The sequence below is a fragment of the Methyloradius palustris genome, from assembly GCF_019703875.1.
Classification (GTDB): Bacteria; Pseudomonadota; Gammaproteobacteria; order Burkholderiales; family Methylophilaceae; genus Methyloradius; species Methyloradius palustris.
Window position 1 is genome coordinate 2,647,032 of sequence record NZ_AP024110.1, and the last position, 115,343, is coordinate 2,762,374.

Annotated in this window: 96 protein-coding genes and 1 tRNA gene (1 of these 97 only partly in view); 37 read left to right on the forward strand and 60 right to left on the reverse strand. The window is 47.0% G+C overall.

Annotated elements, in window-relative coordinates:
- Positions 1-144: 144 nt before the first annotated feature.
- From ZMTM_RS12755 to ZMTM_RS12765, 3 genes are all read right to left on the reverse strand, one after another.
- Positions 145-771, reverse strand: coding sequence for a response regulator (locus ZMTM_RS12755; RefSeq protein WP_221764205.1), 627 nt, complete (start codon positions 769-771; stop codon positions 145-147).
- 20 nt (positions 772-791) lie between these two features.
- Positions 792-3,053, reverse strand: a complete 2,262-nt coding sequence (locus ZMTM_RS12760; RefSeq protein WP_221764206.1) for a PAS domain-containing sensor histidine kinase — start codon at positions 3,051-3,053, stop codon at positions 792-794.
- A 240-nt stretch (positions 3,054-3,293) separates the two neighbouring features.
- Positions 3,294-3,656: a hypothetical protein gene (locus tag ZMTM_RS12765; protein WP_221764207.1), complete on the reverse strand. Its 363-nt coding sequence runs from the start codon at positions 3,654-3,656 to the stop codon at positions 3,294-3,296.
- A gap of 395 nt (positions 3,657-4,051) precedes the next feature.
- On the opposite strand from ZMTM_RS12765, the gene ZMTM_RS12770 reads away from it, so the two are divergent.
- Both ZMTM_RS12770 and ZMTM_RS12775 read left to right on the forward strand, forming a co-directional pair.
- On the forward strand, positions 4,052-4,393 hold the full coding sequence (locus tag ZMTM_RS12770) for a MarR family winged helix-turn-helix transcriptional regulator (RefSeq protein ID WP_221764208.1): 342 nt from the start codon (positions 4,052-4,054) through the stop codon (positions 4,391-4,393).
- A gap of 454 nt (positions 4,394-4,847) precedes the next feature.
- The gene (locus ZMTM_RS12775; protein ID WP_221764209.1) at positions 4,848-6,848 is read left to right on the forward strand and encodes a hypothetical protein; all 2,001 of its coding nucleotides are present in this window, start codon (positions 4,848-4,850) and stop codon (positions 6,846-6,848) included.
- 167 nt (positions 6,849-7,015) lie between these two features.
- Here ZMTM_RS12775 and ZMTM_RS12780 read toward each other — a convergent pair whose 3' ends face one another.
- The 6 genes from ZMTM_RS12780 to ZMTM_RS12805 form a co-directional block, all read right to left on the reverse strand.
- On the reverse strand, positions 7,016-7,450 hold the full coding sequence (locus ZMTM_RS12780; RefSeq protein ID WP_221764210.1) for a hypothetical protein: 435 nt from the start codon (positions 7,448-7,450) through the stop codon (positions 7,016-7,018).
- A 563-nt stretch (positions 7,451-8,013) separates the two neighbouring features.
- Positions 8,014-8,298 carry a type II toxin-antitoxin system TacA family antitoxin gene (locus ZMTM_RS12785; protein WP_221764211.1) on the reverse strand — a complete coding sequence of 95 codons (285 nt, stop codon included), beginning with the start codon at positions 8,296-8,298 and terminating at the stop codon, positions 8,014-8,016.
- A 15-nt stretch (positions 8,299-8,313) separates the two neighbouring features.
- Positions 8,314-8,535 (reverse strand): hypothetical protein, encoded by a 222-nt coding sequence (locus ZMTM_RS12790; protein ID WP_221764212.1) that lies wholly within the window; start codon positions 8,533-8,535, stop codon positions 8,314-8,316.
- A gap of 61 nt (positions 8,536-8,596) precedes the next feature.
- On the reverse strand, positions 8,597-10,477 hold the full coding sequence (locus ZMTM_RS12795; RefSeq protein ID WP_221764213.1) for a TniQ family protein: 1,881 nt from the start codon (positions 10,475-10,477) through the stop codon (positions 8,597-8,599).
- Positions 10,478-10,486: 9 nt separating this feature from the next.
- A complete protein-coding gene (locus ZMTM_RS12800) occupies positions 10,487-11,500 on the reverse strand; it encodes a TniB family NTP-binding protein (RefSeq protein ID WP_221765728.1) in 1,014 nt (337 codons plus the stop codon).
- Between the two features lie 27 nt (positions 11,501-11,527).
- Entirely contained in the window at positions 11,528-11,950 is a 423-nt protein-coding gene (locus tag ZMTM_RS12805; RefSeq protein WP_221764214.1) for a hypothetical protein, read from the reverse strand.
- 29 nt (positions 11,951-11,979) lie between these two features.
- On the opposite strand from ZMTM_RS12805, the gene ZMTM_RS12810 reads away from it, so the two are divergent.
- The 4 genes from ZMTM_RS12810 to ZMTM_RS12825 all read left to right on the forward strand — a co-directional run bounded on the left by ZMTM_RS12810 (position 11,980) and on the right by ZMTM_RS12825 (position 16,204).
- Positions 11,980-13,056: a hypothetical protein gene (locus ZMTM_RS12810; protein ID WP_221764215.1), complete on the forward strand. Its 1,077-nt coding sequence runs from the start codon at positions 11,980-11,982 to the stop codon at positions 13,054-13,056.
- Positions 13,057-13,530: 474 nt separating this feature from the next.
- Entirely contained in the window at positions 13,531-14,733 is a 1,203-nt protein-coding gene (locus ZMTM_RS12815; protein ID WP_221764216.1) for an MBL fold metallo-hydrolase, read from the forward strand.
- Positions 14,734-14,803: 70 nt separating this feature from the next.
- The gene (locus ZMTM_RS12820) at positions 14,804-15,715 is read left to right on the forward strand and encodes a hypothetical protein (protein WP_221764217.1); all 912 of its coding nucleotides are present in this window, start codon (positions 14,804-14,806) and stop codon (positions 15,713-15,715) included.
- A 159-nt stretch (positions 15,716-15,874) separates the two neighbouring features.
- Complete coding sequence (locus ZMTM_RS12825) at positions 15,875-16,204, forward strand: hypothetical protein (protein WP_221764218.1); 330 nt, start codon at positions 15,875-15,877, stop codon at positions 16,202-16,204.
- 120 nt (positions 16,205-16,324) lie between these two features.
- On the opposite strand, the gene ZMTM_RS12830 is transcribed toward ZMTM_RS12825, so the two are convergent.
- On the reverse strand, positions 16,325-16,675 hold the full coding sequence (locus ZMTM_RS12830) for a RidA family protein (RefSeq protein ID WP_221764219.1): 351 nt from the start codon (positions 16,673-16,675) through the stop codon (positions 16,325-16,327).
- Positions 16,676-17,019: 344 nt separating this feature from the next.
- Between ZMTM_RS12830 and ZMTM_RS12835 the strand changes: the two genes are divergently transcribed.
- The 3 genes from ZMTM_RS12835 (at position 17,020) to hflX (ending at position 20,361) form a co-directional block, all read left to right on the forward strand.
- Positions 17,020-18,087: a beta-propeller fold lactonase family protein gene (locus tag ZMTM_RS12835; protein WP_221764220.1), complete on the forward strand. Its 1,068-nt coding sequence runs from the start codon at positions 17,020-17,022 to the stop codon at positions 18,085-18,087.
- A 261-nt stretch (positions 18,088-18,348) separates the two neighbouring features.
- The gene (locus tag ZMTM_RS12840; protein WP_221764221.1) at positions 18,349-18,729 is read left to right on the forward strand and encodes a hypothetical protein; all 381 of its coding nucleotides are present in this window, start codon (positions 18,349-18,351) and stop codon (positions 18,727-18,729) included.
- A gap of 282 nt (positions 18,730-19,011) precedes the next feature.
- Positions 19,012-20,361, forward strand: coding sequence for a GTPase HflX (gene hflX, locus ZMTM_RS12845; protein WP_221764222.1), 1,350 nt, complete (start codon positions 19,012-19,014; stop codon positions 20,359-20,361).
- A gap of 82 nt (positions 20,362-20,443) precedes the next feature.
- Here the strand turns inward: hflX and ZMTM_RS12850 are convergent, their stop codons facing one another.
- Complete coding sequence (locus ZMTM_RS12850) at positions 20,444-22,516, reverse strand: beta strand repeat-containing protein (protein WP_221764223.1); 2,073 nt, start codon at positions 22,514-22,516, stop codon at positions 20,444-20,446.
- Between the two features lie 263 nt (positions 22,517-22,779).
- Here ZMTM_RS12850 and ZMTM_RS12855 point away from each other — a divergent pair, with 263 nt between their 5' ends.
- On the forward strand, positions 22,780-23,172 hold the full coding sequence (locus tag ZMTM_RS12855) for a hypothetical protein (protein WP_221764224.1): 393 nt from the start codon (positions 22,780-22,782) through the stop codon (positions 23,170-23,172).
- A 106-nt stretch (positions 23,173-23,278) separates the two neighbouring features.
- Positions 23,279-24,295, forward strand: coding sequence for a S1 family peptidase (locus tag ZMTM_RS12860; RefSeq protein ID WP_221764225.1), 1,017 nt, complete (start codon positions 23,279-23,281; stop codon positions 24,293-24,295).
- A 4-nt stretch (positions 24,296-24,299) separates the two neighbouring features.
- Here the strand turns inward: ZMTM_RS12860 and ZMTM_RS12865 are convergent, their stop codons facing one another.
- A complete protein-coding gene (locus ZMTM_RS12865; protein WP_221764226.1) occupies positions 24,300-25,298 on the reverse strand; it encodes a S1 family peptidase in 999 nt (332 codons plus the stop codon).
- A 163-nt stretch (positions 25,299-25,461) separates the two neighbouring features.
- Here ZMTM_RS12865 and ZMTM_RS12870 point away from each other — a divergent pair, with 163 nt between their 5' ends.
- The gene (locus ZMTM_RS12870) at positions 25,462-25,644 is read left to right on the forward strand and encodes a hypothetical protein (protein WP_221764227.1); all 183 of its coding nucleotides are present in this window, start codon (positions 25,462-25,464) and stop codon (positions 25,642-25,644) included.
- Position 25,645: 1 nt separating this feature from the next.
- Here ZMTM_RS12870 and ZMTM_RS12875 read toward each other — a convergent pair whose 3' ends face one another.
- Both ZMTM_RS12875 and ZMTM_RS12880 read right to left on the reverse strand, forming a co-directional pair.
- The gene (locus tag ZMTM_RS12875) at positions 25,646-26,599 is read right to left on the reverse strand and encodes a DedA family protein/thiosulfate sulfurtransferase GlpE (protein WP_221764228.1); all 954 of its coding nucleotides are present in this window, start codon (positions 26,597-26,599) and stop codon (positions 25,646-25,648) included.
- Between the two features lie 102 nt (positions 26,600-26,701).
- Positions 26,702-27,604, reverse strand: coding sequence for a LysR family transcriptional regulator (locus ZMTM_RS12880; RefSeq protein ID WP_221764229.1), 903 nt, complete (start codon positions 27,602-27,604; stop codon positions 26,702-26,704).
- 123 nt (positions 27,605-27,727) lie between these two features.
- Here ZMTM_RS12880 and ZMTM_RS12885 point away from each other — a divergent pair, with 123 nt between their 5' ends.
- Positions 27,728-28,486, forward strand: a complete 759-nt coding sequence (locus ZMTM_RS12885) for an SDR family NAD(P)-dependent oxidoreductase (protein WP_221764230.1) — start codon at positions 27,728-27,730, stop codon at positions 28,484-28,486.
- 5 nt (positions 28,487-28,491) lie between these two features.
- On the opposite strand, the gene ZMTM_RS12890 is transcribed toward ZMTM_RS12885, so the two are convergent.
- The 4 genes from ZMTM_RS12890 to ZMTM_RS12905 all read right to left on the reverse strand — a co-directional run bounded on the left by ZMTM_RS12890 (position 28,492) and on the right by ZMTM_RS12905 (position 30,645).
- Complete coding sequence (locus tag ZMTM_RS12890; protein ID WP_221764231.1) at positions 28,492-29,514, reverse strand: DUF481 domain-containing protein; 1,023 nt, start codon at positions 29,512-29,514, stop codon at positions 28,492-28,494.
- 90 nt (positions 29,515-29,604) lie between these two features.
- Entirely contained in the window at positions 29,605-29,829 is a 225-nt protein-coding gene (locus ZMTM_RS12895) for a DUF3820 family protein (RefSeq protein WP_221764232.1), read from the reverse strand.
- A gap of 10 nt (positions 29,830-29,839) precedes the next feature.
- Complete coding sequence (locus ZMTM_RS12900) at positions 29,840-30,109, reverse strand: TIGR03643 family protein (RefSeq protein ID WP_221764233.1); 270 nt, start codon at positions 30,107-30,109, stop codon at positions 29,840-29,842.
- A complete protein-coding gene (locus ZMTM_RS12905; RefSeq protein ID WP_221764234.1) occupies positions 30,109-30,645 on the reverse strand; it encodes an MOSC domain-containing protein in 537 nt (178 codons plus the stop codon). The genes ZMTM_RS12900 and ZMTM_RS12905 overlap by 1 nt, the downstream gene beginning before the upstream one ends.
- 85 nt (positions 30,646-30,730) lie before the next feature.
- Here ZMTM_RS12905 and ZMTM_RS12910 point away from each other — a divergent pair, with 85 nt between their 5' ends.
- Positions 30,731-31,087 carry a hypothetical protein gene (locus ZMTM_RS12910; protein WP_225907039.1) on the forward strand — a complete coding sequence of 119 codons (357 nt, stop codon included), beginning with the start codon at positions 30,731-30,733 and terminating at the stop codon, positions 31,085-31,087.
- Positions 31,088-31,109: 22 nt separating this feature from the next.
- On the opposite strand, the gene ZMTM_RS12915 is transcribed toward ZMTM_RS12910, so the two are convergent.
- The 3 genes from ZMTM_RS12915 to ZMTM_RS12925 form a co-directional block, all read right to left on the reverse strand.
- Entirely contained in the window at positions 31,110-32,282 is a 1,173-nt protein-coding gene (locus tag ZMTM_RS12915; RefSeq protein ID WP_221764235.1) for an EAL domain-containing protein, read from the reverse strand.
- 131 nt (positions 32,283-32,413) lie between these two features.
- The gene (ppk2, locus tag ZMTM_RS12920; protein ID WP_221764236.1) at positions 32,414-33,331 is read right to left on the reverse strand and encodes a polyphosphate kinase 2; all 918 of its coding nucleotides are present in this window, start codon (positions 33,329-33,331) and stop codon (positions 32,414-32,416) included.
- Between the two features lie 130 nt (positions 33,332-33,461).
- A complete protein-coding gene (locus ZMTM_RS12925) occupies positions 33,462-33,662 on the reverse strand; it encodes a hypothetical protein (protein WP_221764237.1) in 201 nt (66 codons plus the stop codon).
- A 110-nt stretch (positions 33,663-33,772) separates the two neighbouring features.
- Between ZMTM_RS12925 and ZMTM_RS12930 the strand changes: the two genes are divergently transcribed.
- Entirely contained in the window at positions 33,773-34,927 is a 1,155-nt protein-coding gene (locus ZMTM_RS12930; protein WP_221764238.1) for a metallophosphoesterase, read from the forward strand.
- Positions 34,928-34,958: 31 nt separating this feature from the next.
- Here ZMTM_RS12930 and ZMTM_RS12935 read toward each other — a convergent pair whose 3' ends face one another.
- Entirely contained in the window at positions 34,959-36,791 is a 1,833-nt protein-coding gene (locus ZMTM_RS12935; RefSeq protein WP_221764239.1) for an alkaline phosphatase family protein, read from the reverse strand.
- A 273-nt stretch (positions 36,792-37,064) separates the two neighbouring features.
- On the opposite strand from ZMTM_RS12935, the gene ZMTM_RS12940 reads away from it, so the two are divergent.
- Positions 37,065-38,714, forward strand: coding sequence for a tetratricopeptide repeat protein (locus tag ZMTM_RS12940; RefSeq protein ID WP_225907040.1), 1,650 nt, complete (start codon positions 37,065-37,067; stop codon positions 38,712-38,714).
- Positions 38,715-38,717: 3 nt separating this feature from the next.
- Here the strand turns inward: ZMTM_RS12940 and ZMTM_RS12945 are convergent, their stop codons facing one another.
- The 3 genes from ZMTM_RS12945 to rlmF are packed head-to-tail and all read right to left on the reverse strand — an operon-like array spanning position 38,718 to position 41,095.
- Positions 38,718-39,659, reverse strand: coding sequence for a sensor domain-containing diguanylate cyclase (locus tag ZMTM_RS12945; RefSeq protein ID WP_221764240.1), 942 nt, complete (start codon positions 39,657-39,659; stop codon positions 38,718-38,720).
- A gap of 35 nt (positions 39,660-39,694) precedes the next feature.
- The gene (locus tag ZMTM_RS12950; RefSeq protein ID WP_221764241.1) at positions 39,695-40,027 is read right to left on the reverse strand and encodes a YnfA family protein; all 333 of its coding nucleotides are present in this window, start codon (positions 40,025-40,027) and stop codon (positions 39,695-39,697) included.
- Between the two features lie 54 nt (positions 40,028-40,081).
- Positions 40,082-41,095, reverse strand: a complete 1,014-nt coding sequence (gene rlmF / locus ZMTM_RS12955) for a 23S rRNA (adenine(1618)-N(6))-methyltransferase RlmF (RefSeq protein ID WP_221764242.1) — start codon at positions 41,093-41,095, stop codon at positions 40,082-40,084.
- Between the two features lie 384 nt (positions 41,096-41,479).
- Between rlmF and glmU the strand changes: the two genes are divergently transcribed.
- The 4 genes from glmU to ettA all read left to right on the forward strand — a co-directional run bounded on the left by glmU (position 41,480) and on the right by ettA (position 47,129).
- The gene (glmU, locus tag ZMTM_RS12960) at positions 41,480-42,856 is read left to right on the forward strand and encodes a bifunctional UDP-N-acetylglucosamine diphosphorylase/glucosamine-1-phosphate N-acetyltransferase GlmU (protein WP_221764243.1); all 1,377 of its coding nucleotides are present in this window, start codon (positions 41,480-41,482) and stop codon (positions 42,854-42,856) included.
- 51 nt (positions 42,857-42,907) lie between these two features.
- Positions 42,908-44,737 carry a glutamine--fructose-6-phosphate transaminase (isomerizing) gene (gene glmS, locus ZMTM_RS12965; RefSeq protein WP_221764244.1) on the forward strand — a complete coding sequence of 610 codons (1,830 nt, stop codon included), beginning with the start codon at positions 42,908-42,910 and terminating at the stop codon, positions 44,735-44,737.
- A gap of 126 nt (positions 44,738-44,863) precedes the next feature.
- Positions 44,864-45,325, forward strand: coding sequence for a c-type cytochrome (locus tag ZMTM_RS12970; protein WP_225907155.1), 462 nt, complete (start codon positions 44,864-44,866; stop codon positions 45,323-45,325).
- Positions 45,326-45,464: 139 nt separating this feature from the next.
- Complete coding sequence (gene ettA / locus ZMTM_RS12975) at positions 45,465-47,129, forward strand: energy-dependent translational throttle protein EttA (protein WP_221764246.1); 1,665 nt, start codon at positions 45,465-45,467, stop codon at positions 47,127-47,129.
- A gap of 81 nt (positions 47,130-47,210) precedes the next feature.
- Here the strand turns inward: ettA and ZMTM_RS12980 are convergent, their stop codons facing one another.
- From ZMTM_RS12980 to argS, 8 genes are all read right to left on the reverse strand, one after another.
- On the reverse strand, positions 47,211-47,837 hold the full coding sequence (locus tag ZMTM_RS12980) for a PqiC family protein (RefSeq protein ID WP_221764247.1): 627 nt from the start codon (positions 47,835-47,837) through the stop codon (positions 47,211-47,213).
- A gap of 29 nt (positions 47,838-47,866) precedes the next feature.
- Positions 47,867-49,492, reverse strand: a complete 1,626-nt coding sequence (locus ZMTM_RS12985) for a PqiB family protein (RefSeq protein WP_221764248.1) — start codon at positions 49,490-49,492, stop codon at positions 47,867-47,869.
- 20 nt (positions 49,493-49,512) lie between these two features.
- A complete protein-coding gene (locus tag ZMTM_RS12990; RefSeq protein ID WP_221764249.1) occupies positions 49,513-50,157 on the reverse strand; it encodes a paraquat-inducible protein A in 645 nt (214 codons plus the stop codon).
- Positions 50,157-50,783, reverse strand: a complete 627-nt coding sequence (locus tag ZMTM_RS12995; protein WP_221764250.1) for a paraquat-inducible protein A — start codon at positions 50,781-50,783, stop codon at positions 50,157-50,159. Before ZMTM_RS12995 ends, ZMTM_RS12990 begins: the two co-directional genes overlap by 1 nt.
- Positions 50,784-50,833: 50 nt before the next feature.
- A complete protein-coding gene (locus ZMTM_RS13000; protein ID WP_221764251.1) occupies positions 50,834-51,655 on the reverse strand; it encodes an SDR family oxidoreductase in 822 nt (273 codons plus the stop codon).
- A 30-nt stretch (positions 51,656-51,685) separates the two neighbouring features.
- The gene (locus ZMTM_RS13005) at positions 51,686-52,333 is read right to left on the reverse strand and encodes a thiol:disulfide interchange protein DsbA/DsbL (protein WP_318840509.1); all 648 of its coding nucleotides are present in this window, start codon (positions 52,331-52,333) and stop codon (positions 51,686-51,688) included.
- Between the two features lie 97 nt (positions 52,334-52,430).
- Positions 52,431-53,063 carry an SPOR domain-containing protein gene (locus ZMTM_RS13010; RefSeq protein WP_221764252.1) on the reverse strand — a complete coding sequence of 211 codons (633 nt, stop codon included), beginning with the start codon at positions 53,061-53,063 and terminating at the stop codon, positions 52,431-52,433.
- 47 nt (positions 53,064-53,110) lie between these two features.
- Complete coding sequence (gene argS, locus ZMTM_RS13015) at positions 53,111-54,769, reverse strand: arginine--tRNA ligase (RefSeq protein WP_221764253.1); 1,659 nt, start codon at positions 54,767-54,769, stop codon at positions 53,111-53,113.
- A gap of 86 nt (positions 54,770-54,855) precedes the next feature.
- Between argS and ZMTM_RS13020 the strand changes: the two genes are divergently transcribed.
- The 4 genes from ZMTM_RS13020 (at position 54,856) to ZMTM_RS13035 (ending at position 59,444) form a co-directional block, all read left to right on the forward strand.
- Complete coding sequence (locus ZMTM_RS13020; RefSeq protein ID WP_221764254.1) at positions 54,856-57,084, forward strand: primosomal protein N'; 2,229 nt, start codon at positions 54,856-54,858, stop codon at positions 57,082-57,084.
- A gap of 66 nt (positions 57,085-57,150) precedes the next feature.
- Complete coding sequence (locus tag ZMTM_RS13025) at positions 57,151-57,708, forward strand: YaeQ family protein (protein ID WP_221764255.1); 558 nt, start codon at positions 57,151-57,153, stop codon at positions 57,706-57,708.
- Positions 57,709-57,764: 56 nt separating this feature from the next.
- Positions 57,765-58,562 carry a transglutaminase domain-containing protein gene (locus ZMTM_RS13030; RefSeq protein WP_221764256.1) on the forward strand — a complete coding sequence of 266 codons (798 nt, stop codon included), beginning with the start codon at positions 57,765-57,767 and terminating at the stop codon, positions 58,560-58,562.
- A 21-nt stretch (positions 58,563-58,583) separates the two neighbouring features.
- A complete protein-coding gene (locus ZMTM_RS13035) occupies positions 58,584-59,444 on the forward strand; it encodes a transglutaminase family protein (RefSeq protein ID WP_221764257.1) in 861 nt (286 codons plus the stop codon).
- A 59-nt stretch (positions 59,445-59,503) separates the two neighbouring features.
- Here the strand turns inward: ZMTM_RS13035 and ZMTM_RS13040 are convergent, their stop codons facing one another.
- Entirely contained in the window at positions 59,504-59,791 is a 288-nt protein-coding gene (locus tag ZMTM_RS13040) for a DUF5666 domain-containing protein (RefSeq protein WP_221764258.1), read from the reverse strand.
- Positions 59,792-60,016: 225 nt separating this feature from the next.
- Between ZMTM_RS13040 and ZMTM_RS13045 the strand changes: the two genes are divergently transcribed.
- The 3 genes from ZMTM_RS13045 (at position 60,017) to ZMTM_RS13055 (ending at position 64,931) form a co-directional block, all read left to right on the forward strand.
- Positions 60,017-60,196 carry a hypothetical protein gene (locus ZMTM_RS13045; RefSeq protein WP_221764259.1) on the forward strand — a complete coding sequence of 60 codons (180 nt, stop codon included), beginning with the start codon at positions 60,017-60,019 and terminating at the stop codon, positions 60,194-60,196.
- 115 nt (positions 60,197-60,311) lie between these two features.
- A complete protein-coding gene (locus ZMTM_RS13050) occupies positions 60,312-62,633 on the forward strand; it encodes a heavy metal translocating P-type ATPase (protein WP_221765732.1) in 2,322 nt (773 codons plus the stop codon).
- 339 nt (positions 62,634-62,972) lie between these two features.
- Positions 62,973-64,931, forward strand: coding sequence for a putative bifunctional diguanylate cyclase/phosphodiesterase (locus tag ZMTM_RS13055; protein ID WP_225907041.1), 1,959 nt, complete (start codon positions 62,973-62,975; stop codon positions 64,929-64,931).
- A gap of 83 nt (positions 64,932-65,014) precedes the next feature.
- Here the strand turns inward: ZMTM_RS13055 and ZMTM_RS13060 are convergent, their stop codons facing one another.
- The 7 genes from ZMTM_RS13060 to thiD form a co-directional block, all read right to left on the reverse strand.
- Entirely contained in the window at positions 65,015-67,684 is a 2,670-nt protein-coding gene (locus ZMTM_RS13060) for an EAL domain-containing protein (RefSeq protein WP_221764260.1), read from the reverse strand.
- Positions 67,685-67,930: 246 nt separating this feature from the next.
- The gene (gene hemE / locus ZMTM_RS13065) at positions 67,931-68,992 is read right to left on the reverse strand and encodes a uroporphyrinogen decarboxylase (protein WP_221764261.1); all 1,062 of its coding nucleotides are present in this window, start codon (positions 68,990-68,992) and stop codon (positions 67,931-67,933) included.
- 66 nt (positions 68,993-69,058) lie between these two features.
- Positions 69,059-70,486 (reverse strand): glutamate synthase subunit beta, encoded by a 1,428-nt coding sequence (locus ZMTM_RS13070; protein ID WP_221764262.1) that lies wholly within the window; start codon positions 70,484-70,486, stop codon positions 69,059-69,061.
- Between the two features lie 14 nt (positions 70,487-70,500).
- Positions 70,501-75,168: a glutamate synthase large subunit gene (gltB, locus tag ZMTM_RS13075; protein ID WP_221764263.1), complete on the reverse strand. Its 4,668-nt coding sequence runs from the start codon at positions 75,166-75,168 to the stop codon at positions 70,501-70,503.
- Between the two features lie 237 nt (positions 75,169-75,405).
- On the reverse strand, positions 75,406-76,710 hold the full coding sequence (hemL, locus tag ZMTM_RS13080) for a glutamate-1-semialdehyde 2,1-aminomutase (RefSeq protein ID WP_221764264.1): 1,305 nt from the start codon (positions 76,708-76,710) through the stop codon (positions 75,406-75,408).
- Positions 76,707-77,363: a thiamine phosphate synthase gene (thiE, locus tag ZMTM_RS13085; protein WP_221764265.1), complete on the reverse strand. Its 657-nt coding sequence runs from the start codon at positions 77,361-77,363 to the stop codon at positions 76,707-76,709. The genes hemL and thiE overlap by 4 nt, the downstream gene beginning before the upstream one ends.
- Complete coding sequence (thiD, locus tag ZMTM_RS13090; RefSeq protein WP_221764266.1) at positions 77,344-78,180, reverse strand: bifunctional hydroxymethylpyrimidine kinase/phosphomethylpyrimidine kinase; 837 nt, start codon at positions 78,178-78,180, stop codon at positions 77,344-77,346. The genes thiE and thiD overlap by 20 nt, the downstream gene beginning before the upstream one ends.
- 221 nt (positions 78,181-78,401) lie before the next feature.
- On the opposite strand from thiD, the gene ZMTM_RS13095 reads away from it, so the two are divergent.
- Complete coding sequence (locus tag ZMTM_RS13095) at positions 78,402-78,566, forward strand: rubredoxin (RefSeq protein ID WP_225907042.1); 165 nt, start codon at positions 78,402-78,404, stop codon at positions 78,564-78,566.
- 29 nt (positions 78,567-78,595) lie between these two features.
- Here ZMTM_RS13095 and ZMTM_RS13100 read toward each other — a convergent pair.
- The 4 genes from ZMTM_RS13100 to ZMTM_RS13115 all read right to left on the reverse strand — a co-directional run bounded on the left by ZMTM_RS13100 (position 78,596) and on the right by ZMTM_RS13115 (position 80,662).
- Positions 78,596-78,669: transfer RNA gene (locus tag ZMTM_RS13100), tRNA-Gly, on the reverse strand.
- A 135-nt stretch (positions 78,670-78,804) separates the two neighbouring features.
- Positions 78,805-79,833 (reverse strand): catalase family peroxidase, encoded by a 1,029-nt coding sequence (locus tag ZMTM_RS13105; RefSeq protein ID WP_221764267.1) that lies wholly within the window; start codon positions 79,831-79,833, stop codon positions 78,805-78,807.
- A 114-nt stretch (positions 79,834-79,947) separates the two neighbouring features.
- Positions 79,948-80,400, reverse strand: coding sequence for a hypothetical protein (locus ZMTM_RS13110; protein ID WP_221764268.1), 453 nt, complete (start codon positions 80,398-80,400; stop codon positions 79,948-79,950).
- A gap of 55 nt (positions 80,401-80,455) precedes the next feature.
- Positions 80,456-80,662: a CsbD family protein gene (locus tag ZMTM_RS13115; RefSeq protein WP_221764269.1), complete on the reverse strand. Its 207-nt coding sequence runs from the start codon at positions 80,660-80,662 to the stop codon at positions 80,456-80,458.
- A gap of 291 nt (positions 80,663-80,953) precedes the next feature.
- On the opposite strand from ZMTM_RS13115, the gene thiS reads away from it, so the two are divergent.
- From thiS to mltA, 4 genes are all read left to right on the forward strand, one after another.
- Entirely contained in the window at positions 80,954-81,160 is a 207-nt protein-coding gene (gene thiS / locus ZMTM_RS13120; protein WP_221764270.1) for a sulfur carrier protein ThiS, read from the forward strand.
- An 18-nt stretch (positions 81,161-81,178) separates the two neighbouring features.
- Complete coding sequence (locus tag ZMTM_RS13125; RefSeq protein ID WP_221764271.1) at positions 81,179-81,970, forward strand: thiazole synthase; 792 nt, start codon at positions 81,179-81,181, stop codon at positions 81,968-81,970.
- A gap of 77 nt (positions 81,971-82,047) precedes the next feature.
- Complete coding sequence (gene apaG / locus ZMTM_RS13130) at positions 82,048-82,431, forward strand: Co2+/Mg2+ efflux protein ApaG (protein ID WP_221764272.1); 384 nt, start codon at positions 82,048-82,050, stop codon at positions 82,429-82,431.
- Complete coding sequence (mltA, locus tag ZMTM_RS13135; RefSeq protein ID WP_221764273.1) at positions 82,432-83,703, forward strand: murein transglycosylase A; 1,272 nt, start codon at positions 82,432-82,434, stop codon at positions 83,701-83,703.
- Positions 83,704-83,716: 13 nt separating this feature from the next.
- Here mltA and ZMTM_RS13140 read toward each other — a convergent pair whose 3' ends face one another.
- Entirely contained in the window at positions 83,717-84,496 is a 780-nt protein-coding gene (locus tag ZMTM_RS13140) for a DODA-type extradiol aromatic ring-opening family dioxygenase (RefSeq protein ID WP_221764274.1), read from the reverse strand.
- A gap of 33 nt (positions 84,497-84,529) precedes the next feature.
- Entirely contained in the window at positions 84,530-84,928 is a 399-nt protein-coding gene (locus ZMTM_RS13145) for a DoxX family protein (protein WP_221764275.1), read from the reverse strand.
- A 187-nt stretch (positions 84,929-85,115) separates the two neighbouring features.
- On the opposite strand from ZMTM_RS13145, the gene ZMTM_RS13150 reads away from it, so the two are divergent.
- Positions 85,116-85,994, forward strand: coding sequence for a LysR family transcriptional regulator (locus ZMTM_RS13150; RefSeq protein WP_221764276.1), 879 nt, complete (start codon positions 85,116-85,118; stop codon positions 85,992-85,994).
- Positions 85,995-86,115: 121 nt separating this feature from the next.
- Here the strand turns inward: ZMTM_RS13150 and pqqA are convergent, their stop codons facing one another.
- The 10 genes from pqqA to ZMTM_RS13200 all read right to left on the reverse strand — a co-directional run bounded on the left by pqqA (position 86,116) and on the right by ZMTM_RS13200 (position 98,814).
- A complete protein-coding gene (pqqA, locus tag ZMTM_RS13155; protein ID WP_081774944.1) occupies positions 86,116-86,187 on the reverse strand; it encodes a pyrroloquinoline quinone precursor peptide PqqA in 72 nt (23 codons plus the stop codon).
- Between the two features lie 168 nt (positions 86,188-86,355).
- Positions 86,356-87,186: a DUF3037 domain-containing protein gene (locus ZMTM_RS13160; RefSeq protein WP_221764277.1), complete on the reverse strand. Its 831-nt coding sequence runs from the start codon at positions 87,184-87,186 to the stop codon at positions 86,356-86,358.
- Positions 87,186-87,917, reverse strand: a complete 732-nt coding sequence (locus ZMTM_RS13165; RefSeq protein WP_221764278.1) for a HipA family kinase — start codon at positions 87,915-87,917, stop codon at positions 87,186-87,188. Before ZMTM_RS13165 ends, ZMTM_RS13160 begins: the two co-directional genes overlap by 1 nt.
- A gap of 35 nt (positions 87,918-87,952) precedes the next feature.
- Positions 87,953-89,611, reverse strand: a complete 1,659-nt coding sequence (locus ZMTM_RS13170) for a hypothetical protein (protein WP_221764279.1) — start codon at positions 89,609-89,611, stop codon at positions 87,953-87,955.
- 34 nt (positions 89,612-89,645) lie between these two features.
- On the reverse strand, positions 89,646-90,863 hold the full coding sequence (gene lplT / locus ZMTM_RS13175; protein WP_221764280.1) for a lysophospholipid transporter LplT: 1,218 nt from the start codon (positions 90,861-90,863) through the stop codon (positions 89,646-89,648).
- A gap of 39 nt (positions 90,864-90,902) precedes the next feature.
- Positions 90,903-92,348 carry a DUF3999 domain-containing protein gene (locus ZMTM_RS13180; RefSeq protein ID WP_221764281.1) on the reverse strand — a complete coding sequence of 482 codons (1,446 nt, stop codon included), beginning with the start codon at positions 92,346-92,348 and terminating at the stop codon, positions 90,903-90,905.
- A complete protein-coding gene (locus ZMTM_RS13185) occupies positions 92,345-95,107 on the reverse strand; it encodes a DUF2339 domain-containing protein (protein WP_221764282.1) in 2,763 nt (920 codons plus the stop codon). Before ZMTM_RS13185 ends, ZMTM_RS13180 begins: the two co-directional genes overlap by 4 nt.
- Positions 95,108-95,115: 8 nt before the next feature.
- Positions 95,116-96,345 (reverse strand): amidohydrolase family protein, encoded by a 1,230-nt coding sequence (locus ZMTM_RS13190; RefSeq protein ID WP_221764283.1) that lies wholly within the window; start codon positions 96,343-96,345, stop codon positions 95,116-95,118.
- Entirely contained in the window at positions 96,342-98,480 is a 2,139-nt protein-coding gene (gene aas, locus ZMTM_RS13195; protein WP_221764284.1) for a bifunctional acyl-ACP--phospholipid O-acyltransferase/long-chain-fatty-acid--ACP ligase, read from the reverse strand. Before aas ends, ZMTM_RS13190 begins: the two co-directional genes overlap by 4 nt.
- Before the next feature lie 43 nt (positions 98,481-98,523).
- Positions 98,524-98,814, reverse strand: coding sequence for an ArsR/SmtB family transcription factor (locus tag ZMTM_RS13200; RefSeq protein WP_318840511.1), 291 nt, complete (start codon positions 98,812-98,814; stop codon positions 98,524-98,526).
- Between the two features lie 187 nt (positions 98,815-99,001).
- Between ZMTM_RS13200 and ZMTM_RS13205 the strand changes: the two genes are divergently transcribed.
- The 4 genes from ZMTM_RS13205 to ZMTM_RS13220 all read left to right on the forward strand — a co-directional run bounded on the left by ZMTM_RS13205 (position 99,002) and on the right by ZMTM_RS13220 (position 104,745).
- Positions 99,002-99,757, forward strand: coding sequence for a 2OG-Fe dioxygenase family protein (locus ZMTM_RS13205; protein WP_221764286.1), 756 nt, complete (start codon positions 99,002-99,004; stop codon positions 99,755-99,757).
- 60 nt (positions 99,758-99,817) lie between these two features.
- Positions 99,818-101,689 (forward strand): GGDEF domain-containing protein, encoded by a 1,872-nt coding sequence (locus ZMTM_RS13210; protein WP_221764287.1) that lies wholly within the window; start codon positions 99,818-99,820, stop codon positions 101,687-101,689.
- Between the two features lie 26 nt (positions 101,690-101,715).
- Complete coding sequence (ybaL, locus tag ZMTM_RS13215; protein ID WP_221764288.1) at positions 101,716-103,422, forward strand: YbaL family putative K(+) efflux transporter; 1,707 nt, start codon at positions 101,716-101,718, stop codon at positions 103,420-103,422.
- A gap of 93 nt (positions 103,423-103,515) precedes the next feature.
- Positions 103,516-104,745, forward strand: a complete 1,230-nt coding sequence (locus ZMTM_RS13220; protein WP_221764289.1) for an MFS transporter — start codon at positions 103,516-103,518, stop codon at positions 104,743-104,745.
- A 13-nt stretch (positions 104,746-104,758) separates the two neighbouring features.
- Here the strand turns inward: ZMTM_RS13220 and ZMTM_RS13225 are convergent, their stop codons facing one another.
- The 3 genes from ZMTM_RS13225 to ZMTM_RS13235 form a co-directional block, all read right to left on the reverse strand.
- The gene (locus ZMTM_RS13225; RefSeq protein ID WP_221764290.1) at positions 104,759-105,622 is read right to left on the reverse strand and encodes a transglutaminase-like domain-containing protein; all 864 of its coding nucleotides are present in this window, start codon (positions 105,620-105,622) and stop codon (positions 104,759-104,761) included.
- Positions 105,623-105,994: 372 nt separating this feature from the next.
- Entirely contained in the window at positions 105,995-107,674 is a 1,680-nt protein-coding gene (locus ZMTM_RS13230) for a peptidase domain-containing ABC transporter (RefSeq protein WP_221764291.1), read from the reverse strand.
- Between the two features lie 62 nt (positions 107,675-107,736).
- Positions 107,737-115,343 carry the 3' portion of a calcium-binding protein gene (locus ZMTM_RS13235; protein WP_221764292.1) on the reverse strand. It continues 4,264 nt past the right edge of the window, so only the last 7,607 of its 11,871 coding nucleotides appear in the window; its start codon lies off the right edge, out of view; its stop codon occupies positions 107,737-107,739.

Sequence of the window (115,343 nt, forward strand, 5' to 3'; positions counted from 1 at the left end):
GAAAAGTCTTGATATGTCAGAGATTGATGACAATGATGAAAGGCAGCGCCACTACAGGCTAAATGGCAGGATTGACTACAGGTAGCGGTATGCCTTAACGACAACCACATTAGATAGGGATGAACTGGGTAAAACTGAACTCTGCTACGTCAGATTATTGATACCGTAACGAATGAGATCAGCATCATTGTCTATGCTGAGTTTTTGCTTGATATTGATTTTATGGGCACTAATAGTTTTAACGCTGAGATCAAATTGATGGGCAATTTCAGTCACTTTTTTACCTTGTACCAGCAATTTGAGTACAGAGAGTTCGCGTGTAGTAAGTACAATCTGCGGGTTTTCAGAGGTCATCATTTTCTGCGAAAAAAACATCTGCTCGCTCACTTCCGACCCTATGTATTTTCCGCCGAGTGCAACTTTATGGACCGCCCTAATCAATTCTGCAGGATTGCTATTTTTTGTGATGTAGCCTTTAGCTCCGGCCTTGAACATACGGCGAGCTGACTGTATATCATCATGCATACTTAGTACCAAAATTGGGGGATATTGCGAATTAGCAGCAATGATTTGAGCCAGCTCAAAACTATTTACACCTGGGAGAGACACATCAAGCATGATCAAATCAAAGTGGTCTTGCTGCAAATAAGCTAGCAAAGCTTCACCTGTAGCCGCCTCTGCAGCAACTATAATGTCGTCGCTCTTTTCAAAAAGCTGCTTTAGACCTTCTCGCATGAGTTCGTGGTCATCTACAATCAACAGTCTTATCATGTAAATATATTCACTAAATTTTATAATCTCTTCGTTGCGTTGATCGGAATACGCATGCGAATTTCGGTACCTTTACCTGGCCCACTTATAATTTCTAGTTCGCCCTGTAGCACTTGCATGCGCTCACGCATACCTATAAGACCAAAAGCATTCTCTCTTAGAGCCGCTTCTGTATTGAATCCCAGGCCATTATCTCTAATTTTTAATAAAAGATGTTGTGGTTCAAAAAATAAATTGATCAACACTTTACTGGCTTGAGAATGACGCATCACATTGGTTAATGCTTCTTGTACCATACGGAATATGACCAACGCGCGCAATGATTCTATCTCGGGGACTTGCTGTTGTAAGGTCTCAACTTGCGACATCTCAAGATTACAGGCAATTTCTGTGTTGCTATAAAAATCCGCTGCTAAACATTCCAGCGCATAAATAATTCCATGATCAAACACAACGGGCCTGAGCTGGGTGATCAGATTTCTGACAGACTCTATCGCTTGGTCTGCCACCTCAACCATCTTCTTAGCTTTCGCACACAAATCTAGATTGCTACCACCATACTCATATTCAATCATTGATGCATGCAGCCGCAATACGTTGATGAGTTGTCCTAAGTCATCATGGATTTCTTGTGCTATATGCTTACGCTCTTCTTCTCGTCCAGCTTCGCGTCTAGCAGTAAGTTCTTGTAACTGTGTATTGAGTTCACCAAGCTCCATAATCACTTTTTTGAACATATTAGTTTCATGACCAATCCCCAATATGCTAACTACATTACCAACATCATCAAACTCAGGTACCAGATACATCTCTTGGAACAGCAGTTCTCCATCGCCGACCTGCCATTTAATGAAGAAATTTTCAGGTTGTTTAAACTGAATCACACGTTCTAGATAGCGCTTAAAATCTGCCGCAGAAATACGTTTATTCATCGACCATACTTCATCAATACTTTTATTGAGTATCTGATCAATCTCCAAATCTAAGACTTCAGCATAGAGTCGATTAACGTAAATTCGGCGAAATGAAGTATCGTAACGCACTAATATATAGGGGAAATTATCCGCCAGTGTACGAAATTCGCGTTCACGCTCACGAATTATTTGTTCATTTTTTTTGAGTTGCGTAATGTCACGGCCAAGAGTTAATACAGACTTTAAATTACCCTGAATATCAAACTCGGGAATAATCTTGACGCTATGTATTTGAGCGTGACTGTCTTGCTTAGGCACTAGTACTTCGATCTCACATGGCAATTTATGGCTAATCACTTGTGCTAGCGACTTGTAATAAATCTCGAATGTAGGATATTGCGTGACTGGTAAAAGCTCTGAGAGTAATTGTCCAGAAATCTCACTACTGGGCATACCCAAAGTCTTACCCATCTGCTGGTTAGCGTAGATAACACGACTACTAAGATCATGCCTTAAGATGTTGTCAGGGATATTCTCACTAAGGCTAAAAAATATATCTTCTTGCGCACGTAAATCTGCCTCAATACATACCCGCTGTATATTTTCCAGTTCTAGTAATTGATTTTTATTTGTTAGTTCGGCGGTATTTTCAGCAACACGCCTATCTAGGTATTCATTTTGGGTTTTCAGCGCAGCGTACTGACGTTCATTCAGCAGCAAGATAAACGCCAACGTCTTACTCATTTCAATAACGAAATGACTGATGATGGAAAAGATGATGAGCCATTTACTGCTCATTGAATCAAGATGAAATGCTTTATTGGATAGCGTTAAGGCCATCACAGAAAGGCTATAAATAAATTGCCAAAGCATCAATACAAATAGAAGTTTTGCACCACGATATTGTTTTGCCAAAGGATGAATGGCAATACTTGAAATGATACAAATGAGTGATGTTGCAACAAGCAATATCAGATGACTGGTCGCCTCTGAAGATGCAGTTTTAGTCGCAAAACCAATCAATAACGGCAATACAATAATAACTCCCACCAATACTAATCTTGGCAGTACTATCTGCCGCAACTTCAAAATGGCAATCAAGCTAAGTAAAAGACTCAAACTAAGTAATAAAGGTAAGCAGAAATTGGTATTCATGCTTGAGAAATTCCCAGGCAACGATTGCTCAATCGACCAACCGTATTGAGTCAGACTCAGTGCGCGAGAAAGAGCTAAGACAATATCTGCCGCTATCCAAATCAACAGGGAATAAGCATCCCCATTATTGAAATACCGTAATAAAAATGAAAATATAATGAGCACAAGCCCAATAAGAGTAGATGCAAAAACTATGGAAGGTATATCAACCATATTGATTCAGAGAGACAGGCGCTGGCATTGAGGTGTAGTCATGACAGCTCCAGTCAACCGTCATGAATTAAGGATGGCGGCTAATAGCGAACAAAGTTCGGCTGAAACAAAGGCGCAGACGAACGCATTTGTGCCGTAGATCCGATTCGCTGGAGATATAAGGCAGAATGGTTAATTGACTTGATATTTATCATACTAATCATACTACTTTTGACGAATATAGATGTCAACAACTGAAACTTATACTTTTACGGAATGTTTTTTCAGATAAAGATAAATGGCGGAATTTAGGGCAGCGCTCATACTGATCGGCAACCCGTTCTTTATTTGCAGGTGACCACAAACATTTAGGATGGCACGCTTCTTCGAGTCCGGCATTCTAATGGTGAACGCCTTCCAAGGACCTAGGAAAGGTGGTGGTATCTGCAACTCAAGGGAGAGTTCCAAATATTGATCAATCGCTTCAAGAATCAACGTATTGATAGATTTCTTATTTCCATTGATAGCAGATTTTCCAGACAACTTGGTCAGCCCGATCCGAGAGGACTCCATCAGTTGGAACATGCTGACTTTCAGAGCACTCATTTGTAATTCTTCTTTCACGACTATGATTCTAGTATTTCTTGTCACCCCAAAGATGCGCTTACCAGCGGATTATGTGAGAGATACACTTCATGGTATATCGCTCTGTATAAAATTGTGAGTGCAAGTCTATTTACGGCACGTATCATCATATCTTCAGCTTTTCTCATCGGATTACTGAAGCTGTTCACTCAATTTAGTAAGTTATACAGTTTTTCAAAATACTCGAATTCATATTCAGTTATAAATCCAAGCCAGTTTTAATTTCTGCCATGCAGTTCATGGGAAAAGATGAAACCAAAGTTCCCCACGAGATATACCTAAACATAAACAAGCTCTACAAGGTTGGTCGCCCATGTTTGATGAGCAGGCTCCACGGTGAACCCCAAAAATAAGATATATAAGCTCAGCGGTAGATGATTTTGTCGATTCAAATAAATGTCGTAAATCCGCGAATCTCGAATGCTGAGTTGGCGCGCGCAGCATTCGTGACGCCTCAGACCATGCAGGGAATCCTCGTCAATCTCGAACGTGGAGGCCTTATTGTGCGACGGCCGCGACCAGAGCATGGCCGGGCAATCATGACCGAGTTGACGATGGCTGGTCAAAAAGTCGTTACCGAAGGAGCGAAAGCTGCCGATGCAGTGGAAAACCAATTGCTCTCTATGCTGACAATAGAAGAGGCCAGGCTTCTTTGCGAGTTACTCAAGCGTTGTGCCGTTGCCCTGGACGACAAGTCATCGTCTTTGCGTCGGTAAACTCTTTAATTGAGTGTCTGCTATCGACCCCAAGCGGACATTGTAAATATTTTCAACTTTGTCAGTTCGCATAAGGATGTTGCGCCAAGTTTGAGTTGTAGTAACTGGGATCGAACCCCGGACAAACGGATTATGAGTACAGGTAACACACTAAGTAATATTCAAGTATCTAGAAGATTTATAACGGTATTTTCTTCTGCTTTACACCTACTTTGCCAGAACCGAACGAATCTCGAACTTAATTTCAGTATTGCACTTATTATATTTTATATATTTCTAAGTAAAACAATTGATTACATAGTAATGGCGACCGAAAATTTACTGATCGGTTGTATCGAGACGCTTGTAAACTGCCAATAATTGACTTGGTATTTGGTAACTGATAAGTTTTGATTTTGCTTCTCTCTGGGGAAATCAAATGGGCCAAGATCGGGTATTCAGGATAGGTTTGACCATGTCTGGGGCAATCTCTGCTGGCGCATATACAGCTGGGGTTTTCGATTTTCTAATAACGGCTCTTGATGCTTGGGAAAAAGCTCGTGAGGAACCCAATACACCTAGCCATCATGCACCCATTACAGCTATTACAGGGGCTTCAGCTGGAGGTATGACTGCTGTACTGGGATTAATGGCACTTGGACGTGAATTACAACCCACAGAAAAAAGAACTGCTAGCGAAAGTACAATTAATTGCGTACTTCCAAGTCTTTATAAAGCTTGGGTTGAGCAGGTTAGTATGGTTGCAGCAGAAGCTGGCGCAATTGACTTATTGTCGAATGAAGACATCAAAGACGGCAAAATACGTTCTTTACTAAATTCAAAACTTCTGGACAATATCTGCAGCCTTGCTTTACACGTTCCAGAACCGTCGCCATCAGTCTCTCCCTATGCATTCTTGGCCGAACCTTTGCATGTTTACGTTACCCTCACCAATTTACGCGGCATAGAGTACGACATCAGTTTTGGGCCCAACGATATGTACCATTATCGAATGCTTAGTCACGGAGATAACAAGCATTACATCATAACGGGTATAGGAAATAACAAAGTCGCTGCCAGCAATTGGGCAGCTATTGACCCAGGTACACCGCTAAAAATTAGTGATCTTAATTTAGCTGGGGGACCAAGCCCAGGATGGCAAGAAATGTGTAATGCAGCACTAGGCACGGGTGCTTTTCCAGTTGGCCTAGCATCCCGAATCCAGTCCACAGTTACCGGAAATTATCAAGGACGCCAATGGGCTATCCCTACTCCAATAGGTGCCGGTACTTTTATTAATCCAGTTTGGCCAGATAGGTGGGGAGCTAACCAAGCTTTTAGCTATGTGAACGTTGATGGTGGTGTGATTAATAACGATCCTTTTGAGCTAGCCCGTTATTCAATCAAAGAACTTGGAGAGGATAACCCTCGGACTGCGAAGGATGCTGATCGTGCTGTAATAATGGTGGCTCCTTTTCCAGAGGGATATAATTTTCCTCCGACGGATAGTCTTGATGATGGCCTGATTTCAATTATTAAGTCGCTCATTCCAACCTTGATTCAACAGGCTAGATTTAAACCTGCTGAACTAGTAGCTGCAGCCCATCCAGAAGTTTATAGCCGTTTTCTAATCTCTCCGAGTCGAGATGGTGGGAATACCGTAAGTTCGGATAACATTGCTTGTGGTTTACTGGGAGGGTTTGGTGGCTTTCTTGACCAGAGTTTTCGAGAGCATGATTTTCAACTTGGTCAAAGAAATTGCCAGCAATTTCTAAGAAAGCATTTCACGCTTCCTGATAACAATGTTGTGATGGGGGGTGGCGATACAAATGCCAGTGGCATGACCTTTTTACCGATTATTCCGTTGCTTAACAATACAGGAGTCGAAATTGTCGAGCCGAACTGGCCGCGAATGAAAATGACTGCTTACTTAACCCTAATTAACCGTATTGCGACTCGTGCTGATAGTGTAGTTCCATTGCTACTTAAACAGGAGGTTAGTTCGGGAATAATGCGCGGTTTTGCTTCCATTATGTGGAAGTTTATTCCCTTCATCTCCCTTAAGAGTAAAGTAGTGAACACCGTAAAATTGCTAATTCTTGCACACCTGATTCTCCGAGATCAAATTGAAGACGGTCTAGATTCACAATTTAATCCTACGGATTCAAATCGACTGCGTAACTACTCAGCACAACAACGGCAAATTTTGGTTACGCTGGCTGCACCAGGCTTCGATCTTAGAACTATCTCGGGAATCGCAAATGAAACAGGGCTCCCAAACGATATTATTACTACAACCTTGAACGGTGCCTGCGATTTACCAGACAACGCCGTGCATAAGGTTTGGAAGTCAGACATTAAGTCAAATACAGGTGAAGCGTGCTATACCTTATATTCCCGGCGTCTTGGTTTACTTAAAACTTTGCCACTGATTGGTGGGGTGTTGCGGAAAATTGACAGCGTGAGCATAGATTGAGCAGGGTCTAAAGCACATTTGAATCACTAGATTAATTTTCCGACATAATAAATCAACGCATCAAGTTTTATTTTCATACAATATCAATACAACTAAAATCATCATATTAGGTGGCGGTATACGACTTCAGTGTCCTGTTGAAGGATACTTAGAGCTATTGCAGATTGTTATGTGTATCGACGCCAACCGAAGGCTGCTAACATTGCGACGATGAAAGCCACCATAAATGCAAGGAAGCGAAACGAATTTTCAAGAGCCATAGCAGGTTCTGGTTTAAGCAGTGAAGTTAGTAGCGGATCAATTTTTGCTAGGGCATACCCTGAAATTCCAGCTGCTGTAGCCTTGGCATAGGACTGAAACTGGTCCTTTTCGTCAGGCATGGGTGATATGAATATTCCTATAACCCAGCCAAGTGCCCCGCCCGCAAGGATTATAGCTACAGTTAGAGCGTATTCATGATTGTCAGCAGCAATGACCCAACCGAAAAAGAAAAGAGCTACAACAAAACCGATCACAACCCCTAAAGTTGTCCGCATTTTCCATGGGGCAATCTCCTGAATTCTAGAGTCACCTGTATTAAACGTGTTCGTGTTTTTAGGCATAACAATCCCCCTTATGAAGGCAAACCGTTAATATCAAGATATAAGCGCCAGTATAACAATACAGACATCTACGCTTTAACTTGTTTTTCTTTCTATATCCGATAGTTAGGCATGTTCTAAGTATTATAATAATTAATAGCAGGAATGGATGCAAACTCTACTAGCATAGTGAGAGTTTTGATGGGGTAAATGGCTGCTATTGGCCGAAAGCAGTCCCTGAAGTCATTTGATATTGCTACTTAAACTTGGGATTAGAGTGGCATTTTAAAATTGGAACAATTTACTATTTGGGATTGCAATCAGCAGACATCTTGTTTAGTGAAAGAAACTACACTAACATTCAATATAGACGGGTAAATCCTTATACGTGCCTTAGGTGTTTCCTTCCATCGGTTGGTGATAAGCCTAGGGGCAAGAGCGTATCTGGGGCCGTCTTTTTTCTGCCCGTCAGTTTCTGATTCTCGCAATACATCCTCTCAACACTCACCCTAAGATAAAACCAAAAAAATCGAATATCTTTTTCAATATTTCTCAGATGGTATAGTTCAGAAGTCTCATCGTTGTTAATTATTATGGCTCGGTTGAATTCTTGGAAGAGCCATCAAATCCTTCATGTACTGCGTAGGCTCAGTGTTTTCACCAAGTATCTTTACGAGGGCAAGTTGACCTTCTCTTGAGAGGGTAATCGTATGATGCTCTTGTAATACAAGACCCGACTTTTCGATGACGGCTTCAAGAATGAAATCTGTCACAGTGACACCTTTTATGGCTGCTGCTGTCTCTATTAGGTCTTTGACCGATGCTGTTGTCTTCAGCCCAATACGTGTCATTCGAGATGTGTTAGTCATCAGTCATTTCCGATACTACATCAAGGATGATGACTTGATAAGTTTACCTTTGGGAAGAAATGGCTTAGCTTCCTGTTTGATCCACGTGATATCCGCTTTAGATAGCGGACCATCGTCAAGCTCGTAAGGGATGGCATGAGACTTCTCCTTACGCATACCATCGTCAATGGAACCTGCCATGGGTCTCTCTCTTCCAACAAACTCTGCTGTCGTTTCTTTAATGATTTTGGTCTTCATTTGGCTACTATAATCCGATGTTTCAGTAGATTCAATATAAAGCCTTTTGACGATAAATGGTTCAAGCGACTTCCCTTTGATCAATGAGCACAAAGTCATCAATGCCTAACAGGCTGAGCCGTTCTCGAGGCAAGAAGCTATCTTTAGGTCTTAAGTTTTGTTCTCTGATGTGGAATGGCAAGATACCCAATTCGCCACATAGATCAAGTACCTGCTGTTGTGGAATAGCCTTTAGTTTGGCCACTTTTCTGCAGGGTACATATTGTGAGCAAAACGCCGTGAGGGACTGCCGCGTAATACGAGGCCCAACCTCTGTATGCATTGATTCAATCAAACCGTGCTTCAATAATTCTGCTATTACTTCATGATCAACAACCAGCTCAGTTTTTGCGTCTTCCAGAGAGACTGAATCTGCAAGTACAGTACTAAAGTGATCGAGGTAATCTTTGACTGTTTTAAGTTCCAATACCAGACTGCCAACCGTATCGCTGAGCATGCCTAATGGCTTTATTTCCCGGTTCTTGATTGCAGCAATGAAACTTGCTTTTACTATGGGATCGCCCAGTTTTTTTAACATCACTTTGTTTAAGGTGATTTGGTGCAATTCATCAATCGAGTCCAATCTTACACAATCGCGGACTAAGTCGTTTTTCAGTTCAGCAACATCCCTTTCGTGGAAAAGCGTGCTAGGTGATACCAGGTATTGCGCATGATAGAACCCACGTGCTCGATAAGCCCTTAATACTGTGACGGGAATATCCAGTATCTCAGCTGCCGTATCTAGGCTTAGAGCCTTCCCCTCGGCAAATTCGAATGGCATTTGTGATAAGTTGAACAGTTTGCGACCAGTCCTCGGGTGCAGCGAATGAACCGGGATCAATCCCTGATCGACCAGTTTTCGCGTAGTACTTGGCTGCTTCCCTATGGCTTTGGCCAGCCCTTCAATACCCACAATATTAGATCCATAATCTTTAGCTAGATTAGGGTGGATAGATGCCTGCTGCCAATGCTGCTTCCCAAAAGCTACAAACGCTTCATGCAGAAATGCCATCTCTTCAGGTGGTAATTCATTCTTGAAGAATGACTCATAAAACGACTTGAATTGCCCGCGCAAACCACTGGCTTCAATCTGCGCATTGGGTGCATGGACGCGTTCAAGATACCGATAAAATCCTTGTGGCCAATTAGCCAGTATCTCTGCGGTATTTTCCATTGCAGGTAGCGCGAGGTCGTCATCTTGCGTACGGGTCGTTTGTAGGAAATTTTCCAGTCGATTGATGATCCCCAATAGTGTATTGAGAGATAGTTTCTCTAAAGCATCCACTGGAAAACCCAAATAGTGCAGGGCATCGTGATTGAGTGGTTCACGCCTCAGCTTTGCCTGCAGTAATTCCAGCAAGGTAAGTAGTGCTTGGTTGCTCACAATTTCTGAATCGACATAGCTGAAATCTAGGCCGCAACGACACGTTTTCAGGCCACGGCGAGACCAGTCAATTGTCATCTTGCAATCAGGGCAACGCTCAAGTGCCATTCGTTTATGTGCGGTACAGGCGACTGCATGTTTCAATTCCCAGAATGCTGAGACATGCCCGTGTTCGGCCACACAGTCCGGACAAATACGGGCATGTTTGCTTCTCAGGTAGATGGATGGCAAGTGATGTTTCATCAGCGTCATATGCCGTCCAGATTTCACTCCAGCATCAGTATCCATACTTTCAAACTCGCTTACTTCCCGGCCAAATAGGCTGGAGAGTTTTGCGATAGGTGGACGGGCCGCCCGCATTTCATTTTCAGTGAGGCCCGCATACCGCATCATGGCGTGGACCGAGGCATAACCATTATCTTCAGCAGTCCTTAGCATGAACCCCATATAGCTTTCACCATGGTAGGATTCTGGCGTAGAGACCAATGGACAAATGGCGTCGAGTGAAATCTGATCCATACTACCCCCCTATTTAGCCAACGCTTCTGCAGCAGTGATCTCTGCAGGCTTGTAATTCGCGTACTGAACCTGTGGTTCCATCTGCGTCTCTTTGGTACCCACTTCCCGAGCCAAATCCAAGATGTAAGGCGACGGAGTTGGATCAAAATCGACTAAAAATGGATTGAATATGGTTCGCTGCCTGCATTGCCAAATGGCATCTTGATACCCAATGGCTAAATCACCAAGAGAGACTGACATTCGACCTTCTGCCTCTGCTTTCAGAAGGGTTTCTTTGAATATCTTGACCATATAGCCGATCAGACCGCCTGTTGCGCAGTAGAAGCGAAACACCATATTCTCGGAACTAAGATCAGGAAAACCATAGGTTGGTAACGCATCCCGAAAGGCACCTAGAATTAATTTGAAATCATTGTTATGGCTGACTTCCGTCCAGTCAAAACGAGGCATTTCGATGGCGCCAGAAAAGCGGCCGCTCAACTGCTCATTCTGGCTGATTACTGCTGTGCATTCAGGCAAGCCTGACACGACCAATCCCAACCTGGCACGATCTACCAGTATCTTTAGCCAATCAGCCACATGGTGCTGAATCTTGTGGGAGGTCTTGTCATAGAAATGCTGGAATTCTTCAATAATCACCATGGTGGTGCCTGTTCGTTTCAGCAGAATGATGAGTCGTTCAGTCTTCTCGTTTTCAGAGCCACGACTATTCCACATAGGGTCACCTAGTTCGCAGAGCAGAATCTCGGCCAAGCTTTTGACTGTGGGCTTGGACGGGGCACTTATTATGAGTATGGGTATATGGACACCGGTTTTGGCACGAACCGTGGGATGCGTCGATCCGACATGCTCAAGGACGCGGGATTTCCCTGTCCTTGATTCACCTACCACTGCTAGGCAGAATGGCTCGCGGCATTCCTTCGATGCAGCGTAATGCGCCAAGATTCGTGTCTTCGCCCGCTCAAAAGCGGTATGAGGGATGAGGGATGAGGATACTTTCGATAGTATTGAGTGCTGAGATATTCACGTTATGGTCCTTTTCAATATGGGTTATTTGCCACGGGTTTCGATGATCACATCGAATTTTTTGGGCATGTTTTGTTGAATCTGATTTGCCAGAGTCACAGGTGCGACGGGATGATGATTAAGCTTAGGGGTGGCTTGAGCGGGCAATGGCTTAGTCTGTTTCGCCTTTAAGGAATGATTGATAGCTTCCTTGTACCTACCGATTTTTGCATTGGTTCGGCGTTTTTTTCCAAACCCATCGCGCGCGATAATCTCGGCAATTTCTACCTTCGCTCTTGCCCATGACAAAGGATCGTTACGTCCGATGCGCTTGGCAGCAAAGTTTCGGTAAACCCCATGTAACCAAAGTGACACGCCATTAGCATAGTCATAGTTCAGGGCATTCACTTCGATAAAGCCTGATTTATCAGGATGCATGACATAGATACCCACTAGATAAATACTCATTATTCGACGCTAATATCTATGCTACGGACTTGGTAGAGCCTGTTTGGCAAGCTGATATTGCACCCATTAATGCAGCAAAGCTTAGTTGCGATTGGATGACTGGTGCAGAAATTCGGCATCTTGAAGCAGAGTTGCCAAGCCTGAGTGCGGGTATGTTACTTGAGATGTTTCGTAATCTAGGTTGGGTATTGCAAGGACTCTCAGCAATAATAACGGCTGCTTCAGATAAACGTATTGTTGGTGCACTTCGGCCCCCAATACTTCGCCCAGAAGGTATCAATCTAGATTCTTTGGCAAAACTTCCCCGAGTCATTAGGCGTTTAAGTTTCCGAATGAGCGAAGGTTTGCCAGATGATGTTCTTTGGATGACTTCGTTGAATCAGCCAGGAGCAGGGTTCAGGCTTAATCGCAGTGAAATACTTGCCTTGCGTGCAAGCAATTACTCTACACCGGAACAAGTAATGCTTGGTTCAGCTGATGCTGACGCCATGCGCGTGGCAATTTTTGGAAAAGCGAAGCCATCTCCCCAGGCAAAAGCAAATTGGTTAAGAGATGCATGTCGAGACTGGAAGGTACGTCAAAGACAACGTGCTGCGGAACGGCATTTGAAAAGAGCTAGCCGGTGTTCTAGAGTTGACCTGGTCGAGCGCTATTACAAAGCTACAGGAACAGAATTTGAACAGATATTTGAAGAAGCGCTTAAATTATTAAAAATAGATTACGAGAAACTTGATGACAAAACCAAGACGGGAGCTCCAGACTATCTATTAAAACTGCAAGACTCGCCCCCATTAGTTATTGAGTTGAAATCCAGAGAGGGTGAGAAACTTGTTGATTATAATAAAGCAGTGGAAGTACTGGCTGCCTCTGAAATACACGGATACAAAGATGCATTTTGCATTACTCTTTGCCATCCAGGGGTTGATCCAAGCGTTCCTCTGGTTATCGCTGCCTGCGGTAGATTAAGTGTTGTTGAGAGCAATGATTTAGGCGAGGCATTACTTCGTGTATGTGAAAACACATTATCTCAAAAACAATTATGGCAATGGCTAGCATCACCAGGACAGGCACTAGCGGTAGACCTACCCTATCGAGAGTATGGCTAGTTCAATTCTGACTTCAAATATCTTATCTATTAAAGAAATTTGTAATTAAAAATTTTCGCAGTATGCGGAATGGTAGGAAATACATATTCCAAGCAGTCTTGAATCCTAGGCAAAATTCACCAATCCAGTACTGTCTAATTTCATACCACGTCATATACTAACTTCCGTAATAGAGACAACTCTTTTAAAGATGTCGTATTTACTTCGCTGTATGAATGCATAAAAATGCAAAAATAAATCAGAGTTATTAATTCTAAAATATAAAGGCCACGCACTTTCCACGGCATTAACCGACTCTGTAGACCGGGTGCGGGACGAAAAGCTGTGACCTTAAGCAAATTATATAGCTGTTCTAACAGTTCTATCAATACGTGTGGAAATTAGCGCTTACGTACAAACAAGTAACAAGATTGATTCGGGAATAAAAGCAAACTGATATCAGTTGACTCATAGCTTAGATACGAGGCACAAATAATGGAAGTCAAAATCACCCAACACCCTGTTGGTCAGGGTGGAATGGCAAGCGGGTTTCTTCAATCACAAAACAGTCAATTTCATTGGATTTATGACTGTGGATCGAATCAAAGCGAAGCCTTGAATCGGGAAATTGAAATAGTTGCTGCGCGTGGAAAAGTGGATTGTCTGTTTCTCTCACACCTAGATAGCGACCATATAAACGGTATTGATCGTCTACTTTCCAGAACTCGCGTTCGTGAGGTTGTATTACCCTATCTAAACGAAATCGATGGCTTAATTGCTGTTGCTCATGATACCGCTACCGGCATTCTTGCTGGCACGTTCATGACTTTTCTAAGTAATATTGAAGGATGGCTGAGTGCGCGTGGCGTAGAACAAATTACTTATATCATGCCGCGTAGCGACGACGACGACGAGAATGAAGAACTTAATCCCAATTTACCGGAGGGCGGAACAAACAGCGATGAAGGGATAATTAGTGCCGAATGGTCGCTTACAGATACGAAGTCATCTTCGTCTCCTGTGATGAAGGTACAAAAACTAGAAACGAAAGCGATTCTAAAAATAATGACGGCCCCTATGAAGCCGAATTGGATTTTTGCTCCATATGCTCATCGCCCATCAGATAAGGCTTTGATAGCTTTCAAAGCAGACTTGAAGGCTACGTTTGGCCATTTCAATACTAAACGCATTCTTGCCACGGTACTACGCGACCCTCAAGCAAGAATACAGTTACGCAATTGCTATGAGCTAATCTGGTCTAATCACAATCTAGTATCCATGGCATTATATGCAGGTCCAATTCGCTCTTCAGCTCAATGGCAAGGATATCGCAGGCAAAGTCCTTACTGGCAATACCGCCGATACCCGTATAGTGAACCATGTGTAGTAGGCTGGATTGGTACAGGCGATATGCAGTTAAATCTCAGTCGTCGCTACAAAGCATTCATTACGTATTATCGAAAGTTGCTCAATGAAATAAATATATTCGTTCTACCACATCATGGCTCGTATCATAATTTTACCCCATTGCTACTAAAAGAAATTCCTTATGCTACGCAATGCGTTGCTGCAGCAGGTCCCAATAGTTACGGGCATCCAGGGGAAGAAGTAATACGTGCCGTATTAGCAAGTGGAAAGGAATTCGTGCATATAAGTGACCAAATTCATTCAGCTTTAGAATGGGAACTCCTTTCATGATATGTCATTGATATCAAAGTTCTCTATTTTCTATAGCCCAGTTGCGTATTCGAAGTTGCGGAATTGATTAATGGTAGTCCGTGATTATCGTATTTTAATGAAGCAACCACCACCAATCATAAATAGTGGTGAACCAATGCTTGCCTTAAATCGGAAAATGTTTGAAACACACCATGAGTTTGCTTTAGGGGTTCAACTAGTTTTAAAGAGAGAATTATTTGGCCGATGTTACCAGGCTTTACTGACGGACTATTTTGACAGTATGCCTAAAAACAGCGGTGCGATGATTAGCATTTTTCTGCCTATGCAGTCACTGATGCCATCTGTTAGTTTTCCCGGTGATATTGATTTGCTAATCATTCCTTATGAAGGTAATCATCTAATAGTTTCGGAAGCAATGGCAGTAGAGCTGAAAGCAGTTAGAGCCAAATTTTCAAACCAAGGGAAATCGCCAAATGAATTCGGCTTCTCGCAGGCAGAGGCCTTGCTTAAACTTGGCTTTCCTTATGCTGGGCTGGCTCATTTAATCGTATCTGACCAAAGTCCAGTGGAGTTTCATCAAAAAATGAAGGTGGCGACCATTATTGATGAGGTAAGGCAAACTGCAGAGCTTACTGGAGACGCTTTGGTCGATATCATGCCCATGCATCTCATGGAGCGCTCGTTTGGGCGCTTGATGGCTAACTGCAAAAACCAGAAATTAGGACTATTAGCCTCTTACATCGGAGACGAAGGACTCTGGTTTCCTGTAGGGAGAAGCGCTTCTAGAAATCCAAAAACTGATAACAATTTTTTGCAATTATTGGGCGAGTATTTCCAGTCAAACAGTCATAGATTCATCAATATTCCGCGATATCCAAGACCGAATACTTCTAATCCTCAGACTCACGAAAATAAGACCTCTCACACTTATTCTCTATCTCGTCTACACAAAGAAGTATCTTCAATATTTGTGCTTAAGCATGCTTCACCCAAGAGTTAAGATTGAGGCTCTTAAAGAGATTGCAGCTTATGCGTAAATCCGGTCACCAACTTGCAGCTTATGGGAGTAAACACTTGCAACTTATGGTGTGGGACCGGTACTGTAACTAATTGATTTTACTTGGATGGAGCTTGCAGCTTATGCTGTCAGGCACACCTATTGGACTCGGAGCTAGATGCAGCTCGTGAGTTATTGAAGCATAAGTTCATACGCGCCGCCGGCGCTATAGCGGGCGTTGTGCTGGAAAAGCATCTACACGAGGTTTGCGGCGCTCACAACATCACACTTACAAAGAAGAACTCAACAATTGCGGATCTTAATGAAGCGTTGAAGAACGCTTCAGTTATTGAAACGCCTCAGTGGCGATTCCATCAGCACCTTGCCGATATACGCAACTTGTGCGACCACAACAAAAAAGTGGAACCAAGCGTGGATCAAGTCAATGACCTTATTGAAGGCGTATCGAAAGTTACCAAGACCGTTTTTTAATTGCTGCCTAACCCATCATCATGCGGGACGCCTAAATAACTGCTATAGGACTGTAGCTGCCATCCGACGCATCTACAACGATTGCCTTAGCGCTATGTGTACTTTCTACTAATGACCACCCTAAACTACCGCCGCGACAAACGCAATTTCAACCAAGTATTTAGGGTCTGCCAATTCAACCTTGAGGCACGCACGGCTAGGCGCACAGCCTGCTGGCAACCAAGCCTCCCATGCGGCATTAAGTGCTTCCAGATTATCAAAATCAGTAATGTAGATGGTCGCAGAAAGTATGCGTGACTTGTCACTGCTGCCGCTGAGCAAGGTAGTTTCGGCCTGGGCTAGCACTTGCTTTACTTGGCCGTGGATGTCTGCGCTGGTGTCTGCTGGCACCTCAACAAAATGGGCAATGCTGTTGAATATGGTCATGTCTGACCAGCGGGCAGTTGGGTTGATGCGTTGAATGTTGGCCATGCTGCGTTTCTTTCTCATCAAAAATACGATGCTAACATCATCTTGAAGCCACCTCGAGACGAATAGCATTTGAAGCTATCAATACAGAAATATGCCCAGAAATTGTAAATCCATACTGAATACTGACTGTTTATCGAATCTTTTCAGCCACCACTTGGCTGTGGATAACCAACTAGTAGAAATGAGTGTGTTAATCATTGTTTTATAGGTTTTATGCTGCTAGATTCGAGGATTATCCCCAATAAGATTTGCGTTTATTCAAGGCAGCACAAAATTTAATTAAGAACTATTGTGCTCAGCACCAGACAAAACTAATAACTTTAATAACCTTAGGAGATTTTGAGATGAAGCAAGCAATGATTAACCGAAACCTGAGTAAGCTACTTATTTTAAGTATCAGCATACTATTAGCACCATACGCATTAGCAGAGGGCAAAGGCGTTGCTTATGTTTCAAATCAGAATGGTGGTGTAGAAATCATCGATCTAGAGACGATGGAATTTACAGGCAGTATGGAGACTGGCGCCAAGGGGCCGCGTGGCATCGGCATTACCAGCAATGGCAAATGGCTAGTAACTGCAAATAAAGACGACAGCAATATCTCTGTGGTTGATACCTCTGGCGCTACCCCGCCTAAACTTGTTGTTGTTGGCAAAAACCCAGAGTTTGTTCGCATCAAGGGTGACCGCGCTTTCATTACTTATGAGCCGAGCTCAAAATCTGGCCCACCAAAAGCTGGCCCAGAAGCAGCTAAAGAAGATGATGACGATGACAAAATACCAGGGCACATTGCGATTGTTGACCTGAAAAAAGGCAAAGTGGTGATGGATATCGTGGGCAAACCTGAAACTGAAGGCCTGGAATTTACCAAAGATGGCAAGAAGATGGTGGTGGCTAACGAGTCAGATAACTCACTGACCGTGCACGATTTAAAAACTGGGAAATTGTTAAAAACGATACCAGTTAGTGCATACGGTAATCGCCCTCGTGGCATCAAGGTATCTCCAGATGGAAAAACATATGCAGCAACGCTTGAAATATCTAACAAGTTGCTGATATTGAATGACAAGTTTGAAGTGATTAAGGAAATCCCCACAGGTATGTTCCCCTACGGTTTGAGTTTTGACCGTGCAGGTGACCGCATTTTTGTAGCAGTAAACAAGGCAAAACTGTTGCAGGTTTTTGATGCGAAAACCTTTGAGAAGATCAAAGATATTCCAACAGGAGACCGTTGCTGGCACTTTAGTTTTACCCCTGATGACCAGCAACTGTTGCTAGCTTGCGGCAAATCAAATGAAATACTGGTGATTGATACAACCAAGCTGGAAGTGACCAAGCGTATTGCAGACCAAGATATGCCGTGGGGCATTGTGACTTATCCAAAATCTATGGGCAGTATCGATAACCCCTGATTTACTGACTACTGGTTTTTTGATATGTCTGGGCAGGTACTACTAGGTAGTGCCTGCCCAATTTATTTTTAGGCAAACATATTTACCAGCCATGTGCTTTTGAGGTGCCAATGAAGACTATCTTACAAAGCGTTACACATTTGTCATCATCTATATATATCTCATGCGTATAGTGAAGCATCCTAAACGTGATTGATAACACACCCAAAAGGTAGCTAACTCGTTGCGTTGAGGAACTTTTTATCATAAAGGAGCTTTCTCATGAAACGTACTACGATCTTTACTGCAATTTCCCTGATTTTTTCCCTGAACGCTGTTGCTGGCGAAACGAACCAGCCATTAGCCAACCAACAACTGAATAGAGACTTGGTCGTTGCTGTGACCGAGCCTGGTGTTGGCGCATCTGATACTGCATGGTTGCTGGCTAATCAAGCGATCTCTGGCCAGAACGTGCCTGTGCTGCTGGTGTTGAAGCAAGAAACCCGTGAGGACACCCTTGCAAGCCTGAAGCTACGCGCAACAGATCTACCTGCACTGGTGTTTCTTGATTCCAATGGCAATGTGCTTAGCCGTGTGATTCGCGCTGCGCCTGCAGAAAAGCTGATTGTTAAAACTAATGCAGCAAGTGTTTCATTGAATTAATCGTTCAGTTCAGCAGCATGACCAAAATCCCGCAATTGCGGGATTTTTATTGTCGGCGCTTATTCCGTTTACGGGTATTATCTCACTCTACTTAAGGAAGCTCTGATTAAGCACCAATTCGTCGCCATACGTTGTTACTCGTAAAAAATTTCTCCTTACATATCATATATATGCCGCGTCAAAATTTTTTACTCGCGCCTAGTCTGGCTTAGAATTTGCACTTAATCAGAGCCTCCTTGCATAAATCACCTGAAAGTCACGCGAGAATCGCGCAATCCATTCATGCAAACAGAAGAAAAAATAGCCCTTAGATACGCCGTGGTCGCTGCTGTCCAGCTACCTAGCGTCACTGATCTTGAGTTCGAGGCATCGCTCACCGAGTTACGTGAACTGGCAAAAACGCTGGGGTACGAGGTCGTGCATACCTTCGTACAGAAGCGCTCTACCTTTGATATGACCGGTTATCTGGGCGTTGGTAAGCGCCAAGAAGTAAAAGAGTTCGTTAACCCCAAAGAAAATTCAGAAGAGTCCGATGAAAGTGATGATCTACCGCTAGAGCCTAACCCGCATGAGATTGAAGTGGTTTTGGTGGATCATGAAATCTCGCCATCGCAAGCGCGGAATCTTGAAAAAGAAGTCGGCTGCGAAGTGATGGACCGCACCATGGTCATCCTAGAAATATTCCATCGCAATGCACGCTCGCGTGCAGCCCGCGCACAGGTAGAGATTGCACGTCTTGGCTATATGGCACCGCGCCTGCGCGAAGCGGCCAAACTTGCTGGCCCACAAGGGCGTCAACGTAGTGGTGCTGGTGGCCGCGGTGGTGGTGAATCGCACACAGAGCTGGATAGACGCAAGATTCGTGACCGTATCGCCGAGCTGCAACAGGAAATCGTAGTGATGGATGGTGAACGTAAAACTCAACGGGCACGACGGCAAGAACGCCAAGGGCTTGCTGCTGTTGCCTTGGTAGGCTACACCAACGCTGGCAAATCCACTTTGATGCGTGCACTTACTGGCAGCGAAGTGCTGGTAGCGAACAAACTATTTGCGACGCTCGATACCACCGTGCGTGCGCTCTACCCAGAAAGTGTGCCGCGCATACTGGTCAGCGATACGGTAGGGTTTATCAAAAATTTGCCTCACGGCTTGGTGGCTTCATTCAAATCTACGCTGTATGAAGCGCTGGATGCCTCGCTATTGCTGCATGTGATTGACGCGAGCGACCCTGGCTTTGAACGCCAGCTTGAAGTGACCGATGATGTGCTGAAAGAAATCGGCGCAGATGTTGTGCCGCGCATTCGTGTGTTTAACAAGATTGACTATGTTGGCGATGCAACAGCACAAGCTGAATGTGAAGCAGCTTTGCGACTACGCTACCCAGATTGCGTGGTGATGAGCGCAAAGCGCCTAGATGAAGTCGCCAAACTGCACCAAATGATTGTTAAGTTTTTTCAGCGCGATCTCACCGAGGCTGAGCTTTTCCTGCCTTGGTCAGCACAACAACTGCGCGGCCAAATCTATGCGACTTGCCAAGTGTTAGAAGAACGCTCCGGTAATGATGGAGCATTTTTTAAAGTGCTGGGTGAAGCCAACGCTATAGAAAAACTGCGCGATCAACTGAGTAAATAATCCGTACAAAGCTGAGTGGGAAAGGTACTGAATAAAAAAGGCAGCTTTCGCTGCCTTTTTTTATTGATGGTTCAAAGCGTGCTTATGCCATCTCTTCTTTTTGCTTGCGACGGCGAGCAACAAAACCAATCAAGCCTAAGCCAAAAATAAACATGGCATAGGTTTCGGGCTCAGGTACTGCTGCAACATTGGTGTAAACACCATCAAATTGGAATTTCGCACCCACGCCGTTAATCGTAGTGCCGCTAATCAATGTCTGAAAGCTGGTATCAGCAGAAAAATTACCTAGTACACGAAACGCATAAGTAGGTGATGCACTCGCCAGATAATCTGTAATCGTCAGTGTTTTGCCGCTGACTACATCGCCAAGACCATTAAATGTGATGGATGTATTTCCCAGGTTCAGTATTGAGTTATCAGTGAGTGAGAGGCTGGCGAATGTCTGGCCGTTTGCAGTATTTACATTGGTTATTGCAAGCGTACCGCCATTTAATTCCAGTGCACTGCTTGCTGAAATACGGTTTGCCCCATCTAAAGTCAGCGTACCGCCTGAGACCATGGTTTTACCTCCATAGGTATTGGCACCAGACAAAGTCACATTGCCACTCTTTACTTCTACGCTGTTGAAATTAGATACTGAACCTGCGTAAGCAAAGCTATTACCTGTGCCTGGATTAATCACCATGGTATTGCTGCCACCAACAGCACCACTGATATTACCAATCACTGAAGCTGAACCACCTGTGATGTATAGCGCGTTGCTTGCACCAGCAAAGGTAATCGCTTTGCCACTGCTAGCGCCGTTGATGGTGCCTGCATTATTGATGACGGCATTGTTCAGGCCAGTCTGGATAGCTGCAGTAGTCGCGCCACCGCCCAGAATCACGGCACCTGCATTGTTATTGATAGTAACGGTATATTGACTTGCCGCACCTACTGCAACAATCGCTGAATCGCTCTGCCCCCTGATGAGGCCACTTGCTTGATTGGTGATTGTTGCGTTGCCATAGAGCGCTTCACGTGTGCCCGCAAGCGGACCGCTACTGATGTCATTACCAGCCAATGTAATACCGCGGCCAACAGCATTTGTATTACCCGTTGCCACTAAGCCTTCAATAGTGCCAGAGTTGATAATGGTACCGCCACCGACCGAGATGCCTTCGCTATAAGCCAAGCCTGCGCTCGGAGCGCTGTATGCATTGATTGAACGGATAGTGCCTGTATTGGTAATGTTGACCAAGCCGTCAACATCAACGCCATCGCCGTCACCTGTGACGCCATTACCTGTAATCAAGCCACCATTGACTACAGTGACCACTTGGTTAGCATTAAAACCATCCAGATTTAAGCCTGAACCATTCATGCCGCGAATAATGCCACCAGCACTATTGTTCACCGTCATGGTGAAGCTGCTAGTGCTATTCAAAGCGCCGCCAGTAATCGCATGGCGCCCACCTTCGATAATGCCAGTGCTTAAGTTATTGACGGTAATACCTGAATTGTTCTGCGCATCCACACCATCGCTGCTGCTACCTGCAGTCGTGATGGATTGTATGGTGCCCGCATTATTAACCACACCATTCACGCCAGGGCGCACTGCATCGGCCTCATAGGCTTTCATCAGGCCACCAGCGTAGTTATTGACGACATTGCTACCAGACAATATGGCGTTAAAGTCCACTACCTGGCTACCGCCAGCCGAAGCGTTCAATGAAATCATCTGGCCATAATTGTCCAGCGTGACGCTAGCAGGTGATTTAGCCATCTGGATCACATCAGCATCAGCGGCTTGCATGAGCGCCGTTGAGTTGGTGATGCTACCGTTGGTAATCATGAGGCCAGAAACACCCGTGTTATCGCGAATCACACGGCCAGAGCCAGTTTGGGAGATAGTACCCAAGTTAGTTAAGGATGCATTGTTGCCAGTGATGGTCACTGCAACCGTTGAGCCGTTTACTTTTAAAGAACGGCCTGCTGCAACACTACCTGTTTGGCCGCTGCCAGAACCCAAGGTTTGTGCGGTGGTTGAATCAGCATTGATAGTAAAGCTGGCAGCAAATACAGGGCTAGCAGTCAGCTGTATCAGACCTGCCAGAACTACAGCTACGGCAAGGCGATTAGGCTTTAAGGCGAATTGGCTTGGGGTGAATTGCATTGAGGATTCCCTGTTATTTTGGATTTAAACGAATTTATCCCCGCACTATACGAACCGAATATGACAAGCGCATTAATCAAAGTAAGAACATTGAAAAGCTGTTTATATAGTGATTTGGCATCAGCATGACTATGTGATGTTTTGATGACGTTTCTGCAAATTCAATAGTGGTAACTGCCATGTAATGTCTGCTAGTCTTGCGCCCTTTTTACGCACGCATTCGTGCTTATACTCTTAATTAACTTAAGCAGAAGGATTAAAAAATGCAGAAATTCATGACAGGTATTCAAACATTCGCCATTCTGGTCATCGCATGTGCGCTTTGTGTCATTGCCTCTCAGGCAGCAAATAAGCATGGGAAATTACCTGAATTATCAAGCCAATATCATGCAGTCGCTTTAATGAATGGTCAGCTATTTTTCGGGCGCATTGACAGCTTGGGGGATGATTACACCGTGTTGCGAGATGTGTTCTATATTCAGGCCCGCCAAAAGCCAGGCACCACAGAAGTAGCGAATGTACTCATTAAGCGTGGCGGCGAAGCACACGCACCAGATCGCATGATCATCAACCGCCAGCAAGTGCTATTGATTGAACCTGTCAAACAAGACTCGCAGATTGCAAAGCTCATCGCGGAGCAAAACACAGTACATTAGGTCGCATTGGCATGCTAGTTGCTAATTACATATTGAAACACATGTTTGAATCAGTTTTTATTTTTAAGAGGTGCATCACTTTTTAATATGTAGATTGGGGCTAATCATGACAAGGTATTTGTTTGCTTTATTGTATTTGAGTTTAGCGTTACCCGCGGCGGCCATGCCAACGGATGAATTGCTACAAAAAATCAATACCTTGGTCGTGCGTGTGCAGGTGGAGCTTGCTAATGGCGGTTACGGAGTTGGCTCTGGCGTAGTGGTAGCTGAAGACCAGATTGTTACCAATTGCCATGTGATTGCGAACGCCAATTCAATAGGGGTACTCAGTAACAGAACCGCTTATACGGTCACTGCCATCAAAGCCGATTGGCACCATGATGTATGTATTCTAAAAGTAGATGGTTTAAATGCACCAGTTGCTAGCATTAGCCCCAGTAAAAACCTGAAATACCAACAACCAGTATTCGCTACTGGCTTCCCCGACTTTTCCCCAGTACCTTCCAGCACTTTTGGCTATGTAAAAGCCTTATACCCGATGGATGACAGCGTGATTGTGCGTGCATCTAGCACTTTCAGGTTGGGTGATAGTGGCGGTGGACTATTTGATGATAGTGGCAACCTAGTGGGCGTCATGACCCTGAAAAGCCCAGGCCATAATGCCTATTATTACTTCATGCCAGTGGAATGGGTGCAAGCTTTACTGAAACAACCAGAACAAGCGCTTGGTACAAAAAGTGAACTGCCATTCTGGGCAGAGTCTCTGGATAAATGGCCTTCATTCATGCGGGTAGTACAGCCGTATCTGACTGAAGATTGGGCTTCGCTACAAAAAGTCGCCACACAATGGACAAAAGAAGAGCCTAACAATGCAGAAGCTTGGTTTTACTTGGCTGCAGCAGAATACGGAAACAACAATAACTTGATCTCTGAGATTCATTTACGCAGAGCCGTTGCGCTTAATAGTCAACACAGCCTTGCGCTCTATTATCTGGGCCTGATTGCTGAAGATGATGGCAAGCACATGGAAGCACTCACCAGTATTGCTCTACTCAACAAGTTCGATGTTGCCGTGGCCGACCAACTCAAGGTTGCCATAGGCATTATTCCAGACCAGCAATAAAAGCTTATTGGAGGTTTGCGCCCAGTTCCTCAACAGCATCGCTGTTGAGGTCTTTTAGTAACATAGTAAGCCTTTGTAGTTCTTGAACATTCCCCTCTGTTTTAGCCAATTTAGCTAAAGCCAGCATGCTGGCTGTGTGCCTTGGATTAGCCTTTAATACTTGACCATATAATTGTTGTGCGGCTTTAGTTTCCCCCAGATTTTCCTCTGCTAAAGCAAGGTAATAACTTGCCTCTATAGCAGTTGGTTCTTTACTTTGCCAATCCTGAGCAATGGATTTCAAGCTTACCCAATCCTTATTTTGCACAGGCAGCACAATCCGCATGAAGAACGGTTGCTGACCTTCAGGACTATCCCAAAATGGCGTACCAGATTGTCCCAATTCTTTAAGGTCCGGGGCATTAAGCAACGCTTTGATCCATTTAACGGGTACACCAAAATAATAGGCATCGTGCCCTGGGCTTTTAAATGTGTTCAAACCGTACAGTTTGCCTTCATCATCAAATATCGGGCTACCACTTGCGCCCAACATAAAGGAGTCTGAAGTACGAATCACCATACCGTCATCCAGCGGATAAAGCGCTTTGACATTGCCGAATGTAGTTTGTGGTTTAGGCGCGCCACCTTGAAAACCAATGGAAAAAATCGATTGCTCATACTGCGGCGACTCACTGTCCGCCAGCACCACTGGCTTCATTCCCAAATAATCAACCTTGAGCAGGCACACATCATGGCGCCAGTCTTCTTTGACAGCTACTGGATTAAACGTATCACCATGCGCCGTAACGTTTACACCCACAGCATTGGTTAACACGTGGCAATTAGTCGCCACGTAATCTTCGGCGACCACAACTCCAGAACCCACGCCTCGCGCGCCACTTTTGGTGGCCGTGTTGATTTTTACAATAGACCCTTTAAGCGTATAGATCTGGTCTAAAGTAGGCTCGGCGTAGGCGTTAATACTGATTGATGCAAAAATAATGGGCAAGATAGTCTGGCGCATAATTTAATCCAAGGTTGATCAGAATGTGTGATGAGCAGATTTAATAAGTAAGCCATAAAACTAATCAATAGACTTGGCAAGTATGCAATACGTTCGTTTAATAGGAACTCATTAGTTTCTGTTAAAGTCTGAGCATGGAGACATGGACTTAAAGGATGCAGGGATGACTGATAACAACGAAAAAATACAAGAAAATAACACCACCAGCTACACCACACTTGAAGAAGTGGTCGCCCACACCTGTAGCTGCAAGTTGAGAACGATTTGTCCAGATAAACACTCCAGCGAGTGCTTAAAAGACCGTAACCTCTACCAAGAATTCATGCTGGCTAGAGCAGCGCACTAAATCACTTACTAGCGTCAGGCAACGCTAAATCTGCACTTTCAACCTCATAGCCTGCGCTTACCCAGGCATCTATGCCGCCAGTCAATGGGCGCACGCGGTGGTAGCCTTTTTGGATGAGTAACTTTGCCATTTTTGCGGCACTCGCCTCGTTGGGGCATGCGCAATATAAAATCACTTCGCCTTCCACATTAGATTCCAATGCAAAGGCATCCACGGTATCTGCCGTTAACGTAATTGCGCCGGGGATTCTGCCACCTGTTTGCAGCTGTGTTGGGCGTACGTCAATAATCACAGGCGATTGACCAGCTTTGAGCATAGTACCAAGCTCCTCCACTGTGATCTGCTCCATGCGTAGCGCCTTCATAAACCGATAACGCTCCCACCATTTAGAAGCAACGAAAGCCACCAAAGCCAGCGCAATCAACATGGCGCCAAAGCGCCCCATTTGTGCAAGTGAAGAAATCAACTCGTCAATCGTGCTGCTGAATAAACTACCCAATAAAATCGCAGAACCCGCCCAGATAGCAGCACCCAAGCTATCAAAAATTATAAATGTCCAAGGCTTGGTACCCACAGTGCCGGCCAAGGCACTGGATATAGAAGCAAAGCCAGGAATGAACTTACAGAACAACAAGGCTGGCGGGCCGATACGCAAATAAAGCGACTCCGTTTGCCGCACACAAGAATCAGGCGATAGAGAAATCTTGCACAATTTAGCCATCACTCTACGGCCATATTTGCGGCCCGCCATGTACCAGATCACATCCGCCAATAAGGCTGAGAAGACCGCCGTAAACAACAAACTAGGCGCTGTATATTGCCCTTGTCCAAGCAACGCACCAGTCAGCAGCAATGCGGGATAGGCTGGAATCGGCAAACCGATCTGCTCCAGAAACACATTGGCAAATACAATCAGCAAGCCGTACTGCTGCAATAAATCTACGAGGTAAGTCATGCGTTCTCAATCTTAATTAGAATTCATCATATGGTGACTTAATATCACGACATCAAGGGTTGATCTCAAATATCTACCATGCTTACTAAACACAGAACAGCTTTAGTGATCTACATATTGATCCATCAGCGCTGCAACCCAATCCATAAACACTTGCACACGGCGCGCCAAGTGGCGTCTATGTGGGTAAATTAAGGAAATAGGCATCGGTTCTGCATGGTAGTTTTTGAGTATCTGCACCATGGCGCCAGAGTCGAGATAATGTTTTACGCCTTCGTAAGGCACTTGCACGATGCCTAAGCCTGCAAGGCAAGCGGCACTGTAGGTATCGGTACTGTTGACCGTGATTGCGGCTTTCATTTTTAAGTGAATATATTTTTCTCCGTTGAAATATTCCCATGCTGGTGCTTTAGCACCCAAGACTGGCGCGTAGTCCACAATAAAATGCTGGCCTAAATCTTCAATCGACATTGGCTCACCATACTTTTGAATGTAGCTTGGGCTGACGCAATTGACCAACTTGAGATGCCCTAATGGCCGCGCGATCAAGCCTGAGTCTGCGAGATTGCCGATGCGGATCAGGCAATCAAACCCCTCTGCGACAATGTCCACACGCCTGTCGGTGCTACTAAGTTCAATCTGGAGATTCGGATGCTGGCTCATGAATGCTGGCAAATTTGGAATCACCAGATTTCTAGCAATGTTGATCGGCATATCGACACGTAAACGGCCATTGATGGGCGTTGAGGCTTGCTGAAACATCGCATCGACCTCGTCCACTTCCGCCAGCAGGTCTTTGCAACGTTCATAGAATATCTGACCATCTTGGGTAAGTTGCACTTTGCGCGTGGTACGGTGCAAAAGTCGCACACCCATCTGGCTTTCCAGTTGTTGGATAGCGGTTGAAATGCCGCCTTTTTGTATGCCCGTTTGTTCTGCAGCCTTGGTAAAGCTGGCCAGCTCGGCAACACGGACAAACACCTGCATGGCGCTTAATTTATCCAAATCCACTCCTATTGTTCTATTTAGTAGAACACTGAAACTTAAATTATAGAGTTTATCTCTTTAATTCACTTCAATACACTGTTTATCAGGCAATACATTTCAACATTGATTAAGGAGTTTGATATGAACAACAAAATTGCAATTGTGACCGGCGGTAGCCGCGGTTTAGGCAAGAACATGGCATTGCATCTCGCCAAAAAGGGGATTGATGTCATCCTCACCTACAACAGCAAACTGGCTGAAGCGAATGAGGTGGTTACAGAGATTGAGCAAGCTGGTGGTAAGGCGGTAGCGCTTCAACTGAATGTTGGCGACAGCAAATCATTCGCGGCATTCACTGAGCAGGTGAAAGCTGCATTGAGGAACACATGGAATACCGAACACTTTGATTTCTTGGTGAACAATGCAGGCATAGGCGTTCACGCCTCTTTTGCTGAAACCACTGAAGAACAATTTGACCAGTTACTCAATATTCACCTGAAGGGCGCATTTTTCCTCACCCAGAAACTACTACCGGTGATTAATGAAGGTGGTCGTATCATCAATATCTCTAGTGGTTTGGCGCGCTTTGCCCTACCTGGATATTCGGCTTATGCAACCATGAAAGGCGGCATTGAAACCCTGACCAAGTACATGGCCAAAGAACTAGGCAGCCGTGGCATTGCAGTCAATGTGGTCGCACCTGGGGCGATAGAAACCGACTTTGGCGGTGGCGCTGTGCGCGACAATGCGCAACTTAACCAGTTTGTAGCCGCGCAAACTGCGCTAGGCCGTGCTGGTTTGCCAGATGATATTGGCGGAGTCATCGCATCATTGCTGTCAGAAGACAACCGCTGGGTGAATGGCCAGCGTATTGAGGCTTCAGGCGGCATGTTTCTGTAAATCAGCTACCAGCCATAGCCAACGGTAAAGAGGAGGGTAGAGTCTTCTTTGGTGCGCCCGGGCGATGGCTGGCTATCCCAGTTAAAGTTAAGCTGGGTAGTCGCGTTGAAACCAAACAAAAGCGGGAACCTCAAACCAGTCTTACTTGAGAACAGCGTCTGGCTGGTTTGTTGCAAGCCCAGCAGTACTTCGTGCTCATGAAAAAAGCGGACGTCATTTTTAAACAAAAGCTGGTCATACTTAATCGCCCAGCGCAGGGCAGGATAGCTTTCTGGATCAGCCTGATAATAATCCTCAGTGATATAGTTCAAACCACCTTCAAGTGCCAGATTGATATTGGGCGTTTCAAATATCTGGTAACCGCTACCAGCACCCGAAACACTGCGCAATCGCAAATCGCGGAAGCGATCATTCTCTAAAGACTGGTTCAGATAACCATACCAGCGTGGTGAGAAGAAATAATCGTATTTGCCATAAGCACGGCTATTAAACTGGGTATTACTCCCCCGGTCTTCAGCATGGTTGAACACACCGCCAAAGGTATATCGACTAAATTGTTTTCGCGCGATGGTTTCGCCATCAAACCGTATGGATTGCGTATCACTATTGCCCTGAGTAATGGTACCGCCCGCATTGATATGCCCTGACCAGCGCGTACCTAAGCCTGCCAAATCAACTGATGGGTTAATGTAGCGTGTTTCGTTCAAGTCAAAATCTCGCTCATCCTTTTCACCGACAATCTTGCCTTCACCAGCCTCCATACTTTCGATCTTGCCTTTCACAATGCTGCCATCGCTTAATACAATCTGCTGCGGTTCATCTGAAGTAAGATTCTGGATTTCTGACCATTGAATATTGATTTCGCCTGCATAACTGGTTTTAAACACCAATTTTTCGGTTTCTTTTTTGATGATTTCACCCGTAATGACATCGCCATTTTTAAGCAAGACCTGGTCTGCTAAAGCGAAATGGCTGGCTATTAAAGTAAGCCAGATAAGTACCTGAAAGATGTTTTTTAGTTGTGGCATATTGCCTCCTTATCATCATGAGGTCGATTAAAATGGTGTTAGGTATACAACCAGAATTCACTCTGGCAATTGATAAACAGTAGCGTAGTTCTATGACGAAGTTGGTTTATTGCGTAAAGGTTCGAGTAAGTGTTTCAGGCCGTTATGGTCTATCTCTTGAATCAGCGCAAGTAAGCGACCAATCTCGCCTGGTGGAAAGCCTTCTCTGGCAAACCAGTTAAGGTAATTGCCAGGCAAATCGGCCAGTATGCGCCCCTTGTACTTGCCGTATGGCATGGTGATAGTCACCAATCGTTGTAAATCTTCGACTTGCATTAACTCTTGGCTACTTGTGTTTATATTGCGTAGCGCAATAGGCACGACTGATTTCTGGGGATCTTAGCGCGCTATGTTTGGTTGTTCTGCCAGTCACGCGTTTACGCCACATTCTAAATGAGCTAGCTTTCATGGATGAGCGCATGAGCTTGATCACATCGGCCTCGCTTAATTGAAACTGTTGTTCTATCGCCTCAAACGGTGTGCGGTCTTCCCACGCCATTTCTATAATGCGGGAGACTTCTTCTTCAGTCAGTGGATTGTCGGCTTTAATCGTCATTAGATTTCGTCCAAAGCCTCAGCCTTGCAAATCACAGCAGAACCTACAGTTAATTGCCCACCACGAATGACCTTGGCAGTGATTCCGCCATGTCCGCGCATCGCGTTATAGCCGCCTTTGCCCAATAGCTCTTCCATCAGCGAGCAAGGCTCACAAGGGCCTGTAGCTTCAAGATCACCTATCTGGATATACACAGGCTGGTCTTTAAACAAACTTCGCGCGGCTAATAGATTGAATCCAGACACCACCAGATTACGCCTTAACGTTTTGGCCTCCAATGTTTCCAACCCAACCAAGCTGGCGACCACTGGCAAATGCTCCGCCTGTATCAACGTCACTTGACGCTTACTCACCACCGTAGTGATTTTCTTATCTGCAGAGCGATCTCCCTGCAGGCCTAAACCAGCAATGGCAATCGCCTCAACTACACTTTTTATAGCTGCACGACGTGCTGGCCGCAACAAGATTTGCTCTAGTCGGCCAGCTTTAGAAAACTGTGTGGTGAACCCACGTAAAGTTTGTTGTTCAAAAGCCATATAAATACAGGAGTATGATTTGCTGCGATAGTTCGATTTTATAACCATATGCCTGCCAAGCAGGCTTTAATTTGAGCGTTAAATAATGTTTAAAAAAGCTGTTCTTTTATGGGGGTTTTTAATTCTGGCATCCGTTGCAATAGCAGATGAAACCACGCTACAAGCAGGATTCGACCAGAAATATCAGGATTACTTTGGGACCAATAGCCAAAGCTTGCTCCCATTTTCTTCGATAGAAAAATCAGATTGGAAAAAGCTACAGGCATCTCGCCCATTGAAAGTGGTGTTCGTAGAGCCAGACAAATACTACAACAGCAAACTCTATACTTTGACCATGTATCAAGCCACTGACGATGGTCAATATTATTTGGATGTAAAAGGTGGTTTCTGGGGGATGGATGACCTGATTTATGGGCCGTTATCGGCTAAAGAATTGCAATAACAAGAGTTTCACTAAATTGGTTTTAGCGATGCCTCATACCTGCGGGCTTGCCAAACAACCAACCCTGCCCGAGCGTGCAATTCAGTTTATTGAGTAGGTTACGTGTTTCTTCAGTCTCAATGCCTTCGGCGAGAACTTCCATGCCTAGTGACTGCGCAAGATCAATCGAGGCACGCACAATCTGCAGACTTTCATGATTCGTAAGCATGCGGCTGACAAAAGCACGGTCTATTTTCAGAGTGTGTATCGGGTAGCGTTGCAGGTAATCAAGGCCTGAAAATCCAGTACCAAAGTCATCCAGCGCAATAGTCAGGCCTAGTGATTGCAGACCTACCAAGACTTCTAACGCCACCTGCGTGTTGCCAATCATGCAGGTTTCAGTGAGCTCCAGTTTAAGCTCATTTGCTGGCATATTATATTCATCGAGTATCGCTTTGACTTCATCAACAAATGTAGCACCCGTGAGCTGTGCGGCCGACATGTTGACGCTGACAAACGGTTGATCATCACGTGAGCGCTTGCGCAGTATGGGCCAATCGATGCAGGCCTGTTTAAGCGTCCACAAACCTATGTCGCGAATCTGGCCAGTTTGTTCGGCAAGCCCCAGAAAATCCAGCGGTGGAATCATGCCCTGCACCGGATGCATCCAACGGAGTAAGGCCTCAAAACCTTTGATTTTACTATCACTAATTGTGCAGATAGGCTGGTAATAGAGCTCAAATTGCTGTGCCTGCAAGGCGAAACGCATATCTTCTGCCAGCGACAGATTAGCAACAGCGCGCTGCCTAATTAATACATCGGCACTGTAGCGCTGGGGATCATACTGCTCAACTTGTTTGCCTTCTGCATACTGACCATGCTTATGTCTAAAGCGCTCAAGCACGACATGCAGTAAATGTTGAATAACAGGGTCTGTTTTTTCTAGCAACTCATCCACCATATTGCGCTGTATGGGGACTAGAACGGTATGCACGACTGCGCGCACGGTGGCAGTTCTTGGTTGATGGTCGATTAGGGCGATTTCGCCGATGAGGTTATCTTTGCCTAACAGGCTGATGCGAATTTTATTCTCGCCTTCCCCTATGCAGACTTCAACGCAGCCTTCTTCAATAATATAGGCTGTGTCGCCAAGCTCACCTTCTTGAAAAATACATTCGCCTGCCTGCACGACTTGACGACTTAGATGCTCAAACAAGGCGACCTCCCTATTTCATCACATGAGACTTTCCGAATGTGACTTGTACAAAGAGGATTCGTAAGCCACTATTTATTAAACATAATACATCATTAGTCTAATCTCTAGTGTTATGAAAAAACGCGTCCAGATCAATAAATCTCTGGTACGAAAAGACGCTCATCCACTGGCTGGCGAACATAGTCATCATGCCTGATACGTTCAGGCAATTCGATGCTAGGGCGCTTGATTTCTTCGTAGGGCATTTGCTGCAACAAGTGGTGGATACAATTCAAGCGCGCAGTCTTTTTATTGTCCGCTTGCACTACCCACCAAGGGGCCTCAGCGATATGCGTGCGCTCAAGCATGACTTCTTTAGCCTTGGTATATTCTTCCCAGCGACGACGTGATTCCAAATCCATCGGGCTGAGTTTCCATTGACGCAACGGGTCGTGAATCCGGCCTAAAAAGCGCAGGTGCTGCTCTTCATCCGAAATCGAAAACCAGTATTTGATGAGTTGAATACCAGAGCGCACCAGCATCTTTTCAAATTCTGGCACTGAGCGGAAAAACTCCTCGTATTGCTCGTCATCACAAAACCCCATCACGCGCTCAACGCCTGCACGGTTGTACCAGCTACGGTCAAACAGCACCATTTCACCCGCAGCAGGCAAATGGGAGATATAACGCTGGAAGTACCATTGCGTACGCTCTCTATCGTTAGGCGCTGGCAATGCTGCTACTCGGCAGACGCGAGGGTTCAAACGCTGTGTGATACGCTTGATCACGCCACCTTTGCCTGCGGCATCGCGTCCTTCAAATAAAATCACTACCTTATGGCCAGTGCTGGCAACCCAATCCTGTAGCTTGACCAGCTCGCCCTGCAAGCGAAATAGCTCGCGAAAATACAGGCGACGCTGTTCTTTATCTTCGCTGGACAGTTCGCCTGTTTCAGCACCGACCAATTCATCCAGAATACGGTCATCCAGTTCAAGCTCGTACTCTTCATCGTAACTATCGTTCACGTCAGATTGAACGCGACGGCTTAATTCTTCATGATCTAAAGTCATAACAAACCCAATGGAATATGCCTGCGCAAACATGGAGGCTAGGTTTGATTCTATGGAGAATTCGTGTCAGCAATGTGACACTGGATTGAAGTAGAGCTAGATCGTACGATTAAAGCGAAGGGGTATATCGTTAAGACTGCATCGCGCGGTCAATCGCCAGCCTGGCAGCTGCCATGGCCTGTTCTTCACGCATGCTTTCTTTTTCTTCATCACTGAAAGGCAACAGCCTGCCGCCCTCAGTTAACGAATAACGTATGGAGCGATCAACCACGATATTGGCGACAATCAGATCGTGGCGCTTTTCTTCACGATTACGATAAAGCGTGGACATTGTTTCTCCCGAATTTAAGATACCAGCACTTGCATTTAAACCCTTGATTTGAACAATTCTGCCTGCATATTAACAATATGGAAACGACTAATTTTTTGGAATACTAAACTTTGCGCCCCATCCTCTTTTTATCAGCCTTTTTCAGCTTAATTCTTGTACTGCATGGCTATATTGGCATACGCCTGCTTTCTGACTTACCCATAGGTTTTAATGGACATTTAACGGGGATCTTTTTACTGATCATCTCTAGCTTGCTCATTCCGTTGGGCATGCTGGCGCGCTTCATTAAGCGCCAGCCTTTGTCTGATGTATTGGCTTGGGTAGGGCTACTCGCCATGGGGCTTTTTTCATCGCTATTAGTGCTTACCTTTTTGCGTGATGTAGCGTTAATGTTGATGAGCTTATTTTCAAAAACATTGCCTAGTCACTTGATTGAGGTCTTTCCAATGTGGTCTGCTGTTTCAGTGCCTGTATTAGCATTGACTGTCACCTTAATCGGCTTCATCAATGCCAGAGCGCGAGCAAGCGTGGTGCATATTGATATCCCCATCGCTCAGTTGCCCGATGGCTTACATGGATTCACTATCGTGCAAATCAGCGATATTCACGTTGGCCCAACCATCAAGCGCAACTACCTACAGGCGATTATTGAAAAAGTGAATAGCCTGAATGCCGACTTGATCGCTATCACAGGCGACATGGTCGATGGGAATGTCGAAACCCTCGCAAAACATACTTCAGGGCTTGCCGATCTGCGCGCGCGCCATGGCAGCTATTTTGTCACAGGCAACCATGAATATTATTCAGGGGCGCATGCCTGGATTACCGAGTTCAGGCGGCTGGGTTTGCAGGTCTTGATGAATGAGCACGTAGTGTTGAAACATGACGATGCTGAGATTGTCATTGCAGGCGTCACCGATTACAGCGCACACCAGTTTGACCCAGCGCACAGAAGTGACCCGGTAGCCGCCATACATGGCGCTCCTGACAGTGCAAGCACGAGAGTATTACTTGCTCACCAACCGCGGAGTGCGGCATTAGCTTCGCGTGCGGGGTTTGATTTGCAGCTCTCAGGGCATACGCATGGCGGGCAATTCTGGCCGTGGAATCTATTTGTACCACTGCAACAGCCCTTTACTGCAGGCTTGAACCGTCTGGAAAATCTATGGATATATACCAGTCGCGGCACAGGCTATTGGGGACCACCAAAACGCTTCGGCGCACCTTCCGAAATCACCAAGATTCGGCTAGTGCCTGCGCTTTAGTTGCTGCCTGCGCTCTAACAGATTAGCTGGGTTACTTTTTCTTGGCCGCAGTTTCTGTTTTTAATCCAACGGTTCGACCTGCAAAACCAGCGGCATCAAAATAAGGTAATTTGCCAACAAATTGCTGGTTAAGTATTGTGGATAAACCATTACTTGCAGGTGGTGAAGTCAAGAGTTGGCTTTGCCATTTCACCGCCTTGCCACCCTTCAAGCTTTCGCTTAATACACGGCCTTGCAACTCGCCTTTGTTGGGTATATTCAACTGCAATAGATGCGCCATGGTCATGCCAATATCGGCATTGCTCGCTGGCGCCAAGTTCTTAAAGCGCTGCTTAAAGTCAGGGCCAATCGCAGCCATAAAATTCTTGGTGTCGGCGCGACTAAATGATCCGTGCATGCCTTGACCTTGCTGAAGGTTGCTATCAGCCACCACTGCAGCGCAAACTGTCACCACTTTACAACCTGTGTCATATGAGCGGAAATTCACCACGATGGCAGGCTGAGGCGTGATGGCTGAACCTTTAAACCCAATGCTGCTCATCGGCAAAGTGCCTGCAATATTGCCCAAATCATCATCCACAAATACGCCGCTCACGTAATCTTGTGCTAACAGCAGATCAACCACTTTGAGGGCAAGTTCCTTGGCGTTTCCTTGTGGCAAGTAGATGAGGTCAGAGCCACCATTTGCGGCTACCACGACATCTGGCAATTCTGCATTTGCGCCAATCAGGCCATTGGCGCGTTTGGGGTGTTGGCCAGCTTTGATATCCACCAAAGCATTCTTTGCATCTGGGTCGTACAAAGGCATATCTAGCCCGATGGCCAAATCCATCGCCAGAAAGCCCGCAGGCAATTTGCCACTACTTACATCAGAGTAGCTAATATTGGCAGATGAGCTTGTCTCACTCTCTTTGGAAATAGTCGAAAAACCATGATCGGCAGCCACCAGAATGTTGGTGGTTTTATCAAGGCCAAGCGCTTGCAAGGTTTGAACCAACGCAGATAAATTATCATCTGCATTACGGATCGCCGCCATTGAAGTAGGGCCATTGATGCCAGGCGTTACAGCACCCAAGCTATCGCCCTGGTTATGCTGTGTACCATCTGGGTCGCGCGACCAGAACACCAAGACAAAGGGTTGATTAGCTTCCTTGAAAGTAGGCAGAATTACTTTGCTAGTAACATCGACAAAGTATTGTTGCTGCTCAACATTGGCGACTTGCGTACCCGGTTTTTCTTTATCGCCAGCTTTGCCGTTATCCCCACGCGCTGGAGTCTGCACTGGCAAACCTAGCGCCTGCAATTTGGCCTGTATTGCGGCCGATAAGGCAATACCACCCTCGCGCCCTGTGGAGTCATCAATAATAATGGTCTGGTTATTGGCCGTTAAATCCTGAATGGCAACGGGCCCTAATTTACCAATCGCAGCGGTGGCATAGCCCGCTTTTCTGGCGGCAGCGAGGATAGACTCTTCATTCAGGTAGTTGCCTACAAAGTGCTCGTCTATATCAGTGAGTACGGCATCATTTTCGATAAATGGCGTCACGCTATCTTTAGCACTTTTAACAGCAAACCCTGCATAAATCGTATTGCCAAAATTGCCCGTATCGCCCAACAAATGACCTGTGGCCAGCGCAGAAGCATTGGGTGTGGTAAACGTAGGAAATAGCGAATGGCTGTTAGTGAAATTAACTCCGTGATCGCGTAATGAAGCCATTGTGGGTGCCCTTTCTTTGCTCACAATATCGGCACGCAAACCATCGGGCACAAACAGGATGATGTTATGGGCTTGCGGCGAAGCCGCCTGACAAAGCGATACATTCAGCAAAAAACTGGCAAGAATAAACAGAGACTTTTTCATCATTAAATCTACGTATTAAATTGAGGAGTTAGCTTATCGAATACTTGTGACAACTAGATGTAAACAGATACGAGATAAGCATTGTCACAGGGTATCAATTTATGCAAAAATGCTTAATTGTAAAAATAATTTTACAATTTTTACATGCAGTAACATTGTGGATATCAATGAATAAAAGACGGCTCACAATAAAGAGCCGCAATAGCAGCATGAAACATCCGCGATAGCTTAACAAAAACTGGCAAATAAACAGCCAAGCGGATGAACGGAGAGAGCATGAAAAAAGCACAGCAGATATCAAAACAGCCAAGCGCGCGCCCATTCGGCGCGATGTTTGCTGGTAATGCCCAGCCTAGCCAGCATGAAGTGCAGGCTTTGATCGGCTATTACAATGCTGGCCAAATCCAGCAAGCCGAGAGTCTGGCGCTCAACTTGTCGAACAAATACCCGCGCGCGCCGATTGTTCTGAATGTGCTTGGCTCATCACAAGCAGGCTTGGGCAAGTTTGAGGCTGCCACCAATACATTCGGTAAACTGGTGAATGCTGACCCTTATACCGCCGAAAACCACTGCAATCTGGGTATGGCGTTACAACAGACTGGCAAACTGGCAGAAGCCGCTGCCAGCTATCGCAAAGCCTTGAGCATCAAAGGTAATGTGGCAGACTGGCACTATAATCTTGGTATCGTACTTGGCCAACTTGACCAATTGGATGATGCAGCACAAAGCTACCGCAAAGCGGTGGCATTACAACCGGGGTTTTTTGAAGCCTACGGCAATCTAGGTAATGTGGTGCAAAGACAGGGCAAGCTGGATGAGGCTGTGAGTTGTTACCGCAAAGCACTAGAAATTCACCCTGATGCCATCGGTCATTTTAATCTGGGTACTGCATTGCGCGACCAAGGAAAGTTGGATGAAGCCGTAGCCAGCTACCAAAAAGCGTTGGCGCTGAATCCGCAATATATCCAAGCCTATATCAATCTTGGTGAAACCTTGCGTGACCAAGGCAAGATGGAAGAGGCTATTGCCAATTATCAGCAAGCGCTCAAATTAGACCCTAACAATGCGCAAGCCAGCTACAACATGGCCCTATTTTTCTATGAGGCAGGCCGGCTTACTGAAGCCATTCCACATTATGCCAAGTCACAACTGGCCGACTGGCGTGAACGCATCCTCTATTGTCTCTATAAAACCGAGCAATACGCCGAGTTCAAAGACAAGCTGCAATATCTGCTAAAAGACCGAAACACCTCACCGTTCTTAGCCACGCTCTCCGCCCACTATGCTGCAAACTTTGGTGAAGAAGATCACTATAATTTTTGCAAGAATCCACTGGATTTCGTCTATTACAACCGCATAGAATCTCTGGCGACGGTGGATAGCCAGCTTTTAAAAGACTTACTCAATGACATACAAAACGCTGAAATCGCGGAACGTAAACAGGCACGCTTACATCACGGTTTGCAATCCGCAGGCAATTTATTCAAACGCCCAGAGGCATCCTTTGCAGCACTTGGTGCGTTGATCAAACAGGAGTTTATTCGTTACCAACAACAATTCGCAGGCCAGGATTGTGAGCTGATGAAGGCATTTCCGAAAGAGCTAGAGTTCAGCAGCTCATGGTATGTAAAAATGCGCCAAGGCGGCCATTTGAACTCGCACATTCATGAAACTGGCTGGCTCAGCGGCACGGTATATTTGAATTTACCGAAGAATAAGCAAGACCAAAAAGAAGGCAGTATTGAGTTCAGCACGCACGGCGACCAATATCCGCAAAAGCACAATAACTTCCCTAGCAAAACAGTGACGCCAGAGGTAGGCGGCATCGTACTGTTCCCATCCTCTTTATTTCATCGGACGATACCTTTTACTTCGGATGAAGAAAGAATCTGCATCGCATTCGATCTAAAACCAGCGATGGCTTAGTAGTTAACTACCGTTAACGACGCAGTTACGACCCTTTTGCTTGGCTTGATAAAGGCGCTTGTCCGTTAGATCAATAAAACTGACGGGCTCGTCATGATGGGTTGGGATGATGGTCGCCACTCCCAAACTCAAAGTCAGCAATTGGCTCACTACTGATTTTGCATGGGGGATCTGCGCCTTGAAAATCAGGTTACGGCAACGCTCCGCTACCTTTTTTGCAGAATCTTCATCGGTCTCGGGCAATATCAGCACGAACTCCTCACCACCAAAACGCGCAAAAAAATCGCGTGGCCGGGTCGCGGCCTGACTCAATACCTTGGCTACTTGCCTTAAACAAGCATCACCCTGAAGGTGGCCATACTCGTCGTTGTACTGCTTGAAATAATCAATATCAAACAAAATGAGCGAAAGCGGCTGGTTATTGCGGCGCGCATTCGCCCACTCAACTTCCATGATGGAATCAAACATACGCCGATTAGCGACACCCGTTAAGCTATCTTTAAATGACAACTCTTCCAGTTCTTTTTGCATTGCGATTAGCTGTTGTTCAGTTTTCTTACGCTCGCTAATATCGAACATAAACCCAACCAATGATTCAACCTCGCCGCTTTCATTACGGACTACATGGACAACATCGCGGATCCAGACATAATCGCCATCTTTCGTAAGCGCCCTGTAATCCGCCTCATGGTCAGTACCCGCTTTTGATTGCGATACACAGAAATTCACCACCCATTCCCTATCCTCCGGGTGCATTCTGTTAGCCCAGTCTTCTGCACTCACCCAACTTGCGGGCGTCCAGCCGAGTAACTTTTCTATCTGGGGCCCGATGTAAGCAAACTGCATGGTCGCCCAATCAATTTTCCAGGGGATAGCTTTAGTAGATTCAAGTAAAGTTTTATAAACCGCTGCATCGTTATCCAAATTGCTACTCAGTTCTGACATCAATTACATTCACTCCATCTATCGCTCAAACATTCTTAGGCGTGCTTAGCACCAAACATGATAATCGCCATACCAACAAAACAAACTAAAACGCCTACCCAGTCAGTCACACTGGGTTTAATAGATTCAACCAGCCACAGCCAGATAATCGCAACTCCAATATATACACCACCATAAGCGGCATATATACGGCCTGCAGCACTCGGATGCAACGTAAGTAACCATGCGAACAAGGCAAGACTTAATGCTGACGGAATAAGCAGCCACGCCGAACCGCCCTGCTTGAGCCAGAGATAAGGCAGATAACAACCAACGATCTCTGCAATGGCAGTGAGCACGAACAGACCGAATATTTTTGCAATTTCCATCAATGTTAATCCCGAAATTTTAATAATTGATCTAAACAGCTAATCGCTATCTTACTATAAGGGCTGATTCGCCCTACCCATACCCTGCCAGTGCTGGGTACGCCAGATAGCGTGCTGGTTAGCATTGAGAAAAGTCCAGACAACGATGCGGCTTTTTTTCTGCCCCTGAGCCATATCGATCGTGCGGATTTGCAGCGCACCTGCTTTTTTCAGTTCGCAGTAAACGCCAGGCAAGGTCGTGGCCTTCGACACCAACGTAGTGAACCACAAGCATTGTGCCGCGAACTGTTTGCTTTCCATCACCATGCGCGCAACGAATGCCGATTCACCGCCAAGGCAATACAGCTCAGCGGCTTGCCCGCCAAAATTGAGCGCAGGCGGCGCATCTCGTTTGGCGGCTTGCGTGGTCTTCTTACCCAATCCCTGCAGTTTTCGACGTGCAGCGGCATTGGCCTCCTCCGACGACGCATGAAAAGGCGGGTTGCACATGGTTATTTCAAAACGCTCGTCACGCTGGATGATTCCATTGAATATAAAAGCTGGAGATCGTTGCAAGCGTAGGTTGATCGATTCGGAAAGCGCGTTGCTATCCACGACGCGCTGCGCATTTGCAAATGCAACTGGGTCTATCTCAGCACCCACAAACCGCCAGCCGTATTCGTGCTGGCCGATCAGCGGGTAAATGCAATTTGCTCCCACGCCAATATCCAGCACCCTTACTTGTTGGCCTGTTGGAATCACATCACCGTTACCAGCGGCCAGAAGGTCTGCAAGATAATGCAGGTAATCTGCCCGGCCCGGGATGGGCGGACATAAGTAATCTGCGGGAATATCCCAAGCCGTGATGCCGTAATAGCAATGCAGCAGTGCAGCATTCAGCGCTTTAACCGCGGCGGCATCGGCAAAATCTATTGAAGCATTGCCATACGCATTCGTCTTTACAAACTTTGCAAATTGCGGAGAAGCCAGCATCAGCTGACCGAAATCGTAAAGGCCATTATGCTTATTGCGAGAGTGCAAGGCGGTTTTTTTGGCCAGACCTTTGAAAGAAACTGCTTGGTTTATCATTGAATCAATCGGGACGAACAGTTACTAAAGCGCAATTGCAATGCGCATACCTTGAATGGGCGGCCGCTAGACTGCACTATGGTCTTAATGGTTTTATACATGGCTCAACATTACCGCAATCTTTGAATTACCGGCGCCGTTAGGCGTTCCACTTGAATGGTAGTTTGTGAATATCAACTTTACCTGTTGCCTGAAAAAGACAAAAGATTGTAAATGTTGGAATGAAATGTTTATTTCGTCTTGTTTCTTCATCTTGTTAGGTTTCTCCAACTAAATGGAACGCAATGTAATGTAACTTTATGCTTATTAACAATCAAACGCTCCTAGCTGACTTATGGTTTAATTCTATATCCTATGTATAACCGCATTTTCTACAGTTGATTCATGCCCGATTCTTCATCTTACCCACTTAATATCGTGATTCTTGCTGCGGGCAAGGGCACGCGTATGCACTCAAGTACGCCTAAAGTTCTGCACAAACTAGCGGGCACAAGCTTACTGGCGCATGTGATCAACACGGCAGAATCGCTGAACCCCAGCAAGATCATTGTGGTGTATGGCTACGGTGGCGAGGCGGTGCCGCAAGCGTTTGCTGGCAAAAATATCACGTGGGTGAAACAAACTGAGCAGTTGGGTACTGGGCATGCGGTGCAACAAACTGTTCCTTATCTAGATACTGACGCGACCACACTAATTTTACTGGGCGATGTGCCCTTGGTGAGTGCCGACCGTTGCAAATCACTGATAGAAGCCGCACATCAACAGCTTGCTTTACTCACGGTGATCAAACCAGAACCTAAAGGTTATGGTCGTATTGTGCGTAACGAACAATGCCTGCCGCAGCGCATTGTGGAAGAAAAAGATGCTACTGAGGCCGAGCGTGCCATTAAAGAAGTGAACAGCGGCATTATCGCAGTGGCCAATACCCATCTGAAAAACTGGCTGACACGGCTTGATAACAACAACGCCCAACGCGAATACTATTTAACTGACATCGTAGCCATGGCTGCAAATGATTGCGTGGCGATTAATGCTGAAGTTTGTGATGATGAATGGCAAGTGACTGGCATTAACTCCAAGCTGGATTTAGCCGCCGTTGAGCGTGTGTATCAAACACGTCTTGCGCAAAAACTACTGCAAGGTGGCGTCACACTGCACGACCCAGCACGGCTGGATATACGTGGTTCACTGACCACAGGGCAAGACGTTGAGATTGATGTTGGCTGTATTTTTGAAGGCGAAGTGACGCTGGCAGACGGTGTTAAAATCGGTGCTTATTGCGTGATTAAAGATGCATCGATTGGCGCAAATACAATCGTCGCGCCGTTCTCGCATATAGACCAAGCGACTATCGCTAACGACTGCCGCATTGGCCCTTATGCCCGCATACGCCCAGGTACAGAATTGAATACAGCAGCGCATATCGGCAACTTTGTTGAGATTAAAAATAGTCAGATTGATACAGGTAGCAAGGTGAATCACTTGAGCTATGTTGGTGACACAACCGTGGGCAAGAACGTGAATATTGGCGCTGGCGTTATCACCTGCAATTACGATGGCGTGAATAAATCGCGCACCGTGATTGGCGATAATGCATTTATCGGCTCTGATGCACAATTAATTGCGCCCGTGACTATAGGCGCAAACGCCACCATAGGCGCAGGCTCGACCATTAGCAAAGATGCACCAGCGGGCGAATTAACTGTATCGCGCGGCAGACAAGTCACAGTGCCTGGATGGAAACGGCCTGTTAAGAAGTAATCAACTCAAGACATATCACCCAATTTGTTTTTATTGAAATAGAGAGTATTTATGTGTGGAATCGTAGGCGCAGTTGCCTCCCGTAATGTAGTGCCCATCTTGATTGAAGGCTTGAGCCGTCTTGAATACCGCGGATATGATTCCGCTGGTGTAGCAGTGCTCGATGGCACAATTAAGCGCGTGCGCGCTGTTGGTCGTGTGGCCGAGATGCAGAATAAAGCCAATGCTGAACACCTCACTGGGCAAGTCGGCATCGGCCATACACGCTGGGCCACCCATGGTGGCGTGACTGAATCCAACGCGCACCCGCATGTTTCTCGCGGCGATATTGCCGTGGTGCATAATGGCATTATCGAAAACCATGATGAACAACGTACTCGCCTAAAATTACTGGGTTATGTGTTTGAATCACAAACCGATACTGAAGTCATCGCCCACCTGATTCACTATTACACTGCGCAAGGCAAAGATCTACTCGCCGCAGTTAAAAGTGCAGTGGCCGAACTCACGGGCGCTTTTGCCATTAGCGTCATTTCAGTCAAAACGCCTGATTACATGGTCTGTGCGCGCTTGGGTTGCCCTTTGCTGATTGGCTTGGGTGAAGGTGAAAACTTCATTGCGTCAGACGTATCGGCAGTACTTTCTGTCACCCGCAACGTGATTTATCTCGAAGACGGCGATGTGGCTGAGATAAAGCGCGAGGGCGTGACTATATTTGACCGTGATGGACTGGTCGCCACCCGCCAAGTACATAAAAGTGATGTATCACTGGCTTCTATGGAGCTAGGCCCTTACTCACACTTCATGCAAAAAGAAATCCACGAGCAACCTCGTGCAGTGACAGATACGATAGAAGCCATTATTGATGACAACCGCTTTAGCCCTGCCTTGTTTGGTGATGGCGCCGAGGCTGTTTTTGACCAGGTAGATAGTGTTCTGATACTCGCTGCTGGTACCAGCTATTATGCTGGCTTGACCGCCAAATATTGGTTGGAAAGCTTAGCCGAGATCCCGGTGAATGTGGAAATTGCCAGCGAATATCGTTATCGCAAATCCGTGCCGAATCCAAAACAACTGATTGTGACCATTTCACAATCTGGCGAAACACTGGATACGATGGAAGCATTGAAACATGCAAAATCACTAGGCCAAACGCTTACGCTAGCCATTTGTAATGTACAAGAGAGTGCGATTCCGCGCGCATCCAAGCTTGTACTGTATACGCGCGCTGGTGCTGAGATTGGTGTAGCTTCAACCAAAGCTTTCACCACACAATTGATTGCCCTATTCACTTTGGCTGTCACTCTAGCAAAGCAACGTGCTTTGCTCAGCCCTGTGCAAGAGCAGACCTATCTGGGTGAGCTACGCCATCTACCAGGTAGTATTCAACATGCACTAAATCTGGAGCCGCAAATCCGTGAATGGGCAAAAGCCTTTGCCCATAAACATCATGCATTATTCTTAGGCCGTGGCATGCATTACCCAATTGCACTGGAAGGCGCACTTAAGCTAAAAGAAATTTCCTATATTCACGCTGAGGCCTACCCAGCGGGCGAACTCAAGCATGGCCCACTGGCTTTGGTGGATGAAGATATGCCTGTTGTGGTGATTGCGCCGAACGATACTTTGCTAGAGAAAGTGAAGTCGAATATGCAAGAAGTGCGTGCCCGGGGCGGTGAATTGTTTGTATTTGCCGATGCTGACAGCCATTTTACCGAGAGCGAAGGGGTGCATGTGATTCGCACTCCTCGCCATGTAGGCATACTCTCGCCTATACTGCACACCATACCAGTACAGCTTTTGGCTTATCATGCCGCGCTTTTAAAAGGTACAGATGTAGATAAACCAAGAAATTTAGCGAAATCTGTCACTGTTGAGTAATCCAAAACGTAAATTATACGTTAATGAATTGTTACAATATAATATGGTCGAAATTGAGCTTTGAATATTTTTAATTTTCTATGAACGGGTGCTGTGATGACTAACTTGATGAAATCTGCTTTTTTAATGACATTGATACTTGGTGTATGTACTACAAACGCTTTTGCTGATGGCCCGATTAGCCTGGTCGATACGCAAAGTGGCGCACCACTTGCAATTGCTCCAGATCAATTTGATACACCACAAGCCAAGGAATTTTTGGCTACGGGTAAAAATCCATACGTTGGTGATGACGCTGCAATCAAGCGTGGCAACAAGATTTTTCAGCTGTACTCATGTACGCAGTGCCATGGTGCAGACGCACAAGGTCAAGTAGGCCCTAGCTTGCACGGCCCTGACTTTCACTATGCTAAAGATGCTACCAACAAAGGTATGTTTGAAACTATCTGGCACGGTACTAACGGCGGTATGGGCGCAAAAGGCAAAGGCTTGATGGATCCTAGCGACCCAGACAATGGCTTAAGCCCTGACGATGTATTAAAAGTCATCGCTTGGGTGAGAAGCAAAGGTACGACTACAGGGAATTAATACTTTCTAGGTATTAGTTAAAAATCAAACATCGGGCGCCTAGTACGCCCGATGTTTTTTTATAAACCTACATTTAAACAGATACCCAAAATCTGGTCGTTGAAGTAAGCTTCTGGCTTTAAATCAATCGGCGCTTTCCATGGCTCAATATGTAATGTCTATGCTCCGCGTGAGCAAAATCGTCCCGCCTAAACGGCAAATTATTAAAGATATCTCACTGTCATTTTTCCCTGGTGCCAAAATCGGCCTGCTGGGTTTGAATGGCTCGGGCAAGTCCACCGTGCTCAAGATCATGGCAGGCGCGGACAAAGAGTTTGAAGGTGAAGTGCAGCACCAGCCTAATATTTCCATTGGCTATCTGGAGCAAGAGCCGCATCTGGATGCTGAAAAAACCGTGCGCGAAGAAGTAGAATCTGCCATGGGCGAAGTGATGGAAGCCAAGAAAAAGTTGGAAGAAGTCTATGCTGCGTATGCGGAGCCTGATGCCGATTTTGAGAAACTGGCCGATGAGCAAGCCAAGTACGAGAACATCATTGCCGCCAGCGGCTCTGATATTGAACACCAGCTTGAAATCGCTGCTGATGCACTACGGTTGCCAGCGTGGGATGCCAAAACTGGCCCTTTATCTGGTGGTGAAAAACGTCGCGTGGCCTTGTGCAAATTACTGCTTTCCAAACCAGATATGCTATTGCTGGATGAGCCAACCAACCATCTGGATGCTGAATCAGTCGAATGGCTAGAACAATACCTTGTGCGCTTCCCTGGCACTGTGGTCGCGGTTACCCACGATAGATATTTCCTCGATAACGCGGCGGAATGGATACTGGAACTGGATCGCGGCCATGGCATTCCTTGGAAAGGTAACTACTCCAGTTGGCTGGATCAAAAGCAGGAACGCCTGAAGCAGGAAGAATCACAGGAATCTGCCCGTCGAAAAGCCTTGAATACCGAGTTGGACTGGGTACGGCAGAACCCCAAGGCGCGCCAAGCCAAGAGCAAAGCGCGTATTGCACGTTATGAAGAACTGGCAAGCGCGGAATATCAAAAACGTAACGAAACCCAGGAAATCTTTATCCCTGCTGGCGAGCGGCTTGGCGACCAGGTCATTGAATTCAAGGGTGTGAGCAAAGCGTTTAATGACCGCCTGCTGATTGATGACTTGAATTTCAGCATTCCGCCTGGCGCGATTGTGGGTGTGATTGGCCCTAACGGCGCAGGTAAGTCGACGTTATTTAAACTAATCACTGGCAAAGAGCAGCCAGATACGGGCGAAGTAAATATCGGCAGCACGGTCAAGCTGGCTTATGTTGATCAAAGCCGTGATTCACTGGATGGCACTAAAACCGTGTTTGATGAAATATCAGGTGGATCAGATATTCTCACCGTTGGCCGTTACGAAACACCATCGCGTGCTTACATTGGTCGCTTCAACTTCAAGGGTGGCGACCAGCAAAAAACGGTAGCCAACCTCTCGGGCGGTGAACGTGGTCGCTTGCATCTAGCAAAAACCCTGATTGCTGGCGGCAATGTGCTGTTGCTGGATGAGCCCTCAAACGACCTGGATGTGGAAACCCTACGCGCGTTGGAAGATGCCTTGCTGGAGTTCGCGGGCTGCGTGCTGGTCATCTCCCATGACCGCTGGTTTCTTGATCGAATCGCTACACATATTCTGGCGGCAGAAGGTGAATCACACTGGACGTTCTTCAACGGTAATTATCAGGAATATGAAGCCGACAAGAAGAAACGTTTGGGTGAAGAAGGGGCGAAACCAAAGCGTATTCGCTATAAGCCGATTGCGCGTTAATTGACGTTCTAGAAATACAAAAAGGCTAACTCTATGAATTAGCCTTTTTATTTGAAACACGACATTTATAGTTTCTACAAATTAGCCACCACACTCCGCAGCATTACTACCATTCAAGCTAATAATATTCGCTGAAATCGCTGTCACAACATCAGCCACAGCTGCTTGCATACCTTGCACCACGGCATCAATACTGTTGCTAACTGGTTTGGTGAGGGTTAATTGACAAGAAATCACCACATCTTTACTCACCACTGAACCTGTATCTAAACGGGTAATTGTCCAGCCAAAATTAGCCTGAATCTTGTCGCCTGGTACGGCATCAAGTTGGCGCAAGGTAATGGCGATGCGATATATCGGTTGATTGGCAATTCGGCCGCCACGTGCGACATCCACAGTACCCACTTGGGCAGCGATGCCACTGGCAAAAACATCACGCAGTTCATCATTAAACGATGATGACCAGCGATCTTGCTCAAGGATTTTCAGCTGTGTGCCTTGCGTGCTGATGACTAACTGCGGACGCTTAAGGCGCTCGGGCACACTGACTGGTAGTACCTCAATACTGATTGCTGTGGTTTTAGCGGCTGGCTGCGTACTTTTAGCTGGTGTACTGAGCGTGTAAAAGCGCGTTGCCACAGAAGTAGCGCAACTGGCCAGCAGGACAATCGCAGCCACACTTGTGAGCATCAATTTAACAAATTTCATTGGGCTTTTCCTATTTCAAATTTTGCTGATTATTTATCCAGCGTTTTACCGCGAATCAGTGATTCAGGATGTTGCTCAAGATAGTCCGTCAATACCTTAAGCGAAGCAGCGGCACGTGATAACTCTTGCAGGGTTTGACGCAAGTCTTGCTGCAAAGGCGCATCTTCAGAGAGTGTGCGATCTGCATTATTCAAGGTTTTGCGTACATCTTTCATCGCTGCAGTGACTTCTGGTGCAACATCGTTATTCAGGCTTTTCACTAACACTTCAGTGCTGCTAAGTGTCTTGTTCATCGTGGCCAGGGTTTTCTGCAAATCACGGCCAATCTGCTCAAATTGCACTTTGCTCAGATTGCCTGCAATGGCGGATATTTGGGTTTGCAGTTCGTCTAGGCTATTTGGGATAGTGGGTAATTCAATTGGCAGGCCTGAGCCGATGACAACTTTAGGCGCTTGAGGGAAGAAATCAACCGCAACATAGAGCTTGCCCGTCAGCAAACTACCCGTGCGCAATTGCGCACGCAAGCCACGGCTCACCATAAGCTGCACGCGCTGTTGCATACTCTCAGAGGATTTACGTTCATTCTCAACAAACTTTCGCCCTAGCCTTTCAGGATAAATCTCAATGACCACTGGCATTTCAAATTCATGGTGTTCAGGGTCGTATTGAACACCGACTGATTTAACTTCGCCTAACACAACACCACGAAAATCCACGGCAGCGCCAGGCGTCAGGCCACGTACAGATTGTTTAAAGTAGAGCACCATGGTTTGTGATGCACCATCGGCCTCTCTAAATGCCTGGTTTTGATCTTGTGCGAGTAGAAAGGTGGTATTTTCTTTAGCAACAGGACCAGGCTCATCATCCACTGACTGGAATGCAAGGCCACCTAAAATCACGGTAGCAAGCGATTGCGTATTGAGCTTAAAACCACTCGAATCAACTTGCACATCAAACCCGCTGGCATGCCAGAACCGTGTATTCATGCCGACATATTTGTCATAGGGCTTATCAATGAATATGCGCAAGCTCACGCCTTTGCCATCTTCATCAAGATCATAAGCGGCTACCTGACCCACTTTGATGCGGCGATAAAATACTGGTGAGCCTATATCAAGCGAACCAAGGTCGCTGGCATGCAGCACAAATTGCTTGCCTGAAGCATCTCGCGTAACAATAGGCTGCACTTCTAAACCAGAGAATTCTTTCGTGGTTTCCTCTGAAGTTCCTGCGTCTGCTGCTATATAGGCGCCCGAGAGCAAAGTACCAAGCCCAGTGATTCCTGATGCCCCTAATCGCGGGCGCACCACCCAGAAGTGGGTATCATCTGCTGTAAAACTTTGGGCTGTTTTGGCTAATTGCACTTTTACCAATACTTGCGAACGGTCTTCACTTAAGGTGATTTCCTGCACTTCCCCAATATCCACATCTTTATATTTAACCTTGGTATTACCCGCTTCAAGCCCCTCAGCAGTGCGGAATGAGATGGTTATGACTGGCCCGCGATTAACCAGCACTTTAACAACCAGCGTAATACCAACCAGCGCAGCAATAATAGGAACAATCCAGACCAGCGAGGGCAACCAGTTGCGCTGCTGCTCGCGCTTAGGGCTGGGTAAATCGGCTGCTGCAGGGCTTATATTATCTTCGCTCATTCTGTTCTTTCGATTCTCTTTTACACATCGTTGTTAACAGTGCTCTGCTCATCTGTATCCCATGTCAGGCGAGGGTCAAAGCTCAGCGAAGCCAGCATGGTAAGCACGACCACCGCTCCAAAAGCCACGATACCAACGCCTGCGGTAATTTTGGCAAACCCTTGAATCTGTACCAAGCCTACTAATAGCGATACTACAAATACATCTAGCATAGACCAGCGTCCAATGATCTCAACCATACGATAAAGCTTGGCACGTTCCAACTGACGCCAGCGACTCTTTTTTTGTGCCATGACAACCAGCAAAGTTAATGACACCAACTTGAGTAAAGGTACTAAGAAACTCGCAATAAACACTATCGCTGCCAAGCCCCATTCATCCGAAACCCAGAAAAATATCACGCCACTCAGAATAGTATCTTGATGCGTATCTAGCAAAGTCCTGGTGATTATCACGGGCATCAGGTTAGCGGGTAAATACATGATGCCTGCTGCAATCAGTAAAGCCCAAGTTCGGTTAATGCTATCTGGCTTACGAGCATGTAGCATTGCATTGCAATGACCGCAGTGGTCATGATGCCGTACATTTTTCCATAGTTTGCCACATTGATGGCAGGCCATCATGCCAAGGCTGTGGGCTGTTTTAACAGTGGCCACATCCTGCATCAATGAACGCCCTGTTCAATGGCTTCAGACTCTTCAAACTGCCACAGATAGCGCGGGTTAAAAGAGACTACAACGGTGAGCAGTACCGTCAACACACAAAATGCCCATAAAGCGATACCCGGAATAATGGTCGCCATATTCGATAATTTGATCAGCGCCACCAACACGCCCAGCATAAACACTTCCACCATACCCCAAGGGCGCAAAGTCTGCATCAAGCGCACGAGTAAACTAAAACCTGCACGCCCTTTTGAATGGGGCGCTGGCGTCAGCAAATAAAACAGGATCATCATCTGCATGAGTGGAAATAGGATCGTTGTTGCCAGCACCAACAGCGCTACTAGCGAGGTGCCTTCTGTGCTGAGCGATAACACCGCACCTATCAGGGTAGTCTCGCTGCGCAAGCCTTGCAGCTCCATTTCTACGATAGGAAAGGTATTGGCAAGCACAAACATGATGAAGCTAGCCATGGTAAGCGGTAAAAGATGTTCACGCCGACGGTCCGCATTGCGATCAAGCTCTGCGCCACAACGTGTGCAACGGGCGATCTCGCCATTCGTTAAGGTCAGCTTGCGATAAACGGCATCACAATCTTCGCAGGCAATCAGCTCGGCGACTTCATGCATGCGTTATCTGGCGTTCAGTTGGGTGAGTTTTCTCATGATTGCCACCTATATTACAACCAATCCCAATTAGTCCGTTCTTTATGAGGTGCGCTTTTCATCGCCCAATCCCACACGATAGGAGGTATAAATCGCATCAATCTCGCCATCATGCCCATCTGCCAAGGAATCACTACAAAGCGCCGTTTAAGCTGGATTGCTAATGCGAATTTGCTGGCAGCAATATCGACATCCATCAAAAATGGCATGTTGTAAGCATTAATATCGGTCATCGGCGTACGGATGTAGCCTGGCGCAATGGTAGTAACTGCAATCCCATGCGGCGCCATTTCTACGCGCAGGCTTTCAAGGTAACTGATCACAGCAGCTTTGGATGAGCTATAAGCCCCCGCACCCGGTAAGCCGCGAATGCCTGCCACACTGGCAATCCCAACCAATTGGCCTTTGCCAGCATCGCGCATAGCAGCAATAAAGGGGTGAAAGGTATGCACCATGCCCAATACGTTGATCTCAAACACGGCCTTGAATGCAGGAATGTCTTGCTGGTGTTCGGTCAATGTGCCACGGCTAACCCCTGCATTGGCAATGACGATGTCAGGTACACCAAATTGCTGAATGAATTGTTGTGCTGCCTTGGCTAGCGATTCTGCATCACGCACATCGACTGTATAGACTTCACAGTTTGCACCTAGCTCGCCTGCCAGTTCGATTAACAGTTCGGCTCTGCGCGCTACCAAACCCAGCTGCGCGCCTGCTTTTGCATAATGCCGCGCCAGTGCCAAGCCGATACCACTGGATGCGCCAGTAATAAAAACCCGCTGTGGTGCTGAGTTTTTCTCAACATTCACAGCGGGTTTAAATTGGTGATTAGCCATCAGCTAATAACTAGTGTTTTTTAAACTAGCTTACTTGATGCCTTTTTCTTGCTTGGCCTTGGCAATCAGGTAATCAGCAGTTTTGATGAAAGCATCATTACCGCCTGCCATGGTAGCTGAAGAAATATATTTACCATCAATCAGCAAGGTCGGCACGCCTGTTGCGCCTGTTGCGCGGAACACTTGCATGGCGTTCATGACTTTGGTGTTGATTGAGAATGAACGATAGGTGTCTTCTACGCGTTTACGATCAAGACCCGATTGTTTGGTAATCCAGTCGATGACACCAACTTCATCAGCTGGCTTGAGCTCGCGGGTTTTATGAATCGCATCAAACAAAGGCACATGCAGCTTATCCACGAGATTCAGGGCATCCAACGTGTAATAGGCTTTAGCCATCGGTACCCAGTCAGGGCGCGGCACACCTGGTACACGCTTGAAATACACATTTGGTGGGAATTTCTTTACCCACGCAGAAACGATAGGTTCAAAGTCGTAGCAATGTGGGCAACCATACCAAAAGATTTCTGTGACTTCGATGCGCTTGGTGTCATCGGTAGGAACAAGCTGTAGAACAGGGCTGTATTCAACACCAGATTGCGGTTCAGCCATCGCATTTGTTGCCAATAATTGGCTTGTGAGCAACAGCAAGCAGGCCGCGAGAAGTTTTTTCATCATTTCTTATCCTTAGTTTCTTATGTCAAATGTTGATCAAAATAACACTTACTTGAATTACAACGCGTCAGACGTACTATTGCCGACATGGCGCTTACTATTACTGGTTAGGCGTACTGCTTTGAACCTTAATCAGGTCGGTATTAAAACCATTCTTGCTTAACTCTGTGCGTGATTTGTTGATTTGATCCAGATCAGCCAGCGGCCCCACTCGCACACGATGCATCACGCCTTTATCAGGAATGGTCACCGTTTGCACAATTGCCTCCATGCCTAGCAGCGCCAACTTAGCCTTCAGGTTGTCTGCCTCTTGTTCGGTAGCAAAAGCGCCTACCTGCAAGAAATAACTTTCCTTAATCTGACCAGTCGCGTCTTGAGCTTCTTTTTGCTTGATTTGCTGTTCGGTAACTTTGGTCTCGCTGCCTGGCAGAATCGTATAGAAATCAAAACGCGGCTTATCTGGGTTATCAGTGCCATTGTTGGAGTTGCCAGCGCCGTTATTAGTTTCTTTAGGCAGGGCACTTGTGTCAGGTTTTTCTAGCGTCAGGTCAGGCGTTGCACCGGGAGTGACCTTAGCCACAAACGGGCTATTGCTACCTTTTACCAGCAACGCCACAGCGACAGAAATACCAACCCCCAGCAACAAGCCAACGAGTAAACCAGTAAAAAACGGGTTGCCCTTACTGCTCGCCTTGCTACTTCTCGGTGCGCTGGGTTTATAGTCTCGGCTCACGGTGATTCCTCTTTAAATACTTACTTTTAATAATGACGAATTAACGATTACATCGCCTTTGGCGCACTCACGCCAAGCAGATCCAGGCCATTCTTTAATACTTGCTGCGTGGCACTCACTAACGCCAAACGTGCCAATTTGGTGACTTCATCATCCACCAGAAACTGTTGCGCATTGTAATAGCTATGCAAATCGCTGGCTAAATCTTTCAGATAATTGGCAACGCTGTGCGGCGACAGTTCTGCTGCTGAAGTCTCTACCACTTCAGGGAATTCACCTAGGCGCTGCATCAATGCAGCCTCATGTGCGGTATTGAGCGGAGCTAAATCGGCATTAGCCAAAGTCGCAACATCACCACCCCATTGATTCAATACACTGCAAATTCTGGCATGCGCATATTGGATGTAATACACAGGATTATCGTTAGTTTGTGCGCGAGCAAGATCAATATCGAATATCAATTGTGAATCGGCCCGACGAGCGGCAAGGAAGTAACGTGTGGCATCGCAGCCAACTTCATCAATCAGGTCGCGCAGGGTAACGTAACTGCCAGCACGCTTGGATAACTTCACTTCTTCGCCACCGCGCATCACTGTGACCATCTGGTGCAGCACATAATCCGGCCAGCCTTGCGGAATCGCCATATCTAGCGCCTGCAAACCAGCACGAACTCGAGTGATGGTGCTGTGGTGATCAGCGCCCTGCTCATTGATTACGCGCTCAAAACCGCGCTGCCATTTGTCCAAATGATAGGCAATATCCGGCACAAAATAGGTGTAACCACCATCGGTCTTGCGCATCACGCGATCTTTGTCGTCACCGAAATCTGTTGTTTTCAGCCATAGAGCACCGTCTTGTTCATAGGTATGGCCACTAGCAACAAGGCTTTGCACGGTTTGCTCAACCTTGCCTGAAGAATAAAGCGCGGATTCAAGCGAAAACACACCAAACTTGATCTGAAATGCACGCAAATCCAGGTCTTGCTCATGCCGAAGATATGCAACAGCAAAACGGCGGATAGATTCGCTATCATTTGCATCGCCAGCCGCAGTAACTGCTATGTCATCCGCTGTCACCGTTTGCTTGGCCAAGTAAGCGTTTGCTACGTCTGCAATGTAGTCGCCACGGTAGCCGTCTTCTGGCCAACCTGCATCGTCTGGAGTCAAACCTTGGCAGCGCGCTTGGACTGATTTGGTCAGGTTATCGATCTGTACGCCAGCATCGTTGTAGTAAAATTCGCGCGTGACATTCCAGCCGCTAGCAGCTAATAAACGCGCCAGACAATCACCTACCGCGGCACCACGGCCATGGCCAACGTGCAACGGACCTGTCGGGTTGGCTGACACGAACTCGACTTGTACTTTACGGCCTATACCAGCATTGTTGTGGCCAAACTTGTCGCCTTGCTGCTGAATTTCAGCAACAACCGTGCTTTTGGCCTGCACACTTAAAAAGAAATTGATGAAGCCCGCACCTGCGATTTCCACTTTTTCAACCAATGCTGATTCAGGCAAGGCTTGAATGAGTTTTTCAGCAATTGCACGCGGATTCTGGCGCAGCGGTTTAGCCAGCATCATGGCGAGATTGGTGGAAAAATCACCGTGCTGGGCAGTCTTCGGGCGTTCAAGCTGAATGGCTAAATCGGTAGGCGGTAACTCAAGGCTTTTTGCAGCCTGAGTAAGTAATTCTGTAAGATGTGCTTTCAAGAGAATGATGCAATCGTGATATAACAAAAACGATATTCTAACCCATAGGCCGCTAAGGCTCATAACCCTATTCGACAGCAGTTTTGATGACTTCACCCGCTACACATTCCTATATTTCACCCGCCCATATTTTAAGGGTTGCGCTAGATGTGCCGTTAGACAGGCTATTCGATTATCTGGATGGCGGTTTTTCCGTGGACATTGGCCAGCGTGTGGTGGTGCCGTTTGGGCCACGCAAGCAAGTCGGCGTGGTGGTTGCCAAGTCAAATACGAGCGATTTTCCGATTGAGAAACTCAAACCTATTATTTCGGCTTTTTCTGACGAAACCCCGTTGGATTATGAAACCTTCGCTTTACTGAAGTTTTGCGCTGACTACTACCAATATCCTTATGGGCAGGCGCTGCTTTCAGCCTTGCCAGTGCGGCTGCGGCAAACCAAACCTGCGGTATCGCGTAAGCAATATCTCTATTCACTGACCGATGCAGGAAAAGTGCAAACTATTGATAACCTGCCTGCGCGTAAATTACTGCAACGACGTGTTTTTTCTGCCTTGCCTGAGCATGGTGCACTCGACGAAATAGCTTTAAGTGAAGTCTCCGCGGGATGGCGAAAACCCTTGCAAGGCTTTATTGAAGCTGGATGGGTGCAAGCGCAGCAAGTATTGGCTGGCATCAAAAAGTCATCATTTTCAGCTGTGCCAGCGCCTGAATTGAATGCAGAACAAACCCAGGCGGTACAAGCGATTACGGCGCAAGTACAAGGCTTCAAACCCTGGCTGTTGCATGGCATTACGGGCAGTGGAAAAACCGAAGTCTATATGCAGATTTTGCAGAGCATATTAGCCAACAATACAGGCCAAGCCTTGGTGCTCGTGCCAGAAATCAACCTGACACCGCAACTGGAATCGCGCTTTCGCAGCCGTCTACCAAATTTCCCACTCGTCAGCCTACACAGCAACCTGAGCGAGAGTGAACGTTTACAAAACTGGCGATTGGCGCAATCTGGTGCTGCGCGTATTGTCATCGGCACGCGACTTTCAGTGTTTGCGCCACTGCCAGATATTCGCGTGATTATTGTGGATGAAGAGCACGACGGCTCTTACAAACAGCAGGATGGCATGCGCTACCATGCACGCGATGTGGCCTTGGTCAGGGCACATCGCCGAAAAATACCCATTATTCTAGGCTCTGCAACGCCCGCGCTGGAAACCTGGCATAACGCACAAACTAATAAGTATGGTCATCTCACGCTCAACGAACGTGCCGTTTCCAAAGCGCAACTGCCGCTGATTCGTTGCATAGATACCACGCGTACAGAAATGCACGATGGTTTATCACCAGCGCTGGTCACTGCCATGAAAGAACGATTAGCGCGCGGCGAACAAAGCCTGCTGTTCATCAACCGCCGCGGCTACTCGCCTGTATTGCTGTGCAGCGCCTGCCACTGGATAGCGCCATGTATGAGATGTAGCAGTAGGTTAGTCGTGCACCTGCGTCAAGGCAGGCTACGTTGTCACCATTGCGGGCACGAGCAAAAAATCGTACGCCAGTGCCCGAGTTGCGGTAATGCTGACCTGCACCCGACAGGTCACGGCACGCAAAGGCTGGAAGAAACACTAGCAAAGCTGATGCCCGAAGCGCGCATTCTGAGGGTGGATAGAGACAGCACACGACGTAAGCATGCGCTCACCGACATGCTGGCTTCTGTGCATGCTGACGAGGTGGATATTCTGGTCGGCACGCAAATGCTGGCCAAAGGCCACGACTTCCCCAACCTCACGCTGGTCGGTGTGATTGATACGGATAGCGCACTGTTTAGCCCTGATTTCCGTGCCGCTGAGCGTCTTTTTGCCCAGCTCATGCAAGTTGCTGGACGCGCTGGACGCGCTGATAAGCCGGGTGAAGTACTGATACAAACCAGCTTTCCCGAACATAATCTTTTCAATGCACTGCGTGAGCAGGATTATGCAGCCTACGCGCAGAGCCTATTGCAAGAACGCGAAATGACGCAATTTCCGCCCTATGCCTACATGGCATTATTACGGGCAGAGGCCAACCAATTTTCGCCTGTTCAACAATTCCTCACCGATGCTAGCGAGCTGGCAAGAACGCTGACTGAAGAAGTGATGATCTATCACCCTTTGCGGCCGCAGATGGAAAAACTGAAAGGCATGGAACGCGGGCAATTGCTCATGCAGGCAACCCAACGCAATGCCATGCAAAACCTGCTGCGACAGTTAGTACCGCAATTGCGGGAACACCCCCTAGCGAACAAAATACGCTGGGCGGTGGATGTCGATCCGCTGGAATTTTAAAGCGAGAATTCTAAGCAAGCCTTAATCCTTTATTTATTCATTCACACCTACACTACTAAGAAACTTATGGCCATTAAAGCAACCGTGTTCAAAGCCAATCTGCAAATCGCAGATATGGAACGCCATTATTACCAGGAGCATGCGCTCACACTCTCGCAACATCCTTCAGAAACTGACGAGCGGATGATGGTGCGTTTGCTTGCGTTTGCCTTACATGCGCATGAATATCTGGAGTTTGGCCAAGGTATGACCGCAGATGATGAAGCGGATCTATGGCAAAAAGACCTCACTGGCGTCATAGAGTTGTGGATTGATGTTGGTCTGCCAGATGAAAAATTGATACGCAAAGCGTGCGGCCGCGCCAACAAAGTGATTGTGTATTGCTATGGCGGCCGTGCTGTAGATATGTGGTTTGCACAGAACAGCAGCCAGTTTGAGCGCTTGAAAAATCTCACTATCATCAATCTGCCACAAGAAAGTACGCGTGCGATGGCCGCACTAGCGCAGAAAAATATGCAGTTGCAGTGCAATATCCAGGAAGGGCAAGTGTGGCTGATGGATGATAAAACCTCGGTCACCATAGACGCTGTCGTGCTAAAAGCGATGTCAGACAAATACTACTAAGCTGCGGCTTTAAAGCAGGCTAAAATGGGTTTTATTGATACACATAGGATAGAGCAATGTGGCTACGTACTGAATGTGATATCACTTTTAATGTCAGCATCCCCACCGCATTTACCTTGATGTTGCGGCCGCGCAGCGGTGTGCATCAATGGGTGGCGCGCGAGTCTTATACGCTAAAACCCAGCGTGCCTGTGGTGGAATATACCGACACTTACGGCAATCTTTGCCAGCGCCTCATCGCGCCTGTGGGCGAGTTTTCCATCAGCACCTCGGCAGATATTCTGACGGCGGATGGCATTGATACCGCGTCTGGCGCACCATTTGAAGATGTGCAGAATCTGCCAGATGCTGTGCTGACATATCTGCTGCCATCACGTTATTGCGAGTCGGATAAATTCATTGATCTTGGGCAAGAAATCGTTGCAGATGTTCTACCTGGCTACGACCAAGTGGCTGCCATTGAGAAATGGATACGCGAGAATATTCGTTTCAACCCTGACTCTGCGCACTTCCAGCTTTCTGCTGTGGAAGTGAACCAACAACGAGAAGGTGTCTGTCGCGAACTTGCGCATTTAGGTATCGCGCTTTGCCGTGGCTTATGCATACCAGCGCGCATGGTCGTTGGCTTCTTGCATGAGCTGCAACCGATGGATTTCCACGCCTGGTTTGAAGCCTATGTGAATGGCAAATGGTATACGTTTGACCCGACCCAGTCCGAACCAAAAGGTGGTCGCGTTACTGTTGCTTATGGCCACGACGCTGCTGATGTCGCCATCTTCAATCAGTTTGGTCCAGCGCTATATCCTGAGCTGATGCAAGTGCGGGTAACTCAGTTGGCAACTGCACCAGCCTGATCTAGCGAATCAAATACCACCGTGAAACGCCTAAGAATCAAGCACCTCACTGAATATTCTTTCCCTGCGGAAGTCACGTTGCAACAGCATTATTTGTTGCTACGCCCGCGCGAAGGGCATGACCTGCGCATTGAATCTTCCATTCTCAACATCACGCCCGCTTATAAAATAAAATGGTATCGCGATGTGTTTGATAACTCGCTGGCGGCTGTCACTTTTCTGCAACCGACGAACAAGCTCACTATCGCCAGCGAAGTAGTGATTCAGCATTATGAAGAAGCACCATTGGACTTCTTGATTGAAGATTACGCTGTAAATTACCCATTCGCTTACCCAGAAGCCGACTGGGCCGATCTCGCGGCTTTTCAGCAACCCGTATTTACTAACGATCAAAACACAGTGAATAATTGGCTGGTACAACTCGGTTTGCGTAACGGTAGCTTGACTACCTTTGCGCTGCTAACAAGCTTGAACCAAGCCATTAACCGCCAGTTTCGCTACCAGATACGGGAAGAAGCGGGCGTACAAACCCCTGCCCAAACCATCAACAATGGCAGCGGCTCTTGTCGCGACTACGCCACCCTATTTATTGAAGCCTGTCGTTGCCTAGGCTTGGCCAGCCGCTTTGTGAGCGGTTATCTGCATGCGCCAGCGACCGAAGCTGGCAACGCCACCACGCACGCCTGGGCAGAAGTTTATTTACCGGGGACAGGTTGGAAAGGTTTTGACCCTACCGCTGGACAAGTCACTGGCATACATCATATTGCCGTCGCCGTTGCCCGCAACCCTGAAGCCGTGCCACCAGTATCTGGGAGTTTTATTGGTCCAGCTGTAATGCCTAAGCTAATAGTGGATGTGCAGGTGAATTTGCTGAACCACTGATTTCAGACAACAAAAAAGCGGCTCATGCCGCTTTTTTGTTAAGTTAAATTGTCTTTTATTTACTTCTCACATTTCTTGGGTTTGGCACTTTCAATTTCTTTTACTACGCCTTTCTTATGCTCTACTTCCGCACAAGACCCGACTACTAGAGGGCCATTATCCAGCTCGATTTTAGTTTTATCCGTCACTTCAACCTGTTGGCCACTGATCGTCCAGATACCCGCATTTTCAACTGGGCGACTTTCTACACGACCGTAAAATTCTTCACTGGCAAACGCAGTACTGCTCAACAGTAATAAGCCTGCGCCTGCAGCGAACGCCTTTAATAGTGATGATGAATGATTCATAGCAATCTCCTTTTCAATTAGAAACTCTAGTCTAAGTACACTATCTATGCGGGTTTATAGGACTGTTGCCAGTCTTGATGTAGGACAAGACCGTTAACAAATCAGTATTTATATATGGTTCAGCAGCACTTTCCACCAAATGCAGTCAACGTTGATATACATCAACATAGTGGCTTGCAGTTCTCTTTAAAGTGGGGTGATGGATTCTTTTAACAGGAGTTAATCATGCCTAAGACTAACGTTTCATCTGATTTTGAAGTGCATTTACACAACAATGAAGTTAACGCTAACCATGGCAATACTGGGTGGAAAGATGGATTGACGCTTGAAATATTCTTAACAGTTTGCCTGATAGCTTTAATGACGTTCATTTTTGTAGCCATTACGTATAGATTGCTTGACTAGTAGAATCTCTTCATTTGATGCATGCTGAGCATTGACCATTCCCAAAAAAGGTCGGAGTGCTATGAACAAAACTGAACCCAGCGATACACACGCATGCTGCAGCGCCCATCCATCAATGGCGACTGCTACAGCCGAGGCCGCATTACTGAAAGACCCAGTATGCGGAATGAAGGTGACTGAACAATCACCGCATGTATTGCAGCATGAGGGCACGTCCGTATATTTCTGTAGCGCTGGCTGTAAAGCAAAGTTCGCGGCCAATCCAACTAAGTACCTTACTCAAGTACCAGCCTCGAGTATCGCCAAACACGAAGGCAACGAGCCAGTAATCGCTGGCACTATCTACACTTGCCCCATGCATCCGGAGATACGAGAGAATAAGCCTGGAGCCTGCCCTAAATGCGGTATGGCACTGGAGCCAGAAATGCCTGCGCTGGATGATGGGGAGAACCCAGAACTGTTGGACTTCAAGCGTAGATTTATCTATACGCTACCTTTGACCCTTATCGTATTTGTCCTCGCAATGGCTGGTCATCAGTTGGAATGGTTCGCCATGGGTACCCAGAGCTGGATTGAGCTTGTGCTTACAACCCCAATTATCTTCTGGGCCGGCTGGCCGTTTTTCGAGAGGGCTGTGCAATCGGTGCGCCATCGTAGCCCCAATATGTGGACACTCATAGGGCTAGGAACCTCTGCCGCCTTTATTTACAGTGTGTTTGCCACAGTCGCTCCCAGCCTGTTCCCTGCGTCATTTATTTCCATGGGGCGGGTATCAGTCTATTTTGAAGCGGCAGCATTCATTATTTCGTTAACGCTACTGGGGCAGATTCTCGAACTAAAAGCCCGTTCGCAAACATCAGCGGCCATCAAGTCATTGCTTGGCCTTGCCCCAAAGACTGCACGCCGCATCAATAGCGATGGCTCTGAAGAAGATATTCCGCTAACCTACGTTCATGTGGGTGATAGCCTGCGTGTGCGCCCTGGAGAAAAGGTGCCTGTGGATGGCGTAGTAATTGAGGGCGGTAGTGCGGTGGATGAATCCATGCTGACTGGCGAACCCCTGCCTGTCACCAAGCGCATAGGTGACAAACTGATAGGCGCGACCCTGAATACCAACGGCGCATTGGTCATGCGTTCCGAGCATGTTGGCTCACAGACCGTATTGGCAAGCATCGTACAAATGGTCGTGCAGGCACAGCGCTCCAAAGCGCCAATGCAGCGCATGGCTGATCAGGTCGCTGGCTACTTCGTTGTCACTGTAGTCAGTATCGCTTTACTGACATTCATCGCCTGGGGGTTATTTGGGCCAGAACCGAGCTGGGTCTATGGTTTGATCAATGCTGTTGCCGTACTCATTATCGCTTGCCCTTGCGCACTGGGCTTGGCAACACCTATGTCCATCATGGTTGCCACGGGCAAAGCAGCGACGCAAGGCATACTATTTCGCGACGCTGCTGCAATTGAGAATTTTCGCAAGGTTGATACATTGATTGTAGATAAGACTGGCACGCTCACAGAAGGCAAGCCGAGATTCGATCGTGCCATAGCAGTTTCAAACAATAGTGAAGAAGATTTATTGCGCCTTGCCGCTAGCCTAGATCAAGGTAGCGAGCATCCATTAGCCGATGCTATTGTCAGTGCGGCACGTGAACGTGGACTTGTGCTTGATAAGGCCGAGGGATTTGAGTCCATCACTGGCATCGGTGTTAGAGGCAGCGTGGGCGTCAAGCAGCTGGCACTCGGCAATACCGCATTAATGACCCAGTTGGGTGTATCCGTCGATGCGCTCAAGTCGCAAGCCGAAGCGCTGCGCACCCAAGGCGCGAGTGTGATGTACCTTGCCGTCAATAGCCAATTGGCTGGCTTGTTGTCAGTATCCGACCCCATCAAGGCTAGCACCTTAGAAGCCCTGGCCAGCCTCAAGGCATCCAACATTCGCGTGATCATGGCGACGGGTGATGGCCTGACCACGGCACAAGCAGTCGCTGCAAAGCTGGGCATCACTGAAGTCTATGGCGAAGTGAAACCCGCCGACAAACTCGCACTAGTAGATAAATTACAAAGTGAAGGCCGTATCGTCGCCATGGCTGGAGACGGCATTAATGATGCGCCTGCGCTAGCCAAAGCAGATGTTGGCGTAGCAATGGGCACTGGCACCGATGTCGCCATGAATAGCGCTGAGGTGACTTTAGTGAAAGGCGATCTGCGGGGCATTGCCCAAGCCAGAATTATTTCTCAGGAAACCATCGCAAATATGAAGCAGAATCTGGGCTTTGCTTTCATCTACAACTCTCTCGGTGTGCCACTGGCTGCTGGCCTTCTATTCCCATTCACGGGGTGGTTGTTATCCCCCATGATCGCCGCTATTGCCATGAGCCTGAGCTCAGTATCTGTTATTTCAAATGCCTTGCGGTTAAGATCATCAAGTTCGAAATAAGCCTTGCTTGCTTATGTGTGATAGCGAACATACATTGCGGCATATAAAGGAGAGTATGTAAGACGCGAAAGATTAATCAGGCCATATTAAGTACGAATACCGTCACTCTATTTTGATGCCAAGATGATACAAGCTCTTAAAAAAACATATAAAAACCATTTTCCAAGTAGCCAGCTAGAAAGTTATGCCCAAGAATTAATCAACTCCTTAACAGATGGCGTTGTTATCCTCGATGAGCTGGGTACAGTCATATGCGTGAATAATGTGTGGAGTTGTTTTGGAAATTCCAATAATGCTGGAATACCCGATAATAAATTTGTAGGGGTTAATTACCTAGCTGTGTGTGATCAAGTACGTGGCTCGGATGCTGAGTATGCGAGCGCAATGGCAGCGGGCATTCGTGCCGTAATGAGTGACAAAACATCAGAGTTTTCGCTTGAATATCCCTGTCATTCCCCTGTTGAAAAGCGCTGGTTTGTTTGCAGGGTGGCCTCGTTCTGCCATGAGAACGCTTTTAGAATTCTCATGACTCATGAAGATGTCACCAAAACCAAGCTAGCTGAAATAGAGCTCAATTTTCAAAACCAGGAAAAAGAAAAACGCGCCTTAGAGTTAATCATTGCTAATAACGAACTTAGCATTGCTGCCACTGCTTTTCAGTCGCAGGGCGGTATATTAGTAACTGATGCCAACAGAGTCATTCTTCGTGTTAATCGTGCTTTTACCACCATCACTGGCTACTCCGAGCAAGAGCTCATTGGTGAAACCTCCCATTTGCTGCGCACAGATTTAGACGACACCACGTTCCATCATGAAATGTGGCAAGTAGTGAATAAAACAGGCGAATGGGCTGGAGAAATATGGAGCCACCGCAAAAATGGTGACATGTACCCTGAGCAAATCACTGTTACCGCGGCAAAAGACGCTAACGGCAAAGTAACAAATTACATCGTCAACTTAACTGATATCACGCTGAGTAAAGCCGCCGCTGAGGAGATTCAGCAACTGGCTTTTTATGACCCCCTGACCAAGTTACCCAACCGACGTTTACTGGTAGACCGCATTAAACATGCGCTAGCAACTAGCGGACGGGCGGGCTGGGTTGGTGCATTATTGTTTATTGATCTGGATCATTTTAAAACCTTAAACGATACCTTGGGGCATGATTCTGGAGACTTGTTACTGCAGCAAGTATCAGCACGATTGATAGATAGCGTGAGGGAATGTGACACTGTTGCGCGTATTGGCGGTGACGAATTTGTTGTATTGATAGAGGGCTTAAGTCAGCATGCCATTGAATCTGCAGCTGAGACTCAAGTGATTGCAGACAAGATACATGCCACGCTTAATGAGCCTTACCAGCTTGGTTTAGACCAATATTACAGTTCGCCGAGTATTGGCGTTACCTTGTTTCAAGACCAGTTATTGGGCATAGAAGAGCTATTGCAGCAGGCTGATATTGCCATGTATCAGGCAAAGAAAGCGGGGCGTAACGATATCCGCTTTTTCGACCAGCAGATGCAGGACACCATCAATGCCAGGGCATCCATGGAAAAGGACTTACATAAAGCGCTAGAGCGTGAGCAATTTCAGCTCTATTACCAAGTTCAGGTCAATAGTAGCAGGCAGGTAGTGGGGGCTGAGGGATTGATACGCTGGGTACATCCAAAGCGCGGTTTAGTGTCACCCTGTGACTTTATTTCTTTAGCAGAAGAGACGGGATTGATCCTGCCTATTGGAGAGTGGGTATTAGATACAGCCTGCGCCCAGCTTAAGGCATGGCAGCAAGATGAAACAACCCATCAACTCACAATCTCAGTCAATGTAAGTACAAAGCAATGTCGTCAATCAGACTTTGTAGCATTGGTAAAAACCTCTGCAAACAAGTTTGATATTAACCCTGCACTGCTCAAGCTTGAGCTGACGGAAAGTATCCTGCTAGAAAATGTAGAAGACATTATTGCCACCATGCAGGAACTAAAAGAAGTCGGCATTCATTTTTCACTAGATGATTTTGGAACAGGGTATTCATCGTTGCAGTACCTCAAACAACTACCCTTACATCAGTTGAAAATTGACCAATCATTTGTACGAAATATCGCAATTGATCATAGTGATCAGGCCATCGTACGGACGATTATTGCCATGGCGAGCAGCCTGGAACTCAATGTCATTGCCGAAGGAGTTGAAACTGAAGAACAGCAAAAATTTCTTCAAAAGAACCACTGTAATCATTATCAAGGTTACTTATTTGGTAAACCGTCACCAATTGACCAGTTTGAGGTTCTGCTTAAATAAGGTATTGAGCAGTATTTATAGCCTGCCAAGCCGAGTAGTCGAGCCACTCAACAACTAATCGCGCCGCTTACTTCTTGTGATATTTAGGGCTGATTGAACGCGCGTGGGGTTTGTAAAAACCTTTCGAATTCAACGGCTGGTATTGGTTTTGAAAATAAATACCCTTGGGCATAGTCACAATTAATTTTCTTGAGCAACTCCTCCTGCTCCTTGGTCTCTACACCTTCTGCGACGACTTTAATGCCTAGCCTATGAGCCATCAGCACAATGGCCTCACAAAGATGCAAATCTCTTGGGTCGAACACTAAATTACGGACGAAGGAAATGTCGATCTTAAGATAATCCACATTGAATTTCTTAAGGTAGGCTAAGGATGAATATCCAGTGCCAAAATCATCTATGGATACTTGAACACCCGAATCTCGAAACGATAGTAGTTTTTCAATGATATTGGCTTCTGTGTTCATCAGCAGCCCTTCAGTGATTTCAATGATGATTCCACTACCAGCTACGTCAGCTTCGCGCAAACAATCCTTCCAATAATCACTGGCTTTATTCTCAGCCCTGAACTCAAGAGGTGACATGTTCACGCTTATTTGGAAGTCTTTCTGAAATGACTCCTTCAGCCTTTTAAGCTGTTGTATGGATTCGACAAAAACAAATTTTCCAATGGCTTGTATGAGCCCAATTTCTTCAGCGATAGGAATGAATTCTGCTGGACTAACAAACCCGCGAATCGGATGCTTCCAGCGTATAAGGGCCTCAGCTTTATGAATGTCACCAGTTTGCAAGTCTATAATGGGCTGGTAATAAACTTCAAACTCCCGGAATTCCAGCGCCTCACGTAAATCTCGCTCCAAGCCTGCACGGAATTGTGTTTGTTTCTGTAATTCGTCAGTAAAAAAGCAATAACACCCTCGCCCTAGATTCTTTGCCGCGTACATCGCTTGGTCTGCACTTCGCATTAAGTCGGTCATGGTTGATGCGTCTTGGGGATATATCGCTATGCCTATAGTTCCTGATACAAAGGACGCATTACCATTAATTATGAAGGGCTCAGAGAGATGATCGATGATGCTTTGTGCTACACGTTTAATATTCGAACTCTCATAACAATCAGTCAGAACCACAGTAAATTCATCACCGCCGATTCGTGCTAGCGTGTCACCAGATTGAATGCACTGCTGAATGCGCCTTGCCGCTTCTATCAGCAATAAATCCCCCATATCGTGCCCTAGGGTATCGTTAACTTCTTTGAAGTGATCCAAGTCGATAAATAGTAAAGCCGCAAGACTTGACTGCTTTTCTGCCTTTTTGAACTCAAAATCTAAACGATCTTGAAAGAGCCTGCGATTAGGCAGTTGAGTCAGTTGGTCATAGTAGGCGTAGGAAAGTATTTCGGTTTCGGCACTTTTTCTTTCGGTGATGTCCATGACTGCACTGATGAAATACAAAGGTTTCTCAAACTGATCTTTTAATAAACAGACTGAAAGAGAGATCCATATAATTTCCTCATTCTTACGCACGTATTGTTTTTCAATTGCGTAATCATCATTTTCAGATATGGAGTGGCTATCAAAATCGGGGACAATAAAATCTTGGACAGAGATTGAATGGCTCGACAGTATTTCTTGGCGTGAACGACCAGTGATTCGGCAAAACTCCTGGTTAACTTGCAGAAACTGCCCATCAACTGATATCTGTGCGATCCCTACCGTTGCATTGTCAAACACAGCATGGAAAAGTGATTCGCTTTCTCTCAATAAGCTTTCTGTCCGCTTTCTTAACTGAATTTCTTCTCTTTGCAATTGGTTTGATATCGAGAGCTCGCGTGTGCGCGATTTCACTTTGGCCACAAGTGAGCGCTGCCAGAGACTTGCAGCAAGCCACGCAATCAACAGCGTGCCTACAAAGATTCCAAAAAACTCAAAGAACCGTGTCCAATGGTCTTCCTGAGAAGGCATGAACCATTTTTCGCGCAACCTTTCGAAAGTGCCATCGGAGATAGTTAGAGACAGGCCTTCGTTTAATTCTGCGAGTAATTCATCGTCTCCTTTATGGACTGCAAAACACAAGTCCTGGAAGTGTTCTATTGGCTGACCAACCGTTTTTAGATTGTTCAAAGCAAGCTTGCTGATTAGATTCTCTGCAACGAGCTTTTGAACAACCATTGCATCGTATTTGCCCTCACTCAGTCCTTTCAAAGCTATTTCAACGGATTTGGTAGTGACAATGTTTGTGCTTAACCTGTGTTCTCTAACGTAGTCTTCAGCACTATCCGATTGCATGACAACAATAGTCTTACCCTCTAGATCAGATAATTGTTTGATCGATTCATCTTCTTTGCGCGTCACGATAGTGCCGTGCAGGCTCATGTATGGAAAAGTAAAATCAAATGTCTTTTGGCGTTCGGTAGTACGCGCCACGACTGGAAGTACCTGAACTCGCCCCTGCTCAAGATCTTCTTTTAATTCAGACCATGCAGAGACTTTAAAATTGACATCACGACCTACATGATGGAGTGCAGCCTGCAGCAACTCCACTGAAAACCCATCAGCCTGATTTTTCTTATCAACTTTTGAGAAGGGTGGGTAATCATACTCACTTGCTGATTGAACAATTTGGGGTGTCTCGGTAGCTGATGTCTGGCTGGCTAAAAGTAGCATCCCCAAAAAAGGAATCAGCAAACGAACAGAGAGTGCGCGAATTGAGCTGGAACTTCTCTGATAAGACTTCACTGCGTTGAATACCAAAATTATTAGTGTCCTAAAATTGCAAATTCATGGATAGAGGGCAGAGGCTTAATTCGTGCAGACTGAAATGTCACATATTCTGATTCATCAAAGAATATAGCAGACTTTAATTGGGCGCTTTGATTGCAATATCACTTATGACAGCTTATGGCAGTTACTCCAGATTGGCTACCAACCCACATCTGATTTTAGTGACTATTGAGTTGAATGCGTTCAAGAGAAACGCTTTGATATTCGTAATAACTATTACTTGTGATATTGAGGGCTTATTGAACGTACCGCTTCAATCATCGCGGCTGCATTTTCTGGTGGCGTAAATTGCGTGATACCGTGCCCCAGATTAAATATATGGCCGTTACCATGGCCATAACTGGCGAGGATGCTGGCAACTTCTTTCTCAATAGCTTCTGGCGTGCTGAGCAGAATGGCTGGGTCCATATTGCCTTGCAGCGCAACTTGGTTGCCTACGCGCTTGCGGGCTTGGCCGATGTCGATGGTCCAATCCAGGCCTAGTGCATCTGCACCAATCTCAGCTTGTGCTTCAAGCCAGAGCGCGCCACCTTTGGTAAATACAATGCGGGGAATCATACTGCGATTAGCTTCGCGCGTGAGGCCATTGACGATTTTTTGCATATAGTTGAGCGAAAACTCGGTATAGCCATTGTGCGAAAGTGCGCCGCCCCAGGAATCAAAAATCATCACGGCTTGGGCGCCAGCAGCGATTTGGGCATTCAGGTATTGGGTAACTGTTTGGGCAGTAATGTCCAGAATACGGTGCAGCAAGTCTGGGCGTGCATAGGCCATTTTCTTGATGGTGAGAAAGTCGGTGCCACCTTTGCCTTCCACCATATAAGTCGCCAGTGTCCACGGGCTGCCAGAGAAGCCGATCAGCGGTACGCGGCCATCTATGGTCTTACGAATCTGGCTGACCGCATCGAATACGTATTGCAGGCTGCTCATCTCGGGGATTGCCAGCTTTAGGATATCAGCCTCATCACGTAGCGTACGCTCAAACTTGGGGCCTTCGCCTTCTTCAAAATACAAGCCCAGACCCATGGCATCTGGCACGGTGAGAATATCTGAGAACAAAATGGCAGCATCTAGCGGATAGCGATCTAGCGGCTGCATGGTGACTTCAGTAGCGAAGTTCGGATTTTTGCACAGGTCAAGAAAACTGCCTGCTGTTTTGCGGCTGGCACGATACTCTGGCAGATAACGGCCTGCCTGACGCATCATCCACACAGGGGTGTAGTCGGTAGGCTGGCGCATCAGCGCTTTTAAAAAAGTATCGTTTTTGAGTTGAGACATGGATTTGGTCTTATAAAAAATTTGGGGATACAAATGTATCCCCATCATTTCAAGCGATTGCGCTAGTTAGCGTGGCAGCGTGGAAGAGCCCATCAGGAATTCATCGACAGCGCGCGCGCATTGGCGGCCTTCACGAATCGCCCAAACAACCAATGACTGGCCACGGCGCATATCGCCTGCAGCAAATACCTTGGCTTTGCTGGTGGTATAGCAGCCTTCGCCATCGGTAGTCGCTTTGGCATTGCCGCGATTGTCTTTTTCTACGCCAAAGGCATCTAGCACTTTTTGCACAGGGCTAACAAAACCCATTGCCAATAAAACTAAATCAGCAGGAATCGTGAATTCAGAGCCTGGGACTTCAATCATCTTGCCGTCTTTCCACTCTACCTTGGCACCTTTCAGCGCGGTGACTTTACCGTTTTCGCCAATCAACTCTTTAGTGGTGATCGACCAATCACGGTTAGCGCCTTCTTCATGCGAACTGGATGTACGCATTTTCAGCGGCCAATTAGGCCAGACTAGGTTTTTATCTTCTTTTTCTGGCGGCTGTGGCATCAGCTCAAATTGAGTGATGGACAGAGCACCATGACGGTTTGAAGTACCTACGCAATCAGAGCCAGTATCACCGCCACCAATAACGACAACATGCTTGTTGGTCGCCATAATTTGGTTTTCTACGCTATCGCCAGCCACTACTTTGTTTTGCGGTGTGAGGAAATCCATAGCGAAATGAACACCATCCAGTTCGCGACCTTTCGCAGGCAAGTCACGTGGATATTCAGCACCGCCAGCAAGAATCACTGCATCGTATTCCAGTACCAAGTCTTCAGCAATCACGTTAACGCCTACATGGTGATCCGTACGGAACTCAACTCCTTCAGCCTTCATCTGTTCCATGCGGCGATCGATATGGCTTTTTTCCATCTTGAAATCAGGAATTCCGTAACGCAACAAACCACCAATGCGGCTTTCTTTTTCTAGCACAACCACGTTATGGCCCGCACGCGCTAATTGCTGTGCGGCGGCCAAACCAGCAGGGCCAGAACCCACAACGGCGACCTTCTTACCTGTTTTCTTCACAGGTGGTTGTGGTATTACCCAGTTGTTTTCCCAAGCTTTATCGATAATCGCATGCTCGATGGATTTGATACCAACCGCATCATTATTGATATTCAGCGTACATGCGGCCTCACAAGGTGCAGGGCAAATACGGCCAGTGAACTCGGGGAAGTTGTTGGTAGAGTGGAGCACATCAATCGCGGCACGCCAATCCTGTTGATACACCAAGTCATTCCAGTCAGGAATGATGTTGTTGATAGGACAGCCAGTGGTACAAAACGGAATGCCGCAGTCCATGCAGCGTGCACCCTGCGCCTTAGCCTGATCATCAGACAGGTGCAATACAAACTCTTTGTAGTTTTTAACGCGGTCCGGAACAGGCAAATTAGCCTCAGACAGACGTTCGTACTCTAAAAACCCTGTTACTTTACCCATGTTTCAATTTTCCTTTAGGCGGCTTGCTTGCTAGCAGCCGCAGCCATTTCTGTCAGCGCGCGCTTGTATTCGTTTGGCATCACCTTCACGAATTTGGCGCGATAGGCAACCCAATCAGCAAGAATCTGCTGAGCACGCGTGCTGCCTGTGTATTCCGCATGTTGTTCAATCAATGTTTTGAGCGTCACTTCATCAGGCTGGTTCAAGTGTTGCGCAGCAATGACTGAAACACTCTCAGCCGCTTCAACCTTCTCAAGGCTGACCATGCTCATGTTGCAACGTTTGGCGAACATGCCATCTTCGTCATAGACATAAGCCACGCCACCAGACATCCCTGCTGCGAAGTTGAGACCTGTTTCACCAAGCACAACCACTGTACCACCCGTCATGTATTCACAACCATGGTTACCCACGCCTTCAACCACGGCGAATGCGCCAGAGTTGCGCACGCAGAAGCGTTCACCTGCCACACCACTGAAGAAGCTGTAGCCAGAGGTCGCACCATACATCACGGTATTACCAACAATGATGTTTTCATTGGCGACGCCACGGAATGTTTTTGGCGGTTTGATCACGATACGGCCACCACACAAGCCTTTACCCACATAGTCATTGCCTTCGCCTGTAAGCTCAAAGGTAATACCTTGTGTAAGGAATGCGGCAAAACTCTGGCCTGCAGTGCCTGTGAGCTTCACCGTAATGGTGTCATTCGGCAACCCTGTACGGCCGTAACGGCTGGCAATCTGGTTAGAAAGCATGGTACCAACCGTGCGGTTAGTGTTGACGATAGGCGTTTCTATTACTACTTTTTCGCCAGTTTCCAGCGCAGATTTTGCCTCGGCGATCAGCTTGTTATCCAGTGCTTTTACTAGGCCATGGTCTTGCTGATCATTATTGCGGCGAGAAACATCTGCACCAACTTTAGGCTGGTGGAATATCTTGGTGAAGTCGAGACCGCTCGCTTTCCAATGGTCAATACCAGCGCGCATATCGAGCAGGTCTGCACGGCCAATCAAGTCATCAAACTTGCGAATGCCGATAGAAGCCATTAACTCTCGCACTTCTTCAGCAACGAAGAAGAAATAATTCACCACATGCTCAGGCTGGCCAGTAAATTTCTGACGAAGAACTGGGTCTTGGGTCGCAACGCCTACTGGACAGGTATTCAGATGGCATTTACGCATCATGATACAGCCCTCAACCACCAGCGGCGCGGTAGCGAAACCAAACTCATCTGCACCAAGCAATGCGCCAATCAGTACATCACGGCCTGTTTTCATTTGGCCATCGACCTGCACCACAACCCGGCCACGCAACTGGTTAAGCACCAATGTTTGCTGGGTTTCAGCTAAGCCAAGTTCCCACGGTGTGCCCGCATGTTTAACTGATGAAATAGGCGATGCACCTGTACCGCCGTCATGGCCCGCAACCACGATATGGTCAGACTTCGCTTTGGCAACACCTGCCGCAACAGTACCGATACCCGTTTCGGATACCAGTTTCACAGAGATCGAAGCTTTAGGATTCGCGTTCTTCAAATCGTGAATCAGCTGTGCCAGATCTTCAATCGAGTAAATATCATGATGTGGAGGTGGCGAGATTAGCCCTACCCCAGGCACGGAAAAACGCAATTGTGCAATGTATGCGCTGACCTTATGGCCAGGTAATTGACCACCCTCACCAGGCTTGGCACCTTGCGCCATCTTGATCTGAATCTGGTCGGCATTGGCCAGGTATTCAGCTGTAACACCAAAGCGGCCAGAAGCCACTTGTTTGATGCTGGAGCGCATGGAATCGCCCGATTTAAGCGGAATATCTTTTTCAATATGCGACTTGCCAATGACGTCAGCCATCGTGGTATCCGTAGTAACGCGGACGAAGCGTTTTGGATCTTCTCCGCCCTCGCCTGTATTTGAACGGCCGCCGATACGGTTCATGGCAATGGCTAACGTTGCGTGGGCTTCGGTTGAAATAGAACCGAGCGACATTGCGCCAGTTGCAAAACGTTTAACAATGGCTGCTGCTGACTCAACTTCTTCCAATGGCACTGGCGCACCAGCTGCCTTGATTTCAAATAAACCGCGCAAAGTCAGATGACGCTTGGTTTGGTCATTGATTAGCTTGGCATATTCTTTATAGGTACTGGCACTGTTGGTACGGGTTGCATGCTGTAGTTTGGCAATGGAGTCTGGCGTCCACATATGCTCTTCGCCACGTACGCGGAAAGCGTATTCACCGCCAGCATCCAGTGCATTAGCCAATACAGGGTCATTGCCGAAAGCAGAGTTGTGCAAGCGCAGGCTTTCTTCAGACACTTCGTTAAGGCCTATGCCTTCAATACTTGATGTCGTGCCGGTAAAGTATTTTTCAATAAACGCGCTATTAAGACCAATCGCCTCAAAAATCTGGCCACCACAGTAGGATTGATAGGTAGAAATACCCATCTTCGACATGACTTTATGAAGGCCCTTGCCAATCGCTTTTACAAATTTCTTGTAGCCTTCGTAAACATCGGTCTTGGCTTCGATCGACATTTGTTCTATGGTCTGGAAAGCCAGCCAAGGACAGATCGCCTCAGCACCATAACCACCGAGTAAGGCAAAGTGATGGACTTCACGCGCAGAGCCTGTATCAACCACCAAGCCAGTACTTGTGCGTAAACCAGCACGCACCAATGATTGGTGCGTAGCAGAACAGGCTAACAACGCAGGGATAGCGATACGGTCAGCGCTAACATTTCTATCAGACAAAATCAGCAGGTTAAACCCGTTATGTACCGCGTCTGCAGCGGCTTTATTGATTGCCTCAACAGCGGCGGCCATGCCTTGCTTACCTTGCGCAAACGGATAAGTAATATCCAGTGTTAGCGCACGATAACGGCCTTGTGTCAGGGTATCAATGGCTTTCAGTTGCTCAAGTTCATCCAGCGTTAATACTGGCTGGCTGGCTTCAAGACGAATTGGCGGATTGGTTTCGTTGATGCCTAGCAAGTTAGGCTTGGGGCCAATGAAGGTCACCAGCGACATCACCAACTCTTCACGAATCGGGTCAATCGGCGGATTAGTTACTTGCGCAAACAGTTGCTTGAAATAGTTGTAGATCACCTTTGGTTTGCTCGAAAGCACAGGCAGGGCACTATCGTTGCCCATAGAGCCAGCACCTTCTTCGCCATTGCTCACCATAGGCTGCAGAATAAATTTAATGTCTTCTTGCGTGTAACCAAAGGCTTGTTGCAGATCAAGCAAACTGGCGTTTAGCTCAAGCGAGCCATCTTTACTTGAGTTATCTATTTTTGCGAGATCGCCCAGGAAATAACGGGATTTTTCGATCCATTCCTTGTAAGGCTTGGCTTGTGCCAGTTGCTGTTTGACTTCGGCATCATCAATGATGCGGCCTTGCTCCATATCGATCAGCAACATCTTGCCAGGCTGCAAACGCCATTTCTTGACGATTTTTTCTTGTGGAAATGTCAGCACGCCCATTTCAGAGGCCATCATCACGTGGTCGTCGTCTGTCACCAGATAACGTGCAGGGCGCAAACCGTTACGATCCAGCGTAGCGCCTATCATGCGGCCATCGGTGAATGCAACGGCAGCTGGGCCATCCCATGGTTCCATCAGGGCAGCGTGGTATTCGTAGAATGCGCGACGCTCTTCATCCATCAGGGTGTTGCTGCTCCAAGCTTCTGGAATCAGCATCATCATAGCGTGCGGCAGTGAGTAACCACCAGCCACTAGCAATTCAAGGGCATTGTCGAACGCGGCAGAATCAGACTGGTCCTCGGCAATCAATGGCCAGACCTTTTCTAAGTCTTCGCCGATTAATTCAGAACGCATGGCAGCATGGCGTGCTGCCATCCAGTTGACGTTACCTTGCATGGTATTGATTTCGCCATTGTGGGCGATCATGCGGAATGGATGGGCTAATTCCCAAGCTGGGAAAGTATTGGTTGAGAAGCGTTGATGCACCAACGCCAGCGCTGACACCATGGTTTCGTCTTGTAAATCTTTGTAGTAAATACCCACCTCATTCGCTAGCAGCATGCCCTTATAGACGATGGTCTTGCTGGACAAGGAAGGGATATAAAACTGACTGCTGTCATCCAGTTTCAATGCACGAACAGCATGTTCAATACGTTTGCGGATGACAAACAGCTTGCGCTCGAAAGCGGCCTGATCGGCAGTCTGCTCGCCTTTTGCAATCAAAGCCTGACGCATGACGGGCTCTACATCGCGAGCAGCATCCGCAATATTGCTGTTATCACGCGGTACATCACGCCAGCCTAAAAAGACTTGAGATTCTTCATGAACAATTCGGGTAATGATGGATTCGCAAGCAATACGACCATTCAACGATTGCGGCAAGAACACCGTGCCACAAGCGTATGCACCAACGGCTGGTAATGTAATGCCGAGCTTGGTCGCTTCTTTGCGGAAAAACGCATCGGGCAACTGAATCAAAATACCAGCGCCATCCCCCAACTTAGGGTCATAACCTGTTGCGCCACGATGGGTAAGATTGGCCAGAATCTGTAAACCCTGACGCACTATATTGTGGCTTTTAACGCCTTTAATGTGGGCAATAAACCCTACGCCGCAAGCATCATGCTCATTGGAAGGGTTATATAAACCTTGCTTGGCGGGGTTGTTAAGCGTTTCTGGTGAATTTACTTGCGTTACCAAACTATCATCTCCATCTGCTTGCTCATGCTTCTAACCTAGTGATTAGAAGCGTTAATTGCCATCTAGATTACTGTAAGTATCTAGCCACAAATTTTAAAGGGGAACCTGCGATATTACCGTTAAAGGGTTCTAAGTTCAATAACATAGAGCAAAAATCATACGAGCTTTGGCTAGCCCAGCAAATCTAATTCAGGCTGACTAATTTGTGTTGGATTTAGTTTGGATTTAAATACGCAATTACTTTCGCAAAGCTGAGAATGCTTGGCTAGCCGCTTCAATAGTGCCTGCCAGCTCATCAGCACCGTGCGCCGCTGATACAAAACCAGCCTCAAACGCAGAAGGACCGAGGTAGATACCAGCATCCAGCATGCTGTGAAAAAACTGGTTGAAAGCTTCTTTATCAGTCGCCATGACTTCATCAAAGCTGGTAGGCACTTGCTCACTAAAGTAAATACCAAACATGCCACCTATGCTTTGTGCGCTGAACGGGATGCCGTGCTGATGCGCTGCCTGCTTAAGACCATCCATCAACGCTTTGGTAGTTGCGCTTAGCTTTTCGTAAAACCCAGGAGCTTGCACCAACTTCAATGTCGCCAAGCCAGCAGCCACTGCGACCGGGTTGCCCGAAAGCGTACCCGCCTGATAGACAGGGCCAACTGGAGCAAGACATTGCATAATGTCTGCACGGCCGCCGAATGCGCCGACTGGCAAGCCGCCACCGATGACTTTGCCTAGCGTGGTCATGTCAGGCTTGATGTTGTAATAGGCTTGCGCGCCGCCCAAAGCCACACGGAAGCCTGTCATCACTTCATCAAATATCAAGACCGCTCCATGCTTGGTGCACTGCGCACGCATGCTTTCAAGAAAGCCAGGCACTGGTGCAACGAGATTCATATTACCCACCACAGGCTCAACGATGACACAGGCAATCTGGTCACCAATTTCCGCAAACAATGTCTCCAATGCGGCAATGTCGTTGTAGGGTAAGGTGAGGGTATGCGCTGCGACTTCGGCAGGCACGCCAGCCGAACTTGGTGTACCCAAAGTCAGCAAACCCGAGCCGGCCTTAACAAGCAACGCATCCGCATGGCCGTGATAACAGCCTTCAAACTTCAGTATCTTGTTGCGCCCAGTAAAACCACGTGCCACGCGAATCGCACTCATGGTGGCTTCTGTACCACTACTGACCAAACGTACCTGCTCCATGCTTGGCACCAGCGTAGTGATGGTCTCTGCCATTTCCAATTCACGTGCCGTAGGTGCGCCGAAAGACAGGCTGTTACCAGCGACTTCGCGCACAGCGGCAATCACTTCAGGATGCGCATGTCCAAGCACCATCGGCCCCCATGAGCCTATGTAATCGATATAGCTTTTGTCATCCTCATCCCATAGCCATGCACCTTGGCCGCGCTTGAAAAAAATGGGCGTGCCGCCCACCGACTTGAACGCACGTACTGGCGAATTCACGCCGCCCGGAATGAGTTTTTGCGAGCGTTCAAATAACTGCTGGTTTCTTGAGGTAGGTTTGATGGTTGTTGTCATATTGGTTGACCAAATAATTGCGTAAATTGTTGGGTAGTTTTTTGTATAGCTTGAGCATCGCCAGCGCTGCCATCAGACACATTCCAAAGCGCACCAATGACGGCAATCGCATCGGCACCCGCCTGAATAACGGATGGCGCATTCTCAAGCGTAATACCGCCAATGGCGACGATAGGCAGATCAAGCACCTGCTTGGCCTGCGTAAACAGTTTTAAATCGGCTTTGGGTGCATTCGGCTTGGTACCTGAAACAAAACAGGCGCCAAAAGCCACGTAATCAACACCGTTTTGTGCAGCGAACTGCGCAATCTCGAGGCGGTTATAGCAGGAAGCACCAATGATCTTATCCTCGCCCAGCTTCTTGCGAGCATCCCGCAAGTTGCCATCGCTAGCACCAAGATGCACACCATCGGCATCTATTTTCAGCGCCAATTCAACGTCATCATTGATGATCAGGGGCACGTTGTATTCGCGGCAAAGCAGCAATAACGCTTCTGCCTGCTCGGCTGCCAGTTGTTTGCTGGCTGTTTTGTTGCGGTACTGCAATACATTGATACCTGCACTCAAGGCAGCTTTGGCGTTGCTCAGCAGGTGTTCGGTATTGGCTTCATCTGCTGTGACGGCATACAGGCCTTTAATCTTTTTCGACTTCATCTTCTTCGTCACGTGCCCAGAACATACGGTCTGGAATGTATTGGCCCATGCCAGGGCGGAATGCATGCTTAAGTGTTTGCCATGTGTATTCCTGCGCCTCGGCCAGCGCTTCCTCCATGGTCAAACCATGGGCAATACAGGCAGCAATGGCCGATGTCAGCGTGCAGCCAGAGCCATGATAACTGCCAGGCAGGCGTTCCCAGTTATAGGTTTTGACCAGCTTGTTTTCACCATACAGCGTGTTTGTCACGCTTTGCGTACGCTCATGCGTGCCGGTGATCAACACGTACTCACAACCCATGGCCAGTAAACGCTCAGCGCTTTCTTCAAGGGATGCGTTTTCAGCAGCTTCAGAATCGTCATCGTAGAAAGCCAATCGGCGGGCTTCCAGGCTATTAGGCGTAATTAGTGTAGCCTGGGGAAATAGCAGGTCTATCATAGCTTCCTGCATTTCATCATTGGCCAACTCATCGCCGCGGCCAGAAGATAAAATTGGATCAATCAGCAAGGGAATATCAGGGTAGTCGGCCATGATTTCGGCGATCACCGCGATATTTTCTATGCTGCCCAGCATGCCGATTTTAAAGGCAGAAACATGCATGTCTTCCAAAATCGTACGTGCTTGCTCGTTCACCCAATCCGCATCAAATACCATGACGTTTTCTACGCCTACGGTATCTTGCACAGTAATGGCGGTAACGACAGAAAGCGGATGGCAGCCAATGCTGGCAAGTGTGAGAATATCAGCCTGGATTCCAGCGCCGCTACTAGGGTCAGTAGCGGCAAAGGTCATTACTGCGGGGGGCATGAGTGTCATATGTTGTCTTTAGGCCTTATGCTTCAAATGTGGCTTCATCTCAGGTAATTAAAATGAAGGTAGCCTAAGCTTGAGATTAAAAATCAAATTTAATGTAGCATTTTAACTTAATTTAAATAGATGCCTAAAATTAAACCGATGCATAGTCAAGCATTTGGCTTCAACTGATTTTGGTTAAAGCCTCGGCACTTCACCCACAACAACAACTGAGAATTAAAGCCATGAAAACCTGGATGTGCAATATATGTGGTTGGATATACGAAGAAGAAAAAGGTTGCCCTGAAGATAACATAGCGCCTGGCACTAAATGGGAAGACGTACCCGTGAACTGGACCTGCCCTGAATGCGGCGCCCGCAAAGAAGATTTTGAGATGATTGAGATATAAGCCCGTACTTCGATAAAGCAAAGCAGAAATGGAGCGGGTGACGGGAATCGAACCCGCGTATCGAGCTTGGGAAGCTAGCGTTCTACCATTGAACTACACCCGCAATTGAAACATGCAGAAGTTGTATTTTACTTGGCTATCTAATTCGTCGCCAATATATAAAGAAAAGGCTGAACTAGCAGATTACTAGTTCAGCCTTTAATGCAGAGTTTTGAATTAACTAAATTCTAGTTCGCTATTACTTACCTACACGACGACCAAAGCTCACAAGATAGGCTGTTGGGCGAGCGATCAATATAGGGTCAGCTGAGGCTTCTATGCCTGCAGGCAATGCCAGCGGATTAAACATAATGGTTTTTTCCAGTGCTTTACTGTCTGCTATGGCAGTTTTCAGCGTGAGGGTGCCAAGCACAAGCTGCGGCCTGTCTTCTGGCCAGATTACAGTGGCATCGTTTACTTCATCACCCTCTGCGGCCAATTGCACAGCGATACTGAATTTCACTGGGCCTTTTTTCAGACGTGCTGGCAGATCTTCCATCAAATAATCAGGGCCGACTTTTGCAACTTCATCAGCAGCCAGTGATTGAGCGCCAGCCAGTGGGGTAATGCGGTAACGGCCATATTGTGTTTTGCCTTTGGCATTCGTGAATTTAAACGCGTTCACGCCATAAAACGGCAATGTGGCAAAGCTCACTGGTGCTGGCTTAGGTGTAGTCACAAATTTAAGCGCGGCAGGGTGTGTGCCAAGAAACTGTTCAACTGGTGAAGGCTTGGGTGCATCTGGTCCACTTGCTGCCACTGCATTCAGTAAGCCAAGAAAATCTTCTGGTGTAGCAGCAGGGAAACCATTAACGGAAATACTGACAATATCGGTATAAGCACCTTTAGGCAGTTGAAAGCGAATGGCAATACCATGCGGGTTAGCATTTGCATCAGCATCGGGCATGGTAGGTAAGCCAGTGGCATCAGAAAAACGCACTAGGACTGGCGTAGCCTTTTTTTGCAGATGTGGAGCGCTACTCAAACTAGCGGCCTGTTTTGATGGTGTAAAGGTGCCGCTGACCATAATCCCTTTAGCGTGGTTTGCACGATAACCAGCATATGGACCATGAACAAGCGTAGTCATAGTATCAACTAATTGTTCAGTAACTGGCTTGGAAGTTTCGGCTACATCTTCGGCATAAACATGTGATGCAAAGCTTAATGCCATGGCAGTTAATAAAGCTTTACCTGCATGAGGAGTGTGATAAACGGGGGATTTTTGCATGGCTAGTCTCACTGTAATGATTGACGGGGCAAGAACCGATTAAGTTAAGTTAATCGGTCTTTTAGTCATCATATTACAGAGGCTTGTTGACTGCTACATGACAATACAGATTTGCTAGTTGTTTAATTCCGTTTTACTTGTCGCCTCAATAGTCGCAAGCGCTTTATCGCGATTAGTCTTGGCATTTTCTACACAAAATGACTGTAGATTGCTAGGTAAATCGTCGCAGGCTTCTTTGGCAATTTTGTAACTGCTCAATACCTTTTCTTTACTGGCTTCCATACTGGCTTTTTCAGTACCAGACTTTTCTGCGTCAAGATCGGCTTTAGCATTGTCACGCATGGCTTTTGCCTGAGCTTTGCAAACATCTTTTTTGTTGCCAGAGAAATTATCACAACTCGCTTTGTTGGCATCATAAGTAGCATTAACAGCATCTATTGAAGCCTTGTATTGCTCATCAACAGTAGATGCGCCGAATACCAAGCCCGTAATAGCTAGCAACACTAAGCCAGATAATGCCCAGCTAGATAATGCATAGTTACGCGCTGTTTTCATCGGTATATTCATGATAGCGCTCCGGGAAATGCTACATTGAGCGCGGCATTTCCCGGAGACTCAGCACCTAGTGCTTGTTAACGCTCTGATTGAAGCTATCAATCTGCTTGTCAGCTTCTTCTTTGGTAATGCCGTACAACTCCTGAATCTTGCCAGAAAGCATATCGCGGTTACCCTTAATTTGCTCAACATGGTCATCTGTCAGCTTGCCCCATTGTTGGCGTGCCTTACCTTTAAGTTGCTTCCAGTTACCTTCGATTTGATCCCAATTCATGATGTACTCCTTAATCGTTGATTAGAAATATCAAGCTCGCTAATTAAATTTAGCTAACGAGCTTGAAGTGAAATCATTTTAAGTTGGGAAAAAACCAGGAACAGTCGGCAACTGGACGAAATGGATGTCAGACAATACCGACTCACCAGATTTATATTAATAAAACAATCAAGCAAAGTCAGTTTGCCAATGCATACTGAACCTACGTAAAATAGCGATAGTCTCAAGCTTTACAGAATTGCACTTTCGACATTTTCACTTTCACTGATTTCATTCTCGGGTTTTATTCAATTGATTCATCTGACCATCAACGGCAACCCAAAAGAATTCAGCATAGACCCGCTGACGGTTCAAGCGCTGGTTGAAAGTTTGGAATTATTAGGTAAACGCCTTGCCATTGAACGCAATGGTGAGATTGTGCCGCGTAGTCAATTTGCAGAAACATTGCTACAAGATGGCGACCAGCTTGAAATCGTCGGTGCAGTGGGCGGCGGTTAATTTTACAAAGTACATTCAATGACAAATATCATCGACACACTCAATATTGCAGGTAAAACCTACCACTCACGCTTGCTGGTAGGTACGGGCAAATACAAAGATTTTACTGAAACTCGTGCTGCTATTGATGCCAGTGGTGCGCAAATCGTTACGGTAGCGATTCGCCGTACCAATATTGGCCAAAATGCTGGAGAGCCATCTTTGCTCGATTACTTGCCGCCAGAGGAATTCACTTATCTGCCCAATACCGCTGGTTGTTACTCGGCCGATGATGCCGTGCGTACCCTGCGACTGGCACGTGAGCTTTTGGATGGGCATAAATTAGTCAAGCTGGAAGTGCTGGGTGACCCGAAAACGCTATACCCGAATGTGATTGAAACCATCAAGGCTGCTGAAGTACTGGTGAAAGATGGCTTTGATGTGATGGTCTATACCTCCGACGACCCGATTATCGCCAAGCAACTGGAAGACATTGGTTGCTGCGCGGTGATGCCATTAGCATCGTTGATTGGCTCTGGAATGGGCATACTCAACCCTTGGAACCTGCAAATTATTATCGAAAACGCCAAAATCCCCGTACTTGTAGATGCTGGTGTGGGTACGGCATCAGACGCGGCAATTGCAATGGAGTTGGGCTGTGCAGGCATATTGATGAATACCGCCATTGCGGCTGCAGGCAACCCTATACTCATGGCGGGAGCGATGAAAAAAGCAGTAGAAGCAGGGCGTGAAGCTTATCTTGCTGGGCGCATGGCCAAGAAACTGTATTCAGCAGCACCTAGCTCCCCTACCACTGGCATGATCAGCTAAATCTAATCTTCAATTTTTGCTGAATACACTACCCGATTACACCATTACGCTTGTTGATTCATAAGGAAAAAAAGACCATGACTACCGACAAGCGCTATGAGTTTTCAGTCAGTGTGACCACTGCGTTTGTGCCAGAGCAATCAGATGTGGCTGATAGCCGTTATGTATTCACCTACACCGTCACCATTACCAACACGGGTAGCGTGCCAGCCCAGCTAATCAGCCGTCACTGGGTGATTACAGATGCCACTGACCAAGTGCAAGAAGTCCGTGGTCTGGGCGTTGTTGGCGCACAGCCATTATTAAAGCCCAGCGAGCATTTTGAATATACCAGCGGCACTTTGATCAAAACCCCAGTGGGCACCATGCATGGTAGCTATCAACTTGTTGCTGCCGATGGCACCCAGTTTGAAGCTAAGATTGCACCCTTTACCCTTTCTATGCCGCGAGTACTGCACTAAATGCCATTAAAAGCCCGTCATTGTTTTACTATATTTTTAGTTTTGTTACTCAGCGCATGCGGTGGTGCAGCGATTAAACCCGATAACACTAAAACAAGCGCTTCCAAAACAGAGTCTATCCACAACAAAGACAAACCTGTTTGTGAATGCGCTGAAAATACCCCTATCCCAGAGCCACAAAAACCAGCACAAGAACCTAAAGCTGGTGAAACCAGGATTCCTGACTACAGCTTATTGCGGTCAGCTAATTGGCAAGATCTGGCTGGCATTGAGCAAGACAACCTGACCATGGCTTGGCCTGCATGGCTACAAAGTTGCTCCGCACTTAAAACCAAACCAGCCTGGCAAAATGTGTGTGATGTTGCAGCCAACATGAAAAACCCCAGCGTTGGCGTTATACAGAATTACTTCAAGCAATACTTCAATGTGTATCGCACTACGAATGCTGATGGCTCCGATACTGGCATGATCACTGGCTACTACGAGCCATTGCTGAAAGGCAGTCTGGTCAAAACTGACGCCTATCGCTACCCGCTATACCGCCAACCTAGCGATTTGATCACGGTTGATTTAGCCAGCATCTACCCAGAGCTTGCCAACAAACGCCTGCGCGGCAGAGTGATTGGCAATAAGTTGGTGCCTTATTACAACCGCGGCGAGATTGAATCTGAGCAATCTCCATTGCAAGGGAATGAACTGCTGTGGGTGGATGACGTCATTGATCTGTTTTTTCTGCAGATTCAGGGTTCAGGCTTAGTGCAGTTGGAAAATGGTGAACAGATTCATGTGGGATACGCAGACCAAAATGGCCAAGCCTACCAATCTATCGGGCGCTTGCTGATTCAAAGTGGCGAACTAACCTCGGATAAAGCCTCGATGCAAGGCATCAAGAATTGGGCGCTGACCCACCCCGAAAAACTACGTGACTTGCTTAACAGCAATCCAAGCTACGTATTTTTCCGTGAATTACCCGCAGGCTTGCCAGGCCCTCTAGGCGCATTGGGTGTGCCTATTCTAGGGGAGCGTGCCGTGGCGGTCGACCCGCGTTTTGTGCCTTTAGGGGCGCCTATATTTTTAGCGACTACTTTCCCCAATACCAGCAAACCACTTAATCGCTTGATGATGGCGCAAGACACGGGTGGTGCGATTAAAGGCGGCGTGCGTGCCGATTTCTTCTGGGGATTTGGGCCTGATGCCACGCGCCAAGCTGGCTCAATGAAGCAAAAAGGCAAAATCTGGGTGTTATTGCCGAAGGAATTCGTATTTCCTTAGCATTTAACGCTCGCTAACTAGCCGACCCCGGCCAGACGTAAGCATCCATGGCAAGAATGCCAAAGGTGTTCTCTGGTTGATACCGAGTCATAGTACCTTTGGCAGCACCTAACGCCACAAATAGTGGTACCAAATGATCTTCATGCGGATGTGCTCTCGCAGCATTTGGTGCGAGTTTTCTATAATCAAGCAGCGCATCAATGTCATTGCTAGCGGCTTTTTCTGCCATCCAGTTCGCAAACTCTGCCACATAGGGCAATAGCGGCGCATCACGTTGCATGGTGAAAAAGTCGTGCAGGTTATGCGTAATCGCGCCTGAGCACAAAATCATCACGCCTTCGTCTTGCAAAGCACTAATCGCCTGACCCATTTTATACTGCGCAAGTGGCCCAGAATGGCTTTGAATGGATAGCTGGGTGACAGGGATATCTGCGAGCGGATACATCAATTTGAGTGGCACCCAGGCACCATGATCAAGGCCACGGCTTGGGTCTTGCGCTACGGTGATACCAGCACCCGCCAACAGGTTGTAAACATCTTGGGCAAGCTCTGGCGAGCCATCTACAGGGTATTGCATTTCATACATGGCTGGAGGGAAACCACCAAAATCGTGAATCGTCTCTGGCTTTTCAGCCGCGCTCACACGCGGATAACGGGTATCCCAATGCGCTGAAACCACCAAAATAGCGCGAGGCCTGGGTAATGTTGCAGCTAATCCAGCCAGCATTTCACCTGTTGCGCCCGGCTCCATCGCCAATGTAGGCGCGCCATGTGAGATGTAAAGTGTGCTCATTATTCAGGCCTCTTGCTTGATTTTGGTTAATACTTATTTGCGATTGTCGATACTAAAACCACCTGCACCATAAGCCACGATTTGCAGCAAGCCACCGATGATTGTGACGTTCTTCAAAAACATGATGGTCTGAATCTGATTAGCAAAATCCGTATGGAAAAGAAAAGCGGCTGCCAAGGTGAATACTGCAATCACGGCTGCTGCCAACTTAGCTTTAAAACCGAATAGCAATGCCAGACCAAAACCAACTTCAATAATGATCGCAATAGCGTAAGCAACTTCAGGCATTGGTGCGCCTACGCTGGTGATGTACCCAATCGTGGCGTAAGGCGAAGCAATCTTGCCCACACCGCTCACAATAAAAATCAATGACAGAAAAATACGGCTTACCAGGGTAATAAATTGCCCAGAAGTGTTTAATGTTGTGCTCATGAAATGCTCCTTAATGATTGTGACTTGTTAAATGAATGTTTAATCCGTCTATCAAGCTGGCCTCATAAATAGCCAGCGTTTAAATACAAAATCATTGTAGTCCTTTATATAAAATATGATAATCACTTTAAAATAGGTAAGACTGTCTCTTTTGGGTTGACAATAATGAAGCTGAACAGGGTGGTCAATGAATAATTTTGAAGAAATGCGCATTTATGCAGAGGTCATCAAAAGCAGCAACTTCACCAAAGCAGCCAACAATCTAGGCATCAGTAAACAATTGGTCAGTCGACGCCTGATGGAGCTTGAAGCACGCTTAGGCGCAAGATTGCTGCACAGAACCACACGCAAACTATCACCTACAGAATTAGGCAAAGTGTTTTACGAGCGCTGCCTTACCATTTTGCAATCCGTTGATGAAGCAGAACAGGCTGTTTCAAACCATTCTGGAGAGCTCCGCGGCGTATTACGCATATCAGCGCCAGTTTCATTTGCCAGCATGCGTTTATCGCCTTGTCTTAATGCATTTTTGTTGGCGCATCCCAAGCTGAGTGTGCTACTGGATGTTGATAATCGGCTGGTAGATATTGTAGGTGAAGGATATGACCTTGCTATCAGGGTGACAATGCATCCCGACCCTGGACTCATTGCGCGTAAACTCGCCGATTCGCCACTGATTTACTGCTGCAGCCCCGCATACATTCAACAATACGGCGAACCCAACTCGCCTTTAAAGTTGGCAGATCACCGTTGTATTTCACAACCGAGCAGCGAGTGGATATTTGAGAAAAATGGTGAGATTTTGAAAATACCGATTCAAGCCATCTTGCGCTCCAACCACGGCGAAGTCATGAAGAACGCTGCAGTTGCTGGGCTAGGGATTACAGGCTTGCCTTACTTTTATGTGGAAGAGGCATTAAAAAGTGGTGAATTAGTACAGATATTGAAAGAATTTACGGGCGGCGTAGGTGTGGTGTATGCGCTATACCCTCAACACAAACAGTCATCAGTCGCTGTTCGCGCCTTTGTTGACCATCTGCAAGCTTGGTTCAAAGTCAGCATCTAAGATTTGTTGCATAAAAAAACGGGAGCTAAGCTCCCGTTCGATTTACTACAAGTCAACCGCTTATGATTACGGCTTTAAATACATTTAATCATAGCGATTAGGCTTGATTACATTTGAAATCTTAGCGATTGCAAACGTACATTGTTACTTCAAAACCGAAACGCATTTCGGTAACTTCTGGCTTGGTCCACATAATAAGTCTCCTTTTTAGTTTTCAATTCGCTTTGCTTTCACCTTACGGTGTTCACATCACGTGTTATGAAATATACGCTCACGAAGAAATATACCAGTGCCTAAAGTCATTAAAGAGCGCTAGTGATTTTCATTAGATTGTTAATGAATTGTAAAAGCCTTATCAATCTTAATGATTGGCAAATTCGAGGATTTTATTAGCGTCATTGGCATCTACAACTTGAATATTCTGCTTAGCAAGCAATTCAAAAACCTCAGTAAACATTTGCGCCTGTGGTCCTGTAGCCATATCAGGACGTTTAACAGGCAATAAAACATCTGCCTGTAGCAAGTTCATAGCTCGCAATTGCTGGATTTTCCCCATCCATGCCCATCCATGATCAAAAATTTGAGCAGGATCGTCGTGTGCAAGGTTCAATGGCTTTATTGCTTTAATGGCTCTATCGCCTTCCATATAAACGAAGGGAAATTTGGCGTGATAAGCATTTTGATCGCCTAGCGTTTGTGGCTTGAACTGCCCAATCAGATCGGCAGCCCTCAAAACGTTTCTCACCTCATTTTCAAGCAATCTTTCTTGATAAACCGTATTGGCAAAGTTACGCTCCACGTAATAGCAAAAGAGCTCTTCTAGATGTTGAGTAGGATCGTCCGTCAATATCGTACGCACTTCATCAAAACGCATCATTACTTCACGCGCACGAGTAAGCTCGCCAAATATGTGATTGACCAAATCCTTAGTTAATTTTCCTTGTTTGTTTTCAGTGTCAATAAATTGTTTGATTCGCTTAAGCTCTTGCTGAAAGTTTTTTTGAGTATCACGGTAAATATTTGCATTGAGCTCTTCAAAAAAAGCGGTGATCCTGCGCACACGTGTCAGCAATCTAAAATCAAAATAGCCAGTTTCTGGACATAGCAATACGATACCTACGTTGGCAAATTCGCCAGTCTCAAGATATGGTAAAAACCTTATGACAGCGTACTGGCATGCAAATTTTTTCATTACGCTATCCTCCAAAATTGATTATCAGAAAAACGCTCAAGTAATGCTCTAGCTTCATTACAACTAATAGCGGCGGGAACCCCATCATCGACCCACCACCATTCATGCGGTACATTATCGCAAGCTGAATCAAAAGCCGCAAACGCGGCTGATAAGCGGTCTTGATAATTGATTTGTTCTACCAAATCATCGAACACATGCACAATATCTGCATGAAATACATGTGTCTGACAGAAAGTAACCGAATTAAATTCACCATCAAATGCCTGATTATGATCAATCACAGCTAGCGCTTTGGTTTCCTGATTCCAAAGTAAGTTCGGGTTGCCTCCAAGTGCTGTCAATGTACGGTCAGCATTTTTAATCCACCAGTCAAATACTAAAATGTCACGTCGTAATCTAGTATCTACAAGTGATAGTTGGGAGTAATTGAATTCTTGTACATGTGGCAATTTTCTGGAGCCAAAAGCTAAACCACAACCTAAATCTTTTACCTGATCTGGTGTTGCCCATTCAATCAACTCATTCGGCACTTCAACAATTTCAAAATTGGGCACAGGTAAATCAAATGCCAACGCAAGCTTTCCGCAAATATATTCAGCAATCAAACTCTTTCTATCAGCACCACATCCTTTAACAAAATAGGTGTAGCCGTCATCACCTCTACAATGAAAAGGCCTAGTCATTCCCTGTGTTGCACGACCAAGTATTTCCACTATTTGAACAGGCATAGGTTTATGTCTTTACGGGGTAAATAATTTATTCGTTAAGCATCATATGTAGGAATCATAACCGATTTACGCTTTTTCAAGAGTTTACGCAGAGCCCAGATCACTAGAAAAACTAAGCCAAAGCTCAGCAATCCAACAGGCCAAGGTACCAAGTTTGGTTTTTCTTGAGTTAAAGCCAAGCCATCTCTCAATTCATCAGGGAAAGGCCTTGGCTCGGTCGGTATGATTTTCCATTGACTATGATCGGCTGGAGCGCGTTTCAAATATTCATCAAAGGAGTAAACCGGCGCTTGGCCAAAAGCACGGCTAGAGGGGATTTGTGGAATATGCACCATGATGATTGCTTCAATGTCATTGCTCATCGTTTGCTCTAGCGGACTGAGTGTGCGGCTGGTTTTATTTTGCGCTAGGCTCAGCATATCTTCGCCCAAGGCATCGAAAGCCGCGGCGGGGTTGAGTTGTGTATCTTCTGTGGTGATGTATTCGTAAATATCATGTGCACTTTTCAAGCTGCCACTGGTTGCCGCCACGTAGAAATAGGCGGCAGTGGCTTTAAGCAAGCCGCCATTACCACGCGTAGGGAAATTCCAACCAAGGCTGCGCAGGGTGTCTACGCTGATACCCGCACAATTGGCTTTTGCATGTTGATAGACAAAATCGTGGCGATAAAAATGGTTATAAACACGGTTAATAGCAGCTTGATATTCTTGCGGCAGGGTTTGACTTTTAAACACGGCTACCAACATATACGATGGGCGGTAATAGCTCTGGCCGTTGTTTAAATCCATCAGGTATTTATCTGCTGGGGTCACTGCTGACACAATCCCTTTTTCGCCATACGCATCTAGGTTGTAAAAATTATTCACCAACCAGCGTGACCAGTTGCCATCAGCTTCCATCTGGCCTGTGACAATGCCAAAGTGGCCGCCATGCGCTTCGTCGTCATCGCCTTGCGCGCCGTTAAGCATGACACCCAGCACCGCTTTATCTTTCCAGTCATGGCGTTCACCAGCATCCCGCGACCACAATACGCGGGTTTGATATGGACTTTGCGCCCCGCCTTGATTAGCGCGTACCAGTGTTTGCAGGGTTTCTTCATTGCTCAGCGGATGGGCTGATTGATTATTGGGAATATTAAAATCCAAAGGCCAGATAGTGCGTGCCGTGAATTGTGAACTGTCATCTACAGCTTTAGTCGTTTCGCCACGCAAACGAACAGGGCGCTCACTGAAAAATTTAAGACTACTATCGTCAAAATATGAAAGATTGGTGGAGATTTTTGGCACGATGTTAAACGCCATATTACCGCCATTATCCAGCTTGATTAATTTGCCATCAGCGCCTAATTCAGCTTTGGTAATCACCTCGTTTGAGCCCAGCCAAACCAGTGGCGGCAGGGCATTTAAATCCTGAGCACTTGGGTTGGCTGACCAGCTTTTGACATCTTGCTGGGCATTTGCAGTTTTTGAAAAACCCGCAACAGGGTGATCAGGTTTAGCAACAGCAATCAGCTCTTGCTGAAAATACCAGAGTGCTTGTGGAATTGTAGGGCAGTCTGCGCAAGTACCATTGGTTAGCCGCATATCAGTTACTGGATATAAACCTAGCAGACCATCTTGTGTTGCTAGTATTGGAGCGGCTGTGGCGCTTGAAATAAAAGTGATTGAAAGGGCAATCGCGTTCAGTGTCTTCATACTCAAAAATTGCTTTCTTGTTTTAGTTTGATGATTATTTGCTGTGTCGCAAACGAGTCCATGCCAGTGTGCTGATGGCTAAGAACACCAGTGCGCCGACAGCAACGGTAGAGGCCACCACAGGCGTGCCTTCTTTATCCAGCAAGGTGTAAAAGCCAATCATCAGCAACATAAGGAAATTTTCAACCAGGTTTTGTATGGCAATGGCGTGACCTGCGCCTACGCTTTCGTGTCCGCGCTCTTGCAATAATGCGTTTAGCGGCACCACGTAAAAACCACCGCATGCGCCAATCACAATCAATAAGGCAATCGCCACATAGAGGTTGGTGACATAGGCGAAAGCCATGATCAGCAAGCCGATGAGTATGCCAGCAGGTAAAGCCCGATTGACGTTACCCAGATTCACATACTTGGCGGCAGCGAAAGCGCCAAAGGCGATACCAATTGCTACTGCCCCACTGAGGTTGGCAGGAGTGCTCAAATCATGAATATTCAGCGCAACAGGCACCCATGCGACCAATAGAAACCGTAAGGTGCTGCCCGCACCCCAAAATACACTGGTGCCTACTAGTGAAAAACGCGCGTCTTTATTGCTAAAAAGCGTTTTGAGCGCGTGGATGAAATCTTTCAATAATGGCACCACTGCAAATTTTGCCAATGGGTGCATAGGTTTTAATCGAGGTATCAACAAATTAGCCGCTGCAGCAAGCAGGTAACAACCAGCAATAGCAGTCAGTGCGCCCGTTGCCGAGTGGTCTGCCAGCATACCGCCAACTACAGCACCCAGCAGAATGGCGACTATGGTTGAACCTTCTATCATGCTATTGGCTTGCACCAGTTTTTCGGCGCTCACCAATTCGCTCAAAATGCCGTATTTGGCAGGGGAATATGCCGCTGCACCGATACCAACCATGCCGTAAGCCAACAGCGGGTGCAGGCCTGAAAGCATCGCCGCTGCGCCGATGAACTTGAGGCCGTTGGCAATCAACATCACTCGGCCTTTGGGTAAGGCATCGGCAAATGGCCCAACGAAAGGGGCAAGAATAATAAACGCGACCACGAAGAATTCCTGCAATAGTGGAATCTGCCAGGCTGGGGCAAGATGCGTTTTAAGTAACGCAATTGCAGCAAACAGCAACGCATTGTCAGCCAGCGCTGAAATGAATTGTGCGATAAGTACCGCGACCATACCGCGAGAAAGCAGACCGCCATGTTTATCAGCGTGGTTCGAAGTGATTGGTTGATGCGCCATAAGGTATTCCCCGATAAGTAATTGATATTGTCTTAGCGACTATTGTTTAGTTTTATTGTAATCAGATGATTTCAGTAGCGATAGCACCATACCCACTAACACCAGAACCCCAAGTAAAAGCCCACCCCAAAGCCACCAGCGTTTGTGGTCTTCAGGCGTTGACCAGGTATTTTCTGTTGTTTTAGCCGTAGCACTCACTTGTGAGTTTTGCAGCTTGATTTGGGCAAACGGCAATTGCTCCAGCTTTTCAAGCTTGAAATCAGGAATCAGGTTTTCTATATTTAGATGATTGGCAATCACTGGCTCGCCAGACTCGCTTTCATCTATTTGGAGCTTAAAAGGTGAGTTACCGCGGGCGTTCCATATAATCACCTGCATTGGCCAGCCCAGCGCTATTGTTGGATTAGCGGCTCCGATTCCGCCCGTTGCGTTATTGAATTCCAGTTGCCAGTAGCGTGCGACCGTAGCGTAAATACTGATGTCCGGATTGGTGATTTCAATATTCTGGCCACTTGCATTACTTTCAACCATGCGATAAACCGAAGTACTAATCACTGTGCGCCAAGGCTCGCTGACTTTGTTACGAACACTGATTTTGGCTGTGGTAATAGTGTTGTTTTCTGGCAGCTTGACCCGCACAAATTCGGCGGGTAAATGCCCATTAGCTTCAAACTCAATGGTACTTTTCCCTGATTTCGCATCATCCATACGCTTAGGATTAGCAAGGGTTTGCCATAGTAGCTTTGGCACTTGATTGCTGACGGCAACTGATTCTGCCTCGACACGAGTCAAGGTAAATGCTTGTGCGCTATTGGTGCTATGCAACTGAATATAGCGCCGGGTGATCGGGCTAGTGAGCTTAATCGTATTTTGCAAGATGCTGCCAGCAGCGTTTGATGTTTTCAACAAAATACCTTGGCCGACGCTATTCCAGTGATTGAGATCATCGCTTGCCAGCACTTCGACCGCTATCATTTTGGATTCAGTTTGTGCCCAGTCCAGAATCAGTTTTTGAAAATCAGGATGTTTTTTACCGGCATCCAGTAAATAGACCATCCCTGCTGAACCTGTTTTTGGATCCCTGACTTTTGAGCTCTGACTAATAGTGACTGTAGTTTTACCAGCAGTTTTTTCAAGCTGTAGTCTTAAGTCTTCCGCCCCAGATACTGTTATGTGGTCGAGTGTATCTGCCTGTAACGCAAAAATCGGCAATGTGATGCTCTTATTGATGGGGGCTTGAGAGATATGCGCAAGCGACTTAGCCAGCAAGGCATAAGGCACTTGCTCACCAGCCGCATTGGTAATCACTATGTCGCTGAGGTTATCTTGCCGCGTATATTGATAGACCTCTAGCGGCAACTCGGTGCGATATAGCGGGGCATTAGTTTCAGTAGACAGCGCGAATGTGGCCGACATAACAGCAGGCGAAGTCAGCCAAAACGAGCCACTTAACAACAGCCCAAGAAATAGTTTGCTTGGGCTCATAGTCTTGCCTCTTCATCTGATTTAATCATTTTTGCAGGCGGCAAGGGCGCGAAATAGCCCATGACCAGCAGCAGGATGCCTGCGCCTATAAATGAAATAATGCGTTCTACCGAACCATGCTCAGCCAGATCAAGCATGAATAATTTGAGCACGACTAAACCCATCAGCGCTGCACCTACTATCCATAATCGACGATGCGCCAATCTGTGTGCAGCAAGCATAAGGATGAGTGCAGTCAAGCTCCAGAGGAATGTGAACGACACCTGCACCAGCGTGTAGTCAAAAATGGCTGTCCACCTAAACGGCGTACCTGCCCAGTAGTGCAGGGTGCGAAGCAGCATACCGTTGAGCAGCGCAAAACCCATTAGCCCTGCTAGAGGAGGAGTCACGCTATTGAGGGTATTGGTAAAATTGCCAGCAATAAAATAAGCAGCAACAGTCCGCTTCCAGATCAACAACATTAACAACACAGCGGCCAGTGAAATATCGAGCGGATTAATCAATGGAATATAGGGCAGCGGGCTCGCATCACCACTTGAATATAGCGACATAACTAGATACCAGCCGAGTAAACACAGCACAATCGGCACACAACCATGCCATAACCAGGCGCGTGTATTGCTGAATGCTGCTTCGTAAAACTCGGATTTTTGTTTGGATTTCTGCCAGCAAACCAATATCGCGATCATCGTCACAGGTACGATAGCCCAGCTTATATCACGCCAGGTTAAGGTATAGACTGGTGCTTCTGCTATATACGTTTGCATCCAGAACATGCACTCCAATATGCCCAATATAGTTGCTAGCCAGAGGGCTGGTGCACGCATGAGGCTACCTGATTTATAAGTCTCACATCGCAGCAACCACGCATACACCGCAAAAGCTAACGGCCAGGTTAACCAGCCAAAATTACTGAATGGATGACGAGCAAAAATCTCGACCAAGGTAGCAATCGCCAGAGCAGGTAATAACAGCGCACTTAATGAGGCTAATCTTGACCAATTTAATTTAGCTGAAATGATGGGCAGCAGCAGGCTGGTCAAGGCAAGGAATAACATGCAGGCATGATCGTAATAGGCAGCAGGCAGAAATTCATCAATCGCTGAAAAGCCAGCACCTACCCACCATAGCCAGCCCCATATCGCCAGCAATGTACTCATTATTTTGGTTTTTTCAGGAATATATTTGACTAATAAGGCCCCGCAAGCCCAGCCAGAGAGCGCTATAAATGCCACACCCAAAAACATATTTTGGTGGGCGGATTCTGAATAGCCTGTTAAGCCCCAGCCACAGGCAAAAGCCGCTGCGCCAAGTAATTGCAAAGCCAAACCAGCGAGTAGCAGGAATGTACGTTTCTGCCGCAACCCAACCCACACCAACCCTACACCCTCAACTGCCCAAGCAGCTGAAGTCCAACGGCCATCCAATGCCAAGGGCAATGTCAGTGTGGCAAAACCTATACCCAGCGCTAAAAAGCACTCTCCCAAAAATTGCAGCGTCTCACGCTTGCGGGTCAATATCCACCACGCCATTGCGATGTAAAAAATGGCCAGTGCAAGGGCACTGTAAGCCAGCCCAAAGTGTGAATCGCGCAACAACGCATATTGCAGGCTAAAGCCTAAAAGTGGCGTGCCAAATACCAGCGTCGCATCCACATAATCCGAAGCTTTGATAGATTGCTTGTGGGCATAGACCACTGCAATCAACGTAAACAATAGAAAGTGAATAATCAAAAATGGTTCGGTACTGGCAAAATACTCAGGGATATAACTTTGACTGCCCCACAGCGTGCCGATAGCAAATGTAAACGCAAAGCCCAACACATTCAGCGGCCGCCAGCTTTTATGGAATGCAATAAAAGCAATGCCGAGATTCAGCACGAGATAATAGCTAAACAAATCAACATGGCTACCATGGCCGCTAGAAGTCAGTATTGGTGCCAGAAAACCACCCGCAAAGCCCAGCACTGCTAATGGCATCGCGGATTGCAAGACAGCTATCAAGGCCGATAAGAAGGCCACTACAATCAGTAGCATAAAAGCGATATTCGGCGGAATGAGTTGATAGAGCTTGAGTGCGGCAAAAATAGTGAGGTACATAATACCCACGCCACCCCCCTGTATTGCCCATGAATACTCAGCCCTGGTGTTGCGTAGTTTCCAGCCCAAGGCCAGTAAAGCGACGCCAGATAGTGCAATACCAGCCATGCGGAATTCAATTGGCAAGTGTGAATGCTCAGCCGCATATTTCAACAAAAAACTAATGCCGATGAACAGAATAACAATGCCCGAACGTACCAATGTATTACCGCCAAACAGCCAATCTTTGGCTGCATTGATGGCCTTTTCTATAAAGTTGGGTTCAACAATCTTGGGCTTGGGCTTCCACTCAGCCTTTGCTTGGGTGACAGGTCTTTTTGGTGGAGTAATCTCAGGCTCTGGGTTTGCAGTCAGTGCCTGCTTTTCAAGGTCTTCATCACTGATGGATTCAGTCTCATCAATATTTTCTATACGCTTTTCTACAACGGGCACAGCAAGACTTACAACTGTTGGTTTTACTTGTTTTTGGGTATTTTCGTCTTGCAATGGTGATTGATTAAGCTGCACTTTCAACTGGCGCAACTGTGATTCAATATTTTCCAATCGCCGCTTTAACTGCGCCTTTTCATCTCCATTAGTAAATAAGGTGAAGAAGCTGATGAACCCACCAAGCAGACCGATAAAGCCAGCAATACCTAACAATACAAATAATGATGTCATTTATGGACTCAGTCTGGGTTAAAGAAACGGCGGGTTTCAAATACACTGGCAGGGAAACTCTGTTCCTCAAAACGTAACAAGCGTTTTAATGCAAGATCAAATAAAAGTGGGTTGTATCCGCGCAAATTCTCTAAAAATGGTACGGCTGTCTCTTCGAGCAATCCTTGCTTTGCCAATGCAGGTGGACTATATAGCGGCATGATGCCAGGCAGCGGATAATCGGAGCCATTGAGCAAACGGGCATGCCAGTCGGGACGCTGCAGAATAGGTTTGATCGCCCAGGCATGATTAAAAAGTGTCAGCGCTGAAATTTCCCCGCGCAGCAATTCAGCATATTTTGGTTCATCCATCATGCGGGCAAATAACTCGAAGCTTTTGACCCGTTCGCCGTTTTTGCCTTGGTCTAAATCAATATCATCGCCATCACTTGCACAGTGTGCGAGTACGACTTTTACGCCATGATCCAACGCGCGCCTCAACCTTAAAGGATTACCGTCATCCTGATTACCACCCTGCACCGCACTTTCTCGGCCAGTGTGACTGATAATCGGTATCGCCAGTTTGGCGGCAGCTTCATAAAAACGGTCGCACTTTTCTGAGAGTGGATCTATACCCATACCATTTGGCAACCATTTAATGGCTCTTGCACCTTTAGATTTAGCTTCTTCAAGTGCATCAACACAATCTGCACGGTAAGGGTGGATTGAACAAACCCACTCAAAATATTGAGGATGCGCATGGGCGATTCGGGCAGCGTAATTATTGGGGATATTAAAGATGGAATGCGGCTTTTGTGGCTTGCCAGCTTCATCATGAAACCAGTCAAACGCGAACAACATTGTTTTAAAACCCGCAGGCATTTCAGCGACTAAATCAACCATACGCGCAACCGTACTTTGATCTATGTGGTCAGGGTCTGCGCATGCCCCATTCATGTAAAAGGCTTTTTGCAGTTTAAGAATGGGGTGCCAATAACTATCCATGTTTGGGTTAAACCATGGACTATCACTTGTCGCAGAATCACCTGTACCTACAAGATGTACATGGCAATCCCAAACCTGGGCAGAGTCTAAGCCTTGCCAGACTTTTTGCATGAGTGGGTGGTTACGTACCTCATCTGGCAAGCCTGGCAGACAGGGATTCATTAATCCCGGTTTAGGCCAATATTGGTAGCCGCCCCAGGCAGCAGCTGAAGCGCCCAATAACCCCATCCCTAGTATAAAATCACGCCGCTTCATGAGGCTGTTTCCGCCATATTTTTAAGTGTCACATAGTCTGTTTTACCCGTACCTAGTAAGGGTAATTCTGTAACTACAATTATCTTTCTCGGGATTGCCAGTTCTGGGCTACCCAGCTCGCGTGCTGAAGCTTGCAGTGCATCGCGCACCAAATCTTTATCAGTAGTGAACAATAGTATGTTTTCGCCGCGCTGCGCGTCAGGCTGTGTGCTGGCGGCATGCTGATGTTCTGGCGAGGCTTTGCTAGCAATCTGTTCTACAGTTTCTAGCGACACCATTTCGCCTGCAATTTTGGCAAAGCGTTTGACGCGGCCTTTGATGATGACGAAACCATCTGGATCAATCTGCACGATATCGCCTGTGCTATACCAGCCATCTTCTGGCGCTTTGAGCACGCCAGGGTTATCAAATAGGTAATAGCCAAGCATTACGTTTGGGCCTTTTACGTACAAAAGACCACCATCGTTGATGCCAGGAACTGCTTCCAACCTTGGTTTCAGGCCTGGCAATAATGGCCCTACGCTACCAGCAAGATTAGCCATGGGCGTGTTGACGGCGAGCACTGGGGCACATTCGGTGGCGCCATAACCTTCCAGAATGCGAATGCCAAATTTCTCCATCCAGCTTTTGCGTACTTCTTCATTAAGTTTTTCTGCGCCAGCGACCACATAACGTAATTTATAAAAGTCGTAAGGATTGGCGAATTTTGCATAGTTACCAAGAAAGGTGCTGGTGCCGAATAACACCGTGCAGCCACGGTCATAAATGACTTCTGGAATTACTCTATAGTGCAATGGCGATGGGTAAAGGAACAGCTTGCTACCCGTGACCAAAGGCATGATTGCGCCACAGGTGAAGCCGAAGGCATGAAACAGTGGCAGTGCAATCATGAACTTGTCAGCAGGCGAAAAATCAATCACTGCGCGGATTTGCGCAATATTGGAGAGAATGCCGCGATGTGAATGCACCACCCCTTTGGGTTTGCCTTCTGAGCCTGATGTAAACAGAACCACTGCTGCGGCATCGGGGTGAGATTTTTTCACTGCAAGGTTTGGCGACCACAAGGCAAAACCCATTAGCCAAAGCTTATCGAGCAAGCTGAACTCGCTACGTAAGTCTTCAAGATAAACAATACGTACGTTTTGCAGCGCATTGACGACTTCAACCAGTTTAGCTGTTTCTAAAAACTGTCTAGAAGTCACAATAGTTCTAATGTTGCCTGCAATACAAGCGTTTTGCATACCCGCGGTACCTGCCGTGTAATTCAACATAGCTGGCACACGTTGCATGGCACTCATACCGAAAATCAGGCAAACAGTATTCGTGACGTTAGGCATAAGCACGCCGACACTTTCATTCACAGCTGTCGTTTTTTCAATCAGGCGACCAAAAGCCAGTGTCTTTTTCAGCAGGTCGCCATAGCTTTCTTCTGTTTGCCGCATATCTTCCACCAGCAAGGTTTTGCGACCGTGAATATCTACAGCGTCTAGAAATGCGCTGAATAATGTTTGCACAGGCTGTGAAGCAAACAGCATTTCCTGCATGGTTCTGCGCATGGCATCGCCTGCCTTGCGGCGCCTGATTTTGGCAGTAGGTGCATCAGGCATAGGGATTTGGGTTGTTGGTAATATGGTCAAGGTGACCTTGGGGAACAGTTTGCGCGGGTAATCACCAGAGAGGCGGCTAAAATAGCTACGTGCTGCACCATCAAGCCTGACTGGCAAAATAGTGGCGCCTGTTTTGGCTGCAACAAAACCTGGGCCATCATAGACCTTCATCAAACTACCTGTGAGCGTAATACGGCCTTCGGGGAAGATCACAACAGGTTTGCCTGCCTCAAGCAGCTTAATGACTTTTTTCATCGCCAGCGGGCTGGTAGGGTCAACGGCCAAGTACGGCACTAAACGTAAAATCAGGCGAAACACCCGGCTATTGAGCACACTGGTATGCACCACAAACGTAGCACGAATCGGCAAAAACAGACCTAGCAACAAGCCATCCAAAAATGACTCATGATTAGCAATGATCAACAGTTTATTTTTACCTTCGGCATCTGGCTTTGGCACATTCAGCTTGCCGATAACTTCAATACGAAAAAATACCCTGCTTAACCCTTTTAATATTGCTGCCACCATCTTTTTCCCCTTGTTTGACGAACAACTGAATTGCTCAATATTTTTAAATCTGTGTATCGATATAATTCAAGACTTTGGTTAACGCATCCTGCATTACTTCTTTGTTGATCCAGAAATAGACTTCTTTACCTACTTTTTCACTTTGTAGTACACCGCTATCTCTCAACACTTTTAGATGGTGATTGACTGCACTGCGGCTCAAAGTTGACGCTGCCACTATCTGTGTAATGTGCATGCGTTCATCTGGCTCGAACGACAGCAAAATACGTTGGCGCTGTTCATCACCCAGGGCAACGAATATGCCAGAGGTGCCTGACCACTCGCTTGGAATCATCAAAATGCTCTTCATAACTACATAATTAGTTATTTAGTTATGAGTGTCAATCATTTTTTTGTTCAGTCTTCAAAAAGTCGCTGCGATGATTAAAAGCGCTGGCGCGCAAACGTACATAGACACTGGGACGCAGTTTGCCTAAACTGCTTGTCTTTCATACAAATCTCACCACAGCTAAAAAGTTATCATGCACGATTTAATTCACTCGCTCGCCAAAGAGACGATTTGCCCCAAAATAGAAGAATCTGGCTTCTGTTTTGCAAATGCTGAACAGGTGCGTAGCTGGTTATTGACAGGTGAGTTGCACGCATTGGATGACTGGCAAACCTTTGCCGATAGCTGGAATGAGATGCCGATTGATGAATACATGGCAGATGGTGGACGTTACCGGCGCAGGCGCCATGCCACTTTGAGCGCTGCCAGCCCGGCAAGTGAAATCAAGCTGGAGCCACATCAACCGCACTACCAAAGTCTGGATTACAACACCTTAAATGGCGGCATCCCGCGTAACTTTGCGCCCATCAATGAGTCGATCGTGCGTGGCCAAACCATGCAAAGCTTGCTGTATTTCTGCCAGAGTATTTTTGGTGAGATGTTGCCAAGCGCTAAATGGCATATTGAATGCCACCAGTTTCGCATTGAAGCCAGTAGTGAAGCGCATGGCAAGCCAACCCCAGAAGGGGTGCACAGAGATGGTGTAGATTTTGTGCTGGTAATGATGGTAAAACGTGTGAATATTTCCAGTGGCACCACTACCATGCATGATAACCAGCAACGTACGCTAGATAGTTTTACCCTAACACAGCCACTGGATTGTGCGATTGTGAACGACAAACGCTGTATGCATGGCGTAACGCCGGTGGAACAGATAGATCCAAGCCAGCCCGCTTATCGGGATGTATTGGTAATTACCTTTAAAAACCTTAATATTCAACCAATGTGAGCGATACATAACATTCTGCTAGCAAACCCTAAAACGCTGTTAAACAGTTGAGCATTTGCCATGGATAAAAAGAGCCCTACCGAAGTTGCCCGCCAGACCTTATTGCAGCTAACTACGCGCAAAATCGCGCCTACGCCTGACAATTATCGCAAGATGTATGATGAAATCAGTGGTGTTACCTCAATTGATCACTCACTTGAGCTGGCAAGAACACTCGATAGCGTGCTGCAAGAAGCAGGGCAAAAACAGCCTAAATATATCGTCGCCGCACAATCCATCAATAGCCTGATTACCAAACGTGATTGGGCCAAGCTTGAAGACCAATTACGAAAACTCATCCCCGTTGGCGATGTGGATGATGCGATCACTTGGCCGATGGTCGTGCGCAATCTGGTGAAACAGCTTGAGGTGAATCATAAGGGGATTACCAACACACGTAAAAAAGAGGGCCTTAACCGCGTATTGACCAACTTTGGCCAAGACCCTGATGTGCTCTCACAAAAAATTCACGCGCTGGTTGCCTCTTGGGGCAGCGGTACTACTGAACAGATGGTAGATACTCCAGCATCTGCATCACCCATCAATACAAACACGCCAGTAACCCCTGCAGCCAGCAACGCAAAAATCAATCCTGAAGATTTGATTGATGTAGTCATCAGGGACGACAGTGATGCAATAGAAATCAGTAAATTATGGCGCGAGATGTTAGTAAAAACGCTCGAATTAGTCATTGTTCCACAGCTAAAGTCTGTTCCCGATGCATTTGCTAAAGCAGAGATATTGCTAGCTGATACTAAGAACGTACAAACCAAACAGCATATTGTGAAAGTAGGGGAGCATCTTAAAGGCGTTCTATTTAGCCTGGAAATGCATAACGATTCACAAAATCGTATTCGTGAGGCCTTGTTGCAACTCCTGCGACTCATGCTCTCTAGCATGGGTGAACTGGTGGTTGAAGACAAATGGCTGCATGGGCAAACGCTGCTAGTGAACGATATCTTGGCCAAACCACTAGACATCGAATCACTCTATAACGCTGAAAGTAGCTTGAAAGAGCTGATCTTTAAACAAGGTGAAATCAAGCCTGGCTTGATAGAAGCGCAAGAAACCCTGAAAAAAATGGTGGCTACTTTTGTTGAGCGCTTGTCCGAAATGACAGAGAACACCAGTGAGTATCAGAGCAAAATCGAAGGTTATCAACAGCAAATCAAATCAAGCGAAAATATTGTGGAGTTCAACACACTGCTTGATAACCTGATGGAAGATACGCGCACTATCGGTTTAAGTGCGCAACGCTCCAGAGATATGTTGAACGAAACCCAGCAAAAAGTGAAAGAAGCTGAGCGCCAAATTTATGAGCTCACTGTCAAGCTGGACCAAATCAGCGAAGTCGCACATGAGGATTACCTGACGGGTACATTGAACAGACGCGGTATGGATGAAGCATTGTTACGTGAGTTCAGCCGTGCCGAACGCTATAACATCGCGCTCAGTATCGCCATGATGGATATTGATCACTTCAAGAAAATCAACGATACCATGGGTCATACCACAGGCGATCAGGCACTTTCTCATCTGGCAGGTGTCATTAAAAAGTCACTGCGCACGACTGACGTAATTGCCCGTTATGGCGGTGAAGAATTTATTATTATCCTACCCAACACCGAGCAAGAAGAAAGTATCACTATTGTCACTCGCGCCCAACGTGAACTGACCAAGAATTTCTTCATGCATGAAAATAAACGGGTGCTCATTACATTCAGCGCAGGGGTCGCCGAACGTGCACCTGGTGAAGAACCAAACTCAGTCATCCCAAGGGCAGATGCGGCGCTCTACCAAGCCAAACAAAGCGGACGTAATCGTGTAGTTGGCGCGCCGCCTATCGCTGAAAAAAGTAGTAGCACAGACGATAATGATGCCGAGAATGAATAACAAAAAATGGATACCCACAACTTAGCATGCATAATGAATTTGCCTTAATCACCACAATCGCTGCCAGCCTTGGTTTAGCTTTAATCCTTGGCTATGTAGCTGCAAAACTACGCATGCCACCGCTGGTTGGCTATCTGATTGCAGGCATTATCTTAGGTCCTAGTACCCCTGGCTTTGTGGCGGATATCGGGCTCGCATCACAGCTTTCCGAGATTGGCGTCATGCTACTGATGTTTGGTGTGGGCCTGCATTTTTCCCTGAATGACCTATTGGCGGTCAAACGCATCGCCATCCCAGGCGCTTTGGTACAAATCATCGTCGCCACTGCGATGGGGATGTTCACCGCGCTTTATTGGGGCTGGAATATTGGTGGGGCACTGGTATTTGGACTTTCGCTCTCTGTCGCTAGTACTGTGGTATTGCTCAAAGCGCTTGAATCACGCGGCGTGCTGGAATCAATCAACGGGCAGATTGCAATCGGCTGGCTGATTGTTGAAGACCTGATCATGGTGCTAGTGCTGGTATTACTGCCAGCACTAGCAGGTTTATTGGGCGGCAATTTAGCGCCTTCAGAGCATGCAGCAACGACTAGCATCTGGATAACATTGGGCATCACCCTAGCCAAAGTCAGCACATTTATCATCTTGATGCTGGTAGTCGGACGCAAAGCCTTCCCTAAATTATTATGGCTGGTAGCACGTACAGGCTCACGCGAATTATTTACTTTGTGTGTACTGGCTGCCGCTGTAGGCGTGGCTTATGGCTCGTCTAAACTGTTTGATGTGTCATTCGCCCTGGGCGCATTTTTCGCAGGCATGATGATGCGCGAGTCTGAGTTCAGCCATCGCGCCGCTGAAGAGTCGCTGCCATTGCGTGACGCTTTTTCTGTGCTGTTTTTCGTGTCTGTCGGCATGTTGTTTGACCCAAAGATATTGGTAGATGAACCACTCAGGGTACTCATGGTGGCAGCTATCATCATGATAGGTAAAACGCTGGCGGCGATTGGGCTGGTGATTGCTTTCCGTTACCCTTTGAACACCGCCTTAACAGTAGGCGCCAGCTTGGCGCAGATTGGCGAATTCTCTTTCATTCTGGCTGGCATGGGCTTGTCTCTTGGGCTGTTACCCGCCGAGGGGCAAAGCCTGATATTAGCTGGTGCACTCATCTCGATCGGGTTCAACTCGCTGATTTTCAAATCTATCGCGCCAGTGCAGGCATTCTTACGTAAGCGCTCACCAGTAGCGCGCAAACTGGAGTTGCGGGATGACCCATTGGCACAATTGCCTATGTCCGTTGATCAAAAACATCTCACTGGACAAGTGGTCATCGTCGGCTATGGCCGCGTTGGCAGGCGCATCGGTGATGAGTTAGCCGCCAAAAACATTTCATACGTAGTGGCTGAATCAAACCGTCAAATCGTAGAAAAAATACGTCAAGAAGGCATCAATGCCGTGTCTGGCGATGCAGCAGATCCAGCCGTATTGATACAAGCTCATATTACGCGTGCGAGTCTGTTGGTCGTGGCGACCAACAACACGGTAGATGTGAGAAAAATGGTAGAAACTGCGCGTCTGCTCAATCCTGAAATTGAAGTAGTGTTACGCGCCTATAGCGAAGCTGAATCCGCATTGCTAGAGAAAGACATGCTGGGCAAAGTATTTGTCGGCAAGCGTGAACTGGCATTAGGCATGACTAAACACATATTGGATCGAATGGGCGTTGCTCAAACTTAGTTGGTGCTGATTCAAGCCACTATTACATATAGCCTCTAGCACTTTCGGCTAAGTTTCTCATCATTGAAGTATTAAGAAATACACGAATTTACTATGTCTCTTAAGTCTGCCGTACCGCTTTTAAAAAATGTCAATTTCGTCAACTTGCTGCTATTCCGTCTGCTGATTGTATTTTCGTACCAAACGGTTGCCGTCGTCGTCGGTTGGCATATCTACCAGATTACGCATAACCCATTTTCACTGGGTCTGATTGGCCTAGCCGAGGTGATTCCGTATATCTGCACTGCGTTATTTGCTGGTTACGCCATCGACCACCATTCGAGACGCATGTTTGGAGTGTTTGCCAGCCTGGTTTTAATGCTGAATGCCTTGGTATTGGCAGCCGTTGCCCATGGTTACATTGGGAGTGATTCATCCATCTGGATTTATTGCTCCATTGCTTGTGTAGGCTTGGCGCGCGCATTCATTGGGCCGACCTACAGCTCGCTTTTTGCACTGGTTGTAAAACGTGAGGAGTTTGGCAGAGCCGCCAGCATTGGTAGCTCGGTATTACAAACAGGCTTGGTACTAGGGCCAGCTTTAGGCGGGCTGCTAGTCGCTTACACCAGCATCAGTGTGGCTTATCTGGTGGCAGCGGCATTCGGTGTTTCTGCTGGGCTAGCATTGCTATTTTTAAGGGTGGCTGAGCCGCCGCCTGCAGAAAGCTCGCCTGTATTTGCCAGCATTGCACAAGGCTTACGCTTTGTAGCAGGGAATCAGGTTGTATTAGGCGCACAGGCCTTGGATATGTTCGCCGTATTATTTGGCGGTGCAGTCGCCATGCTGCCTGCGTTTATCCACGATATATACCATTATGGCGTTGAAGGCTTAGGCATATTGCGTGCTGCCCCCGCGCTAGGGGCTATCTGTATGGGATTATTGCTTACGCGCTACCCCATCAACAAAAATGCAGGGCGCATTTTACTGATCGCAGTAGCAGGCTTTGGGGTATGCATCATACTGTTTGCCTTGACTACGCATTTTTGGATAGCGGCACTCATACTGATGTTCTCTGGGGCTTGTGATGGCGTATCTGTCGTCATCCGTACCACCATCATGCAACTGATGACACCTGACAATATGCGTGGCCGCGTTTCTGCCATTAACGGCATTTTCATCGGCTCTTCAAACGAGCTAGGCGCTTTTGAATCCGGCCTGTCTGCCAAGTTGCTTGGCTTGATTCCATCAGTCATTTTTGGTGGCTTGATGACATTAACTGTCGTTGGTATTACCGCCAAATTAGCGCCCAAACTACGCAAAGTACACTTAAGCGATTTGCATTAAGCGCACTGCGTAATTAAGCCTGAGTAGAGACCGCCAGATTATTGCGCACAGGCATTTCATAGCCATTCGCCGGATCATTCACTGCATCAATAAAGACAGTAGGTGCCCATGAATTCACTTGGCCAAAAATAGTAGCGAATGCCACATCGGCAGCATCACGCCCCGTACCAAGGCGTATTAAACCCTGTGGTGGCGAGATGCCACTTGGGTCAATGATGTACCAACGACCGCTCAAATACACCTCAACATAAGCATGAAAATCACATGCTCCTAGCTCAGGTGCTGCACCGTAATCAATTCCTGTAGCGAAACGCGCTGGTATATTCACCGCACGACACAAGGCGATCATCAAGTGCGCAAAATCTCGGCAAACACCTGCCTGCTCTATCAAGGTATCGACCGCAGATGTTGTACCCTTACTCGCGCCTGATTCAAAAACCGTGCGTTGACGTATCCACTCCGCAATCGCTTGCACACGTGAGAACCCTGGTGCCCATTGACCAAACTCCCTGGCGGCAAACTTGTGCAAACGATCAGACTGGCAGTAACGGCTTGGGTACACATAATGCAAAATCGCCTGCGGAATTTCCGCAATCGGCGACTCACGCAAAGTGGAAGGCTCGGCAATGTAGGCATCAATATCCACGGTAGCGTTGTAACGCACGGTTATTGGCCCAGCATTCGCTTTAAAACGTGCGAAACGGGTGCCGTAAAAGGGCTCTTCATACATATCTACAGGAACCGATTGGCTGATGCTAAAGTCTTCAGTCACTACCGTTTGGTGCGGCGTGTTTGCCGCATGAATGTTCAATATAAAGTCGGCTGGCTGGCCAATCACTTCATATTGCAGGGTGATGCCGAAATTCATTCTAATCATGTGTGATCTACTTTGACAATTGCGTACTTATGGCTAGAGAAAAGCCAGACTGAAACAAATTAACCCCGAACAATTGGTTCGGGGTTAATTAGATGGATTTAGCTAAATCTATGCTACATCTATAAAAAACCAATTACGCCAATTACTTGGCAATGACAGCTTTAAACACTTTTTTCAAGACAAAAGCATATACCGCAGTTTTAATGAGGAATTTCATTTGAGGTCTCCTTGGTGAATGTGTTGCTATTTTATGGCCTGAGATAAAGGAGAATTATCAGGCACAGGCTGATGTTGCTGTAGGAATCAGTATGACAGGGTTTGCTAGGCTAATTGGGGCCAAACTCTAAGGAAGGCAAATAAACTGAAAGTAAACTAGCTGACACGTAGCAGTTTATCTTTAGGCCCATCGGCGACCACTTTGCCGCCATCCAGCGCCACTACACGTTGCACCATGGTGAGCATAGCGGTGCTATGGCTCACGATAATCAGGCTGGCACTGCCTACAATTTCTGGCAAACGCTCCGCTAACAAGCGCTCACCATCTGCATCTAGCCCCAAGCTAGGTTCATCCAGCAAAAGCAATCGATGTGACTGAGCAAATGTACGTGCCAAAGCGATTTTCTGGCGTTGTCCGCCAGAGAGATTGTTACCACGATCAGCAATCGCCATGCTCAGCGTCAAACGACCATTGCTAAGTTCGTCTTCCAAACCCGAAGCCCACAGCGCCTTTTGGAAAGCCTCACTACCTGCCGCTGCGCCAGAAAGTAGGAGATTGCCTTCCAACGTACCTGCAAACAACACAGGTTCTTGTGGCTTATAAGCCAACCACAGTGCGCGCTCTGCCTGCGGGATCGAATGTAAGTCATAACCATCAATCAGGATTTCGCCATCATCAGGTACGCACAGGCCAGCAATCGCTTTTAGTAAAGTACTTTTACCTGCCCCTGGACGACCAAGCAGTGCGACTTTCTCACCGCTGGCTATATTCAGGGCCACGCCTTCCAGTGCATTGGCACGGCCAGGGTAACGTTTGGTCAAACGACGAATCGTGATATCGCCCTTTGCCTGTGTCTTGGTGATTGCGTAAGAAACATGCGATGCTACCTGATCGCTTGAAGTGTATGCTTCCACTTTTTTACCTGCGCTCAACAATTTATCCATACGCTGTGCGGTGCGAGTGAAATCCTCCCACTTGCCTAATACCATATGTAGCGAGGTGACTAGCATCATGGCACGCGAAGCGAGCAAGGAGCAGGCGATTAAACCGCCCACAGAAAGCAAGCGTGCCTCAATCAAATAAGTACCAGCCGCCAATATCGCTACGGTAGTAAAGGTAGACATACTGGCCGCGAGTGTATTGCTATGGCTGGACGACAATCGGCGCATGGCCTCAAGCTCGCTTACAGTATTTGAATGAGCCTGCCAGCCCTTAAACATACTAGCTGCTGCAGGTGCAGTACGCACCACCTCTATGCCTTGCATCACTTCACCAATATAGGCCATCCGGTCTGTGGATTTACGCTCAGCTTCTTTAGTTAAACGTAAAGTACGCTTTTGATTAAGAAAGCCCAATACGGCATAAACTACGGTAAGTAAAACTACAAGTATGGCTAATTGCCAAGCAATCAAGCTAATCGCTAGAAGGTAGAGCAGGTAAAAAGGAATATCAGCAATCGCCAATAAATAAGTAGATGAAACAAAATTGAGCGCGCCTGTTAAATCACGATACAAGGCTAAAAAAGTAGCGACGCCACCTGTTGGAATATCACCTTCAGCGAGCAAACGGTGCCAGAGGCCATCATCCGTTTTACGGGACATATCAGCAGCCAGCTTCTCCACAGCCCAGCTACGGGTAATGCGCATACCAGAATCAAGCGATATGAAAATGAGCATGCCAATAACCAGCGCCCACAAGGTTTCAAACACCCCGTTACTGACTACTTTGTCATAAACCAGCATTGAAAATAAAGGTAGTAAAAGCTGGCCTGAATTAATCAGAAAACTGGCAACGCCGATTTCAGCCCATTGCTTTTTCAGAAGCTCCCATAACATGGAAAACCCCTCCAGATACTGAGGAGGGGTTGCTGTTGAATTAGTAGAAACAGCTTCTGGCATTATCCCACCCAGTTTAAGTGGGCCAATTGTGTACCAGTGCCACCAGCACCAGACCAAATAGTGTAATCAGTTTCAGTACCACTCACCACAGTGGATGTTGAAGACTGCGTACCTGCCAGGGTAATACTGAAGCTATCTTCAGACCCATGAATCAGGGTCAGGGTTGAACCTGTGCCCGCCCCTACCACAGCCTGGATACTAGCAGCATCGACTGAGAACGATGTTGCTACTGGGGTGGCATCGCCTTGGATACTGATGGTTTCCATATTAGTGACGATATTATTGATATTGGTCAGGGTAGAAAGTGCATAGGTAGGCGTAGCTGCAACGGTAAACCCGCTAAGAATCAAGGTATCAGTGCCTGCGCCGCCATCCACACTCTTAAAGATATTACTGGCAGTTACTGAGCCTAAAATGGTGTCGTTGCCCAAACCACCTGTTACAGTATCGACGCCAAGACGTGCATCAATCCAATCATTTCCTGCGCCGCCGTCCATATTGTCGTTACCAGCACCCCCTGTGATGCTGTCATTACCATCACCACCGTAAATAACGTCGTTGCCAGTGCCACCTATAATAGTATCGTCGCCAGGGCTTGTACCACCACTGACTGCATCGTCTCCATAAATAGTGTTACCACTGTTACCGCCATAAATCAGATCGTTACCAGCACCACCGTAAATTAGGTTATTGCCCGTATCCGTGCCTGTAGCATCGGCGCCACCATAAATAGTATCTGCGCCAGCACCGCCATAGAGGGTATCAGCGCCGTTATTGCCTGTGATGCTATCATTACCATCACCAGCCCTAATGGTGTTGGCATTACCATCGCCGACCAAGGTATCGTTGAAGTAAGTGCCTATCAGATTAGTAATAGCTGTCAGAGTATCAGTACCAATAGAATTACCCGTTGTGATGGTTGCTATACCACTAGCAAGACTTGCACTAACCGCACCAGTTGAATGGATGAACGTCACAGTATCACTACCGCCGCCACCTATCATTGTGTCATTGCCAGCCATGCCTTCTAAGGTATCGTTACTATTACCACCAGTTAGGATATTGTCATTGGCATCACCAATCAGGAAGCTTGCACCTGTAGTAACCGTCAGATTTTCAATATTATTCAGGCTATCACCGACTGCATCGCCTGTATAAGCCAGAGCGCCTGCGACCGTTGTATCGCCGTTCGCACCAACAGCCGTCATGGTACCTGTACCCGTTAACTGGACATTAACCGCGGTGGTATAACGCGCGGTATCGTTACCAGCACCACCGTCAATAAAGTCAGCACCAGCACCACCTGTGATAGTGTCGTTACCATTGCCGCCGAGTAAGCTATCAGCCCCAGCTCCGCCATCTATCCAGTCATTACCATCGCCACCGTAAATAGTGTCGACACCCGTACCACCGATAATGCTGTCGTTACCAGTCCCTGTACCATCCAGATTGTCGCCATAAATCAGGTTGCCTGAGTTACCACCATAGATGGTGTCATTGCCATCGCCACCATAGAGCGTGTTGCTGGCCGTATCTGTGCCAGTAGCGTCTACACCGCCATATATTAAGTCATTACCTAAGCCACCATTGATGGTGTCGCTACCATTGCTACCAGTCAAAATATTGTTGTTGGCATCGCCTGTGAGGCTATCATTGCCATTAGCGCTGGTCAGGTTTTCGATGTTCGTGACACGACCAGCTACACCATTGACGATACCTGTCGATAAGTCTGCAATCACCTGCGTAGATCCAACGCTATAAATCAGCGTATCAGTACCAGCTCCGCCATCTATAATGCCGCCAGTAGTAGCTGTTGGTAATACCGAGAGCGTAATAGTATCGTTGTTACTGGTGCCTATCAGGTTCTCTATGCTGGTTAATGTGACATTGCCGCTGGTGCTGGTTGCTGTGCCGCCGCCTGTGGCATCCAGCGTAACGGTAATAGCGTTGAGGCCAGCAAAGCTAGCAGTATCAACACCCGTACCGCCATTCAAGGTATCCGCACCGCCTGCACCAATCAGGGTATCGTCACCTGCGCCGCCTGTTAATACGTTGGCAACGGACGAGCCTGTCAAACTATCGTTTCCGCCAGCACTGGTGAGGTTTTCTACATTGGTCAATATGCCATTGACGCCATTGACCACACCAGTAGTCAAATTAGCTACCACTTGAGTTGTACCTACGTTATAGATCACGGTGTCAGTACCAGCACCGCCATCGATCAGGCCGCCTGTGCCAGCTGATGGCAACACGCCCATGGTAAAGGAGTCATTCAGGCTGGTACCAACCAGATTTTCAATACTGAACAAAGTATCGTTACCGCTGGCACTGGTAGCAGTACCATTACCAGTAGCATCCAACACCACGGTAACTGCTGCCAAGCCAGCAAAATTCGCGGTGTCGTTACCCGCATCGCCATACAAAGTATCGTTACCAACGCCGCCAGTTAGGGTATCGTCCCCCGCGCCACCAATTAAGATGTTCGCGTTGTCGTCGCCTGTCAGGTTATCCGCTTGGGCAGAACCTTCTAGGCCTTCGATACTCGTATAGATATCGCCGCTGGCATCGCCTGTATTACTTGCAGGGTTTATCAGAGAAGCTGTCACGCCTACAGTTGAGTAACGATATGACGCAATATCGGTTCCGTTACCACCATCCAGAGAATCAGATCCCGCACCACTCACCAGTGTGTCATTACCTATACCACCAAGCAGAGTATCTGCGGTACCGCCATTGCCCACCAGCAAGTCGTCGCCACTACCGCCAGTCAGGATATTATTGTTTCCATCACCAACTAGCGTATCGTTAAAAGCGGAACCAAGAAGATTTTGGATATTGATATAGCTATCGCCAACTGCATCGCCTGAAACGACAATGCCTGAACCTGTGGGAGCCGTGCCCAATAATGCTGCTACTGCGGCACTGGCATGCGCATAACTGGCCGTATTGTTACCTGTGCCGCCATCCAGCGTATCGGCCCCAGCCATGCCTTCTAGGGTATCGTCACCGATACCGCCAGACAGATAATTGGCCACCGAATTACCGATGAGCAAGTCGTTGTTGTCAGAACCTGTTACATTCTCAATGCTACTGAATTGATCTCCAGCTGCATCACCAGTTTGGGCAACACCCAGCGTGGTGGTTAAGCCACCATATTGATTGTCTGTCAGGTTTACGGTAACGGCTGCTGTCGCACCTGCATAACTTGCTGTATCAGTATTCGCACCGCCAATCAGGGTATCGGCACCTGCTCCACCAATTAGGGTATTGTTTCCAGCGCCACCAATCAGTACGTTACCATTGGCATCGCCAGTCAAGCTATCGTCACCACTACCACCAGTCAGATTCTGTATGGTGCCAGCCACAAAAGTATCCGTAGCAAATCCAGTGATCGTGCCACTATTGGTTAACAGGCTAGCAGTTACCGCCACTGTTGCGCCCGCATAGCTGGCCGTATTGATACCAGTGCCGCCGTCTAGCGTATCGCCGCCAGTTGCCACCGCATTACCAGTGCCTTCCAGCGTATCGTTGCCAGCACCACCGCTGAGGATATTGGCCTGGGTATCGCCAATCAGGCTGTCATTACCTGTACCGCCAGTCAGGTTTTGGATATTAATATAGACATCGCCCGCTGCATTGCCATTATTGATGGCTGAGTTCAGCAGAGATGCAGTGACTGCAGTAGGTGCATGCGCATAAGAAGCAGTGTTGTTGCCAGCGCCACCATCTAGGGTATCAGCACCTGCCATACCTTCCAGCGTGTCGTTGCCTAATCCGCCAGTCAGAGAATTGGCATTCAAGTCGCCAATCAGATAATCGTCATAGGCAGAACCAATGACATTACTAATACCAGAGAACTGGTCGCCAAGTGCATCACCTGTTTGCGCGACCGCGAGTGTTGAGGTCACGCTACCGTAGACATTATCCGTTAAATTGACTGTAACACCCGTGGTACCGCTAGCCGGAACATAACCTGCATAGCTCGCAGTATCAGTGCCGCCACCGCCAATCAAGGTGTCGCTGCCAGCGCCACCTTCCAGCGTATCGTTGCCAAGACCGCCGCTCAATATGTTAGCATTGATGTCACCCGTCAATGTATCGTTGCCGCTACCACCAGTCAGGTTTTCAACATTAGAAAGAATACCAGCCACGGCTGTTGCCAGCGTATTGCCTACCGAAGCAGTTGCAAGGTTGGCATACACGCCACCAGTCGCTGTATAAATCACCGTATCATTACCAGCGCCGCCGTTAATCACGCCGCCATTGGCAGCAATGCCTGTGGGCACATAAGCCACGGTGAAGGTATCGTTACCAGCACTGCCAATCAGGTTTTCAATGCTGGTTAACTGATCGCTGGTGCCATTACTGGTGGCTGTGCCATTACCTGAAATATCCAGCACAACATTCACAGCTGTGGTCAAACGCTCAAAACTTGCGGTATCAGTGCCAGTGCCACCATCCAGAGAGTCGGCACCCACTGCTCCAGTACGATTACTTGCAATCAGGGTATCGTTACCACCACCACCTTGCAGGTTTGCGCCCAAAGTCCCCGTAGTTGCAACCGTGCGATCTCGTGAAACCAAAATATCATTATTAGCTGAACCCACCAGATTTTCGATGCTGGTAAATGTATCAGTGCCAAAACCAGTAATGGTGCCGCTGTTACCCGCCACGCCTGCATAGGTAGAGCTCAGCAAGCTTGCACTCACGCCTGCAGTAGCATGCAGGTAACTTACTGTATCTGTACCAGTGCCGCCATCCAACGTATCACCAACTGTGCCGCCTATGCCTTCAAGGGTGTCGTTACCAACACCGCCTACGATGCTATTGGCATTGAGATCACCAATCAGATAATCGTTAAAACCAGAGCCTGTAATGTTTTCAATGCCTGAGAATTGATCACCAGCGGCATCGCCAGTTTGAGTAACGCCGAGTGTGCTCGTGACGTTGCCTAACTGATTGTCGGTGAGATTGACTGTGACTGCTGCACCTGCACCTGCATAACTGGCAGTGTCTGTGCCACCGCCACCAACCAAGGTGTCGGCACCTGCGCCGCCTTCAAGTGAGTCACTTCCTAAACCACCTGTGAGTATGTTGGCGTTAGCATCGCCGATCAGTGTGTCGTTACCAGAGCCGCCAGTGAGATTCTCTAGATTGCTTAGATATTGAGTAGTAGCCGCACTGCTAGTACCCACTACACCCGTTGCCAGATTAGCATAAAGGGATGTGCTGACATTGTAGGTTAAGGTGTCGTTACCAGAGCCGCCATCAACCACGCCACTCTTTACGCCGCTGACTGTTGAAGGTAAAACGCTCAGCGTAAATGAATCGTTACCGTTACCGCCCGTGAGATTTTCTATGCTGGCTAGCTGATCTGTTAGGCCATTGTTGATGCCCGTCCCATTGCCAGAAGCATCAAGAACGACGGTTACTGCTGAAGTAATCCTTTCAAAGCTGGCAGTATCAATACCAGTGCCACCATCTAGGGTATCTGCACCAGCGCCGCTAAAGCCTATGCCTGCGAGCAAGGTATCGTTACCACTACCTCCAGCAATGCTATCACCCGCATCGGTACTAGCCACTCGATCGCGGTTGATTAAATAATCGTTAAAATTAGAACCTGTAAGATTTTCGATATTGGTCAGCGTATCAGTCGATAAACCAACTATTTTCCCGCTATCGCCAACTACACCGTTATAGGTACTGTTATTCAGGCTGGCAGAAACTGCTGCACTTGCATGAGCATAACTAGCCGTATCATTTCCACCGCCGCCATCCAGCGTATCGCCGCCGCCTATCCCTTCTAACGTGTCATTGCCCAGACCGCCACTAATGCTGTTAGCTGCCGTATTGCCAATCAAGTAATCATCATAGGCGGAGCCTGTGATGTTACTAATGCCTGAAAATTGGTCTCCAGCCGCATCACCCGTCTGTGTAACTCCCAAGCTATTAGTGACGCTGCCATTTTGATTGTCATTTAAATTGACTGTGACACCCGTCGTTCCGCTAGCTGGAACATAACCTGCATAGCTGGCAGTATCTGTGCCACCACCACCAATTAGTGTATCTGCACCAGCAGCACCTTCAAGAATATCGTTGCCCAGACCACCATTGAGCAGATTATTGTTGGCATCACCGATCAAGGTATCGTCACCACTGCCGCCAGTCACAATTTCAATATTGCTCAGCGCACCAGTCAATGCCGTAGCCAATGAAGTACCAACAGCACCAGTAGCTAGATTGGCATAAATCGTACTACTCACATTATAAGTAACTGTATCTATACCACTTCCACCATCAATAGCGCCACCATTGGCGAGACTGCCTGTGGGCACATAGGCAACCGTAAACGAGTCATTGCCCGTACCACCGACCAGATTTTCTATGCTGACAAGTTGGTCAGTAGCACCATTGCTGGTAGCAGTACCATTACCAGAAGCATCAAGTGCTACCGTAACTGCGGTACTTAAACGCTGGAAACTTGCTGTGTCAACGCCCGATCCACCGTCCAGAGTGTCACCTACAGTAGTACTAGTTCGTGTGCTTGCAACGAGCGTGTCGTTACCCAATCCACCCTGGAGACTACTGCCGATAGTAGTTGCGGCCGTGCGATCTCGTGCAGACAGGGTGTCAGCAAAAGCAGAACCTGTAAGATTTTCAATATTGACAAAAGTATCAGCACCAAAGCCTGTGATTTGGCCAGAGTTAGTGTTAAGGCTTGCACTCACTGCTGCAGTAGCATGTAGGTAACTGACTGTATCTGTACCAGTGCCGCCATCCAATATATCCCCAACTGTACCCCCTATCCCTTCAAGGGTATCGCTGCCAGCACCACCTACGATACTATTGGCATTAAGGTCACCAATTAAATAATCGTTAAAACCAGAGCCCGTAATATTTTCAATACCAGAGAATTGATCACCTGCCGCATCGCCAGTTTGAAGTGCGTTAGAAAGTGTATTGGTGACATTGCCTAATTGATTGTCAGTAAGGTTAACAGTGACAGCTGCGCCTGCGCCTGCATAACTGGCAGTATCTGTGCCACCGCCACCAACCAAGGTGTCAGCACCTGCGCCGCCTTCAAGTGAGTCACTTCCTAAACCACCTGTGAGCAGGTTGGCGTTGGCGTCACCGATCAGTGTGTCATTTGCACTTCCACCAGTCAGATTTTCTACGTTGCTGAGGATTCCAGAAACCGCTGTTGCTAAAGAATTACCGACGGCTCCTGTAGCCAGGTTAGCGTATACACTGGTTGATACGCTATAGGTCACCGTATCAATACCTGTACCGCCATTGATCACGCCACCATTGGCAGCGCTTCCAGTAGGGATAGCAGCCACACTAAATGTATCATCGCCGCTACCGCCAATCAGATTTTCTATACTATTAAGTTGTTGCGCACTTCCATTGCTTGATGCTGTGCCATTACCCGAGGCGTTCAATACCACATTAACCGCATTGGTAAAACGCTCAAAGCTGGCAGTATCAACACCAGTGCCACCGTCTAAGGTATCCGACCCAGCACCGCCAATTCCAATACCAGCAATCAAGGTATCGTTACCAGCACCACCAGCAATGCTGTCACCAGCATCTGTATTTGATACTT

Coding starts and splice junctions, on each gene's coding strand:
- ZMTM_RS12755 (WP_221764205.1), bottom strand. CDS start 771: ATGATAAGACTGTTGATTGTAGATGACCACGAACTCATGCGAGAAGGT.
- ZMTM_RS12760 (WP_221764206.1), bottom strand. CDS start 3,053: ATGGTTGATATACCTTCCATAGTTTTTGCATCTACTCTTATTGGGCTT.
- ZMTM_RS12770 (WP_221764208.1), top strand. CDS start 4,052: ATGATTTTGTCGATTCAAATAAATGTCGTAAATCCGCGAATCTCGAAT.
- ZMTM_RS12775 (WP_221764209.1), top strand. CDS start 4,848: ATGTCTGGGGCAATCTCTGCTGGCGCATATACAGCTGGGGTTTTCGAT.
- ZMTM_RS12780 (WP_221764210.1), bottom strand. CDS start 7,450: ATGCCTAAAAACACGAACACGTTTAATACAGGTGACTCTAGAATTCAG.
- ZMTM_RS12785 (WP_221764211.1), bottom strand. CDS start 8,298: ATGACTAACACATCTCGAATGACACGTATTGGGCTGAAGACAACAGCA.
- ZMTM_RS12790 (WP_221764212.1), bottom strand. CDS start 8,535: ATGAAGACCAAAATCATTAAAGAAACGACAGCAGAGTTTGTTGGAAGA.
- ZMTM_RS12795 (WP_221764213.1), bottom strand. CDS start 10,477: ATGGATCAGATTTCACTCGACGCCATTTGTCCATTGGTCTCTACGCCA.
- ZMTM_RS12805 (WP_221764214.1), bottom strand. CDS start 11,950: ATGAGTATTTATCTAGTGGGTATCTATGTCATGCATCCTGATAAATCA.
- ZMTM_RS12815 (WP_221764216.1), top strand. CDS start 13,531: ATGGAAGTCAAAATCACCCAACACCCTGTTGGTCAGGGTGGAATGGCA.
- ZMTM_RS12820 (WP_221764217.1), top strand. CDS start 14,804: ATGGTAGTCCGTGATTATCGTATTTTAATGAAGCAACCACCACCAATC.
- ZMTM_RS12830 (WP_221764219.1), bottom strand. CDS start 16,675: ATGGCCAACATTCAACGCATCAACCCAACTGCCCGCTGGTCAGACATG.
- ZMTM_RS12835 (WP_221764220.1), top strand. CDS start 17,020: ATGAAGCAAGCAATGATTAACCGAAACCTGAGTAAGCTACTTATTTTA.
- ZMTM_RS12840 (WP_221764221.1), top strand. CDS start 18,349: ATGAAACGTACTACGATCTTTACTGCAATTTCCCTGATTTTTTCCCTG.
- hflX (WP_221764222.1), top strand. CDS start 19,012: ATGCAAACAGAAGAAAAAATAGCCCTTAGATACGCCGTGGTCGCTGCT.
- ZMTM_RS12850 (WP_221764223.1), bottom strand. CDS start 22,516: ATGCAATTCACCCCAAGCCAATTCGCCTTAAAGCCTAATCGCCTTGCC.
- ZMTM_RS12855 (WP_221764224.1), top strand. CDS start 22,780: ATGCAGAAATTCATGACAGGTATTCAAACATTCGCCATTCTGGTCATC.
- ZMTM_RS12860 (WP_221764225.1), top strand. CDS start 23,279: ATGACAAGGTATTTGTTTGCTTTATTGTATTTGAGTTTAGCGTTACCC.
- ZMTM_RS12865 (WP_221764226.1), bottom strand. CDS start 25,298: ATGCGCCAGACTATCTTGCCCATTATTTTTGCATCAATCAGTATTAAC.
- ZMTM_RS12870 (WP_221764227.1), top strand. CDS start 25,462: ATGACTGATAACAACGAAAAAATACAAGAAAATAACACCACCAGCTAC.
- ZMTM_RS12875 (WP_221764228.1), bottom strand. CDS start 26,599: ATGACTTACCTCGTAGATTTATTGCAGCAGTACGGCTTGCTGATTGTA.
- ZMTM_RS12885 (WP_221764230.1), top strand. CDS start 27,728: ATGAACAACAAAATTGCAATTGTGACCGGCGGTAGCCGCGGTTTAGGC.
- ZMTM_RS12890 (WP_221764231.1), bottom strand. CDS start 29,514: ATGCCACAACTAAAAAACATCTTTCAGGTACTTATCTGGCTTACTTTA.
- ZMTM_RS12895 (WP_221764232.1), bottom strand. CDS start 29,829: ATGCAAGTCGAAGATTTACAACGATTGGTGACTATCACCATGCCATAC.
- ZMTM_RS12900 (WP_221764233.1), bottom strand. CDS start 30,109: ATGACGATTAAAGCCGACAATCCACTGACTGAAGAAGAAGTCTCCCGC.
- ZMTM_RS12905 (WP_221764234.1), bottom strand. CDS start 30,645: ATGGCTTTTGAACAACAAACTTTACGTGGGTTCACCACACAGTTTTCT.
- ZMTM_RS12910 (WP_225907039.1), top strand. CDS start 30,731: ATGTTTAAAAAAGCTGTTCTTTTATGGGGGTTTTTAATTCTGGCATCC.
- ppk2 (WP_221764236.1), bottom strand. CDS start 33,331: ATGACTTTAGATCATGAAGAATTAAGCCGTCGCGTTCAATCTGACGTG.
- ZMTM_RS12925 (WP_221764237.1), bottom strand. CDS start 33,662: ATGTCCACGCTTTATCGTAATCGTGAAGAAAAGCGCCACGATCTGATT.
- ZMTM_RS12935 (WP_221764239.1), bottom strand. CDS start 36,791: ATGATGAAAAAGTCTCTGTTTATTCTTGCCAGTTTTTTGCTGAATGTA.
- ZMTM_RS12940 (WP_225907040.1), top strand. CDS start 37,065: ATGAAAAAAGCACAGCAGATATCAAAACAGCCAAGCGCGCGCCCATTC.
- ZMTM_RS12945 (WP_221764240.1), bottom strand. CDS start 39,659: ATGTCAGAACTGAGTAGCAATTTGGATAACGATGCAGCGGTTTATAAA.
- ZMTM_RS12950 (WP_221764241.1), bottom strand. CDS start 40,027: ATGGAAATTGCAAAAATATTCGGTCTGTTCGTGCTCACTGCCATTGCA.
- rlmF (WP_221764242.1), bottom strand. CDS start 41,095: ATGATAAACCAAGCAGTTTCTTTCAAAGGTCTGGCCAAAAAAACCGCC.
- glmU (WP_221764243.1), top strand. CDS start 41,480: ATGCCCGATTCTTCATCTTACCCACTTAATATCGTGATTCTTGCTGCG.
- glmS (WP_221764244.1), top strand. CDS start 42,908: ATGTGTGGAATCGTAGGCGCAGTTGCCTCCCGTAATGTAGTGCCCATC.
- ZMTM_RS12970 (WP_225907155.1), top strand. CDS start 44,864: ATGACATTGATACTTGGTGTATGTACTACAAACGCTTTTGCTGATGGC.
- ettA (WP_221764246.1), top strand. CDS start 45,465: ATGGCTCAATATGTAATGTCTATGCTCCGCGTGAGCAAAATCGTCCCG.
- ZMTM_RS12980 (WP_221764247.1), bottom strand. CDS start 47,837: ATGAAATTTGTTAAATTGATGCTCACAAGTGTGGCTGCGATTGTCCTG.
- ZMTM_RS12985 (WP_221764248.1), bottom strand. CDS start 49,492: ATGAGCGAAGATAATATAAGCCCTGCAGCAGCCGATTTACCCAGCCCT.
- ZMTM_RS12990 (WP_221764249.1), bottom strand. CDS start 50,157: ATGCAGGATGTGGCCACTGTTAAAACAGCCCACAGCCTTGGCATGATG.
- ZMTM_RS12995 (WP_221764250.1), bottom strand. CDS start 50,783: ATGCATGAAGTCGCCGAGCTGATTGCCTGCGAAGATTGTGATGCCGTT.
- ZMTM_RS13000 (WP_221764251.1), bottom strand. CDS start 51,655: ATGGCTAATCACCAATTTAAACCCGCTGTGAATGTTGAGAAAAACTCA.
- ZMTM_RS13005 (WP_318840509.1), bottom strand. CDS start 52,333: ATGATGAAAAAACTTCTCGCGGCCTGCTTGCTGTTGCTCACAAGCCAA.
- ZMTM_RS13020 (WP_221764254.1), top strand. CDS start 54,856: ATGACTTCACCCGCTACACATTCCTATATTTCACCCGCCCATATTTTA.
- ZMTM_RS13025 (WP_221764255.1), top strand. CDS start 57,151: ATGGCCATTAAAGCAACCGTGTTCAAAGCCAATCTGCAAATCGCAGAT.
- ZMTM_RS13030 (WP_221764256.1), top strand. CDS start 57,765: ATGTGGCTACGTACTGAATGTGATATCACTTTTAATGTCAGCATCCCC.
- ZMTM_RS13040 (WP_221764258.1), bottom strand. CDS start 59,791: ATGAATCATTCATCATCACTATTAAAGGCGTTCGCTGCAGGCGCAGGC.
- ZMTM_RS13045 (WP_221764259.1), top strand. CDS start 60,017: ATGCCTAAGACTAACGTTTCATCTGATTTTGAAGTGCATTTACACAAC.
- ZMTM_RS13050 (WP_221765732.1), top strand. CDS start 60,312: ATGGCGACTGCTACAGCCGAGGCCGCATTACTGAAAGACCCAGTATGC.
- hemE (WP_221764261.1), bottom strand. CDS start 68,992: ATGTCTCAACTCAAAAACGATACTTTTTTAAAAGCGCTGATGCGCCAG.
- ZMTM_RS13070 (WP_221764262.1), bottom strand. CDS start 70,486: ATGGGTAAAGTAACAGGGTTTTTAGAGTACGAACGTCTGTCTGAGGCT.
- hemL (WP_221764264.1), bottom strand. CDS start 76,710: ATGACAACAACCATCAAACCTACCTCAAGAAACCAGCAGTTATTTGAA.
- thiE (WP_221764265.1), bottom strand. CDS start 77,363: ATGAAGTCGAAAAAGATTAAAGGCCTGTATGCCGTCACAGCAGATGAA.
- thiD (WP_221764266.1), bottom strand. CDS start 78,180: ATGACACTCATGCCCCCCGCAGTAATGACCTTTGCCGCTACTGACCCT.
- ZMTM_RS13095 (WP_225907042.1), top strand. CDS start 78,402: ATGAAAACCTGGATGTGCAATATATGTGGTTGGATATACGAAGAAGAA.
- ZMTM_RS13105 (WP_221764267.1), bottom strand. CDS start 79,833: ATGCAAAAATCCCCCGTTTATCACACTCCTCATGCAGGTAAAGCTTTA.
- ZMTM_RS13110 (WP_221764268.1), bottom strand. CDS start 80,400: ATGAATATACCGATGAAAACAGCGCGTAACTATGCATTATCTAGCTGG.
- ZMTM_RS13115 (WP_221764269.1), bottom strand. CDS start 80,662: ATGAATTGGGATCAAATCGAAGGTAACTGGAAGCAACTTAAAGGTAAG.
- ZMTM_RS13125 (WP_221764271.1), top strand. CDS start 81,179: ATGACAAATATCATCGACACACTCAATATTGCAGGTAAAACCTACCAC.
- apaG (WP_221764272.1), top strand. CDS start 82,048: ATGACTACCGACAAGCGCTATGAGTTTTCAGTCAGTGTGACCACTGCG.
- mltA (WP_221764273.1), top strand. CDS start 82,432: ATGCCATTAAAAGCCCGTCATTGTTTTACTATATTTTTAGTTTTGTTA.
- ZMTM_RS13140 (WP_221764274.1), bottom strand. CDS start 84,496: ATGAGCACACTTTACATCTCACATGGCGCGCCTACATTGGCGATGGAG.
- ZMTM_RS13145 (WP_221764275.1), bottom strand. CDS start 84,928: ATGAGCACAACATTAAACACTTCTGGGCAATTTATTACCCTGGTAAGC.
- ZMTM_RS13150 (WP_221764276.1), top strand. CDS start 85,116: ATGAATAATTTTGAAGAAATGCGCATTTATGCAGAGGTCATCAAAAGC.
- ZMTM_RS13160 (WP_221764277.1), bottom strand. CDS start 87,186: ATGAAAAAATTTGCATGCCAGTACGCTGTCATAAGGTTTTTACCATAT.
- ZMTM_RS13165 (WP_221764278.1), bottom strand. CDS start 87,917: ATGCCTGTTCAAATAGTGGAAATACTTGGTCGTGCAACACAGGGAATG.
- ZMTM_RS13170 (WP_221764279.1), bottom strand. CDS start 89,611: ATGAAGACACTGAACGCGATTGCCCTTTCAATCACTTTTATTTCAAGC.
- lplT (WP_221764280.1), bottom strand. CDS start 90,863: ATGGCGCATCAACCAATCACTTCGAACCACGCTGATAAACATGGCGGT.
- ZMTM_RS13180 (WP_221764281.1), bottom strand. CDS start 92,348: ATGAGCCCAAGCAAACTATTTCTTGGGCTGTTGTTAAGTGGCTCGTTT.
- ZMTM_RS13185 (WP_221764282.1), bottom strand. CDS start 95,107: ATGACATCATTATTTGTATTGTTAGGTATTGCTGGCTTTATCGGTCTG.
- ZMTM_RS13190 (WP_221764283.1), bottom strand. CDS start 96,345: ATGAAGCGGCGTGATTTTATACTAGGGATGGGGTTATTGGGCGCTTCA.
- aas (WP_221764284.1), bottom strand. CDS start 98,480: ATGGTGGCAGCAATATTAAAAGGGTTAAGCAGGGTATTTTTTCGTATT.
- ZMTM_RS13200 (WP_318840511.1), bottom strand. CDS start 98,814: ATGATTCCAAGCGAGTGGTCAGGCACCTCTGGCATATTCGTTGCCCTG.
- ZMTM_RS13205 (WP_221764286.1), top strand. CDS start 99,002: ATGCACGATTTAATTCACTCGCTCGCCAAAGAGACGATTTGCCCCAAA.
- ZMTM_RS13210 (WP_221764287.1), top strand. CDS start 99,818: ATGGATAAAAAGAGCCCTACCGAAGTTGCCCGCCAGACCTTATTGCAG.
- ybaL (WP_221764288.1), top strand. CDS start 101,716: ATGCATAATGAATTTGCCTTAATCACCACAATCGCTGCCAGCCTTGGT.
- ZMTM_RS13220 (WP_221764289.1), top strand. CDS start 103,516: ATGTCTCTTAAGTCTGCCGTACCGCTTTTAAAAAATGTCAATTTCGTC.
- ZMTM_RS13225 (WP_221764290.1), bottom strand. CDS start 105,622: ATGATTAGAATGAATTTCGGCATCACCCTGCAATATGAAGTGATTGGC.
- ZMTM_RS13230 (WP_221764291.1), bottom strand. CDS start 107,674: ATGTTATGGGAGCTTCTGAAAAAGCAATGGGCTGAAATCGGCGTTGCC.